Origin of the sequence: Pseudescherichia vulneris NBRC 102420, from assembly GCF_000759795.1 — a bacterium.
In the GTDB taxonomy this organism is placed as follows: domain Bacteria; phylum Pseudomonadota; class Gammaproteobacteria; order Enterobacterales; family Enterobacteriaceae; genus Pseudescherichia; species Pseudescherichia vulneris.
Genome location: NZ_BBMZ01000008.1, coordinates 115,344 through 227,970 on the forward strand (window position 1 = coordinate 115,344; position 112,627 = coordinate 227,970).

General features: G+C 56.7%; 110 protein-coding genes, 2 tRNA genes, 1 other RNA gene and 1 riboswitch (2 of these 114 only partly in view). Of the genes, 62 read left to right on the forward strand and 51 right to left on the reverse strand.

Annotation, left to right across the window (positions count from 1 at the left end; genetic code table 11):
- Positions 1-323: the end of a bifunctional glucose-1-phosphatase/inositol phosphatase gene (gene agp, locus EV102420_RS06390; RefSeq protein ID WP_042390138.1), read on the forward strand. 913 nt of this gene lie to the left of the window's left edge; 323 of the gene's 1,236 nt are visible here — the last part of the coding sequence; its start codon lies off the left edge, out of view; the stop codon is at positions 321-323.
- 60 nt (positions 324-383) lie between these two features.
- On the opposite strand, the gene argG is transcribed toward agp, so the two are convergent.
- Positions 384-1,730, reverse strand: coding sequence for an argininosuccinate synthase (gene argG / locus EV102420_RS06395; protein WP_042390140.1), 1,347 nt, complete (start codon positions 1,728-1,730; stop codon positions 384-386).
- Between the two features lie 353 nt (positions 1,731-2,083).
- On the opposite strand from argG, the gene EV102420_RS06400 reads away from it, so the two are divergent.
- The 12 genes from EV102420_RS06400 to mtr all read left to right on the forward strand — a co-directional run bounded on the left by EV102420_RS06400 (position 2,084) and on the right by mtr (position 15,802).
- Positions 2,084-2,160, forward strand: a tRNA-Met gene (locus EV102420_RS06400).
- A gap of 208 nt (positions 2,161-2,368) precedes the next feature.
- Positions 2,369-2,821, forward strand: a complete 453-nt coding sequence (gene rimP, locus EV102420_RS06405) for a ribosome maturation factor RimP (RefSeq protein ID WP_042390143.1) — start codon at positions 2,369-2,371, stop codon at positions 2,819-2,821.
- A gap of 28 nt (positions 2,822-2,849) precedes the next feature.
- The gene (gene nusA / locus EV102420_RS06410; protein WP_042390144.1) at positions 2,850-4,337 is read left to right on the forward strand and encodes a transcription termination factor NusA; all 1,488 of its coding nucleotides are present in this window, start codon (positions 2,850-2,852) and stop codon (positions 4,335-4,337) included.
- Between the two features lie 24 nt (positions 4,338-4,361).
- On the forward strand, positions 4,362-7,076 hold the full coding sequence (gene infB, locus EV102420_RS06415) for a translation initiation factor IF-2 (RefSeq protein WP_042390146.1): 2,715 nt from the start codon (positions 4,362-4,364) through the stop codon (positions 7,074-7,076).
- Positions 7,077-7,158: 82 nt separating this feature from the next.
- Positions 7,159-7,560, forward strand: coding sequence for a 30S ribosome-binding factor RbfA (gene rbfA, locus EV102420_RS06420; protein WP_042390148.1), 402 nt, complete (start codon positions 7,159-7,161; stop codon positions 7,558-7,560).
- Positions 7,560-8,507, forward strand: coding sequence for a tRNA pseudouridine(55) synthase TruB (gene truB / locus EV102420_RS06425; RefSeq protein WP_042390149.1), 948 nt, complete (start codon positions 7,560-7,562; stop codon positions 8,505-8,507). Before rbfA ends, truB begins: the two co-directional genes overlap by 1 nt.
- Before the next feature lie 152 nt (positions 8,508-8,659).
- Positions 8,660-8,929, forward strand: a complete 270-nt coding sequence (rpsO, locus tag EV102420_RS06430) for a 30S ribosomal protein S15 (protein ID WP_004385056.1) — start codon at positions 8,660-8,662, stop codon at positions 8,927-8,929.
- Between the two features lie 243 nt (positions 8,930-9,172).
- Complete coding sequence (pnp, locus tag EV102420_RS06435; protein ID WP_042390163.1) at positions 9,173-11,308, forward strand: polyribonucleotide nucleotidyltransferase; 2,136 nt, start codon at positions 9,173-9,175, stop codon at positions 11,306-11,308.
- Between the two features lie 112 nt (positions 11,309-11,420).
- Positions 11,421-12,305, forward strand: a complete 885-nt coding sequence (gene nlpI / locus EV102420_RS06440; protein ID WP_042390165.1) for a lipoprotein NlpI — start codon at positions 11,421-11,423, stop codon at positions 12,303-12,305.
- 110 nt (positions 12,306-12,415) lie between these two features.
- A complete protein-coding gene (gene yrbN / locus EV102420_RS22280; protein ID WP_131406004.1) occupies positions 12,416-12,496 on the forward strand; it encodes a protein YrbN in 81 nt (26 codons plus the stop codon).
- On the forward strand, positions 12,489-14,423 hold the full coding sequence (locus EV102420_RS06445) for a DEAD/DEAH family ATP-dependent RNA helicase (protein WP_042390167.1): 1,935 nt from the start codon (positions 12,489-12,491) through the stop codon (positions 14,421-14,423). Before yrbN ends, EV102420_RS06445 begins: the two co-directional genes overlap by 8 nt.
- Positions 14,424-14,557: 134 nt before the next feature.
- Positions 14,558-15,802 (forward strand): tryptophan permease, encoded by a 1,245-nt coding sequence (mtr, locus tag EV102420_RS06450; RefSeq protein WP_042390169.1) that lies wholly within the window; start codon positions 14,558-14,560, stop codon positions 15,800-15,802.
- Positions 15,803-15,850: 48 nt separating this feature from the next.
- Here mtr and EV102420_RS06455 read toward each other — a convergent pair whose 3' ends face one another.
- The 3 genes from EV102420_RS06455 to ubiU all read right to left on the reverse strand — a co-directional run bounded on the left by EV102420_RS06455 (position 15,851) and on the right by ubiU (position 18,818).
- Positions 15,851-16,858 carry a luciferase-like monooxygenase gene (locus tag EV102420_RS06455; RefSeq protein WP_042390678.1) on the reverse strand — a complete coding sequence of 336 codons (1,008 nt, stop codon included), beginning with the start codon at positions 16,856-16,858 and terminating at the stop codon, positions 15,851-15,853.
- An 80-nt stretch (positions 16,859-16,938) separates the two neighbouring features.
- A complete protein-coding gene (locus EV102420_RS06460; RefSeq protein ID WP_419721325.1) occupies positions 16,939-17,814 on the reverse strand; it encodes a U32 family peptidase in 876 nt (291 codons plus the stop codon).
- A gap of 8 nt (positions 17,815-17,822) precedes the next feature.
- Positions 17,823-18,818 (reverse strand): ubiquinone anaerobic biosynthesis protein UbiU, encoded by a 996-nt coding sequence (gene ubiU / locus EV102420_RS06465; RefSeq protein ID WP_042390173.1) that lies wholly within the window; start codon positions 18,816-18,818, stop codon positions 17,823-17,825.
- Positions 18,819-19,052: 234 nt separating this feature from the next.
- Here ubiU and ubiT point away from each other — a divergent pair, with 234 nt between their 5' ends.
- Positions 19,053-19,577 (forward strand): ubiquinone anaerobic biosynthesis accessory factor UbiT, encoded by a 525-nt coding sequence (gene ubiT / locus EV102420_RS06470; protein ID WP_042390174.1) that lies wholly within the window; start codon positions 19,053-19,055, stop codon positions 19,575-19,577.
- Positions 19,571-20,074 (forward strand): GNAT family N-acetyltransferase, encoded by a 504-nt coding sequence (locus EV102420_RS06475; RefSeq protein WP_042390178.1) that lies wholly within the window; start codon positions 19,571-19,573, stop codon positions 20,072-20,074. Before ubiT ends, EV102420_RS06475 begins: the two co-directional genes overlap by 7 nt.
- Here EV102420_RS06475 and EV102420_RS06480 read toward each other — a convergent pair.
- Positions 20,061-20,378, reverse strand: a complete 318-nt coding sequence (locus EV102420_RS06480; RefSeq protein WP_106403909.1) for a GIY-YIG nuclease family protein — start codon at positions 20,376-20,378, stop codon at positions 20,061-20,063. The genes EV102420_RS06475 and EV102420_RS06480 overlap by 14 nt on opposite strands.
- Before the next feature lie 38 nt (positions 20,379-20,416).
- Between EV102420_RS06480 and EV102420_RS06485 the strand changes: the two genes are divergently transcribed.
- Positions 20,417-20,854 (forward strand): YhbP family protein, encoded by a 438-nt coding sequence (locus tag EV102420_RS06485; RefSeq protein ID WP_042390182.1) that lies wholly within the window; start codon positions 20,417-20,419, stop codon positions 20,852-20,854.
- Here EV102420_RS06485 and EV102420_RS06490 read toward each other — a convergent pair.
- A complete protein-coding gene (locus tag EV102420_RS06490) occupies positions 20,840-21,358 on the reverse strand; it encodes a type 1 glutamine amidotransferase domain-containing protein (protein ID WP_042390184.1) in 519 nt (172 codons plus the stop codon). The two genes, EV102420_RS06485 and EV102420_RS06490, sit on opposite strands and share 15 nt — an antisense overlap.
- 123 nt (positions 21,359-21,481) lie before the next feature.
- On the opposite strand from EV102420_RS06490, the gene EV102420_RS06495 reads away from it, so the two are divergent.
- Positions 21,482-22,129, forward strand: a complete 648-nt coding sequence (locus EV102420_RS06495; RefSeq protein ID WP_042390186.1) for an NAD-dependent epimerase/dehydratase family protein — start codon at positions 21,482-21,484, stop codon at positions 22,127-22,129.
- Between the two features lie 75 nt (positions 22,130-22,204).
- Positions 22,205-23,245: a permease gene (locus EV102420_RS06500; RefSeq protein WP_042390187.1), complete on the forward strand. Its 1,041-nt coding sequence runs from the start codon at positions 22,205-22,207 to the stop codon at positions 23,243-23,245.
- An 86-nt stretch (positions 23,246-23,331) separates the two neighbouring features.
- Here EV102420_RS06500 and dolP read toward each other — a convergent pair whose 3' ends face one another.
- Genes dolP through EV102420_RS06520 form a run of 4 tightly spaced genes read right to left on the reverse strand, consistent with a single transcriptional unit; the run spans position 23,332 to position 26,998 of the window.
- A complete protein-coding gene (dolP, locus tag EV102420_RS06505; protein ID WP_042390188.1) occupies positions 23,332-23,907 on the reverse strand; it encodes a division/outer membrane stress-associated lipid-binding lipoprotein in 576 nt (191 codons plus the stop codon).
- A 9-nt stretch (positions 23,908-23,916) separates the two neighbouring features.
- The gene (diaA, locus tag EV102420_RS06510; RefSeq protein WP_042390190.1) at positions 23,917-24,507 is read right to left on the reverse strand and encodes a DnaA initiator-associating protein DiaA; all 591 of its coding nucleotides are present in this window, start codon (positions 24,505-24,507) and stop codon (positions 23,917-23,919) included.
- Positions 24,508-24,527: 20 nt separating this feature from the next.
- The gene (locus EV102420_RS06515; protein ID WP_042390191.1) at positions 24,528-24,926 is read right to left on the reverse strand and encodes a YraN family protein; all 399 of its coding nucleotides are present in this window, start codon (positions 24,924-24,926) and stop codon (positions 24,528-24,530) included.
- Complete coding sequence (locus EV102420_RS06520; protein ID WP_042390193.1) at positions 24,884-26,998, reverse strand: penicillin-binding protein activator; 2,115 nt, start codon at positions 26,996-26,998, stop codon at positions 24,884-24,886. Before EV102420_RS06520 ends, EV102420_RS06515 begins: the two co-directional genes overlap by 43 nt.
- A gap of 62 nt (positions 26,999-27,060) precedes the next feature.
- Here EV102420_RS06520 and rsmI point away from each other — a divergent pair, with 62 nt between their 5' ends.
- Entirely contained in the window at positions 27,061-27,921 is an 861-nt protein-coding gene (rsmI, locus tag EV102420_RS06525) for a 16S rRNA (cytidine(1402)-2'-O)-methyltransferase (protein WP_042390195.1), read from the forward strand.
- A gap of 5 nt (positions 27,922-27,926) precedes the next feature.
- On the forward strand, positions 27,927-28,931 hold the full coding sequence (locus tag EV102420_RS06530; protein ID WP_042390196.1) for a Fic family protein: 1,005 nt from the start codon (positions 27,927-27,929) through the stop codon (positions 28,929-28,931).
- Between the two features lie 43 nt (positions 28,932-28,974).
- Here the strand turns inward: EV102420_RS06530 and garD are convergent, their stop codons facing one another.
- Entirely contained in the window at positions 28,975-30,546 is a 1,572-nt protein-coding gene (gene garD, locus EV102420_RS06535) for a galactarate dehydratase (RefSeq protein WP_042390197.1), read from the reverse strand.
- Positions 30,547-30,955: 409 nt separating this feature from the next.
- Between garD and EV102420_RS06540 the strand changes: the two genes are divergently transcribed.
- The 5 genes from EV102420_RS06540 to rnpB all read left to right on the forward strand — a co-directional run bounded on the left by EV102420_RS06540 (position 30,956) and on the right by rnpB (position 35,626).
- Complete coding sequence (locus tag EV102420_RS06540; protein ID WP_042390199.1) at positions 30,956-32,287, forward strand: MFS transporter; 1,332 nt, start codon at positions 30,956-30,958, stop codon at positions 32,285-32,287.
- Between the two features lie 26 nt (positions 32,288-32,313).
- A complete protein-coding gene (gene garL / locus EV102420_RS06545) occupies positions 32,314-33,084 on the forward strand; it encodes a 2-dehydro-3-deoxyglucarate aldolase (RefSeq protein ID WP_042390201.1) in 771 nt (256 codons plus the stop codon).
- 30 nt (positions 33,085-33,114) lie between these two features.
- Complete coding sequence (gene garR / locus EV102420_RS06550) at positions 33,115-34,005, forward strand: 2-hydroxy-3-oxopropionate reductase (RefSeq protein WP_042390203.1); 891 nt, start codon at positions 33,115-33,117, stop codon at positions 34,003-34,005.
- A gap of 61 nt (positions 34,006-34,066) precedes the next feature.
- Positions 34,067-35,212 carry a glycerate 2-kinase gene (gene garK, locus EV102420_RS06555; protein WP_042390204.1) on the forward strand — a complete coding sequence of 382 codons (1,146 nt, stop codon included), beginning with the start codon at positions 34,067-34,069 and terminating at the stop codon, positions 35,210-35,212.
- 32 nt (positions 35,213-35,244) lie between these two features.
- Positions 35,245-35,626: RNase P RNA component class A (gene rnpB, locus EV102420_RS20870), an RNA gene on the forward strand.
- 59 nt (positions 35,627-35,685) lie between these two features.
- On the opposite strand, the gene EV102420_RS06560 is transcribed toward rnpB, so the two are convergent.
- Complete coding sequence (locus tag EV102420_RS06560) at positions 35,686-36,033, reverse strand: DUF1493 family protein (protein ID WP_042390206.1); 348 nt, start codon at positions 36,031-36,033, stop codon at positions 35,686-35,688.
- Between the two features lie 312 nt (positions 36,034-36,345).
- Between EV102420_RS06560 and EV102420_RS06565 the strand changes: the two genes are divergently transcribed.
- Positions 36,346-37,677 (forward strand): SLC5/6 family protein, encoded by a 1,332-nt coding sequence (locus EV102420_RS06565; RefSeq protein WP_042390208.1) that lies wholly within the window; start codon positions 36,346-36,348, stop codon positions 37,675-37,677.
- A 34-nt stretch (positions 37,678-37,711) separates the two neighbouring features.
- On the forward strand, positions 37,712-39,016 hold the full coding sequence (locus EV102420_RS06570) for an L-cysteine desulfidase family protein (protein ID WP_042390209.1): 1,305 nt from the start codon (positions 37,712-37,714) through the stop codon (positions 39,014-39,016).
- 45 nt (positions 39,017-39,061) lie between these two features.
- Here the strand turns inward: EV102420_RS06570 and EV102420_RS06575 are convergent, their stop codons facing one another.
- The gene (locus EV102420_RS06575) at positions 39,062-39,760 is read right to left on the reverse strand and encodes a pirin family protein (RefSeq protein WP_042390211.1); all 699 of its coding nucleotides are present in this window, start codon (positions 39,758-39,760) and stop codon (positions 39,062-39,064) included.
- 104 nt (positions 39,761-39,864) lie between these two features.
- Here EV102420_RS06575 and yhaJ point away from each other — a divergent pair, with 104 nt between their 5' ends.
- On the forward strand, positions 39,865-40,761 hold the full coding sequence (yhaJ, locus tag EV102420_RS06580; protein ID WP_042390213.1) for a DNA-binding transcriptional regulator YhaJ: 897 nt from the start codon (positions 39,865-39,867) through the stop codon (positions 40,759-40,761).
- Between the two features lie 36 nt (positions 40,762-40,797).
- Here yhaJ and EV102420_RS06585 read toward each other — a convergent pair whose 3' ends face one another.
- From EV102420_RS06585 to EV102420_RS06630, 10 genes are all read right to left on the reverse strand, one after another.
- Positions 40,798-41,784, reverse strand: coding sequence for a glutathione S-transferase family protein (locus tag EV102420_RS06585; RefSeq protein WP_042390215.1), 987 nt, complete (start codon positions 41,782-41,784; stop codon positions 40,798-40,800).
- Between the two features lie 81 nt (positions 41,785-41,865).
- Positions 41,866-42,258: a DoxX family protein gene (locus EV102420_RS06590; RefSeq protein ID WP_042390217.1), complete on the reverse strand. Its 393-nt coding sequence runs from the start codon at positions 42,256-42,258 to the stop codon at positions 41,866-41,868.
- A 232-nt stretch (positions 42,259-42,490) separates the two neighbouring features.
- Positions 42,491-42,751, reverse strand: a complete 261-nt coding sequence (locus tag EV102420_RS06595) for a YqjK-like family protein (RefSeq protein WP_042390679.1) — start codon at positions 42,749-42,751, stop codon at positions 42,491-42,493.
- Positions 42,752-42,789: 38 nt separating this feature from the next.
- Entirely contained in the window at positions 42,790-43,185 is a 396-nt protein-coding gene (locus EV102420_RS06600) for a phage holin family protein (RefSeq protein WP_042390219.1), read from the reverse strand.
- A 2-nt stretch (positions 43,186-43,187) separates the two neighbouring features.
- Complete coding sequence (locus EV102420_RS06605; RefSeq protein ID WP_042390221.1) at positions 43,188-43,499, reverse strand: ElaB/YgaM/YqjD family protein; 312 nt, start codon at positions 43,497-43,499, stop codon at positions 43,188-43,190.
- A 33-nt stretch (positions 43,500-43,532) separates the two neighbouring features.
- Positions 43,533-43,901 (reverse strand): DUF1090 domain-containing protein, encoded by a 369-nt coding sequence (locus tag EV102420_RS06610; RefSeq protein WP_042390222.1) that lies wholly within the window; start codon positions 43,899-43,901, stop codon positions 43,533-43,535.
- A 151-nt stretch (positions 43,902-44,052) separates the two neighbouring features.
- Complete coding sequence (mzrA, locus tag EV102420_RS06615) at positions 44,053-44,454, reverse strand: EnvZ/OmpR regulon moderator MzrA (RefSeq protein ID WP_042390224.1); 402 nt, start codon at positions 44,452-44,454, stop codon at positions 44,053-44,055.
- Positions 44,438-45,100: a DedA family general envelope maintenance protein YqjA gene (yqjA, locus tag EV102420_RS06620; protein WP_042390225.1), complete on the reverse strand. Its 663-nt coding sequence runs from the start codon at positions 45,098-45,100 to the stop codon at positions 44,438-44,440. Before yqjA ends, mzrA begins: the two co-directional genes overlap by 17 nt.
- A 251-nt stretch (positions 45,101-45,351) precedes the next feature.
- Positions 45,352-46,128, reverse strand: coding sequence for a transcriptional regulator ExuR (exuR, locus tag EV102420_RS06625; RefSeq protein ID WP_042390226.1), 777 nt, complete (start codon positions 46,126-46,128; stop codon positions 45,352-45,354).
- A 129-nt stretch (positions 46,129-46,257) separates the two neighbouring features.
- Positions 46,258-47,562, reverse strand: a complete 1,305-nt coding sequence (locus tag EV102420_RS06630) for an MFS transporter (protein WP_042390228.1) — start codon at positions 47,560-47,562, stop codon at positions 46,258-46,260.
- Between the two features lie 466 nt (positions 47,563-48,028).
- On the opposite strand from EV102420_RS06630, the gene uxaC reads away from it, so the two are divergent.
- From uxaC to EV102420_RS06645, 3 genes are all read left to right on the forward strand, one after another.
- On the forward strand, positions 48,029-49,441 hold the full coding sequence (gene uxaC / locus EV102420_RS06635) for a glucuronate isomerase (RefSeq protein ID WP_042390229.1): 1,413 nt from the start codon (positions 48,029-48,031) through the stop codon (positions 49,439-49,441).
- Positions 49,442-49,458: 17 nt separating this feature from the next.
- Positions 49,459-50,946: a UxaA family hydrolase gene (locus tag EV102420_RS06640; protein WP_042390231.1), complete on the forward strand. Its 1,488-nt coding sequence runs from the start codon at positions 49,459-49,461 to the stop codon at positions 50,944-50,946.
- A gap of 77 nt (positions 50,947-51,023) precedes the next feature.
- Positions 51,024-51,542 carry a YgjV family protein gene (locus EV102420_RS06645; protein ID WP_042390232.1) on the forward strand — a complete coding sequence of 173 codons (519 nt, stop codon included), beginning with the start codon at positions 51,024-51,026 and terminating at the stop codon, positions 51,540-51,542.
- A 43-nt stretch (positions 51,543-51,585) separates the two neighbouring features.
- Here the strand turns inward: EV102420_RS06645 and sstT are convergent, their stop codons facing one another.
- The 4 genes from sstT to EV102420_RS06665 all read right to left on the reverse strand — a co-directional run bounded on the left by sstT (position 51,586) and on the right by EV102420_RS06665 (position 55,826).
- A complete protein-coding gene (gene sstT, locus EV102420_RS06650; protein WP_042390234.1) occupies positions 51,586-52,827 on the reverse strand; it encodes a serine/threonine transporter SstT in 1,242 nt (413 codons plus the stop codon).
- A 208-nt stretch (positions 52,828-53,035) separates the two neighbouring features.
- Complete coding sequence (locus EV102420_RS06655; protein WP_042390236.1) at positions 53,036-54,004, reverse strand: TerC family protein; 969 nt, start codon at positions 54,002-54,004, stop codon at positions 53,036-53,038.
- Positions 54,005-54,253: 249 nt separating this feature from the next.
- Positions 54,254-55,255, reverse strand: coding sequence for a Gfo/Idh/MocA family protein (locus tag EV102420_RS06660; RefSeq protein WP_042390682.1), 1,002 nt, complete (start codon positions 55,253-55,255; stop codon positions 54,254-54,256).
- Positions 55,256-55,322: 67 nt separating this feature from the next.
- Positions 55,323-55,826, reverse strand: coding sequence for a YgjP-like metallopeptidase domain-containing protein (locus EV102420_RS06665; protein WP_042390237.1), 504 nt, complete (start codon positions 55,824-55,826; stop codon positions 55,323-55,325).
- 86 nt (positions 55,827-55,912) lie between these two features.
- On the opposite strand from EV102420_RS06665, the gene rlmG reads away from it, so the two are divergent.
- Entirely contained in the window at positions 55,913-57,049 is a 1,137-nt protein-coding gene (gene rlmG / locus EV102420_RS06670; protein ID WP_042390239.1) for a 23S rRNA (guanine(1835)-N(2))-methyltransferase RlmG, read from the forward strand.
- A gap of 66 nt (positions 57,050-57,115) precedes the next feature.
- On the opposite strand, the gene EV102420_RS06675 is transcribed toward rlmG, so the two are convergent.
- Together EV102420_RS06675 and ygjG are read right to left on the reverse strand one after the other, a co-directional pair.
- Positions 57,116-59,134, reverse strand: coding sequence for an NADPH-dependent 2,4-dienoyl-CoA reductase (locus tag EV102420_RS06675; RefSeq protein ID WP_042390240.1), 2,019 nt, complete (start codon positions 59,132-59,134; stop codon positions 57,116-57,118).
- 148 nt (positions 59,135-59,282) lie between these two features.
- A complete protein-coding gene (gene ygjG, locus EV102420_RS06680; RefSeq protein ID WP_042390684.1) occupies positions 59,283-60,662 on the reverse strand; it encodes a putrescine aminotransferase in 1,380 nt (459 codons plus the stop codon).
- A 433-nt stretch (positions 60,663-61,095) separates the two neighbouring features.
- On the opposite strand from ygjG, the gene EV102420_RS06685 reads away from it, so the two are divergent.
- Both EV102420_RS06685 and EV102420_RS06690 read left to right on the forward strand, forming a co-directional pair.
- The gene (locus tag EV102420_RS06685) at positions 61,096-62,616 is read left to right on the forward strand and encodes a methyl-accepting chemotaxis protein (protein WP_042390241.1); all 1,521 of its coding nucleotides are present in this window, start codon (positions 61,096-61,098) and stop codon (positions 62,614-62,616) included.
- A gap of 254 nt (positions 62,617-62,870) precedes the next feature.
- On the forward strand, positions 62,871-64,433 hold the full coding sequence (locus EV102420_RS06690; RefSeq protein ID WP_042390243.1) for a methyl-accepting chemotaxis protein: 1,563 nt from the start codon (positions 62,871-62,873) through the stop codon (positions 64,431-64,433).
- On the opposite strand, the gene EV102420_RS06695 is transcribed toward EV102420_RS06690, so the two are convergent.
- Positions 64,430-64,948 (reverse strand): PadR family transcriptional regulator, encoded by a 519-nt coding sequence (locus EV102420_RS06695; protein WP_042390245.1) that lies wholly within the window; start codon positions 64,946-64,948, stop codon positions 64,430-64,432. The two genes, EV102420_RS06690 and EV102420_RS06695, sit on opposite strands and share 4 nt — an antisense overlap.
- A 170-nt stretch (positions 64,949-65,118) precedes the next feature.
- Here EV102420_RS06695 and EV102420_RS06700 point away from each other — a divergent pair, with 170 nt between their 5' ends.
- Positions 65,119-65,889 (forward strand): siderophore-interacting protein, encoded by a 771-nt coding sequence (locus EV102420_RS06700; protein WP_042390248.1) that lies wholly within the window; start codon positions 65,119-65,121, stop codon positions 65,887-65,889.
- Positions 65,890-65,894: 5 nt separating this feature from the next.
- Here EV102420_RS06700 and EV102420_RS06705 read toward each other — a convergent pair whose 3' ends face one another.
- Positions 65,895-67,064, reverse strand: coding sequence for a J domain-containing protein (locus EV102420_RS06705; RefSeq protein WP_042390249.1), 1,170 nt, complete (start codon positions 67,062-67,064; stop codon positions 65,895-65,897).
- A gap of 359 nt (positions 67,065-67,423) precedes the next feature.
- On the opposite strand from EV102420_RS06705, the gene EV102420_RS06710 reads away from it, so the two are divergent.
- Positions 67,424-67,855 (forward strand): hypothetical protein, encoded by a 432-nt coding sequence (locus EV102420_RS06710; RefSeq protein WP_042390250.1) that lies wholly within the window; start codon positions 67,424-67,426, stop codon positions 67,853-67,855.
- A 112-nt stretch (positions 67,856-67,967) separates the two neighbouring features.
- Positions 67,968-69,017, forward strand: coding sequence for an NAD(P)-dependent alcohol dehydrogenase (locus EV102420_RS06715; RefSeq protein ID WP_042390253.1), 1,050 nt, complete (start codon positions 67,968-67,970; stop codon positions 69,015-69,017).
- A gap of 89 nt (positions 69,018-69,106) precedes the next feature.
- Here the strand turns inward: EV102420_RS06715 and EV102420_RS06720 are convergent, their stop codons facing one another.
- The 3 genes from EV102420_RS06720 to EV102420_RS06730 form a co-directional block, all read right to left on the reverse strand.
- Entirely contained in the window at positions 69,107-69,466 is a 360-nt protein-coding gene (locus EV102420_RS06720) for an HVO_A0114 family putative DNA-binding protein (RefSeq protein ID WP_042390255.1), read from the reverse strand.
- A gap of 1 nt (position 69,467) precedes the next feature.
- Complete coding sequence (locus EV102420_RS06725; protein ID WP_042390257.1) at positions 69,468-69,758, reverse strand: toxin-antitoxin system TumE family protein; 291 nt, start codon at positions 69,756-69,758, stop codon at positions 69,468-69,470.
- Between the two features lie 111 nt (positions 69,759-69,869).
- Entirely contained in the window at positions 69,870-70,919 is a 1,050-nt protein-coding gene (locus tag EV102420_RS06730; protein ID WP_042390258.1) for an NAD(P)-dependent alcohol dehydrogenase, read from the reverse strand.
- Positions 70,920-71,030: 111 nt separating this feature from the next.
- On the opposite strand from EV102420_RS06730, the gene EV102420_RS06735 reads away from it, so the two are divergent.
- The 3 genes from EV102420_RS06735 (at position 71,031) to EV102420_RS06745 (ending at position 72,736) form a co-directional block, all read left to right on the forward strand.
- Entirely contained in the window at positions 71,031-71,423 is a 393-nt protein-coding gene (locus EV102420_RS06735; protein WP_042390260.1) for a winged helix-turn-helix transcriptional regulator, read from the forward strand.
- A 149-nt stretch (positions 71,424-71,572) separates the two neighbouring features.
- Positions 71,573-72,388 carry an RNase A-like domain-containing protein gene (locus tag EV102420_RS06740; protein ID WP_042390262.1) on the forward strand — a complete coding sequence of 272 codons (816 nt, stop codon included), beginning with the start codon at positions 71,573-71,575 and terminating at the stop codon, positions 72,386-72,388.
- A gap of 9 nt (positions 72,389-72,397) precedes the next feature.
- Positions 72,398-72,736, forward strand: coding sequence for a contact-dependent growth inhibition system immunity protein (locus EV102420_RS06745; protein ID WP_042390265.1), 339 nt, complete (start codon positions 72,398-72,400; stop codon positions 72,734-72,736).
- A 434-nt stretch (positions 72,737-73,170) separates the two neighbouring features.
- Here EV102420_RS06745 and EV102420_RS06755 read toward each other — a convergent pair whose 3' ends face one another.
- The 3 genes from EV102420_RS06755 to EV102420_RS06765 all read right to left on the reverse strand — a co-directional run bounded on the left by EV102420_RS06755 (position 73,171) and on the right by EV102420_RS06765 (position 76,841).
- Complete coding sequence (locus EV102420_RS06755; protein ID WP_042390269.1) at positions 73,171-73,566, reverse strand: putative T6SS immunity periplasmic lipoprotein; 396 nt, start codon at positions 73,564-73,566, stop codon at positions 73,171-73,173.
- Positions 73,567-73,664: 98 nt separating this feature from the next.
- The gene (locus EV102420_RS20855; RefSeq protein WP_052512327.1) at positions 73,665-75,722 is read right to left on the reverse strand and encodes an ADP-ribosylglycohydrolase family protein; all 2,058 of its coding nucleotides are present in this window, start codon (positions 75,720-75,722) and stop codon (positions 73,665-73,667) included.
- A gap of 408 nt (positions 75,723-76,130) precedes the next feature.
- Complete coding sequence (locus EV102420_RS06765) at positions 76,131-76,841, reverse strand: hypothetical protein (RefSeq protein WP_042390272.1); 711 nt, start codon at positions 76,839-76,841, stop codon at positions 76,131-76,133.
- A 71-nt stretch (positions 76,842-76,912) separates the two neighbouring features.
- Here EV102420_RS06765 and EV102420_RS06770 point away from each other — a divergent pair, with 71 nt between their 5' ends.
- From EV102420_RS06770 to EV102420_RS06785, 3 genes are all read left to right on the forward strand, one after another.
- The gene (locus EV102420_RS06770) at positions 76,913-77,167 is read left to right on the forward strand and encodes a hypothetical protein (protein WP_042390274.1); all 255 of its coding nucleotides are present in this window, start codon (positions 76,913-76,915) and stop codon (positions 77,165-77,167) included.
- 159 nt (positions 77,168-77,326) lie between these two features.
- The gene (locus EV102420_RS06775) at positions 77,327-77,755 is read left to right on the forward strand and encodes a hypothetical protein (protein WP_255211655.1); all 429 of its coding nucleotides are present in this window, start codon (positions 77,327-77,329) and stop codon (positions 77,753-77,755) included.
- Positions 77,756-78,423: 668 nt separating this feature from the next.
- A complete protein-coding gene (locus EV102420_RS06785; protein ID WP_052512328.1) occupies positions 78,424-78,750 on the forward strand; it encodes a DUF1493 family protein in 327 nt (108 codons plus the stop codon).
- A gap of 62 nt (positions 78,751-78,812) precedes the next feature.
- On the opposite strand, the gene EV102420_RS06790 is transcribed toward EV102420_RS06785, so the two are convergent.
- A tRNA-Ile gene (locus EV102420_RS06790) sits at positions 78,813-78,888 on the reverse strand.
- A 125-nt stretch (positions 78,889-79,013) separates the two neighbouring features.
- Here EV102420_RS06790 and mug point away from each other — a divergent pair.
- The gene (mug, locus tag EV102420_RS06795) at positions 79,014-79,520 is read left to right on the forward strand and encodes a G/U mismatch-specific DNA glycosylase (RefSeq protein ID WP_042390278.1); all 507 of its coding nucleotides are present in this window, start codon (positions 79,014-79,016) and stop codon (positions 79,518-79,520) included.
- Between the two features lie 153 nt (positions 79,521-79,673).
- Here the strand turns inward: mug and rpoD are convergent, their stop codons facing one another.
- The 3 genes from rpoD to rpsU form a co-directional block, all read right to left on the reverse strand.
- Positions 79,674-81,518: an RNA polymerase sigma factor RpoD gene (rpoD, locus tag EV102420_RS06800; RefSeq protein WP_042390280.1), complete on the reverse strand. Its 1,845-nt coding sequence runs from the start codon at positions 81,516-81,518 to the stop codon at positions 79,674-79,676.
- 148 nt (positions 81,519-81,666) lie between these two features.
- Positions 81,667-83,412 carry a DNA primase gene (gene dnaG / locus EV102420_RS06805; RefSeq protein ID WP_042390284.1) on the reverse strand — a complete coding sequence of 582 codons (1,746 nt, stop codon included), beginning with the start codon at positions 83,410-83,412 and terminating at the stop codon, positions 81,667-81,669.
- Between the two features lie 136 nt (positions 83,413-83,548).
- Positions 83,549-83,764: a 30S ribosomal protein S21 gene (rpsU, locus tag EV102420_RS06810; protein WP_001144069.1), complete on the reverse strand. Its 216-nt coding sequence runs from the start codon at positions 83,762-83,764 to the stop codon at positions 83,549-83,551.
- 240 nt (positions 83,765-84,004) lie between these two features.
- On the opposite strand from rpsU, the gene tsaD reads away from it, so the two are divergent.
- On the forward strand, positions 84,005-85,018 hold the full coding sequence (tsaD, locus tag EV102420_RS06820) for a tRNA (adenosine(37)-N6)-threonylcarbamoyltransferase complex transferase subunit TsaD (RefSeq protein WP_042390288.1): 1,014 nt from the start codon (positions 84,005-84,007) through the stop codon (positions 85,016-85,018).
- A 33-nt stretch (positions 85,019-85,051) separates the two neighbouring features.
- Here tsaD and plsY read toward each other — a convergent pair whose 3' ends face one another.
- On the reverse strand, positions 85,052-85,684 hold the full coding sequence (gene plsY, locus EV102420_RS06825) for a glycerol-3-phosphate 1-O-acyltransferase PlsY (protein ID WP_042390290.1): 633 nt from the start codon (positions 85,682-85,684) through the stop codon (positions 85,052-85,054).
- Positions 85,685-85,791: 107 nt separating this feature from the next.
- Here plsY and folB point away from each other — a divergent pair, with 107 nt between their 5' ends.
- Together folB and bacA are read left to right on the forward strand one after the other, a co-directional pair.
- Positions 85,792-86,169 (forward strand): bifunctional dihydroneopterin aldolase/7,8-dihydroneopterin epimerase, encoded by a 378-nt coding sequence (gene folB / locus EV102420_RS06830; protein WP_042390291.1) that lies wholly within the window; start codon positions 85,792-85,794, stop codon positions 86,167-86,169.
- Between the two features lie 99 nt (positions 86,170-86,268).
- A complete protein-coding gene (gene bacA / locus EV102420_RS06835; protein WP_042390292.1) occupies positions 86,269-87,087 on the forward strand; it encodes an undecaprenyl-diphosphate phosphatase in 819 nt (272 codons plus the stop codon).
- 18 nt (positions 87,088-87,105) lie between these two features.
- Here the strand turns inward: bacA and EV102420_RS06840 are convergent, their stop codons facing one another.
- On the reverse strand, positions 87,106-88,347 hold the full coding sequence (locus tag EV102420_RS06840) for a multifunctional CCA addition/repair protein (RefSeq protein WP_042390294.1): 1,242 nt from the start codon (positions 88,345-88,347) through the stop codon (positions 87,106-87,108).
- 67 nt (positions 88,348-88,414) lie between these two features.
- Positions 88,415-89,032 (reverse strand): TIGR04211 family SH3 domain-containing protein, encoded by a 618-nt coding sequence (locus tag EV102420_RS06845; RefSeq protein WP_042390297.1) that lies wholly within the window; start codon positions 89,030-89,032, stop codon positions 88,415-88,417.
- A gap of 209 nt (positions 89,033-89,241) precedes the next feature.
- On the opposite strand from EV102420_RS06845, the gene EV102420_RS06850 reads away from it, so the two are divergent.
- Genes EV102420_RS06850 through hldE form a run of 3 tightly spaced genes read left to right on the forward strand, consistent with a single transcriptional unit; the run spans position 89,242 to position 94,887 of the window.
- Positions 89,242-90,543 (forward strand): CYTH domain-containing protein, encoded by a 1,302-nt coding sequence (locus tag EV102420_RS06850; protein ID WP_042390300.1) that lies wholly within the window; start codon positions 89,242-89,244, stop codon positions 90,541-90,543.
- A 24-nt stretch (positions 90,544-90,567) separates the two neighbouring features.
- Complete coding sequence (glnE, locus tag EV102420_RS06855; RefSeq protein ID WP_042390694.1) at positions 90,568-93,417, forward strand: bifunctional [glutamate--ammonia ligase]-adenylyl-L-tyrosine phosphorylase/[glutamate--ammonia-ligase] adenylyltransferase; 2,850 nt, start codon at positions 90,568-90,570, stop codon at positions 93,415-93,417.
- Between the two features lie 45 nt (positions 93,418-93,462).
- Complete coding sequence (gene hldE / locus EV102420_RS06860; RefSeq protein ID WP_042390302.1) at positions 93,463-94,887, forward strand: bifunctional D-glycero-beta-D-manno-heptose-7-phosphate kinase/D-glycero-beta-D-manno-heptose 1-phosphate adenylyltransferase HldE; 1,425 nt, start codon at positions 93,463-93,465, stop codon at positions 94,885-94,887.
- A gap of 125 nt (positions 94,888-95,012) precedes the next feature.
- Here hldE and ubiK read toward each other — a convergent pair whose 3' ends face one another.
- Positions 95,013-95,345: a ubiquinone biosynthesis accessory factor UbiK gene (gene ubiK, locus EV102420_RS06865; protein WP_042390303.1), complete on the reverse strand. Its 333-nt coding sequence runs from the start codon at positions 95,343-95,345 to the stop codon at positions 95,013-95,015.
- A gap of 134 nt (positions 95,346-95,479) precedes the next feature.
- A riboswitch (FMN riboswitch) is annotated at positions 95,480-95,640 on the forward strand.
- A gap of 105 nt (positions 95,641-95,745) precedes the next feature.
- Between ubiK and ribB the strand changes: the two genes are divergently transcribed.
- Positions 95,746-96,399, forward strand: coding sequence for a 3,4-dihydroxy-2-butanone-4-phosphate synthase (gene ribB / locus EV102420_RS06870; RefSeq protein ID WP_042390305.1), 654 nt, complete (start codon positions 95,746-95,748; stop codon positions 96,397-96,399).
- A gap of 65 nt (positions 96,400-96,464) precedes the next feature.
- Here the strand turns inward: ribB and zupT are convergent, their stop codons facing one another.
- Entirely contained in the window at positions 96,465-97,241 is a 777-nt protein-coding gene (gene zupT, locus EV102420_RS06875; RefSeq protein WP_042390307.1) for a zinc transporter ZupT, read from the reverse strand.
- Between the two features lie 196 nt (positions 97,242-97,437).
- Here zupT and ygiD point away from each other — a divergent pair, with 196 nt between their 5' ends.
- The gene (ygiD, locus tag EV102420_RS06880) at positions 97,438-98,226 is read left to right on the forward strand and encodes a 4,5-DOPA-extradiol-dioxygenase (protein ID WP_042390309.1); all 789 of its coding nucleotides are present in this window, start codon (positions 97,438-97,440) and stop codon (positions 98,224-98,226) included.
- A 48-nt stretch (positions 98,227-98,274) separates the two neighbouring features.
- Here the strand turns inward: ygiD and EV102420_RS06885 are convergent, their stop codons facing one another.
- From EV102420_RS06885 to tolC, 3 genes are all read right to left on the reverse strand, one after another.
- Positions 98,275-99,435: a glutathionylspermidine synthase family protein gene (locus EV102420_RS06885; protein WP_042390311.1), complete on the reverse strand. Its 1,161-nt coding sequence runs from the start codon at positions 99,433-99,435 to the stop codon at positions 98,275-98,277.
- Positions 99,436-99,440: 5 nt separating this feature from the next.
- Complete coding sequence (locus EV102420_RS06890; protein ID WP_042390313.1) at positions 99,441-100,115, reverse strand: DUF1190 family protein; 675 nt, start codon at positions 100,113-100,115, stop codon at positions 99,441-99,443.
- A gap of 184 nt (positions 100,116-100,299) precedes the next feature.
- A complete protein-coding gene (gene tolC, locus EV102420_RS06895; RefSeq protein WP_042390314.1) occupies positions 100,300-101,760 on the reverse strand; it encodes an outer membrane channel protein TolC in 1,461 nt (486 codons plus the stop codon).
- Positions 101,761-101,964: 204 nt separating this feature from the next.
- Here tolC and nudF point away from each other — a divergent pair, with 204 nt between their 5' ends.
- The 7 genes from nudF (at position 101,965) to EV102420_RS06930 (ending at position 107,195) form a co-directional block, all read left to right on the forward strand.
- Complete coding sequence (gene nudF, locus EV102420_RS06900; protein ID WP_042390315.1) at positions 101,965-102,597, forward strand: ADP-ribose diphosphatase; 633 nt, start codon at positions 101,965-101,967, stop codon at positions 102,595-102,597.
- Positions 102,594-103,016 (forward strand): DUF1249 family protein, encoded by a 423-nt coding sequence (locus EV102420_RS06905; RefSeq protein WP_042390317.1) that lies wholly within the window; start codon positions 102,594-102,596, stop codon positions 103,014-103,016. The genes nudF and EV102420_RS06905 overlap by 4 nt, the downstream gene beginning before the upstream one ends.
- A 28-nt stretch (positions 103,017-103,044) precedes the next feature.
- Positions 103,045-103,872 (forward strand): 3',5'-cyclic-AMP phosphodiesterase, encoded by an 828-nt coding sequence (gene cpdA, locus EV102420_RS06910; RefSeq protein ID WP_042390319.1) that lies wholly within the window; start codon positions 103,045-103,047, stop codon positions 103,870-103,872.
- Entirely contained in the window at positions 103,872-104,447 is a 576-nt protein-coding gene (yqiA, locus tag EV102420_RS06915) for an esterase YqiA (RefSeq protein ID WP_042390320.1), read from the forward strand. Before cpdA ends, yqiA begins: the two co-directional genes overlap by 1 nt.
- Positions 104,448-104,488: 41 nt before the next feature.
- Positions 104,489-106,381: a DNA topoisomerase IV subunit B gene (parE, locus tag EV102420_RS06920; RefSeq protein WP_042390322.1), complete on the forward strand. Its 1,893-nt coding sequence runs from the start codon at positions 104,489-104,491 to the stop codon at positions 106,379-106,381.
- 132 nt (positions 106,382-106,513) lie between these two features.
- Positions 106,514-106,846 carry a TehB family protein gene (locus EV102420_RS06925; protein ID WP_042390323.1) on the forward strand — a complete coding sequence of 111 codons (333 nt, stop codon included), beginning with the start codon at positions 106,514-106,516 and terminating at the stop codon, positions 106,844-106,846.
- Between the two features lie 10 nt (positions 106,847-106,856).
- Positions 106,857-107,195: a DUF1869 domain-containing protein gene (locus EV102420_RS06930; protein WP_042390325.1), complete on the forward strand. Its 339-nt coding sequence runs from the start codon at positions 106,857-106,859 to the stop codon at positions 107,193-107,195.
- Between the two features lie 5 nt (positions 107,196-107,200).
- Here the strand turns inward: EV102420_RS06930 and EV102420_RS06935 are convergent, their stop codons facing one another.
- The gene (locus EV102420_RS06935; RefSeq protein WP_042390327.1) at positions 107,201-108,040 is read right to left on the reverse strand and encodes a helix-turn-helix transcriptional regulator; all 840 of its coding nucleotides are present in this window, start codon (positions 108,038-108,040) and stop codon (positions 107,201-107,203) included.
- 168 nt (positions 108,041-108,208) lie between these two features.
- Here EV102420_RS06935 and EV102420_RS06940 point away from each other — a divergent pair, with 168 nt between their 5' ends.
- From EV102420_RS06940 to EV102420_RS06950, 3 genes are read left to right on the forward strand one after another with little or no spacing between them, the layout of a single operon-like run.
- Positions 108,209-110,020 (forward strand): DUF2264 domain-containing protein, encoded by a 1,812-nt coding sequence (locus tag EV102420_RS06940; RefSeq protein ID WP_042390330.1) that lies wholly within the window; start codon positions 108,209-108,211, stop codon positions 110,018-110,020.
- A gap of 37 nt (positions 110,021-110,057) precedes the next feature.
- Positions 110,058-111,311, forward strand: coding sequence for an oligosaccharide MFS transporter (locus tag EV102420_RS06945; RefSeq protein ID WP_042390331.1), 1,254 nt, complete (start codon positions 110,058-110,060; stop codon positions 111,309-111,311).
- Between the two features lie 31 nt (positions 111,312-111,342).
- A complete protein-coding gene (locus EV102420_RS06950) occupies positions 111,343-112,530 on the forward strand; it encodes a glycoside hydrolase family 88 protein (protein ID WP_042390333.1) in 1,188 nt (395 codons plus the stop codon).
- A gap of 83 nt (positions 112,531-112,613) precedes the next feature.
- Here EV102420_RS06950 and EV102420_RS06955 read toward each other — a convergent pair whose 3' ends face one another.
- On the reverse strand, positions 112,614-112,627 hold the end of the coding sequence (locus EV102420_RS06955) for a putative quinol monooxygenase (RefSeq protein WP_042390335.1). 301 nt of this gene lie beyond the right edge of the window; the window shows 14 of its 315 coding nt (coding positions 302-315); the start codon falls outside the window, past its right edge — the gene reads right to left on this strand; the stop codon is at positions 112,614-112,616.

The window sequence follows — 112,627 nt, forward strand, 5'->3', positions numbered from 1 at the left end:
TGCTGGTAGGGCATGACTCCAACATCGCCTCGCTGCTGACGGCGCTGGATTTCAAACCCTACCAGCTCCATGACCAGTACGAGCGCACGCCGATCGGCGGTAAAATCGTCTTCCAACGTTGGCATGACCAGAGCGCCAACCGCGATCTGATGAAGATTGAGTATGTGTATCAAAGCACGGAACAGCTGCGCAATGCCGACGTGCTCACGCTACAGGCACCGGCACAGCGCGTAACGCTGGCGCTGAAAGGCTGTCCGGTCGATGCGAATGGCTTCTGCCCGGTAGATAAATTCGATGCGGTACTGAACGACGCGGCGAAGTAGGATCTAAGCAGGCAGGCATAAAAAAGGGCGCTTATGCGCCCTTAATACCTCAATGTGATATTACTGCTTATCGCTGTGCTCAAGGCTATCCATCTGCGGCAGGCCGGTGCTGGCCGAAGAGGAGATCAGGCCCGTCTCAGCGTAGTTGAACAGCTTCTCGCGGGTATCGGTGATATCCAGGTTACGCATGGTCAGCTGGCCGATACGATCGTCCGGTGAGAAGACCGAGTCGCCTTTCTCCATGGTCAGACGCTCTGCCTTGTAGGTCAGGTTGTCAGAGACCGTATTCAGAATGGAGTAGTCGTTACCACGACGCAGCTCCAGGGTCACCTCACCGGTAATGGCGCTCGCCACCCAGCGCTGCAGCGCATCACGCAGCATCAGCGCCTGCGGATCGAACCAGCGGCCCTGATAGAGCAGCTTGCCGAGCTGGCGACCGTGGGAGTGGTACTGCTCAATAGTATCTTCGTTGTGAATACCGGTCAGCAGACGCTCGTAGGCGATGTGCAGCAGGGCCATCCCCGGGGCTTCGTAGATGCCACGGCTTTTCGCTTCGATAATACGGTTCTCAATCTGATCGCTCATGCCCAGACCGTGACGGCCGCCGATGCGGTTGGCTTCCAGCATCAGTTCAACGTCATCCGCGAAGGTTTTGCCGTTCAGCGCCACCGGGTAACCGCGCTCGAAGCGGATGGTCACCTCTTCCGCCGGGATCTTCACGCTCTCGTCCCAGAACTTGACGCCCATGATCGGGTTAACGATCTTGACGCTGGAGTTGAGGAACTCCAGGTCCTTGGCTTCGTGAGTCGCACCCAGCATGTTGGAGTCGGTGGAGTAGGCTTTCTCAACTGACATTTTATAGTCAAAGCCGCAGGCGATCATAAATTCAGACATCTCCTGACGGCCGCCCAGCTCGTCGATAAAGTCGGTATCGAGCCACGGCTTATAGATCTTCAGCTCGGCGTTGGTCAGCAGGCCGTAGCGGTAGAAGCGTTCGATATCGTTGCCTTTATAGGTGCTGCCGTCGCCCCAGATGTTTACGCCATCTTCTTTCATAGCGGCAACCAGCATAGTACCGGTGACGGCACGGCCCAGCGGCGTGGTGTTGAAATAGGTGAGCCCGCCGGTGGTATTATGAAACGCACCGCACTGAATAGCGGCAATGCCTTCGGCAACCAGCTGCTTACGGCAGTCGATCAGGCGCGCATTTTCCGCCCCATACTCTTTTGCACGGCGTGGAATAGCCTCATAGTCATCCTCATCTGGCTGACCCAGATTCGCCGTGTAGGCATAAGGAACCGCGCCCTTTTGGCGCATCCACAGCAGGGCTGCGCTGGTGTCGAGGCCGCCGGAGAAAGCGATGCCAATACGTTGTCCAACCGGAAGATGCTTGAGAATCGTCGTCATAAAATAAATCCCTGCTAACTATACCTATGGTGAGAGACTTAACAGCCACGCCATGATGATAGGCTAAACATTACCGCTAAAAGCGCTTAGGCACCCATCAGTAATGCATGATTATGCAAAATAAGTGAGTTTTCATTTAATCATCTTTTCGCGGCGACCGAAAGCATTGCGTGGCAAAATCATTAAAAAAAATCACGGGATAATCGCGGTGCAGAGAGATGGGGCGCGTTTTTTAGTTGCAATGAATAAAATCAATTGATTATAATGTCTGTCTAATCAGTCGTTCCCGGTGTTTACACCTGTCTTAACTTGCATTTAATGCAATATCGGCGTAGTATTTGCCACGATTCAGGCGCGGGGTGGAGCAGCCTGGTAGCTCGTCGGGCTCATAACCCGAAGGTCGTCGGTTCAAATCCGGCCCCCGCAACCACTTTCCCTTAGTGTTCTTTTTCAAATATACTATGAAGACCTTGAGCCTTCGGCGTCACATTTGAAAAAAAGCAGTTGCGAAAGGTTCTCCAGGCCGTTGTCACGGCTATAGGGTTCAGTTATCTAAAGCCTCGATTTATCGGGGTTTTTTGTTATCTGACTACAGAATAACTGGGCTTACGCCCTTTTTTTATGTCTTGGGGGTGGGTTTGTCCACATTAGAGCAAAAATTAACAGAGATGATTACCGCACCGGTCGAAGCGCTGGGCTACGAATTGGTAGGTATTGAATTTATCCGTGGTCGCACATCTACGCTGCGCATCTATATTGATAGTGAAGATGGCATCAATGTTGATGATTGTGCTGATGTCAGCCATCAGGTTAGCGCCGTGATGGATGTGGAAGATCCCATTACCGTCGCTTATAACCTGGAAGTCTCCTCACCTGGTCTTGATCGTCCGTTGTTCACAGCCGAACACTACACGCGTTATTTGGGCGAAGAGGTTACGCTGGTACTGCGTATGGCGGTTCAGAATCGTCGCAAATGGCAGGGCATTATCAAAGGTGTCGATGGCGAGATGATCACCGTTACGGTCGAAGGTAAAGATGAAGTGTTCGCGCTGAGCAACATTCAGAAAGCGAACCTGGTCCCCCACTTTTAACAGTCTGGATTGAGGTGAAAGGCCCCCAATGAATAAAGAAATTTTGGCTGTTGTTGAAGCTGTTTCCAATGAGAAAGCGCTGCCGCGCGAGAAAATTTTTGAAGCGCTGGAAAGTGCGCTGGCTACAGCAACAAAGAAAAAATATGAGCAAGAGATCGATGTCCGTGTGGAGATCGATCGTAAAAGCGGTGACTTTGATACCTTCCGCCGCTGGGTAGTGGTTGAAGAAGTCACCATGCCGACGCGTGAAATCACGCTGGAAGCCGCACGCTACGAAGATGAGAGCCTGAACCCAGGTGACTACGTAGAAGATCAGATTGAGTCTGTGACCTTTGACCGTATCACGACGCAGACGGCGAAGCAGGTTATCGTACAGAAGGTACGTGAAGCCGAGCGCGCGCTAGTTGTCGATCAGTTCCGTGAGCACGAAGGTGAGATCATCACCGGCGTGGTGAAGAAAGTGAACCGCGACAACATCACTCTGGATCTGGGCAGCAATGCTGAAGCCGTGATCCTGCGTGAAGATATGCTGCCGCGTGAAAACTTCCGTCCGGGCGACCGTATTCGCGGTGTGCTCTACGCAGTGCGTCCTGAAGCGCGCGGTGCGCAGCTGTTCGTGACCCGTTCCAAACCGGAAATGCTGATCGAACTGTTCCGCATTGAAGTGCCAGAGATCGGTGAAGAAGTTATCGAGATCAAAGCGGCGGCCCGCGATCCGGGTTCCCGTGCGAAAATCGCGGTGAAAACCAACGATAAGCGTATCGATCCGGTCGGTGCTTGCGTCGGTATGCGCGGTGCGCGCGTTCAGGCAGTCTCTACCGAGCTGGGCGGCGAGCGTATCGATATCGTCCTGTGGGATGATAACCCGGCGCAGTTCGTGATCAACGCGATGGCACCGGCAGACGTGGCCTCTATCGTAGTAGATGAAGACAAGCACACCATGGATATCGCTGTTGAAGCCGGTAACCTGGCGCAGGCGATTGGCCGTAACGGCCAGAACGTCCGTCTGGCATCACAGCTGAGCGGCTGGGAGCTCAACGTCATGACCGTTGACGACCTCCAGTCCAAGCATCAGGCGGAAGCCCATGCGGCGATTGATACCTTCACCAAACACCTTGGCATTGACGAAGAGTTTGCCACCGTGCTGGTTGAAGAAGGGTTCTCAACCCTGGAAGAGCTGGCCTATGTGCCAATGAAAGAGCTGCTGGAAATTGAGGGTCTGGACGAAGAGACCGTTGAGGCCCTGCGCGAACGCGCGAAAAATGCCCTGACGACCCTGGCCCTGGCGCAGGAAGAGAGCCTTGGTAATAACAAACCGGCTGACGACCTGCTTAACCTTGAAGGCCTCGATCGCGAGCTGGCGTTTAAACTGGCTGCTCGTGGTGTTTGTACGCTGGAAGACCTCGCTGACCAGGGCATTGATGACCTAAGCGATATCGAAGGGTTAACCGACGAGAAAGCGGGTGAGCTCATCATGGCCGCACGTAATATTTGCTGGTTCGGCGACGAAGCGTAATAAACTGTAGCAGGAAGGAACAGCATGACAGATGTAACCGTAAAAGCGCTGGCCGCTGAGATTCAGACCTCCGTGGACCGCCTGGTACAGCAATTTGCTGATGCAGGGATCCCGAAGGCGGCTGAAGACTCAGTCACAGCACAAGAGAAACAGACGCTGCTGGCGCACCTGAACCGTGAACACGGTTCGGCGCCGGACAAGCTGACGCTGCAGCGCAAAACGCGCAGCACGCTGAATATCCCTGGCACCGGCGGGAAGAGTAAATCGGTGCAGATCGAAGTCCGTAAAAAGCGCACCTTTGTAAAACGCGATCCGCAAGAGGCTGAACGTCTCGCCGCGGAAGAAGAGGCGAAGCGCGAAGCGGAAGAGAAGGCGAAGCGTGAAGCAGAGGAAGCTGTGAAGCGTGAAGCCGAGGACAAAGCCAAGCGTGACGCACAAGAGAAAGCGAAGCGTGAAGCCGAAGAAAAAGCGAAACGCGACACCGCTGATACGGCGAAGCGCGACGCTGCGGAAACGAGCAAAGTGAGCAATCAACCATCTGACGAAATGACCAAAGCTGCCCAGGCTGAAAAAGCACGTCGTGAAGCCGAAGCACAAGAGCTGAAGCGTAAAGCGGAAGAAGAAGCGCGTCGTAAGCTTGAAGAAGAAGCGCGTCGCGTAGCAGAAGAAGCACGCCGTATGGCGGAAGAAAACGAGAGGAACGGGGTTATCGAACCTGCAGAAACCGAAGACACCAGCGATTATCACGTAACGACCTCGCAGCATGCTCGCCAGGCTGAAGACGAAAACGATCGCGAAGTAGAAGGCGGCCGTAGCCGCACCCGTACCGCTGCGAAAGCTGCCCGTCCTCAGAAGAAGGGCAATAAGCACGCTGAATCCAAAGCTGACCGCGAAGAAGCGCGTGCAGCGGGCCGCGGTGGTAAAGGTGGCAAGCGTAAAGGTTCCTCTTTACAGCAGGGCTTCCAGAAGCCAGCCCAGGCCGTTAACCGTGACGTTGTGATCGGCGAAACCATCACCGTGGGCGAGCTGGCAAACAAGATGGCCGTCAAAGGCTCTCAGGTCATCAAAGCGATGATGAAGCTGGGCGCAATGGCCACCATCAACCAAGTCATCGACCAGGAAACCGCACAGCTGGTTGCCGAAGAGATGGGCCACAAAGTTATCCTGCGTCGTGAAAACGAGCTGGAAGAAGCGGTAATGAGCGACCGTGACACGGGCGCAGCGGCTGAGCCGCGTGCACCGGTTGTGACCATCATGGGTCACGTTGACCACGGTAAAACCTCCCTGCTGGACTACATTCGTTCAACGAAAGTGGCCTCCGGCGAAGCGGGCGGCATTACCCAGCACATCGGTGCATACCACGTTGAAACTGACAACGGTATGATCACCTTCCTGGATACCCCAGGTCACGCCGCGTTTACCTCTATGCGTGCTCGTGGTGCGCAGGCAACGGATATCGTTGTTCTGGTTGTTGCAGCAGATGACGGCGTGATGCCGCAGACCATCGAAGCTATCCAGCACGCGAAAGCGGCGCAGGTTCCGCTGGTGGTTGCGGTAAACAAAATCGATAAGCCAGAAGCTGACATGGACCGCGTTAAGAACGAACTCTCCCAGTACGGCGTTATGCCGGAAGAGTGGGGCGGCGAATCTCAGTTCATTCCTGTGTCGGCGAAAGCGGGTACCGGTATTGATGACCTGCTGAACGCCATCCTGCTGCAGGCTGAAGTTCTTGAGCTGAAAGCGGTACGTAAAGGCATGGCGAGCGGTGCAGTGATCGAATCCTTCCTGGATAAAGGTCGTGGTCCGGTTGCTACCGTGCTGGTTCGTGAAGGTACCCTGAATAAGGGCGACATCGTTCTGTGTGGCTTCGAATATGGCCGCGTGCGTGCGATGCGTAACGAACTGGGCCAGGAAGTGCTGGAAGCGGGTCCGTCTATTCCGGTTGAGATCCTCGGCCTCTCCGGCGTGCCGGCTGCGGGTGACGAAGTGACCGTGGTTCGTGACGAGAAGAAAGCGCGTGAAGTTGCGCTGTACCGTCAGGGCAAATTCCGTGAAGTTAAACTGGCGCGCCAGCAGAAATCCAAACTCGAGAACATGTTTGCTAACATGACCGAGGGCGAAGTTCACGAAGTGAACGTTGTGCTGAAAGCTGACGTACAGGGCTCTGTGGAAGCGATCTCCGACTCCTTGCTGAAACTGTCTACTGACGAAGTTAAAGTGAAGATCATCGGTTCTGGCGTAGGTGGTATCACCGAAACCGACGCGACCCTGGCTGCGGCGTCCAACGCCATCCTGGTTGGCTTCAACGTCCGTGCTGACGCCTCCGCGCGTAAAGTTATCGACGCTGAGAGCCTGGATCTGCGTTACTACTCCGTCATCTATCATCTGATCGACGAAGTGAAAGCAGCGATGAGCGGCATGCTGTCGCCTGAGCTGAAACAGCAGATCATTGGTCTGGCTGAAGTACGTGACGTGTTCAAATCACCGAAATTCGGCGCTATCGCAGGCTGTATGGTTACCGAAGGCACGATTAAACGTCACAACCCAATCCGCGTTCTGCGTGACAACGTGGTTATCTACGAAGGCGAGCTGGAGTCCCTGCGCCGCTTCAAAGATGACGTTAACGAAGTCCGTAACGGTATGGAATGTGGTATCGGCGTGAAGAACTACAACGACGTTCGCGTTGGCGATATGATCGAAGTGTTCGAGATCATCGAGATCAAACGTAGCATCGAGTGATTGTAGGCCGGGATCGCCTCGCGTCACCCGGCAATCATATTAAAAGGGGCTAATGGCCCCTTTTTTGTCTGGAGAATTTATTATGGCGAAAGAATTTGGTCGCCCGCAGCGCGTGGCCCAGGAGATGCAGAAAGAGATTGCAATGATCCTGCAGCGCGAAATCAAAGATCCGCGTCTGGGCATGATGACCACCGTTTCCGGTGTCGAAATGTCCCGCGATCTGGCCTATGCCAAAGTGTTTGTTACCTTCCTGAACGACAAAGATGAAGACGCCGTGAAAGCGGGCCTCAAAGCGTTGCAGGAAGCATCTGGCTTTATCCGCTCGCTGCTTGGCAAAGCCATGCGCCTGCGTATCGTGCCGGAGCTGACCTTCTTCTACGACAACTCGCTGGTCGAGGGGATGCGCATGTCTAACCTGGTGACCAACGTGGTGCGACAGGACGATGAGCGTCGCGTCAACCCGGACGACAGCAAGGAGGACTGATGAGTCGTCCTCGTCGTCGCGGTCGCGACGTGCACGGCGTGCTGCTGCTGGATAAGCCCCAGGGGATGTCCAGCAACGCCGTGCTGCAAAAAGTAAAGCGCCTCTATAACGCCAACCGTGCCGGGCACACCGGCGCGCTGGATCCGCTGGCGACCGGCATGCTGCCGATCTGCCTGGGCGAGGCGACAAAGTTTTCCCAGTACCTGCTGGACTCCGATAAACGCTACCGGGTGGTTGCTCGCCTCGGCCAGCGCACCGATACCTCTGATGCGGACGGTGAGATTGTTGAAGAGCGTCCGGTGACCTTTAGTGCGGAACAGCTTGCTGACGCGCTGGAAAGTTTTCGTGGCGACACGATGCAGGTCCCGTCGATGTACTCGGCGCTGAAGTACCAGGGCAAAAAGCTCTATGAGTACGCGCGTCAGGGCATTGAGGTGCCGCGTGAAGCCCGGCCCATTACCGTCTACGAGCTGCTGTTTATTCGCCACGAAGGCAACGAGTTGGAGCTGGAAGTACACTGCTCGAAAGGCACCTATATCCGAACTATCATTGACGATCTCGGTGAGAAGCTGGGCTGCGGCGCGCACGTGACCTTCCTGCGTCGCCTGGCCGTCAGCACCTATCCGGTGGATCGCATGGTGACCCTGGAGCAGCTGCACGCGCTGATCGAACAGGCTGAACAGCAAGAAAGACCTGCAGCGCAGCTGCTGGATCCGCTGCTGATGCCGATGGATAGCCCGGCTGCGGACTTCCCGCTGGTCAATCTGCCGCTGACCTCGTCGGTCTACTTCAAGAACGGTAATCCGGTACGAACCACGGGCGCGCCGCTGAACGGGCTAGTGCGCGTGACGGAAGGTGACGAAGGCAAGTTTATCGGCATGGGCGAGATTGACGATGAGGGCCGCGTTGCCCCGCGTCGACTTGTCGTAGAGTATCCGGCGGCATAAGCTTATGCAGCTACCTTGCGATAACAGGGTACTGCGAGTAGAATATTGCGGCTTAACGTCGCGTTAGCTGTGTAACAGCGAACGGGCGTTACATCTGGGATCGCTGAATTAGAGATCGGCATCCTTTCATTTTTTTAATTCTGGAGTTCAAAATGTCTCTAAGCGTTGAAGCTAAAGCAAAAATCGTTTCCGAGTTCGGTCGTGGCGAAAATGACAGCGGTTCTACCGAAGTACAGGTTGCCCTGCTGACTGCTCAGATCAACCACCTGCAGGGTCACTTTGCAGAGCACAAAAAAGATCACCACAGCCGTCGTGGTCTGCTGCGTATGGTTTCTCAGCGTCGTAAACTGCTCGACTACCTGAAACGTAAAGATGTTGCACGCTACACTGCGCTGATCGAGCGTCTGGGTCTGCGTCGCTAAGTCTGGCGAGTTTCAGAGAAAGGGGCCTTGATGGCCCCTTTTTTCAACCAGACGGCAGCAATTCACTCTAAACTATTGTATTGTTGCTTTGAATGATCTTCGTTGCAGAGGTTCGCGCGGCTAATGAGAGACTTCACCCAGGGGGGTGTTGGTTGTCATTAGTCGCGAGGATGCACTGAGGATCGGGTTTAACGTCAGCACGCCGCAAGGTGTGCTGTCAAACATTTAAGAAAGGGTAAAATTTTGCTTAATCCGATCATTCGTAAATTCCAGTACGGTCAGCATACCGTAACCCTGGAAACCGGCATGATGGCCCGTCAGGCGACGGCTGCCGTTATGGTAAGCATGGACGACACCGCGGTCTTCGTTACCGTTGTAGGCCAGAAAAAGGCCAAGCCGGGTCAGGACTTCTTCCCGTTGACCGTTAACTACCAGGAGCGTACCTACGCTGCCGGTAAAATCCCGGGTGGCTTCTTCCGTCGTGAAGGCCGTCCAAGCGAAGGCGAAACCCTGATCGCGCGTCTGATTGACCGCCCGGTTCGCCCGCTGTTCCCGGAAGGCTTCGTTAACGAAGTGCAGGTTATCGCTACCGTCGTTTCCGTTAACCCGCAGGTTAACCCAGACATCGTGGCGATGATTGGCGCCTCCGCAGCCCTCTCCCTCTCCGGTATTCCGTTCAACGGCCCAATCGGCTCGGCGCGTGTGGGTTACATCAACGACCAGTACGTTCTGAACCCGACTCAGGACGAGCTGAAAGAGAGCAAGTTGGACCTGGTGGTTGCCGGTACCGAAGCCGCCGTGCTGATGGTTGAATCCGAAGCGGAACTGCTGAGCGAAGACCAGATGCTGGGCGCCGTGGTATTTGGCCACGAGCAGCAGCAGATCGTCATCCAGAACATCAACGACCTGGTGAAAGAAGCCGGTAAACCGCGTTGGGACTGGCAGCCGGAAGTGGTTGACGCAGCGCTGAACGCACGCGTTGCTGCCCTGGCAGAATCCCGTCTGAGCGATGCTTACCGCATCACCGACAAGCAGGAACGTTACACTCAGGTTGACGCGATCAAATCTGAAACTATCGCTACCCTGGTTGCTGAAGACGAGTCTCTGGACGCTAACGAGCTGGGCGACATTCTGCACGCCATCGAGAAAAACGTGGTGCGTAGCCGCGTGCTGGCAGGCGAGCCGCGTATCGACGGTCGTGAAAAAGATATGATCCGTGGTCTGGACGTGCGTACTGGCGTGCTGCCGCGTACTCACGGCTCCGCGCTGTTCACCCGTGGCGAAACGCAGGCGCTGGTTACCGCGACCCTGGGTACCGCACGTGACGCGCAGAACATCGACGAGCTGATGGGCGATCGTACCGACAGCTTCCTGTTCCACTATAACTTCCCTCCGTACTCCGTTGGTGAAACCGGTATGGTGGGCTCGCCGAAGCGTCGTGAAATTGGTCACGGTCGTCTGGCGAAGCGCGGCGTGCTGGCAGTGATGCCAGACACCGAGAAATTCCCGTACACCGTACGTGTGGTTTCTGAAATCACCGAATCCAACGGCTCCTCCTCCATGGCTTCCGTGTGTGGCGCGTCGCTGGCACTGATGGACGCGGGTGTGCCGATCAAAGCCGCCGTGGCAGGTATCGCAATGGGTCTGGTGAAAGAGGGCGACAACTTTGTTGTGCTGTCCGACATCCTGGGCGACGAAGATCACCTGGGTGATATGGACTTCAAAGTCGCGGGCTCCCGCGAAGGTATCTCTGCCCTGCAGATGGATATCAAAATTGAAGGCATCACCAAAGAGATCATGCACGCTGCGCTGAACCAGGCGAAAGGTGCACGTCTGCATATTCTGGGTGTGATGGAGCAGGCGATCAACGCGCCGCGCGGCGACATCTCTCAGTTTGCACCGCGTATCCACACCATCAAGATCAGCCCGGACAAGATCAAAGACGTTATCGGTAAAGGCGGCTCTGTTATCCGTGCCCTGACCGAAGAGACCGGCACCACCATCGAAATCGAAGATGACGGTACCGTGAAGATCGCTGCGACCGACGGTGAGAAAGCGAAATATGCTATCCGTCGTATCGAAGAGATCACCGCTGAGATCGAAGTTGGCCGTATCTACAATGGTAAAGTGACCCGTATCGTTGACTTTGGCGCGTTTGTTGCCATCGGTGGCGGTAAAGAGGGTCTGGTTCACATCTCTCAGATCGCTGACAAGCGCGTTGAGAAAGTGACCGACTACCTGCAGATGGGTCAGGAAGTGCCGGTAAAAGTTCTGGAAGTTGACCGCCAGGGCCGTGTCCGTCTGAGCATCAAAGAAGCAACCGAGCAGTCTCCGTCCACTGACGCGCCGCAGGCGCCGGCAGCAGACCAGGGCGAGTAACGTTGCGATGAGCTCCTCGCCGCTGGCGGGGGGCTTTTACAACCGGGCAGGATGCCATGATTGCAGCCGGGGGACAGGACGTTCAACCTTTTGTTGTCTTCGGGAGTAGGAAATGAAGCCTTTTTTGCGCTGGTGTTTCGTTGCGACAGCTCTAACGCTGGCAGGATGCAGCAACTCTGCCTGGCGTAAGAACGAAGTCCTCGCAGTGCCATTGCAACCGACTTTGCAGCAGGAAGTGATTCTGGCACGTATGGAACAAATTCTTGCCAGTCGGGCTTTAACCGATGATGAACGCGCACAGCTTTTATATGAGCGCGGAGTGTTGTATGATAGTCTCGGTCTGAGGGCACTAGCGCGAAATGATTTTTCACAAGCGCTGGCAATCCGACCCGATATGCCTGAGGTATTCAACTACCTTGGCATTTACTTAACGCAGGCAGGCAATTTTGATGCTGCCTATGAAGCGTTTGATTCTGTACTTGAGCTTGATCCAACTTACAACTACGCGCACTTGAATCGCGGTATCGCTCTCTACTACGGCGGTCGTGACAAGTTAGCGCAAGATGATCTGCTAGCGTTTTATCAAGACGATCCCAACGATCCTTTCCGCAGTCTGTGGCTTTATCTCGCCGAGCAGAAGCTCGATGAGAAGCAGGCGAAAGAAGCACTGGAACAGCGCTTCGAGAAATCGGACAAGGAGCAATGGGGATGGAACATTGTCGAGTTCTACCTGGGCAACATTGACGAAAAAACGTTAATGGAGCGCCTGAAGGCGGACGCAACGGATAACACCTCGCTCGCTGAGCATCTCAGTGAAACCAACTTCTATTTAGGTAAGTACTACCTAAGTCTGGGGGAAAAGGACAGCGCTACGGCACTGTTCAAATTAGCGGTTGCTAACAACGTACACAACTATGTTGAGCACCGTTATGCATTGTTGGAATTATCGCTCTTGGGCCAGGAGCAAGACGACCTGGCAGAATCGGACCAGCAATAGCTGACGACATAAACATCAGCCCACAATCTTTTTTTGATTGCCATCATCTTCACGGGTGAGGGCGTTGTTGTTCGTCAATACACCTACTTTGAGCCGGTTCACACTTTTCAATGAAAATTGCAGATCAATTTCATGATGAGTTATGTAGACTGGCCGCCAATGACATTGAGGCACTCGTACTACATGGCTGAATTCGAAACCACTTTTTCCGATCTTGGGCTGAAACCTTCTATTATTGAGGCGCTTAACGATCTCGGTTACGAAAAACCTTCTCCGATCCAGGCTGAGTGCATTCCGCACCTGCTCTCTGGTCGTGACGTGCTGGGTATGGCCCAGACCGGCAGCGGTAAAACCGCAGCGTTCTCGCTGCCGCTGCTGAACAACATCGATCCGGACCTGCGCGCGCCGCAGATCCTTGTGCTCGCTCCAACCCGTGAACTGGCCGTTCAGGTTGCTGAAGCGATGACTGACTTCTCTAAACATATGCACGGCGTAAACGTGGTTGCCCTTTACGGCGGCCAGCGTTATGACGTGCAGCTGCGCGCCCTGCGCCAGGGCCCACAGATTGTTGTGGGCACGCCGGGCCGTCTGCTCGATCACTTAAAACGTGGCACGCTGAACCTCTCCGGCCTGAAAGGCCTGGTGCTGGACGAAGCGGACGAAATGCTGCGTATGGGCTTCATCGAAGACGTTGAAACCATCATGGCGCAGATCCCGGCCGATCATCAGACCGCGCTCTTCTCCGCCACCATGCCGGAAGCGATCCGTCGCATCACCCGCCGCTTTATGAACGAGCCGCAGGAAGTGCGCATCCAGTCCAGCGTCACCACTCGCCCGGACATCAGCCAGAGCTACTGGTCTGTCTACGGCATGCGTAAAAACGAAGCGCTGGTGCGTTTCCTGGAAGCGGAAGATTTTGACGCGGCGATTATCTTCGTCCGTACCAAAAACGCGACCCTGGAAGTGGCTGAAGCGCTGGAGCGTAGCGGCTATAACAGCGCCGCGCTGAACGGTGACATGAACCAGGCGCTGCGTGAGCAGACCCTGGAGCGTCTGAAAGATGGTCGTCTGGACATCCTGATCGCCACCGACGTTGCGGCCCGTGGCCTCGACGTTGAGCGTATCAGCCTGGTTGTTAACTACGACATCCCGATGGACTCCGAGTCTTACGTTCACCGTATCGGCCGTACCGGTCGTGCGGGTCGTGCAGGCCGTGCGCTGCTGTTCGTTGAGAACCGCGAGCGTCGTCTGCTGCGTAACATCGAACGCACCATGAAGCTGACCATTCCAGAAGCCGATCTGCCGAACGCAGAGCTGCTGGGCAAACGCCGTCTGGAAAAATTCGCCGCGAAAGTTCAGCAGCAGCTGGAGAGCAGCGATCTGGATCAGTACCGTGCCCTGCTGGCGCAGATCAAGCCGACAGCGGAAGGTGAAGAGCTGGATATCGAAACGCTGGCCGCAGCACTGCTGAAAATGGCTCAGGGCGAACGCGCGCTGATCGTACCGCCAGATGCACCGATGCGTCCGAAGCGTGAGTTCCGTGACCGTGACGAGCGTGCTCCGCGTGCCGACCGTAACGATCGTGGCCCGCGTGGCGACCGTCCGGAGCGTGGTGGTGAAGACCGTCCGCGTCGCGAACGTCGTGACGCTGGCGATATGCAGCTGTACCGCATTGAAGTGGGCCGTGATGACGGCGTTGAAGTGCGTCACATCGTTGGCGCTATCGCTAACGAAGGCGACATCAGCAGCCGTTACATCGGTAACATCAAGCTGTTCGCTTCTCACTCCACCATCGAGCTGCCGAAAGGCATGCCGGGTGAAGTTCTGCAGCACTTCACCCGCACGCGTATTCTGAACAAGCCGATGAATATGCAGCTGCTGGGCGATGCACAGCCGCACGAACGTGGTGAGCGCCGTGGCGGCGGTGACCGTCCGGCTGGCGAACGTCGTAGCTTCGGCGGCGGCGAGCGTCGTGAAGGCGGCCGTGGCCCGCGTCGCGAAGGTTCTGCGCCAGCTGGTGCAGGTGCAGGCCGCTTCAGCGGTGAGCGCCGTGAAAGCCGCGGCCCGCGCCGTGATGACGCTTCCACGCCGCGCCGTCGTTTCAACAACGACGCGTAAGCGAGTAAGCACAGAAACGTTACTGTAAAGTAAGCGTTCCAGCCCCGATCTCAACAATCGGGGCTTTTTTTATCGGTAATGTACTCATGTACTGGTACAATGCGCAGCGAACCGCATTTTAGAGAGAAGAGAGAATGGCTACGCTTTCCACCACCCATACTACCCCGTCGCTGCTCGGCGGCGTGGTGATCATCGCAGGAACCATTATTGGCGCAGGGATGTTCTCGCTGCCGGTGGTGATGTCGGGCGCCTGGTTCTTCTGGTCGCTTGCGGCACTGGTCTTTACCTGGTTCTGTATGCTCCACTCCGGGCTGATGATCCTTGAGGCCAACCTCAACTACCGTATTGGCTCCAGCTTCGATACCATCACCCGTGACCTGCTGGGTAAAGGCTGGAATCTGGTTAACGGCATCTCTATTGCCTTTGTGCTCTATATTCTGACCTACGCCTATATCTCGGCGAGCGGCTCGATTCTGCACCACACCTTCTCGGAGATGTCGCTCAACGTGTCGCCGCGTCTGGCGGGATTGAGCTTTGCATTAATCGTCGCGTTTATCGTCTGGCTCTCAACCCGTGCGGTCAGTCGCATGACCGCCATTGTGCTGGGGGCAAAGGTCATTACCTTCTTCCTGACCTTTGGTAGCCTGCTGGGACACGTCGAGCCCGCCACGCTGTTTAACGTGGCCGAGAGCAACGCCTCCTACACGCCGTATCTGCTGATGACCCTGCCATTCTGCCTCGCCTCGTTTGGCTATCATGGCAACGTGCCGAGCCTGATGAAGTACTACGGCAAGGATCCGCGCACCATCACGCGCTGCATTGCCTACGGCTCGCTGCTGGCGCTGGGTCTGTATACCATCTGGTTGCTGGTGACGATGGGGAATATCACCCGTCCGGCGTTTATCGGCATTGCGCAGCAGGGGGGAAATATTGACGTGCTGGTGCTGGCCCTGAGCGGCGTGCTGAATAGCCGCAGTCTGGATCTGCTTCTGGTGGTGTTCTCTAACTTTGCGGTCGCCAGTTCGTTTCTGGGGGTGACGCTGGGGCTGTTTGATTATCTGGCCGATCTCTTTGGCTTTGACGACTCCGCCAGCGGCCGTTTCAAAACCGCGCTGCTGACCTTCCTACCGCCGATTGTCGGTGGGCTGCTGTGGCCGAACGGCTTCCTCTACGCCATTGGCTATGCCGGGTTGGCGGCAACCATCTGGGCGGCGATTGTTCCGGCCCTGCTGGCGCGTGCATCACGCAAGCGCTTCGGTAGCCCCAAATTCCGCGTCTGGGGCGGGAAACCGATGATTGCGCTGATCCTGCTGTTCGGGGTAGGCAACGCCGTAGTGCATATTTTATCGAGTTTTAACGTATTACCGGTATATCAATAGATCGCCAGAAACCGTAGGCCGGGCAAGCTTGCGCCGCCCGGCGAAACCTCATCCCAATAATTCCTCTTTCACCTGCATCGCCAGCTCAAACGAGTGCAGCCTTGCCTGGTGATCGAAAATCTGGCCGTTAACCATGATCTCGTCGGCCTCGGTCTCCCGCAGGATCGACTCCAGCCCGTGGCGCACCTTGGCTTTATCTCCCACCAGCGACATGCTCAGCGCCTGCTGCACGCCATACTGCTCGGACGGCGACCAGAAGGCGCCGATATCGGCAATCGGCGCTGGCAGCTGGCCGGTTTCGCCCCGGCGCAGCTTCACGAACGCCTGCTGCATTGAGGTAAACAGGAACTCGGCGTCGCGGGTGCTGTCTGCGGCAACGATGTTGATGCACACCATCGCATAGGGTTTCTCCAGCCGCGCGGAGGGCTTAAAGTTCGTGCGGTAGAGGTGTAGCGCCTGGAAGAGCATATCCGGGGCAAAGTGTGAGGCAAAGGCAAACGGCAGCCCCAGCTGGGCGGCAAGCTGAGCGCTGTAAAGACTGGAGCCGAGCAGCCACACCGGGATCTTCTCTCCGTAGCCCGGCACCGGACGAACGTGCGGGTTCGGATCGCGGGCATCGAACCAGTCCACCAGCTCCGCCACGTCGCGCGGGAAGTTATCGATATCGCCGCTCATGTGGCGGCGCAGGGCCATCATGGTGCGCTGATCGCTGCCCGGCGCACGGCCCAGGCCCAGATCGATACGCCCCGGATAGAGTGTATTCAGGGTGCCAAACTGCTCGGCGATCACCAGCGGCGCGTGGTTAGGCAGCATCACACCACCGGAGCCGAGGTGCAGCGTCTGGGTATTGGCGGCCAGATAGCCAATCAGCACCGACGTCGCCGCGCTGGCGATGCCGGTCATGTTGTGGTGCTCGGCCAGCCAGAAGCGGCGATAGCCGCGCTTCTCTGCCAGCTGGGCTAAATCCAGAGAACGGTGAAATGCATCGCGCGCCGTAGCGCCCTGCGGGATCGGGGCTAAATCCAGCACCGAGAATGAAACGGTTTTGTCAGTCATCATATGCTCACTTTGTCGACGGCAATCTTTTAATACTGCATTAAAAATTGATTACCGTAGTTAACAAAGTGAGCTTTTTTTCAAACCAGCTCAAGGCCAGCGAGGCGCTTCCAGTAGCCGTTGCAGTCGCTATTCGCCGTCAGGGGCAGCGGCGCGCCGCCGTTTTCATTGGCGCGGAAGGCGTCGAGCATGGCAAAGGTCTCCGTTCCCAGCGGCGAGAGGCGCACCATATCCACCAGCCCCTGCATCGAGGTTAGCTCGTTGCCGAGGTTATAGACATAGCCGCTCATGGTCTGGATGCCGTTGAGGACAAACACCTGCTGGTTCTCCTGAGAGAGCACGTTGCGCCCGGTGGGGTACTTAATGCAGCAGGTTTCGCACTCGTCCTTAGGGCGATCCTCGGAGCGGGCGGTAAAGCAGCGGGCAGAGTAGGCCAGCGGCAGATGCCCGTAACTCAACACCTCCACCTCAAACTGCTCGCGGATGCCAAGTTCATCGCACTGATTAAGCAGGTTCGCCAGCCAGTCGCGAGACAGCTCCACCGGCATGCACCAGCGCACCATGCCCTGCTTCAGCAGCAGACGGAGGGTAACCGCGTTATAGCAGTTCAGGGCATGCCCGGCGACGAAGGGCAGCTTACGTTCGGCGCACATGTTCACCACGCCAAGATCGCTCGCCTCCAGCAGAAAGTCGCCGTTCTCCACGTAGCGCTTCAGCTCCCCCAGTTCGGAGGCGGCCTGCACCAGCGCCAGGGTTGAGAGCACCACCTGTTTACCACTTCCCGCAAGGGATTTTGCCATTGCCAGCCAGTCGCCGACTTTCGTGGCCCGGCGCTTGCTGCACACGGCTTCGCCCAGGTAAATGGTATCGGCGCTGCTGCTGGCTGCCTGCTGGTAAAAATCCTCCAGCGTCTCTTTTGACCAGTAGTAGAGCACCGGTCCTAATGAATATTTCATCTTGTCTCTCACTGCCATTTACGGTGATATGCGCCAAGGGTGGTCTGCGTGCCTTCAGACATCGCGCCGAGGGTCTCCATCCACGCCGGTTGCGGAACGTAGCGTTCTGGCGCGGCCATGCAGCGGTCGATGGCCTGACGCCACACCTTTGCCACCTGGCTGACGTAGGCTGGGCTGCGCTGACGACCTTCGATTTTTACCGAGGCGATATTCGCTGCCAGAAGTTCGGGCAGCAGCTCCAGCGTATTTAGGCTGGTAGGCTCCTCCAGGGCGTGGTAGCGCTCGCCATCGACGTGGTAGCGGCCTTTGCACAGCGTCGGATAGCCCGCGTTCTCATCCTCCTGATAGCGGTCAATCAACACCTCATTAAGACGCGACTCCAGCCCCTGCGGAGTCTGCTGCCAACGGACAAAGCGGGCAGGGGAGCAGGCCCCCACGGTGTTCGGGGACTCGCCGGTTAAATAGGATGAGAGATAGCAGCGCCCCTCGGCCATAATGCACAGGCTGCCAAAGGCAAAGACCTCCAGCGGCACCGGCGAGGTGCGGGCCAGCTGTTTCACCTGGTGAATGGACAGCACGCGGGGCAGCACCACGCGGGCGACGTCAAAGTGGCGGTGATAGAAGCGGATCGCCTCGTCGTTGGTGGCCGAAGCCTGCACCGAAACGTGGCGCTCAATATGCGGGTAGCGCTCGGCGGCATACTCCAGCATCGCCAGATCGGCGAGGATCAGCGCGTCAGCCCCCAGCTGAGCGGCCATATCCACCGCCCGCTGCCAGCGTGCGTAGCCGTCGGGATGCGCAAAGGTATTGATCGCAATATGCAGCTTTTTGCGCCGCTGATGGACAAAGCTTACCGCTTCCTGCAGCTTCTTCTCCGTGAAGTTGAGACCCGCAAAATGGCGGGCGTTGGTATCATCCTTCAGGCCTATATAAACAGCGTCGGCACCGTTTTCGATAGCCGCCTTCAACGCCGGTAGATTTCCGGCCGGGCAGAGCAACTCCATAGTGTATCCCAGGTCAGGGGCCAGATGGCCCGCGCACCGATTAGGTGCAAAATTGTTAACGAGCTGGGATTTTAGTTAACCCTTCGGCGACAATTTTTGATTTAAGGCAGCTAATCGCGTATTGATGGGAGGAATAAGGGGTAGTTCCATCTTCGCAATTGTTGATTTATGCCGCTATGTGGATTTGAGGTTATGGCAGAATAGCCAGACTTTTCATATCAGGGAGTAAAGCTTGTGTTGGATATACTGCGCTCACGTCTCGTTCATGCCGCGCCGTCTCTGCTGAGCGTGCCGGTAAAGCTCGCGCCTTTCGCGCTTAAACGTCAGGTGCTGGAGCAGCTTCTGCGCTGGCAGTTCCAGCAGGCGCTGGCGGATGGCGAGCTGGAATTCCTGGAGGGCCGCTGGTTGAGCATTGAAGTACGCGATATTGGCCTCAGGTGGTTTACATCCGTTGAGAATGAGCAGTTAATTGTGCGTGAGTCTGCTGCTGCCGACGTCAGCTTTAGTGCCGATGCCAGCGACCTGCTGATGATCGCCGCGCGCAAGCAGGATCCTGACACGCTATTCTTCCAGCGCCGGCTGGTGATTGAGGGCGATACCGAACTGGGGTTATATGTTAAGAACCTGATGGACGCCATTGAACTGGAGCAGATGCCCAAACCGCTGCGCGTTATGCTGCTGCAACTGGCGGAGTTCGTCGAGGCTGGCCTGCAAGCCCCGCCTGCGACCAAACCAATTTCTGTAGGTGAGCCATGCTGATTCGAGTTGAAATACCTATCGATGCGCCAGGCATTGATGCCCTTCTTCGTCGCGCATTCGGCGGGGAGAGCGAAGCTAACCTGGTCCACTCCCTGCGGGAGGACGGGCTGATTACGTTAGGGCTTGTCGCCACCGATGATGAAGGTCAGGTTATTGGCTACGTTGCCTTTAGTCCGGTAGACGTTGAGGGTGAAGATTTGCAGTGGGTTGGCCTTGCGCCGCTGGCGGTAGATGAACACTATCGCGGTCAGGGGCTGGCGCGTCAGCTGGTCTATGAGGGGCTGGACTCACTCAATGAGTTTGGCTATGCCGCCGTGGTTGCGCTGGGTGAGGCAGATTTCTATCAGCGTCTCGGCTTTGAGCAGGCGGCACGCTACGATCTTCACTGCCGCTGGCCGGGCAGCGAGAGCGCGTTTCAGGTGCATCGCCTGGCGGATGATGCCTTAAACGGCGTGCATGGTCTGGTGGAGTACCACGAACACTTCAATCGAATTTAAGCGCCTCGGGCTGTAATGCCGCCAGCAGCGTATCAAACGATCCATCCCCGGCAACGAGGCGCTCTTTTTGGCGCTTCGTTAGCTGCTTAATACGGTACTCAATTTTCAACGCTAGTGAACGCTCACCTACTTGTGCCGAAAAGGCCAGCCGCAGCTCGCCTTTGCCGCGCAGCGCTTTGGCCCCTTTGCCCGTCTGATGCTGGGTAAAGCGGCGAGTCACATCGGTGGTGATGCCGGTATAGAGCGCATCGTCGGCGGTACGGATAAGATAGAGAAACCAGGGCGTCATAGCGTGTTTTAACAGGATAAGGTGAGCGCACCTTAGCATGAGGTAGGTAAAAAATGGAAACTCTCGCCGCCATTCATCGCTGGCTCGCAAAGCAGCACGTGGTGACCTGGTGCGTCGCCAGCGAAGGCGAGCTCTGGTGTGCTAACGCCTTCTATCACTACGATCCGCAGAAAGTCGCCTTCTACGTGATGAGTGAGGATCGCACCCGGCATGCGCAGATGAGCGGGCCTCGCGCCCCGGTTGCAGGCACGGTTAATGGCCAGCCGAAGACGGTGGCGCTGATCCGTGGCGTGCAGTTTAAAGGGGAGATCCGGCGTCTGGAGGGGGCGGAAAGCGAGGCTGCGCGCGAGCGCTATAACCGTCGCTTTCCGGTTGCCAGAGCGTTGTCGGCCCCGGTATGGGAAATTTCCCTGGACGAAATTAAGTTTACCGACAACACCCTGGGCTTTGGTAAAAAGCTTCACTGGCTACGGGGATCAGGCTCCCAGTAGGCGCAGCGTCTCCCGGTTAAATGCGGGCAGATCGTCTGGCGTACGGCTGGTGATCAGCTGATCGTTATCATTTACCACTTCCTGATCGTAGAACTCTACGCCAGCGTTTTTCAGATCGATAACGATCGGTTTCACCGCCGTCAGCTTGCGTCCGCGCACCACTTCCGCGCTGATCAGCAGCTGCGGGCCGTGGCAGATAGCAAATACCGGCTTACCGGAGTTCACGAAGTCGCGGGTAAAGGAGACAAAGCGATCGTCACCGCGTAGGGAGTCTGGCGAGTGGCCGCCCGGCAGCAGTAGGGCATCAAACTCGTCCGGCGACACCTCATCAATCGACTTATCGATGGTGATGCTGGCTTCGCCCTGTTTCCCCTTCACGGTTTTCCCGGCTTCTTTCTCAATGGTGATCACCTCGTGGCCCGCTTTACGGTAGGCCTCGGCCGGGGACGTGAATTCTGAATCTTCAAAGTCATCAGTGATCAAGACTGCGATTTTCTTGCCCATGTTTCCTCCATTGTTTTCGCTCTGGATGGGTTATTTCGCCATCTATCGTTAATAATGACGTATGAATAAGTGTGGTTCAGCGATCTCACATTGCAAGGCGGACTAATCTGCAAAGGGGGCGAGATGAGTCAGGTACTGATTACTGGAGCGACCGGACTGGTGGGCTCACACCTGCTGCGTATGCTCATTCAGGAGCCGCGGGTTAACTATATTGCCGCCCCGACGCGTCGGCCTCTGCTGGGCATGCCGGGGGTCTTTAACCCCTGCGATCGCCAGCTCACCGACGCGCTGGCGCAGGTCAACGATCCTATCGATATTGTCTTCTGCTGCCTCGGTACGACCCGTCGGGAAGCGGGCAGCAAAGAGGCGTTTATCCACGCCGATTACACCCTCGTGGTGGACACCGCGCTGGCTGGGCTGCGGCTCGGGGCGAAGCATATGCTGGTGGTCAGCGCGATGGGAGCCAATGCCGGCTCGCCCTTTTTCTATAACCGGGTGAAGGGCAAGATGGAGGAGGCGTTAATGGCGCAGGATTGGCCGCGCCTGACTCTGGCGCGTCCGGCGATGCTGCTGGGCCGCAGGGCGAAGCAGCGGTTTGGCGAGTCGCTGATTGGCCCGATGATGCACCTGCTGCCCGGCAAGTGGAAATCCATTGAGGCTCGCGACGTGGCGCGCGCCATGCTGCTGACGGCGTTCTCTCCTTGCCGCGAGAGGGTGACTATTTTGACCTCCGAACAGCTGCATGCGATTGCCATTGGGGAGGAGAATTAACTGTTTCCAAAAGTGTCCAGTCAGGCGTAGTATCTTCCGGCTAATAATAATCCATACATCTTTCCGGGGAATGCAATGACTGGTCAGTCTTCATCTCAGGCGGCAACACCTGTCCAATGGTGGAAGCCCGCGCTCTTTTTTCTCGTTGTTATCGTTGGGCTCTGGTATGTGAAATGGCAGCCCTATTACGGCAAAGCCTTTACCGCCGCTGAAACCCACAACATCGGCAAATCCATTCTGGCTAACGCCGAGGCGAACCCGTTCCGGGCCGCGCTCGACTATGCCATGGTCTACTTCCTCGCCGTCTGGAAAGCTGCGGTGCTGGGCGTGCTGCTCGGCTCGCTGGTGCAGGTGCTTATTCCCCGCGACTGGCTGCTGCGCACCCTGGGCCAGCGGCGCGTGGGCGGTACGCTTTTTGGCACGCTCTTCTCTCTGCCGGGCATGATGTGCTCCTGCTGTGCCGCGCCGGTTACCGCCGGGCTGCGCCGCCAGCAGGCATCGATGGGTGGCGCGCTGGCGTTCTGGATGGGCAATCCGCTGCTTAACCCGGCAACGCTGGTGTTTATGGGCTTTGTGCTGGGCTGGCATTTTGCCCTGATCCGTCTGCTGGCTGGTCTGGCGATTGTGCCTGGGGTTGCCCTGCTGGTGCAGCGCTGGGTGAAAGAGAGCGACCGGCCGTCGCCGCTGCCTGAAACGGTTACCGCTGCCGAGCCGCAGGGCGGATTGATGGCACGCTGGGGTCGGGCGCTATGGACGCTGTTCTGGAGCACCATCCCGGTCTACATTCTGGCCGTGCTGCTGCTGGGTGCGGCGCGGGTCTGGCTCTTCCCCCATGCTGATGGCGCTATCGACAACTCGCTGATGTGGGTCGTGGCGATGGCTATCGTCGGCTGCCTGTTTGTGATCCCAACCGCGGCAGAAATTCCTATCGTGCAGACCATGATGATGGCCGGGATGGGCATGGCTCCCGCGCTGGCCCTGCTGGTTACGCTGCCGGCTGTAAGCCTGCCGTCGCTGATTATGCTGCGCAAATCCTTCCCGGCGAAAGCGCTGTGGCTAACCGGTGGGCTGGTGGCAGTGAGTGGGATGGTTGTGGGGGCGCTGGCTCTGCTGTAAGAAAAACGCCGGATGGCGCTGCGCTTATCCGGCCTACGGGACCTGTAGGCCCGGTAAGCGTCGCGCCACCGGGCGTTATTAACTCACTACTTAATAAACGTAAACGCCGTGGTCACGTGCTTGACGCCGGACACGCGGCTGGCGGTATCGGCGGCGGCGCGAGCTTCACGCTCGGTCACCAGGCCTAGCAGGAACACCTCACCGTTTTCGGTGGTCACCTTCACGTTCGACGATTTCACCTGATCGCTGCCCAGTAGCTGGGAGCGGACTTTGGTGGTGATCCAGGTATCTGACGAGGCGGTGCCCAGGCTAATCGGCTGGCCCTGACGGATCTCGTTATAGACCTCGGTTGCCCCATCGACGCCCATCGCGATCTGCTTCGCGCGTGAGGCCAGTTCGGGATCGGGTGCCTGGCCGACCAGCAGGACTTTACCCTGGTAAGCGGTCACGTTAATGCGTGCGCTTTTCTTAATCTGCTCATCTTTACCCAGCGCGCTGTTGACGCGCAGCTCCAGCGTTCCATCATCAACCTGCGTGCCCACGGTACGCGGATCGGTGGCTGCTTTGGTGCCTACGGCAGCGCTGCCGACCACGGCCGCTGCGACACATCCCTGAAGCAGCAGCGCGGAGAGTATTACCGCAAGGGGCGAAAATGCCTTCATGTCTACTCCTTAATCATCCTGGTGAGGGAAAAGCGTGTTATCAATCAGATCGCAAAGGCAGTTAACCGTCAACATATGCATCTCGTGGATGCGTGCGCTGCGGTGGGACGGAATACGAATTTCGACATCCTGTGGCCCCAGCAAACCCGCCAGCTCGCCGCCGTCGTAGCCGGTAAGGGCCACGATGGTCATATCGCGAGTCACGGCCGCCTCAACGGCTTTCACGATATCCCGGCTGTTACCCCGGGCAGAGATCGCCAGCAGCACGTCACCGGCATGGCCTAGCGCACGTACCTGTTTGGCATAGATCTCATTGTGCAGCCGATCGTTGGCGATCGCGGTTAAGACCACGTTATCGGTATTTAGTGCAATCGCCGGCAGGCTCGGACGCTCGGTTTCAAAGCGATTGATCATGCTGGCAGCAAAATGCTGGGCGTTGGCGGCGGAGGTGCCGTTGCCGCAGCAGAGGATTTTGTTACCGTTAAGCAGGGAGTGAACCAGCGTCATGGCTGCACGGGAGATCGCATCCGGCAGGGCTTCCGCCGCCGCAATCTGGGTTTGAATACTTTCCGTAAAGCAGACTTTAATTCTTTCGAGCACGGTGATCCCTATAATGTCAGCTAGTATGAGTGGTCATTAAAAGCGTCTTGTATCCACTCCACATCATTTCCGGTGAAGGCTATCACATCGAACCGGCAATCCACAGTGTCAAAACTCCCATTGTGCCGGGCGAGCCACAAACGCGCCGCCGATAAGAGTTTCAACTGCTTGCTGCGGGTGATGCTGGCCGCTGCGCCGCCGTACCGGGCTGTCTTACGGTAGCGTACCTCAACGAACACGGTAGTGGGGCCCTGACGCATAATCAGGTCAATCTCGCCGCCGCGCGAACGCACGTTGGCGGCGATAAAGCGCAGTCCTTTGCCCTCCAGCCAGCGACGCGCCGTGGCTTCCCACGCGTCGCCGGTCTGTTTACGGCTTAACTGGCCGGGACGATCTGCCCCTGCTGGTACTTGAGCCATGATAACTTCCTGTTAATCACGCAGTCCGGCGTCGCTGAGAGATCGCCGGTGTTGCCGCTGATCTCAAAGCCGGGGACCTGGCGCATCTGGGCGAAGTGGTTAGCCAGCGCCCAGGCGTCAACGCCCATGGCATACAGGCGTGCCAGTGAGTAGTCACTATTAACGCTGCGCAGCGCCTGCTGCATTAGCGCAGGGTTGCTGCCTGCCAGCATCGGGATCTCGCTAAACTGGAGCCCCTCCATCTCAAGGCGGAAGTCCGGGCCTGCACCGCCCTGCGCGCTGCGTGAGCTGGCATAGAGGGCGGCACCGCTGTGGCTGCCGGTGCGCATGGCAATCATCGGCTTGATAAGCGCGATCTCGTTTGGCGTCGCCAGGATATAGGCCGCATCGACGTTGCCGCCGCCGGTGATCTGCGCCTCGGTCGGTGGAGCAGGGATGGTCAGGCCGCCAATAGTCACGCCCTGCTGCTGCGGCAGGCTGGAGGTTACCGGGGTGCCGGTCAGGGCGATACCGGACCCGCCGTTAATGCCCATCTTCAGTTCAGCCGTGGAGCCAAATTTTTGCTGCAGCACGGTACCGCCGCCCAGTTTCTGCCACTCTTCGGCAAAGGCGGTGGTGACCCGATCCCCCAGCGCGCTGCGCGGAACCAGCAGCAGCGGCGCACGGCGGCCCTGATCCCACATGTGGCGCGCGGCGTCGCGGGCTTCATCTTCCGGCGAGAGGGCGAAGTAGCAGATATTTGCCCGGCTCTCTACCGACTCCGGCTGGTTCAGCGCCAGTACGTTAAGGGCGGTGTTGCTGCGCATCAGCTCTTCAACGTTACCTTTTAACAGCGGGCCGACCACGATGCTGGCACCATCCTGCTGGACCTGGTTGAGGATCTGGTCGAGCGGCTGCGAGCTGGTGTCGTAAATTTTCAGATCGGCAGAAGGATTCGCCGGGACGCTGGCCGCCGCTGGCGTTGCGGCAGGCTGCGTCTGCGCCTCAGGGGCGTTCACGGGCGCAGCGGTCTCAGCGGACGCAGCGGTGTCAGCGGGTGCGGGAGCCTGGGTCGCTTCGGGTGCAGCCACCGGCGCTTCCACTGGTGTAGTAGCAGGCTGCGTCTGGGTCAGCTCATCCACCGGCGCCTGCGAGGGGCTCACCACCTCATCGTCTCCCACCGTCGCCGCCTGGGCAACCTGGACTGGCGTGGCCGGGCCGCTCACGGCAGGCGTACCGTTTTTCGCCGCTTCAAAACCCTGCTGGATAGCACGACCGTAGACCGCGGCCTGGCCGTTGAGAGGCAGCAGCAGGGCGATTTTGTTGGTCGAGGCAGGTTTAAAATTCTGTACGTTGGTCAGCGCCGTTGGCAGCATCTTCGCGCCAGGGTTTTGCGGATAGCGGGTCTGCCAGTCGCTAATCCCCGCCTTCAGCATATTCGGATCGGTGCGGTTATCGAACCAGACGCGCTGCAAATCGAGCCAGCCCTGCAGCACGTTCTCATCGGCATTGATCACAAGCGCCTGCGCCTGCTCTGGCGTCATGGAGGAGAGCGCCTGCCAGGTGGCATCGATATTTTTCTGCTTATCCTTTGCCGCCAGCAGCGGCTCCTGGGCGATTAAGGCCCGCAGCAGCGTCAGCGACGGACGGCCCTGGCTGGCATCAATCTGTGCCTGCCAGTAGCGCGCCAGCTGGTTACCCTCAAAATCGGCAGGCTTCAGCTTCGCCAGCAGCGCCTGTGCACCGGCAAAATCCTTCTGCACCAGCTTAAGCTCGACGGCCAGCAGCGACTGCTCTTTACGCTGGGTATCGGTCAGCTCCTGCGGCAGCTGGTTAAACAGCTCGCCTGCCTGCTGGCTTTTGCCCTCTTTCAGCAGGGCACGAATGGCGAGTAATTGCCAGTTGGTCTTGGTATCATCTGTGCTGTGCTGCATCTGGCTTAGGTAGAAGCCAGAGTCCGCCTGCGCCGTGCCCTGCATATGGGCGCTGCTCTGGTCTGGCGTCTGTGTTCCACAGCCTGCAAAAAGCAGGGCGGCCAGCACGACGGGCAGACAACGCGCTGCTTTTAAACGGAAAAATGTTGACTGTACCATTCTGTATCCAGTGATATTTTTTACGCAATGCTCAATATTAAATCGGCAATACGGATGAAACAATGAAACAACACGAATCGGCTGAGAATTCTCAAGGTCAGCTCTATATTGTACCCACTCCTATCGGGAATTTGGCTGATATCACCCAGCGCGCGCTGACCGTGTTGCAAAGCGTTGATTTAGTTGCCGCAGAGGATACCCGGCACACTGGCCTGCTGTTGCAGCACTTCGCCATTAGCGCCCGCCTGTTTGCTCTGCACGATCATAACGAGCAGCAGAAGGCAGATACGCTGGTGGCGAAGCTTAAAGAGGGGCAGAACATTGCCCTGGTTTCCGACGCCGGGACGCCGCTGATCAACGATCCTGGCTACCACCTGGTACGCACCTGCCGCGAGGCGGGGATCCGCGTGGTGCCGCTCCCTGGCCCCTGCGCCGCGATTGCCGCCCTCAGCGCCGCCGGACTGCCGTCGGATCGCTTCTGTTATGAAGGCTTTTTGCCTGCCAAATCAAAAGGTCGCCGCGATACGCTAAAAGCGCTGGAGGCCGAGCCGCGCACGCTGATTTTTTATGAGTCCACTCACCGCCTGCTCGATAGCCTGGAGGACATCTGCACCGTGCTGGGTGAATCCCGCTATGTCGTGCTGGCCCGCGAGCTAACCAAGACCTGGGAGTCGATTCACGGCGCGCCCATCGGCGAGCTGCTGGCGTGGGTGAAGGAAGATGAAAACCGCCGCAAGGGCGAGATGGTGTTGATTATTGAAGGGCATAAGGCCCAGGAGGAGGATCTGCCCGCCGACGCGCTGCGTACTTTGGCGCTGCTACAGGCCGAGCTGCCGCTGAAAAAAGCCGCCGCGCTGGCCGCCGAGATCCACGGCGTGAAGAAGAACGCCCTCTATAAGTATGCTTTGGAGCAGCTGGGGTAAGGTTTATGAGCCGCTATCAGCCGCCGTTTACCATTACGCCGCCAATCCTGAATTTGGTGATTGAAATAGGGGAGCTCCTTGGGCACTGGGCTGCCCAGACCGGGCGCGCCTCTCCTTTGCTGCGTAAAGAGAACAGGATCCGCACTATTCAGGCTTCGCTGGCTATTGAGCATAACAGCTTAAGCGCTGAGCAGGTCACAGCGATTATGGACGGTAAACGTGTGCTGGCCCCGGCAAAAGATATTCAGGAGGTCAGAAACGCTATTTTGGCATATGACCATCTCTCCAGCTGGGGTAAAGGGCGGCTTAACGATCTGCTTTCAGCACACCGTATTCTCATGGCCGGGCTGGTTGATAATCCCGGCAATCTCCGGCAAAACGATGTCGGTATCTATCGCGACAGGATGCTCATCCACATGGCTCCGCCAGCCTCACAGGTTTCCCGGCTGGTCGGTGAACTACTTAACTGGCTGGACAGTACCGATCTGCATCCGCTAATCGCCAGCTCCGTTTTCCACTATGAGTTCGAATTTATTCACCCTTTTGCCGACGGCAACGGGCGTATGGGGCGCCTATGGCAAACGTTGATCTTGAGCACCTGGCGGCCCGAAATGGCCTGGCTACCGGTAGAGACATTGATCCATTACCAGCAGGAGCGGTATTACCAGGTATTGGGCGAATGCGATCGAGCCAGTGACTGCACCCTATTTATCGAGTTTATGCTGGGAAACATTGCAGCGGCGCTGAAAGAGGGACTGAATTCAGCGTCGAAAATGTCGGAAGAAATGTCGGAAGAAATGTCGGAAGAAAAGGTGCTTGAGTTGTCACCTAAAACGCAGGCGTATCTTGTCTGGCTACGTCGGCATCCGACCAGCACGATTGCCGACATGGCCACACGATTTGGCGTAACGACACGCACGGTCGAACGTCAGCTCCAGACGCTACAAAAGCAGGGCAGGCTGGAGCGCATCGGTTCAACGAAAGGCGGCTACTGGCGTCTTATGGACTAGCGTACAGTAGGCCGGGCAAACGCAGCGCCGCCCGGCAAAAATATCATGTCACCGGAGCCGGGTTAAACACGGCCAGCTGGTTGTGCAGGCCCCACTGATCCGAGAAGGTTTTCTTGCGGCCGCTGGCGACGTCGAGGATAAAGTGGAACAGCTTCCAGCCGACGTCCTCAATGCTCTCTTCCCCGGTCGCGATCGTCCCGGCGTTGATATCCATCAGATCGTACCAGCGGTTAGCCAGCTCGGTACGGGTCGCCATCTTGATAACCGGCACCGCCACCAGGCCGTACGGCGTACCGCGCCCGGTGGTGAACACCTGAACGGTGATCCCGGAGGCTACCTGCTGAGTACCACAGACAAAGTCGCTGGCAGGCGTCGCCGCGTAGATCAGGCCGCGCTTAGTGGGGCGCTGGCCCGGCGAGAGCACTTCCACGATGGCACTCTGACCAGACTTGGCAATCGAGCCAAGCGCTTTCTCAACCACGTTGGCGAGGCCGCCTTTTTTGTTGCCCGGAGAGGGGTTAGCGCTGCGGTCGGTTTTGCCCATGTCGAGATAGTTATCGTACCAGGCCATCTCCTCCAGCAGGCGCTTGCCCACTTCCTCGTTGATAGCGCGTGGAGTGAGCAGATGGATAGCATCGCGCACCTCGGTGACCTCCGAGAACATCACCGTCGCACCGCAGCGAACCAGCAGGTCAGAGGCGTAGCCCACCGCCGGGTTCGCCGTTACGCCAGAGAAGGCGTCGCTGCCGCCGCACTGCATCCCCACCACCAGCTCCGAGGCCGGGCAGGTTTCGCGCTGGCGAGCATTCAGCTTGATCAGGTGGCGCTCAGCAACCTGAAGAATATCGTCCACCATCGAGCGGAAGCCGACGTGCTGCTCATCCTGCAAACGTACGATGCTGGCGCTGTCGACGGGGATCGCCTGCACGTCTTCCGTTCCCTGCAGCAGGCGCTCCGGCTGGAGTTTCTCACAGCCCAGGCCAACCACCATCACTTCGCCACCAAAGTTCGGGTTCAGGGCGATGTTGTGGATAGTGCGAATAGGCACTACCGCCGCCGGGGCGTTGATCGCCACGCCGCAGCCGTAGAGGTGATTCAGGCCAACCACGCCGTCTACGTTGGGGTATTTCGGCAGCAGATCGCGCTCAATAATTTTGACCACGTAGTCCACCACGCCCGCGACGCAGTGCACGCTGGTGGTGATCCCGAGCAGGTTTTTGGTACCGACGCTGCCGTCGGCGTTGCGGTAGCCTTCGAAGGTATATCCCTCAAGGGCGGGCAGCGGCGCCGGCACCTTGGTTGCCAGCGGCAGGGTATTCAGCGGCGGCGCAGTGGGTAGCTCCACGGTGGATTCGTCGATCCAGCTGCCTCGGGCAATATCGCGCACCGCATAGCCGATCACCTCCCCGTAGCGGACGATGTTACCGTGCGCGGGAATATCCACCAGCGCGACTTTATGTCCCTGGGGGATATGCTCAATCAGTTCAAGCCCATCCGGGAAACGGGTCCCGGCTCGTAAGCCATTGTCATTGACAATAATCGCCACGTTATCAGTTTCATGAACCTTAATATAAAACGCCGTCGGTGATTCTTGTCTAATTTCGATGTCGGCCATTGTCCAGTATTCTCCGCCAGGTATGGGATAACAAAAACGGGAAAATGAGTATCGTGTTTCTTGTTATCTGAAATAAACAACATTGCTATGGAATAAATAGTGTCAGGAGTTCTCTATTAAGAATGTGATCCAGATCACTCATTATAGCTGTAGCAGGCCTGGCGGCAGGGCTAATGCCTAAATCTGTGGATCAGCGCCCAGAGAGTTGTGCATATGCTCAATATAATCGCCAAAATTACCGTGTTAATTGAGCATGGATACAATGCGAGATGGTTTGGGCCTGATTATACTGATTCACGCTTTCATTGCATCTGGTTAGTTAACTGATATTGCCTGCTATCGATAAATAATCAGGAAAATACACCTCATAAAAATATAAAAATAGAGTACCGTACCCGAGGATAAATAAATGATATTGGATACTGCCGTTGAGTCAAAAAAGGGTATGCCTACCCGCTATTTAATCTTGCTCATTATCTTTATCGTTACGGCGATTAACTATGCGGACCGTGCGACCCTCTCTATCGCCGGGACCGAAGTTGCCAAAGAGCTGCAACTCAGCGCCGTCTCCATGGGTTACATCTTCTCCGCTTTCGGCTGGGCCTACCTGCTGATGCAGATCCCCGGCGGCTGGCTGCTGGACCGCTACGGTTCGAAGAAAGTGTACACCTACAGCCTCTTTTTCTGGTCACTGTTCACCTTCCTGCAAGGGTTTGTTGACGTCTTCCCGCTGGCCTGGGCTGGCGTGTCGATGTTCATCATGCGCTTTATGCTGGGCTTCTCTGAAGCACCGTCATTCCCGGCGAACGCCCGCATCGTTGCCGCGTGGTTCCCGACCAAAGAGCGCGGTACGGCATCGGCTATTTTCAACTCAGCCCAGTACTTCTCTCTGGCACTCTTCTCCCCGCTGCTCGGCTGGCTGACCTTCGCCTGGGGCTGGGAGCATGTGTTTACCGTGATGGGCGTGATTGGCTTTGTGCTGACCGGTATGTGGGTGAAGTTTATCCATAATCCGACCGACCACCCGAACATGTCCGCCAACGAGCTGGAGTACATCACCAAGGGCGGCGCGGTGGTCGATATGGACCATAAAAAGCCGGGTGCGGCCGTTGCGGGTCCTAAAATGCACTACATCAAGCAATTATTGACCAACCGCATGATGCTGGGTGTGTTCTTCGGCCAGTATTTTATCAACACCATCACCTGGTTCTTCCTCACCTGGTTCCCTATCTACCTGGTGCAGGAGAAAGGGATGTCGATTCTGAAAGTGGGTCTGGTGGCATCCATTCCGGCGCTGTGCGGCTTTGCTGGCGGCGTGCTGGGCGGGGTCTTCTCGGATCACCTGATCAAACGTGGCGCCACCATCACCCTGGCGCGTAAGCTGCCTATTGTCCTGGGCATGCTGCTGGCGTCGAGCATCATTCTGTGTAACTACACCGATAACACCACCCTGGTGGTCACGCTGATGGCGCTGGCGTTCTTCGGCAAAGGGTTTGGTGCCCTTGGCTGGCCGGTGATCTCCGATACCGCGCCAAAAGAGATTGTTGGACTGTGCGGCGGGGTGTTTAACGTGTTTGGCAACGTGGCCTCCATTGTCACCCCGCTGGTAATTGGTTACCTGGTCAGCGAGCTGCACTCCTTTAACGCTGCTCTGGTGTTCGTCGGCTGTTCAGCCCTGATGGCGATGTTCTGCTACCTGTTCGTGGTGGGCGACATCAAGCGTATGGAACTGCGGAATTAAGCAACGGTTACTTCAAGGTATAGATGATGACTAACGATATCTTCCCAAACAAATTCAAGGCTGCGCTGGCAGCGCATCAGATTCAGATTGGCTGCTGGTCCGCGCTGGCAAGCCCAATCAGCACCGAGGTGCTGGGCCTGGCGGGCTTTGACTGGCTGGTACTCGACGGCGAACACGCGCCGAACGATGTCACCACCTTTATCCCGCAGCTGATGGCCCTCAAGGGCAGCAGCAGCGCGCCGGTGGTTCGCGCCCCGGCTAACGATCCGATTGCCATTAAGCGCCTGCTCGATATCGGCTTCTACAACTTCCTGATCCCGTTTGTCGAGAGTGAAGAGGAAGCCGTGCTGGCGGTGGCCTCTACCCGCTACCCGCCGGAAGGCATTCGCGGCGTATCGGTCTCCCATCGCGCCAACATGTTTGGCACCGTGCCGGACTACTTCGGCCAGGCGAATAAGAACATCACCATTCTGGTACAGATTGAGAGCCAGCAGGGTGTGGATAACGTTGATGCTATCGCCGCCACCGACGGCGTGGATGGGATCTTCGTTGGCCCAAGCGATCTGGCCGCCGCGCTGGGTCACTTAGGCAACGCATCACATCCGGAAGTCCAGCGCTGCATTCAGCACATCTTTGCCCGTGCGAAAGCACACGGTAAGCCGAGCGGCATCCTCGCGCCGGTAGAGGCGGATGCGCGCCGTTATCTGGAGTGGGGCGCAACCTTCGTCGCCGTAGGCAGTGACCTGGGCGTATTCCGCGCTGGAACCCAGCGTTTAGCTGATTCATTTAAGAAATAACCACCACCGAACTGAAGAGAGAGACGCAATATGACACTGAAAGTTGGTTTTATTGGCCTGGGCATCATGGGTAAACCAATGAGTAAAAACCTCATTAAAGCCGGTTACTCGCTGGTGGTTTCTGACCGTAATCCTGAGGCTATTGCTGAAGTAATTGCCGCCGGTGCAGAAACTGCCTCCACGGCAAAAGAGATTGCCGAGCAGTGTGATGTAATCATCACCATGCTGCCGAACTCCCCGCACGTAAAAGAGGTGGCGCTGGGCGAAGGCGGCATTATCGAAGGGGCGAAGGCGGGTACCGTGCTGATCGACATGAGCTCCATCGCACCGCTGGCCAGCCGTGAAATCAGCGACGCGCTGAAGGCGAAAGGCGTGCAGATGCTCGATGCGCCGGTTAGCGGCGGCGAGCCGAAAGCGATCGACGGCACGCTCTCCGTGATGGTAGGCGGCGACAAGGCGCTGTTCGATAAATACTACGACCTGCTGAAAGCGATGGCGGGCTCGGTGGTGCATACCGGCGACATCGGCGCAGGCAACGTCACCAAGCTGGCAAACCAGGTGATCGTGGCGCTGAACATTGCCGCCATGTCTGAAGCCCTGAGCCTGGCAACCAAGGCTGGCGTAAACCCGGATCTGGTATTCCAGGCAATCCGTGGCGGCCTGGCCGGCAGCACCGTGCTGGAAGCGAAAGCGCCAATGGTGCTGGATCGTAACTTCAAGCCGGGCTTCCGTATCGATCTGCACATCAAGGATCTGGCTAACGCGCTGGATACCTCTCACGGCGTGGGCGCGCAGCTGCCGCTGACCGCCGCGGTGATGGAGATGATGCAGGCGCTGCGCGCTGACGGTCACGGCAACGACGACCATAGCGCCATTGCGTGCTACTACGAAAAACTGGCGAAAGTAGAGATCTCTCGCTAACAAAAAACGGGCGCGGAGACGCGCCCGGCATCTATGCCGCGTGCAGTAACAGGCTACTGATATGAAAATCGTGATCGCCCCAGACTCTTACAAGGAAAGCCTGTCTGCTACCGAGGTAGCCCAGGCGATAGAAAAAGGATTTCGGGAAATTTTTCCGGATGCACACTACGTCTCCGTTCCGGTCGCCGACGGTGGCGAAGGCACGGTTGAGGCGATGATCGCCGCTACCCAGGGCGCGGAGCATACGGCGTCGGTGACCGGCCCGCTGGGCGAGCGCGTAGACGCCCGATGGGGCATGTCCGGCGACGGTAACACCGCGTTTATCGAGATGGCCGCCGCGAGCGGGCTGGCTCTCGTTCCTCCTGAACTACGTAATCCGTTGATTACCACCTCGCGCGGCACCGGGGAGCTGATCCTGCGCGCGCTGGAGCACGGCGCACGCAATATCATTATTGGTATCGGCGGCAGCGCCACCAACGACGGCGGTGCAGGCATGGTTCAGGCGCTGGGCGCAAAGCTGTGCGATGCCAACGGTACCGAGATTGGCCACGGCGGCGGCAGCCTGATGAGCCTCAACACCATCGATATTAGCGGGCTGGATCCGCGTCTGGCCTCGTGCACTATCCGCGTCGCCTGCGATGTCACCAACCCGCTGACGGGGGAGCAGGGCGCATCGCGTATCTTTGGCCCACAGAAAGGGGCTACCGACGCGCAGATCGTTGAGCTGGATAACAACCTCAGCCACTATGCCGACGTGATTAAAAAATCCCTGCGCGTAGATGTTAAAGCGGTGCCCGGCGCGGGCGCGGCGGGCGGTATGGGCGCAGCGCTAATGGCTTTCCTTGGCGCGGAGCTACGCAGCGGTATTGAGATCGTCACCCAGGCGCTGAACCTGGAAGAGCATATTCACGACTGCACGCTGGTGGTCACCGGCGAGGGTCGAATCGACAGCCAGAGTATTCACGGCAAGGTGCCCGTGGGCGTGGCGAAGGTCGCCAAGAAATACCATAAGCCGGTGATTGGCATTGCGGGCAGCTTGACCCATGACGTGGGCGTTGTTCATCAGTACGGCATCGATGCGGTGTTTAGCGTGCTGACCAGCATCGGCACGCTGGAAGAGGCCTTCCGTGGCGCATTCGACAATATCTACCGTGCTTCACGCAACATTGCCGCCACCCTGCGGGTCGGGATGTTGACGGAGGGGTGACAGCGGGGCGTAAACCCTCTATACTGCGCGCCGAAGCTGACCAGACAGTCGCCGCTTCGTCGTCGTCCTCCTTCGGGGGAGACGGGCGGAGGGGAGGAAAGTCCGGGCTCCATAGGGCAAGGTGCCAGGTAACGCCTGGGGGGTGTCACAGCCCACGACCAGTGCAACAGAGAGCAAACCGCCGATGGCCCACGCAAGTGGGATCAGGTAAGGGTGAAAGGGTGCGGTAAGAGCGCACCGCGCGGCTGGTAACAGTCCGTGGCACGGTAAACTCCACCCGGAGCAAGGCCAAATAGGGGTTCATAAGGTACGGCCCGTACTGAACCCGGGTAGGCTGCTTGAGCCAGTGAGCGATTGCTGGCCTAGATGAATGACTGTCCACGACAGAACCCGGCTTATCGGTCAGTTTCACTCTTTACACAGAACCCCGCCTCGGCGGGGTTTTTTGTTTTTAACGTCACAACAAATTAGGATCAATCATACAGCCAGCGGCCCGCTTTCGCTGACTCAATCAGCATCTGAAGCGTGAGCGGTTTAGGTTGCACCTCTGGGATCTGTTGGGACTTCGGACGAAGAAAGTTAGGCAGAATCCCTTTTTCATACGGCCAGTATGAGAGGAAATTAAAACGGCTACTATCAACCTTGAAGCGTTGAAAATAGTCTTTCATAATTTCATCCCCTGTTTCACGTGCCCAAGGGTATTTGCCCGTAGAGAGGCTTGTATCAGGCGTTAGCGCAGGCTTGGTTTTGGCAAGCAGCGGCTTGCTGTTATAGGTCTTTTCATACCACTCGGTCACCGCATTTTCGATATCATTTACCATACTATCCCGCCTTTTCATCTGCCCGGTGACCGCCTACGGTCGAGCATATTCTGTAGGCCGGGCAAGCGCAGCGCCGCCCGGCATTCTATGGACAATAATCCTGCGTGATCCCTTTCACACATACACCCGCGTTAGAATATTTTTATTAGTTTAGATGCAAACGCAGCGAGTATTTCTCAAATTATCCCATTCAAATTAAGTAATAGCCAAGTTTTTCTCCCACTTCCTGATTACGATTAATTTATACCAATAGCCGCAATATTAGCGGCATCGATAATAAAATCTGTCCCTACACTAATAAGCGAGAGCGTTATGAGCACTGATAATAGTATTGATGTGATCTCAGGCACATCAGCGGCGGCCCAAAAAGCGGGCATGACGGAGCAGGCGTGGCGCGAGGCCATTAAATTCGACAGCACCGATACGGGCTGGGTTATTATGAGCATCGGGATGGCCATCGGTGCGGGCATTGTTTTTCTACCGGTGCAGGTGGGGTTAATGGGGCTGTGGGTATTTCTGCTCTCCTCCATTATTGGCTACCCGGCAATGTATCTCTTTCAGCGACTGTTTATTAATACCTTGGCGGAGTCGCCGGAGTGCAAAGATTATCCCAGCGTCATTAGCGGCTATTTAGGTAAAAATTGGGGCGTCCTCTTAGGCGTGCTCTATTTTATCATGCTGGTGATCTGGATGTTCGTCTACTCTACCGCTATCACCAACGACAGCGCCTCCTACCTGCACACCTTTGGCGTCACCCAGGGACTGCTCTCCGATAACCCTTTCTACGGCCTGGGGCTGATCTGCATTCTGGTCGCCATCTCCTCGCGCGGTGAGAAGCTGCTGTTTAAGGTATCGAGCCTGATGGTGCTGACCAAGCTGCTGGTGGTTGCAGCGCTAGGCCTGAGCATGGTGGGACTATGGCACCTTTATAATGCCGGGACGCTCCCGCCCGCTGGTCTACTGGTGAAGAACGCTATCATTACGCTGCCTTTTACCTTGACCTCCATTCTGTTTATCCAGACCCTCAGTCCCATGGTTATCTCCTACCGTGCTAAAGAGAAATCCGTTGAGGTTGCTCGCTATAAAGCCTTGCGAGCAATGAACATTGCCTTTGCCATTCTGTTTATCACCGTCTTTTTCTACGCCGTCTCATTCACCCTGGCGATGGGCCACGATGAAGCGGTAAAAGCCTACCAGCAAAATATCTCTGCGCTGGCCATCGCCGCACAGTTTATTAGCGGTGACGGCGCCGCTTGGGTAAAAGTGGTCAGCGTGATTTTAAATATCTTTGCCGTGATGACCGCCTTCTTTGGTGTCTATCTCGGATTCCGTGAGGCAACCCAGGGCATCGTCATGAATTTGCTGCGGCGTAAATTCCCGACCCGGCAGTTTGACGAGAAGTATATCCAGGGCGGGATCATGATCTTCGCTATTTTGCTGGCCTGGAGCGCCATTGTGCTTAATGCCCCGGTGCTGAGCTTCACCTCTATCTGTAGCCCGATATTCGGCCTGATAGGCTGCTTAATTCCCGCCTGGCTGGTCTATAAGGTGCCTGCCCTGCACAAGTACAAAGGCCTGTCGCTGAAGATCATTATTATCACCGGTCTGCTGCTCTGTATTTCACCGCTGCTGGCCTTCGCCTGATGCAATTAAATTAATAAAATAGATGGACGTTATTATGTCAGATGCAAAATGGAACCCGATTTGGGATCGGTTTATTGAGATCGTACAGCAGGAGGTTAAACCCGCGCTGGGCTGTACCGAACCGGTCGCGCTGGCGTTGGCCAGCGCCATTGCCGCCGCGCAACTCTCCGGCAAGGTCGAGCGCGTGGAGTGTTATGTTTCGCCAAACCTGCTGAAAAACGGTATGGGCGTCACCGTGCCGGGAACGGGCATGGTGGGGCTGCCGATTGCCGCTGCCCTCGGCGCGCTCGGAGGCGATGCCGCCGCCGGGCTGGAGGTACTCAAAGCCGCATCGCCAGAGGCAATAGCAAATGCCAAAGCAATGCTTACGGAAGGGCGGGTATGCGTCAGGCTACAGGAGCCGTGCGCCGCGATCCTCTATGCGCGCGCCTGCGTCTATACGGCGGATAGCGATGCCAGCGTGACGATCGAAGGCGATCATACCCGTATCGTAAGGATCGAAAAGCAGGGCGAGACCGTTTTCCAGCGCTGCGATCGGGAGGGCCAGTGCGGCGAGGATCCGCTGGCGGCGCTGTCACAGACCACGCTGCGCGACATTTTGGCCTTCATTGAGCAGGCCCCGTTCGAGCGGATCCGTTTTATTCTTGAGGCGGCCCGCCTGAACGATGCGCTCTCCCGGGAAGGTTTGGCCCGGGAGTGGGGCTTGCACATCGGGACCACGCTGCAAAAACAGTCCGATCGCGGCCTGCTGGCAAAGGATCTCGCTTCGGCGATTGTGATCCGCACCAGCGCCGCCTCGGACGCGCGAATGGGCGGCGCGTCGCTGCCCGCAATGAGCAATTCGGGATCCGGCAACCAGGGGATCGCCGCCACGCTGCCGGTTGTGGTCGTGGCTGAGTCTTTAGGTGAGGGCGAAGAGCGGCTGGCCCGCGCGCTGATGCTCTCCCATCTTAGCGCGATCTACATCCACCACCAGCTGCCGCGTCTCTCCGCGCTGTGCGCCGCAACAACGGCAGCCATGGGGGCGGCAGCAGGCATGGCGTGGTTACTGGATGGACGCTATGACACCCTTGCGCGGGCTATCAGCAGTATGATCGGCGACGTCAGCGGTATGATTTGCGATGGCGCATCCAACAGCTGCGCGATGAAAGTGTCGACCAGCGTCTCGTCAGCGTGGAAAGCCGTGCTGATGGCGTTAGACGAGACTGCCGTGACCGGCAATGAGGGGATTGTGGCGCACGACGTCGAGCAGTCGATCGCTAACCTCTGCGCCCTGGCCTGCCATGCTATGCAGGCCACCGACCGGCAGATCATCGACATTATGGCGCATAAGGTCTGAAACCGTAGGCCGGGTCAGGCGAAGCCGCCGCCCGGCGTTTCATTGTCAAACAGGCAGGTCAACCAGCAGGGCCCGCAGCGGCGTATCCGCCACCAGCGTGATATTCGCCTCGTCGCGAATAAACGCCCCGTCGCCGCAGGTGAGCGCCTTCTGCTCCTCCTGGGGTGTCAGGGCATGGAACCTGCCGTGAATGGATTGCAGGTAGGCGCGCGGGCCATGGAGCTGAAAGCTGAGTTGCTCACCCTCGTCCAGTTCAATATGGTGCAGCCAGACCTGCTGGCGGAGCTGCATACTCTCATCCTGCCCGTCGGGGGAAGCCAGCAGCTGCTGCTGGCCCGCGATGGCCATCTTTTGCACCGGCGCGTTCTCACGCTCAGGGCAGGCGTCCAGCCAGAGCTGCATCCGCGTCAGGGACTTATCTTTGCTCAGGTTATGCTCGCTGTAGCTGATCCCCGGCTGGGTCGCTATCAGCAGCGCTTCTCCCGCCTTCACCTGTACATGATGGCCTTCGCTATCGCGGTACTCGGCCTCACCCTCAAGGATCAGGTTGAGAATATCCACTTTAGGATAGGTACGCGGCTGGAACGACGCTCCGGGAGCCAGTACCTCCTGGTTCAGCACCCGCAGGGAGGCATAACCCAACAGCTTAGGATCAAAGTAGTGTCCAAAGGAGAAGGTGTAACGGGCCTGCAGCCATCCGAAATCTGCCTGTCCGCACTGTTTGGCTGTTCTGGTAGTAATCATAATTCTGACCTCTCTTTACACTAAATCAATGGTAAAGGTATGGACGCTGCATTGTTAGCCAGATATTCTGCCCAGTATGTTCAAATTTCCTGAATGAGAACGAGATGGCTAAAGAGAGAGCGTTGACGCTCGAAGCACTGCGCGTTATGGACGCCATAGACAGACGCGGCAGCTTTGCGGCAGCGGCGGATGAGCTGGGCCGGGTACCTTCCGCATTGAGCTATACCATGCAGAAGCTGGAAGAGGAGCTGGACGTGGTGCTCTTCGACCGCTCCGGGCACCGGACAAAATTTACTAACGTTGGGCGCATGCTGCTGGAACGGGGACGCGTGCTGCTGGAGGCCGCCGACAAGCTGACTACCGATGCCGAGGCGCTGGCCCGTGGCTGGGAGACGCACCTGACGCTGGTGAGCGAAGCGCTGGTCCCCACGCCCGCGTTTTTCCCCCTGGTAGAGAGGCTGGCAACGAAAGCCAATACTCAACTCTCTATTATTACCGAGGTGCTGGCGGGGGCGTGGGAGCGTCTGGAGCAGGGCCGAGCGGATATCGTTATCGCCCCGGATATGCACTTCCGCTCGTCGTCAGAGATCAACTCGCGCAAGCTCTACACGCTTCTCAACGTCTACGTCGCCGCACCGGATCATCCGATCCACCAGGAGCCAGAGCCGCTCTCTGAGGTGACGCGGGTGAAATATCGCGGCGTCGCGGTGGCCGATACCGCCCGCGAGCGTCCGGTGCTTACCGTACAGCTGCTGGACAAGCAGCCGCGCCTGACGGTAAGCAGCCTGGAGGATAAGCGCAACGCGCTGCTGGCCGGGCTAGGGGTAGCCACCATGCCTTATCCGCTGGTGGAGCAGGATATTGCCGAAGGACGTCTGCGGGTAGTCAGCCCGGAATCCACCAGCGAGGTGGATATCATTATGGCCTGGCGGCGCGACAGCATGGGCGAGGCGAAGGCCTGGTGTCTGCGGGAGATCCCTAAGCTTTTTGCCGGGAAATAGGCAATAAAAAGGGCACCCTGAAGGTGCCCTGATAGCTTAGCCGAAGCGAATATCGCGCCCGTGCGGCTCATCCAGATCCTGCCACGGTCCGATGGAGATGATCCCCGTCGGGTTGATGGTCTTATGGCTGCGGTAGTAGTGGTTGCGAATGTGGGCGAAGTCGACGGTTTCGGCAATGCCCGGCAGCTGATAGATATCGCGCAGGAAACCGTGCAGGTTCAGATAGTCGCTGATCCGGTGCTTATCGCACTTGAAGTGCGTCACGTAGACCGGGTCAAAGCGCACCAGCGTCGTCCACAGGCGAATATCCGCCTCCGTGAGCTGATTCCCAGTGAGATAGCGATGCTGGCCGAGGATCTGCTCCAGCCGTGCCAGAGAAGAGAAGACATTCTCTACCGCTTCATCGTAGGCTTCCTGGCTGGTCGCGAACCCGGCTTTGTAGACGCCGTTATTGACGTTATCGTAGATCCAGCTATTCAGCTCATCAATCTGCCCCCGCAGCGCGGGCGGATAGTAGTCACCTGCTTTCGCGCCGTGCGCATCAAAGGCGGTATTGAACATGCGAATAATATCCGCAGATTCGTTGCTGACGATGGTGTGGTTTTTCTTGTCCCACAGCACCGGCACGGTGACGCGCCCGGTATAGTGCGGGTCGGCGTGAAGATAGAGCTGATAGAGGAAATCGTGCTGATAGAGCTTGTCGCCGGTGGCGGCAGGGAAGCTATCATCAAAGGTCCAGCCGCTCTCCAGCATCAGCGGGTTAACCACCGACACGTCAATAAATGGCTCAAGGCCTTTCAGCGTGCGCAGGATCAGCGTGCGGTGCGCCCACGGGCAGGCGAGGGAGACGTAGAGATGGTAGCGATCTTTCTCAGGTGCAAAACCACCTTCGCCCGTCGGGCCTGCTTCGCCGTCTGCGGTTAGCCAGTTACGGAACGCGGACTCTGAGCGTTTAAACCGTCCGCCTGTCGACTTCGTATCGTACCAGACGTCATGCCAGACGCCGTCAATAAGCTGTCCCATGGTGCTCTCCTTACTGCCGGAAAAAGGTTAAGCGGGAAGAGCTCGCTCTCCCCGCCTTGAATTGCTTTCAGTATAGAAGCCTTACCACTTTTTATTCAGAACGCGGTCGATGCTAAACGCGCCCGGACCGGTGATACCCAGCAGCAGGAAGCCGCCTGCGATGGTCAGGTTTTTCATGAACATGATGGAGTTCACGCCTTCAGCAAAGTTGCTGTGGAACAGGAACGCGGTGAGCAGCGTAAAGACGGCTGTAATCAGCGCGGTGGTACGGGTCAGGAAACCAAGCAGGATCGCCAGGCCGCCGCCGAACTCAAGCAGAATAACCAGCGGCAGCATGAAGCCCGGTACGCCCATCGCTTCCATATACTGCTGCGTGCCGGCATAACCGGTGATTTTGCCCCAGCCAGCGGTAATGAACAGAATTGGCATCAGAATACGCGCTACCAGAATACCCACATCTTCTAATTTTTTCATTTTACTCTCCAGAAAACCCTAAGGCTTAAAAATGTTATTTTTCCAGCGCTGGCGGGCACATGCGGCTCGTTCGCTGTCGATGGAGAGGATAATAAACGCGGCGGGGAGGGATTGTTAGCAAGGAAAACTGTCAATCTTTATCAAATAATATGATTGATAGCTATGCGGTCACGCCGAGCGGCGCTACGCTTGCACCGGCCTACACACTGCGTGGGCCGGTGCATAGTAGTGATTAACGCAGGCGCTGCTGCTTGAGAGTGGTCTGAACCAGACGCCAGGTGCTCCACGCGGCAAACCCGCGTTTCGCCCAACGCAGCATCATGTTGGGATGGCGAACGGTGCGCACCGCCAACAGGCTACTGCCCACCAGCAGCCACGACCGCAGGCTGAGGAAGGTGTTCCAGCCACGATCGTAAGCGCCCGTCGTCTCTAGCCAGTCGCGACGACTGGCGGTCAAATCAAGGCGCTGCTGCTGGATCTGGCTTAGCAGCATCGCTTTGCGTTTAAGACGCTCCGCTTTACTACTGCTCACTATTTATCCTCCTCCAGCAGAGAACGATCGTTAGCCAGCTCGCTACGCGTATGGCGCAGGAACGTTGATTGTCGAGCCTTGTGCATTGTCCAGAAACCGCCGATGATAGCGCCTACCAGCAGAACCACAGTGGTAGCGATCATCGCGTTAAGACGGTATTGAGGGTCGATAGCCCAGATGATAAGAACCATCAGGCTCATCAGGCCAAAGGCGGCCAGCAGCATGGTAAGCCCCACCATCAGGAGCATCTGGATGACGTTAGCTTTCTCTTCTTCCAGTTCTACCACGACCAGCCGCAAACGCGTTTCGACCATCTCAACAAGGATAGTCATAATGCGTTGCCCAATACCCAGGACGCTTTTGCCTGGCCCGCTTGTTTGACGTAAGTCAGCCATAATCAGCGTCGCGTCAGAAGCACGCCCAGCACCACACCGGCTGCAGCGGCAATCCCTACACCAGTCCACGGGTTCTCGCGCACATATTCATCGGCGCGCGTGGCGGCTTCACGGGTTTGTTTAGCAATAACATCGCTGGTTTCACCCAGACGATAGCGGCTTTCATGCAGAGCGCGCTCTGCTTTAGTACGCAGCTTACTCAACTCTTCTTTCGATTTGTCCCCGGAGTTACTTAATACCTCTTCCAGGGTATCCGTCAGGGATTTCAACTCAGCGCGCAGATGATCGGCGGTAGTATCTTTAGACTTAGACATAATTCTCTCCAGGTGAGCGAGTGGTAACTTCCTTTAATAATCACGGGCCTCAAGCGCACGCAGCTCTTCCTGCGCCTCTTTCAGCTTGTGTTCACGTTTGGTCACTTTATCCGCATCGCCTTTTTGCTGTGCTTCAGTCAGATCCTGCTGACGTTCAGCAACCTCTTCCTTTTGTTCAGCAATTTTTTTCTGGTGGTCTGCGCGCAGCTTGCTGTCGGTGCAGTTGGCTTTTAACTCTTTAAGCGCGGTGTTCAGTCCGTCAACGCGGCTCTGATTGTTATGCTTCTCGGCGTAGCTGATCTCGCGCAGGATATCCTGTTCTTTCTCCTGGCAAAGCGATACGGCCTGCGAAGCGGCGCTCAAAGATAAAAGGCTTAACGCCAGTACGATGCGGTATCTCATTCTTATAACTTTCCCTTGTTTAAGCGGCATATCACCATGAAATGCCGATAATGTAGTCAGTAAAAGAGTGACACTGTTCCCGTCTACTCAAGCATAGTAAGTAAACGCGAAGATCACCAAAGTAAGTGAAAAGATTCGGATTAGTAGAAGGTTAACCCAGACGGTGAGGCGTATCGCGCAGGCGGGTAAGCCAGGCTGCCGTCTGGTCGTCGTCGTCCTGAAGGGCGATGATATAGCCCTGCGGCAGGGTGCGGTCTAAGACCACTTTTGCCGCCGCGCTTTGCGCGCTGGAGTCAAAGGTAATGACCAGGGTGTCATTTTTCGGCGTGATGCTTTTGAAGCGGATCCCGTTGGCGTCGAGGTGGTGCCAGACGGAGAAGCCGTCCGGCACGCTGACGCTCTGGTTACCGGGACGAATAGCCAGCGTCGACTCGCGCTGCTGGAGGGTAGCCCAGGCAGCGAAGAGCAGGGTAAAGAGCATAATGGCGGCCAGCGCAAAAGCGCACTGATGTATGAGTGCGCGCCGCGAACGTAGCTTACTGCCGATTTCCATATTTTTTCTTCCATAAAACGAACAGCGAGCCAACCAGCCCTATTACCAGCAGCACCACCGGCAGCAGCATCAGGCAGGACATGAGCGCATCTTCATATTTGAGAAACACGGGCGTCTTGCCCAGCAGATAACCAAAGGTCGTCAGGATCACTACCCACAGCAGGCCGCTCATCCAGTTAAAGAACTGAAAGCGAGCGTTACTCAGGCCGGAAAGACCGGCGATGGTCGGCAGCAGCGTGCGCACAAAGGCGATAAAGCGGCCGATCAGCAGCGCGGAGAGCCCATGCTTATGGAACATATGGTGCGCCCGCTGGTGATAGTGTGCGGGCAGATGTGACAGCCAGTTCTGCACGATACGCGTATTACCGAGCCAGCGTCCCTGGATATAGCTTACCCAGCAGCCGAGGCTGGCGGCGGCGGTAAGCAGCAAAATCGTTTGCGGATAACCCATTGCCCCTTTGGCAATCAGGACGCCTACCAGCACCAGCAGGCTATCACCCGGTAAAAATGCCGCTGGCAGCAGGCCGTTTTCCAGAAACAAAATCATAAATAAAACAAAATAGAGCATGCCGATCATGGAAGGATTCGCCAGCGTTTCGAAATCCTGGTGCCATAAAGCGTTCAGTAACTGGGTAAGTAGTTCCATTCAGTGTTCCTGGTACATCGGTTAACGAATATCGGGGTTAACGCCGCTGGAAAGAAATTGCATCTAATTGTAACAAACGCCAGAGATCTGCGTCACTGAAAATACGTATTTTAGGAATTGATTTTGCTTGCGGGGGCGGGGAGTGACAAAGGTTTTTACAAAGGCTGACACTCTATACGGTTACTGACCGCGTTATGTTATTGATTGCACAGCGCAGGCGCACCAGCGCCCGCGGCAAAAAGAGAAGGGTGTTATTTCACGGCGGTTGCGGCAGTATCGAGGTGAACCACCGGATTTTCAGCAAACAGATAGCGGTCAGCGTTGAACTCAAAGTCGTCGCTAGTTTCATTGAACAGCATCAGCTTGGTGTTCTCCAGATGCTGCCACATCGCTACCTTCGCCGCATGCGGATCTTTACGAATCAGCGCCTTAAGGATCTGGTCATGATCGTCACACCAGTTGTCTACGGTGCGGGCATCAATGTGATCGTGCAGTTTTTTCCAGTACGGGTTGTGTATGCGCTGAGTCCACATTTTTTCTACGATTGCTGCCAGGGCGGTGTTCTGCGTGGCCAGCGCCACCTGAACGTGGAACTGGAGATCCCACTCCGAGTCGCGGAAGCACTTCTCCTGCCGCGCCTTATCCTGGATCTCCATCAGCTTCATGATGTCCTGTTTAGTCACCTGGGTAGCGGCAAACTCGGCAATATTACTTTCAATAAGCTGGCGAGCCTGTAGCAGCTCAAACGGACCGTAGTTAGCAAACTCCATAGACTCGTCGGGGATCTGCTGATATTTCGCCTGGTTAGAGATGACATGGATACCCGAGCCTTTGCGCACTTCGACGTAGCCTTCAACTTCCAGCATGATGATCGCTTCGCGCACCACGGTGCGGCTCACGCTCTTCTCATCGGCAATAAAACGCTCGGCAGGCAGTTTGTCACCGACAAGATACACGCCGGCCTCAATGCGGCTCTTTAGCTCAGCGGCCAGCTGCTGATATAAACGGCGTGATTCGGTGATTTCCATATGCGCTCCAGGCGAGACAGGATAGATAGATTTGTTATACCACTTTTCCTAAATTCTCACCATACCAGTAATGAAAAAGCCGCCCGAATAGTGTGGGCGGCTGGGTATCAAATGCGTTATTACATTCTATTAGTGTTGGGCGGCAGGGCCACCGACGGCTCGCTTCTCTTCCTCAAGCTCGGCAGCGGACTTGCTCTTCAGCACGGTCCAGATAACGATAGCCCCCATGATGTCGAACACGGCCAGCACAGCAAACAGCGGGCTGAAGCCAATGGTATCCGCCAGCGCACCGACCACCAGCGCAAACATGGTGCTCGCCGTCCAGGCCGCCATACCGGTCAGACCGTTAGCCGTCGCCACTTCGTTACGACCAAACACGTCAGAGGAGAGCGTGATCAGCGCACCAGACAGAGACTGGTGAGCAAAGCCGCCGATACACAGCAGGCCAATCGCCACGTACGGGCTGGTGAACAGGCCGATCATGCCAGGGCCAATCATCAGTACCGCACCCATGGTCACAACCATTTTACGGGAGACGATCAGGTTCACGCCAAACCAGCGCTGGAACAGCGGCGGCAGGTAGCCCCCTACGATACAGCCGAGGTCTGCGAACAGCATAGGCATCCAGGCGAACATCGCGATCTCTTTCAGGTTAAAGCCGTAGACTTTAAACATGAACAGCGGGATCCAGGCGTTGAACGTACCCCAGGCCGGCTCTGCCAGGAAACGCGGCAGGGCGATACCCCAGAACTGACGAGTACCCAGAATCTGCCAGACGGTCATTTTCTTACCGTTGTTGGTCTGGTGCTGTGCTTCCTGACCGCCAATGATATAGCTACGCTCTTCTTCAGTTAATTTTTTCTGATCGCGCGGGTGTTTGTAGAAAATCAGCCAGGCCATTGCCCAGGCGAAGCTCAGCACGCCGGAGATAATGAACGCCAGCTGCCAGCTGTGCATAACGATTGCCCACACCACCAGCGGCGGTGCAATCATCGCCCCGATAGAGGAGCCAACGTTGAAGTAGCCAACGGCAATAGAACGCTCTTTCGCCGGGAACCACTCGGAAGCGGCTTTCAGGCCTGCCGGGATCATCGCAGCTTCAGCGGCACCGACTGCACCACGTGCCAGCGCTAAACCACCCCAGCTGCCTGCCAGCGCCGTAGCACCGCAGAAGATTGCCCAGGTCACAGCAAAGACGGCGTAGCCTACTTTGGTACCCAGAATGTCCAGCACGTAGCCCGCAACCGGCTGCATGATGGTGTAGGCGGCGGAATAAGCCGCGATGATATACGAGTACTGCTGCGTGGAGATGTGCAGCTCTTCCATTAGCGTTGGCGCAGCCGCAGCAATGGTGTTACGGGTCAGGTAGCCAAGCACGGTGCCCAGCGTCACCAGCGCTATCATGTACCAACGTAAACCTTTAATTTTACGCATGTAAAACCTCATCGTTATGTTATTTCCGCCTTGGGCGGCCCTCCTCCGGATCGAGCCGGGGGAGATGTAACGGGGGGCCTAGCCGGGAGTAACTCCCGAAACGGCCCGGACCTTGCCATCAGTGTGCGTGCACAAGTCGGTATCCGTACCGGTAAACTCAGTGATAAATCACCTGTAATGCATTCCGTCGGTATATGTTTCGCGACGGCAGAAAGATAACTTGTCATACAACTTTAAAAGGTGAGTGACATCACAAAAGTGCTTTTCTCTGTGTGGGCATTATTCCGCGCCAGCAAAGCCAGAGCTGGCGCGGGTTAGCGGCGAATTTACTCCCTTGAGGGTAAATTTTTTGTCAGCGTTTATTGATCTAACTCACGAAAATATCTTCGGTCTATAGAAATTGGTGTGATAACTTTGTCAGCATTGAACGTACGCATCTAACGCACTCGTTTAGAGGAAGACGATAATGACCGCTTTTATGACCGAAGATTTCCTGCTGGATACCGAATTTGCTCGCCGTCTGTACCATGATTACGCGAAAGATCAGCCGATTTTCGACTATCATTGCCACCTGCCGCCGCAGCAGATTGCGGACAACTACCGTTTTAAAAACCTGTATGACATCTGGTTGAAAGGCGATCACTATAAGTGGCGTGCGATGCGCACTAACGGCGTGCCTGAGCGCCTGTGTACCGGTGATGCCTCTGACCGCGAGAAGTTTGATGCGTGGGCCGCTACCGTGCCGCACACTATTGGCAACCCGTTATACCACTGGACGCACCTCGAACTGCGCCGCCCGTTTGGTATTACAGGTAAGCTGCTCTCTCCGGCAACCGCTGATGAGATCTGGGAGCAGGGCAATGCGCTGCTGGCGCAGGATAAATTCTCCGCGCGTGGCATCATGCAGCAGATGAATGTGAAGATGGTCGGCACCACCGACGATCCGATCGACTCTCTGGAGCATCACGCCAGCGTGGCCAAAGACACCGATTTCAGCATCAAAGTGCTGCCGAGCTGGCGTCCGGATAAGGCGTTCAACATTGAGCTGGCGACCTTTAACGACTACATGGCGAAGCTGGGTGAAGTCTCTGATACCGACATTCGCCGCTTTAGCGATCTGCAATCCGCGCTGACCAAGCGTCTGGATCACTTTGCCGCCCACGGCTGTAAAGTCTCTGACCATGCGCTGGACGTGGTGCTGTTTGCCGAAGCGAGCGAAGCCGAGCTGGACAGCATTCTTGCCCGTCGTCTGTCAGGCGAAACCCTGAGCGAACATGAAGTGGCACAGTTTAAAACTGCCGTGCTGGTCTTCCTCGGCGCAGAGTATGCCCGTCGCGAATGGGTACAGCAGTACCACATCGGCGCGCTGCGTAATAACAACCTGCGCCAGTTCAAACTGCTGGGGCCGGACGTCGGCTTCGACTCCATCAACGACCGTCCGATGGCGGAGGAGCTCTCTAAGTTGCTGAGTAAGCAGAACGAAGAGAACCTGCTGCCGAAAACCATTCTTTACTGCCTGAACCCGCGCGATAACGAAGTGCTGGGGACCATGATCGGTAACTTCCAGGGTGAAGGTATGCCGGGCAAAATGCAGTTCGGCTCCGGCTGGTGGTTTAACGATCAGAAAGATGGCATGGAGCGTCAGATGACCCAGCTGGCACAGCTTGGCCTGTTAAGCCGCTTCGTCGGTATGCTGACCGATAGCCGCAGCTTCCTCTCCTATACCCGTCACGAGTACTTCCGTCGCATCCTGTGCCAGATGATTGGCCGCTGGGTCGCCGCCGGGGAAGCTCCGGCAGATATTCAGCTGCTGGGCGAGATGGTGAGAAATATCTGCTTTAACAATGCGCGTGATTACTTCGCGATTGAACTGAACTAAGGCCGTTTGAGGTTGATATGCAATACATCAAGATCCATTCGCTAGATAACGTCGCAGTCGCCCTGGCTGACCTGGCGGAAGGCGCGGAAATTTCTGTCGATAACCACACCGTGCAGCTGCGCCAGCCGGTGGGACGCGGGCATAAGTTTGCCCTGCAGCCCATCCCGCAGGGGCAGAACGTGGTGAAATACGGTCTGCCGATTGGCCACGCCACGGCAGATATCGCAGCGGGTGAATACATTCACTCTCACAATGCGCGCACCAATCTGAGCGATCTGGACGAGTATAGCTATCAACCCGATCTTCATGCTGCAGAAGCGCAGGCGGCGGATCGCGACGTTGAGATCTATCGTCGGGCCAACGGCGAGGTGGGGATCCGCAATGAACTGTGGATCCTGCCAACTGTCGGCTGCGTCAACGGCATCGCTCGCCAGATCCAGACCCGTTTCTTAAAAGAGACGCAGAATGCTGAAGGCACCGACGGCGTCTTCCTGTTCAGCCACACCTACGGCTGCTCCCAGCTTGGGGACGATCACGTCAACACCCGCACCATGCTGCAAAATATGGTGCGCCACCCTAACGCGGGTGCGGTCCTGGTGATTGGTCTCGGCTGTGAGAACAACCAGGTTGATGTGTTCCGCGAAACGCTGGGCGATTTCGACCCGGACCGCGTCCACTTTATGGTCTGCCAACACCAGGAAGACGAAGTGGAAGCGGGCCTTGAGCATATGCACCAGCTCTATAACGCGATGCGTAACGATAAACGCGAACCGGGCAAGCTGAGCGAGCTGAAGTTTGGCCTTGAGTGCGGCGGTTCCGATGGCCTCTCTGGCATCACCGCTAACCCGATGCTGGGCCGCTTCTCCGACTACGTGATCGGCAACGGCGGTACGACCGTGCTGACCGAGGTGCCGGAGATGTTTGGTGCCGAGCAGATCCTGATGAGCCACTGCCGCGATGAGTCCACGTTTGAAAAAACCGTCACCATGGTGAACGACTTCAAACAGTACTTTATCGCCCACAATCAGCCGATCTACGAGAACCCATCGCCGGGTAACAAAGCGGGTGGCATTACCACCCTGGAAGAGAAGTCGCTGGGCTGCACCCAGAAAGCGGGGGCCAGCCAGGTGGTTGACGTATTGCGCTACGGCGAGCGTCTGAAAACCCATGGTCTGAACCTGCTGAGCGCGCCGGGTAACGACGCCGTTGCTACCAGCGCCCTGGCTGGCGCGGGCTGCCATATGGTGCTCTTCTCGACCGGACGCGGTACGCCTTACGGCGGTTTTGTACCGACGGTAAAAATCGCCACCAACAGCGAGCTGGCGGCGAAGAAAAAACACTGGATCGACTTCGATGCTGGTCAGCTGATCCACGGCAAACTGATGCCGCAGGTGCTGACCGAGTTCGTGGATACCATTGTTGAGATCGCTAACGGCAAACAGACCTGCAACGAACGCAACGAGTTCCGCGAGCTGGCGATCTTCAAAAGCGGCGTTACGCTGTAGTTCACTTCGGCGGTAAAGTTAAACGGCGTTTCAGCCTCTGAAGCGCCGTTTTTTTATATCACGCGATAAGGATCCCTATGACCGCATATTGGCTTGCCCAGGGCGTTGGCGTCATCGCCTTTGTGGTAGGTATCACGACCTTTATCAACCGCGACGAGCGGCGTTTCAAGAAGCAGCTCTCCCTCTACAGCGCCATTATCGGCGTGCACTTCTTCCTGATGGGGGCGTTTCCCGCCGGATCAAGCGCTCTGCTCAACGCTATCCGCACCCTGATCACCCTGCGCACCCGCAGCCTGTGGGTAATGGCGCTCTTTATCGTGCTCACCGGCGGGCTGGGGTTGGCAAAGTTTAACCATGCGATGGAGCTGCTGCCGGTGTTTAGCACCATTGTCAGCACCTGGGCGCTGTTCCGTCTAAAGGGGTTGGCGATGCGCGGCGTGCTCTGGTGCTCTACCGCCTGCTGGGTAGCGCATAATTTCTGGCTGGGGTCGATTGGCGGCACGCTGATTGAGAGTAGCTTTTTGATTGTTAACGGTCTGACCATCATCCGCTTCTGGCGTATGCAGCAGCGCGGGATCGATCCGTTCAAGGTGTAGACCCGGCAGCGTTGCGCCGCCGGGTATAAGGCTGATGAAGGTCTTAGCTACGCAGGGCGTTTTTCGCCAGGCGCTCGTCTTCCGCCATACAGGCCGCGGCGGTAAAGAGCACGTCGGTGGAGGAGTTCAGCGCCGTTTCGCAGGAGTCCTGCAGCACGCCGATAATAAAGCCCACCGCCACTACCTGCATGGCAATATCGTTCGGGATGCCAAACATATTACAGGCCAGCGGGATCAGCAGCAGCGAGCCGCCCGCCACGCCGGAGGCTCCACAGGCGCACAGGGAGGCGACCACGCTCAGCAGCAACGCCGTAGGCAGATCCACTGGAATACCCAGAGTGTGTACCGCCGCCAGGGTCAGCACCGTAATAGTGATCGCCGCACCGGCCATGTTAATGGTTGCGCCCAGCGGCACGGAGACGGAGTAGGTGTCGCGGTCCAGGTTCAGCTTTTCGCACAGCGTCATGTTAACCGGAATGTTGGCCGCCGAGCTGCGGGTAAAGAAGGCGTAGACTCCGCTTTCGCGCAGGCACATAAACACCAGCGGGTAGGGGTTACGACGGATCTTCCAGAACACCAGCAGCGGGTTGATGATCAGCGCTACCAGCAGCATGCAGCCGATCAGAACAACCAGCAGCTGGGCATAGCCAAACAGGGTGTCAAAACCGGTGGTGGCGAGGGTCGAGGCAACCAGGCCGAAGATACCGATAGGCGCGAAACGGATCACCAGCTGCACCATAAAGGTTACCGCGCTGGAGACATCATTCAGCAGATTTTTAGTCGTCTCGTTACCATGGCGCAGGGCAAAGCCCAGCCCGACGGCCCAAACCAGAATGCCAATGTAGTTGGCGTTCAACAGGGCGTCGATCGGGTTAGAGACCATGCTCATCAGCAGGCCGCGCAGCACCTCTACGATGCCCGACGGCGGCGTGATCTCCGTTGCGCCGGTAACCAGCTGCAGCGTCGAGGGGAACAGGAAGCTAAACACCACCGCCGTCAGCGCGGCGGAGAAGGTCCCCAGCAGATAGAGAAACAGAATAGGGCGGATACTGGTTTTCTGACCGTGCTGGTGGTTAGCAATGGAGGCCATAACCAGCATTAATACCAGCACCGGCGCGACGGCCTTCAGCGCGCCAACGAAGAGGGTGCCAAGCAGCCCCACGGCAATTGCCGCAGGCTTGGAGATCCACGCCAGCAGAATACCGAGCACTAGCCCGACAAGGATCTGTTTTACAAGACTGCCCCGCATAAAATGCTTGAACAGGCCAGACGGTTGTGTCGCCATGATAGTTCCTTAAGTGAAATTGCGTTCCAGTCGGAATGTGCTCTGTGTCACGTTTATGTCCGAATGTAACTGAATGTTTGCCTGGTTGAGTATATGGAAAGAACTATCGAGGGGAAGTGCAACGTGCTGGATTTTACGTACTGCGTCAAAGTTTTTAACTAAGTATTTACATTTTTCCGGGCGGCGCTCACGCCGCCCGGCGTAATGATTATGAGAGTCGCTGCTTCTTGTCGTTCTGATGGTTAACCCAGGCATTGATCAGCAGGGTTACCGCCAGGATGCCGCCCACCACGCCCAGCGAGATAGCGATGGGGATATGGTAGAAATCGACGATCAGCATCTTGATACCGATAAACACCAGGATCACCGACAGACCGTACTTCAGCATTGCAAAACGCTCCGCTACGCCCGCCAGCAGGAAGTACATTGCACGCAGGCCGAGGATGGCGAACAGGTTTGAGGTCAGCACGATAAACGGGTCGGTGGTGACGGCGAAGATCGCCGGGATACTGTCCACCGCAAAGATCACATCGCTCAGCTCCACAAGGATCAGCACCAGCAGCAGCGGGGTGGCATACAGCAGGCCGTTGCGCCGCACGAAGAAGTGCTCGCTCTCAATGGTATCGGTCATGCGCAGATGTCCGCGCAGCCAGCGCACCATCGGCTTGTCACCGATCCCGGCCTCGTCCTCTTTCGCCAGCGCCATTTTGACCCCGGTGAAGAGCAGGAATGCACCAAAGACGTAGAGCAGCCACTCGAACTGCGTGATCAGCCAGCTACCGGCGAAGATCATGATGGTACGTAGCACAATCGCGCCCAGTACGCCGTAGATCAGCACCCGACGCTGGAGGGCAGGCGGGATAGAGAAGTAGCTGAACAGCATCAGCCAGACGAAGACGTTATCCACCGCCAGCGCTTTTTCGATCAGGTAGCCGGTGAGGAAGGCGAGCGCCTGCGGATCGGCCACGGCCCGTCCTTCGGTGCTCGCCAGATACCACCAGAAGACAGCGTTAAACAGCAGCGAGAGGGTGACCCACAGGATCGACCAGCCGGCCGCCTGTTTCATGGTCATGGTATGGGTGCCACGACGGCCATGAAGCAGAAGGTCGATAGCCAGCATGATCACAACGACTACAGCGAATCCGCCCCACAGGAGCGGTGTGCCGACACTATTCATAGAGAGTTTCCTTGCAATAAAAACAAAAACGGCCAACGTCGAAAGACGGCAGCCGCTTGTTTTTAGAGCACAGGGCCTCGCCTTTCGGCAAGGTCTCACTTACACCCTGTTCAGGATGCCCGGCGACCGGATGCGTAAACGCATCGTAATGACGACCTGCCGGCGAAGAAGTTACTCCCCTTTGCTAGTAACAAAATATGTCAGAGCAGAGAGGGCGTCAATGTCAGCCCCCTCCGGTTTTACATACCTTTACGCCGGTAAGTCCAGCTGTGCAGCAGCGTCCGCCGGGAACACGACGCCCGTCTGGCGGCGGATCTCGGTGAGCACCTTGGCGGTAATACGGCTCACCTCAAGGCCAGCGTGGTTAACCGTGTTCTCATCCACCAGCTGGGCAAACCGCTCCGCTTCATAGAGCATGGTGTTGATATGCTGCGGCTGGGTGATCTCCTGCGGCTTGCCGCCGCGCGGCACAAACGACACGCGCTGGCACTCGGAGAGGTGCTCAATCACCAGCGCGCCATCCTCGCCCTGGATCTCGCTGGCCAACGAGGAGTCGCTGACCTTGGAGTGCTGCAACGTGACGCTGAAGTCACCGTAGTTCAGCACCGCTACGCCGTGACCGTCGACGCCGCTCGGCAGCAGGCTGGCGGTGGCCTGCACGCTCTGCGGCTCGCCCCACAGCGCTACCGCTGAAGCCAGGCAGTAGAAGCCAATATCCATGATCGAGCCGTTAGAGAAGGCCGGATTGAAGGTATTGGGGTTCTCGCCGTTGAGGTAGCGCGGATAGCGTGAGGAGTACTGGCAGTAGTTAAAGAACACCTTCCGCAGCGTGCCCACCTTCGGCAGCGACTGTTGCACCAGCTGGAAGTTAGGCAGCGCGGCGGTCTTAAACGCTTCAAACAGCACGACGCCGTTTTCCCGCGCAACCGCGATGGCCGCCTCGACTTCCTGTAAATTTGAGGCCAGCGGCTTCTCGCAGATCACATGCTTCTTATGCCGTAAAAAGAGCTCGGTCTGCGAGAAGTGCAGCGAGTTGGGGCTGGCGATATACACCGCGTCGATAGATTCACTCTGTGCCAGGGCGTCGAGCGAGGTAAAGAGATGCTCAACGGGATAATCGCTGGCAAAGTGCTCAGCCTGCTCAAGGCTGCGGGAGTAGACGCCGGTCAGCTTCAGCTTGCCGGTCTCATGGGCGGCATCAACGAACTGGCGGGTGATCCAGTTGGTGCCAACGACTGCGAAACGTATCATAAATCCTTTATGCTCCATCGGGGACAGTCTGCCCAATGTAGCATGTCAGAATGACAAAACGAGTGCGCTATTGCGCAAAATCGCTAAGGGAGCGGTGCGTCAGCCACAGGCGGGTGTCGAACTCCAGCTGATGGTACTGCGGCTCCATATGGCAGCACAGCTGGTAGAAGGCTTTATCGTGCTCCTTCTCCTTAAGATGCGCCAGCTCGTGGACGGCGATCATGCGCAAGAACGGCTCCGGCGCGCTGCGAAACACGGTGGCGATGCGGATCTCTGCCTTGGCCTTCAGCTTGCCGCCCTGTACCCGGGAGACGGCGGTATGCAGACCGAGGGCGTTCTTCAGGACGTGGATCTTATTGTCGTAGGCCACCTTGTTGATCGGCGGCGCGTTGCGCAGGAACTCGCTTTTCAGATCCTGAATATAGCTATAGAGCGCTTTGTCGGTAGTGACGCTGTGCTGGCCCGGGTAGCGCTTCTCTAGCACCTCGCCGAGGCGATTTTGCGCAATGAGCGACTGCACCTGGGCCAGTAGATTTTCCGGATAGCCCTGGAGATAGAGAAGATTGCTCATTATTGCCCCGCGATAACAGTTAAAAAAGGGTATACTCACGCCCCCGCTCAGGGGACAACACCGAATTTTACCATCCAGGAGGGCCGATGAGCCATTCAGACAACGGTTTCCGTTCACTAAACTTAAAGCGTTTTCCGGAAACGGACGACGTCAACCCGCTGCAGGCGTGGGAAGCGGCCGATGAGTATCTGCTGCAGCAGCTGGACGAAACCGAAATCAGCGGCCCGGTCCTGATTTTTAACGATACCTTTGGGGCGCTGGCCTGCGCGCTGGTGGAGCATACGCCTTTCAGCATCGGCGACTCCTACTTAAGCGAGCTGGCGACCCGGGAGAACCTGCGCCACAACGAGCTGGATGAGGGCAGCGTCACCTTCCTCGACAGCACCGCCGCCTATCCGGCCGCGCCTGGCGTCGTGCTGATCAAGATCCCAAAAACGCTGGCGCTGCTGGAGCAGCAGCTGCGCGCCCTGCGTCAGGTCGTGACGCCAGAGACGCGGATTATCGCTGGCACCAAGGCTCGCGATATCCACAACTCGACTCTGGAGCTGTTCGAGAAGATCCTCGGCCCGACCACCACCACGCTGGCGTGGAAAAAGGCGCGGCTGGTGAACTGTACCTTTAACGCCCCGGCGTTAAATGATGTGCAGGAGACCCTGAGCTGGAAGCTGGACGGTACGCCGTGGACTATTCATAACCACGCCAACGTCTTCTCCCGTACCGGGCTGGATATAGGCGCTCGCTTCTTCCTCCAGCACCTGCCGGAAAATCTGGAGGGGGAGATTGTCGATCTCGGCTGCGGTAACGGCGTGATTGGCCTGACCCTGCTGGAGAAGAACCCCGAGGCGCAGGTAGTGTTTGTTGATGAGTCGCCGATGGCAGTGGCCTCCAGCCGCCTGAACGTCGAGACCAACATGCCCGACGCGCAGGATCGCTGCGAGTTTATGATCAACAACGCGCTCTCCGGCGTAGAGCCATACCGCTTTAACGCGGTGTTCTGCAACCCGCCGTTCCACCAGAAGCACGCCCTGACGGATCATATCGCCTGGGAGATGTTCCACCACGCGCGTCGCTGCCTGAAAACCAACGGCGAGCTGTATATCGTGGCTAACCGCCACCTGGACTACTTCCATAAGCTGAAGAAGATCTTCGGCAACTGCACCACCGTTGCTACCAACAGCAAGTTTGTGGTGCTGAAGGCGGTGAAGCTGGCGCGCAGGCGTTAATTCCCATTCCGGCGGAGTGGTTTGTGGTTTTGTAGGCCCGGTAAGCGCAGCGCCACCGGGCGTATGTTAAATCGCTAACGCCAAGGTTGTTCCCTGGGCGATGGCGCGGCGGGCGTCCAGCTCCGTCGCCACGTCGCAACCGCCAATCAGATGCACCGTTTTTCCTGCCGCACGCAGCGGATCGGCCAGATCCCGGCGCGGCTCCTGACCGGCACAAAGCACGACGTGATCCACCGCCAACAGCTGCGGTTCGCCGTCGATCAGCACGTGCAGCCCCTCGTCGTCGATCTTCTGATAGCTCACCGCCGGGATCATCTTCACTCCACGCGACAGCAGCGTGGCGCGGTGGATCCAGCCGGTGGTTTTCCCCAGCCCCTCGCCGGGTTTACCTGGCTTACGCTGGAGCATCACAATCTGCCTCGGGCTTTTTGGCTGCAATGCCCCCTCGGGACGCAGGCCGCCAACCTGCCGTAAACTGGTATCGATTCCCCACTCAACGCAAAACTCGGCAATGTTTTGGCTGGACGGCTCTCCCGGCTGACTCAGGTACATGGCGGTATCGAAGCCGATGCCGCCGCAGCCGATAATCGCCACCTTCGCGCCCACCGGCACCTTATCACGCAGCACCGCCAGATACGTCAGCACCTTCGGGTGATCGATCCCCTCGATCGGCGGGATCCGTGGCTCGATGCCGCAGGCGAGGATCGTCTCGTCAAAGTCGATAAGATCCTCTGCGCCCACCAGCCGGTTGAGCTGCAAACGGATGCCGGTAATATCGATCATTCGCCGATAGTAGCGCAGGGTTTCGTAGAACTCCTCTTTGCCTGGGATCTGCTTGGCGATATTAAACTGGCCGCCGATCTCTGCCCCCGCATCGAACAGCGTCACCTGATGGCCGCGCTGGGCAGCGTTCACCGCAAAGGCCAGCCCCGCCGGACCTGCGCCGACCACCGCCAGCTTTTTCGCTGTTAATGCCGGAACGATCGGCATGATCGTCTCGTGACAGGCGCGGGGATTGACCAGGCAGGAGGTCACCTTGCCAGCGAAAATCCGATCGAGGCAGGCCTGGTTGCAGCCGATACAGGTGTTGATCTCCGCCTCACGGCCGCTCTGCGCCTTCGACAGGATCTCTGCATCGGCGAGAAAAGGGCGGGCCATCGAGACCATATCGGCATCGCCGCGCGCCAGCACTGCGTCGGCAACGCCGGGATCGTTAATTCGGTTAGTGGTGATTAGCGGCACCGAGACGTGCCCCTTCAGCTTGCGCGTCACCCAGCTAAAGGCGGCGCGTGGCACCGGCGTGGCGATGGTGGGAATGCGCGCCTCGTGCCAGCCAATCCCGGTATTGATGATGGTTGCGCCTGCGGCCTCCACAGCTTTTGCCAGCTGCACCGTCTCCTCGAACGTGCCGCCATCCTCGACTAAATCGAGCATCGACAGGCGGTAGATAATAATAAAATCGCTGCCTACGCGCTGGCGCACGGTACGCACCACTTCGGTAGCAAAACGCATCCGCCGGGTGTAATCGCCTCCCCACTCATCGTCGCGCTGGTTGGTACGGGCCGCGAGAAACTCGTTAATCAGATACCCCTCCGAACCCATAATCTCCACCCCATCGTAGCCCGCCTCGCGGGCAAGCAGGGCGCAGCGCGCAAAATCTTCGATCAGAGCCAGGATCTCATCATGGGTCAAGGCATGGGGGGTAAAGCGGTTAATAGGGGCTCGAATAGCCGAGGGGGCTACCAGCTGTGGCTGATAGCTATAGCGCCCGGTATGCAGGATCTGCAGGGCGATTTTACCGCCTTCCTGATGTACCGCTTCGGTGACCAACTGATGATGCGGCAGCTGGCTGGCATCGCACAGCGCCGCACCGCCCGCCATCGTCACCCCAGAAAGCGCTGGCGCCACGCCGCCGGTGACAATCAGCGCCACGCCGTGACGGGCGCGCTCGGCGTAAAAGGCGGCGAGGCGCTCAGGGCCATCGGGACGCTCTTCAAGGCCGGTATGCATCGAGCCCATCAGCACGCGGTTTTTCAGGGTGGTAAAGCCCAGATCGAGAGGGGCAAACAGCGACGAATAGCGCATTGTCTCTTCCAGTATAAAATTATTGTTATGTGGTCGGATGAGTTCTAATTTAGCCGTCGCAAGATAAAAGGGAAAAGGCGCGTGAAGCAGTTGTGATGGGATTCAAAGAATGGCGTTGGCCCCCATCCGTAAACGGGGACCAACGTAGTCAGGCTTTTTCAGTGGAGACGCTCAGGGCCGCCAGCGCCAGCCCGGCCGCTTTCAGCACCTGCTCGCACTGTTCAACCGTCAGGGTTAACGGCGGTTCGATACGAATGGTTTTAGCATTGTTCAGCGTGCCCGCTACCAGCACGCGCTGACGGAACATCTCGCTGGCAAAGTTGTATCCGCTCTCGTTATCGACAAACTCAATTGCCATCAACATCCCTTTGCCGCGCACGTCGTGCACCAGCTCCGGGTACTGACGCGCCAGCAGGCGGAAACCGTCCAGCAGCATGTCACCTTTCTGCTCGGCCTGCGCCGGGAGGTTCTCCTCCAACAGCACGTTGATGGTCGCCAGCGCTGCCGCACAGGCCAGCGGGTTACCGCCAAAGGTGGTGGTGTGCAGGAACGGGTTGTCGAACAGCACCGAGAAGACCTCCTCGGTCGCAATCGTCGCGCCGATAGGCATCACGCCGCCGCCGAGCGCCTTAGCAAGGCAGAGGATATCCGGCTGCACGTTCTCATGCTCGCAGGCGAACATCCTGCCGGTACGGCCCATGCCGGTCTGCACTTCATCAAAGATCAGCAGTGCGCCAAACTCATCGCACAGCTTACGAACGGCAGGGAGGTATCCCGTCGGCGGCAGGATCACACCGCCTTCACCCTGAATCGGCTCCAGGATCACCGCCGCCACGTCATCACCGGTTTTATGGCACTCGGAGAGCAGAGTGCGCATCGCCTCAATATCGCCAAAGGGAACATGGCGGAAGCCCGGCAGCAGCGGCATAAAGGGTTTACGGAAGGCGGATTTTGCCGTCGCGGAGAGCGCCCCGAGGGACTTGCCGTGGAATGCGCCGCTGGTGGCGACAAAGGTAAACTTCCCGCGCGGCGACTGATACGCCTTCGCCAGCTTGAGAGCCGCCTCAACGGACTCGGTGCCGCTATTGCTAAAGAAGCTGTACTTGAGTTTGCCCGGTGCCAGGGCAGCGAGAGTTTTTGCCAGCATGGCCCGGAGCGGATCGAGCAGCTCCTGGCTGTGAAGCGGTTGTTTCGCGAGTTGATTCTGTACGGCGGAAACCACAACTGGATTACGGTGCCCCACATTAAAAATACCAAATCCACCCAGGCAATCTAAAAACTCCTGTCCCTGGGTGTCGACAAGCGTATTGAGACTTCCTGCTTGCCACTCTACGGCTCCGTAATCCCCGCCAGCAGTAACAGACTTGCGGTACTCTAAAAATCCAGGGTTAACATGCTCTTTAAAGTAATCAATCACCTCTCGGTTAAGTTCTTTCATCTCCTCATGATCAAGCGTTCGCTTCTCAATGAGATTCAGGGCGTGTGCGCTACAGGCGAGGGCCGATGCGCTGGAAGGTAACCTGTTCAAAATGAGCTCCCGGGGATGGCGTATCACGCGATACTGCATAAATTATTGCAGGGATTACGCCACTTCGGCATGAGTAGCAAAAATCGGGATAAACGCCAGGTAAAAACAGCGCTGCACAAAATTTAATCATGCCAAATGATGTCCGCCATAGGTAACCCTTGGGCATTTTTCGAAGGATTTTGCAGGCTTACGGCACCGACTGCACCAGCGTAGTGCAGGACGTGCTACACAAACGGGCAGGGCGAATACGCCTTTGGAGGTAGTTTCATATCGAAAGTATTTGAAATCAATCTATTAGAAGGGCGTATAAAAAGTGCGGTTTAGTGATTTTTTGCGATCGCGATCGGTTTTAACAACTAAAGATAAATTTTTTACCGCCGAAAAATGATTAGTCTAAAAAATTAACATATAACACCTGCAAGGAATGCCCGCCATGTCCTCTCAACGCTATGTCACCCAGAACGAGTACGCCCTGGACGATGACACCACCCTGATGTCCACCACCGATCTGCAAAGCTACATGACCCATGCCAATGACACTTTTGTGCAGGTGAGCGGCTATACGCTTAACGAGCTCTTGGGTCAGCCGCACAATCTGGTGCGCCATCCAGATATGCCGAAAGCGGCCTTTGCCGACATGTGGTACACGCTCCAGCAGGGTGAGCCGTGGAGCGGCATTGTAAAAAACCGCCGTAAAAATGGCGATCACTACTGGGTGCGGGCTAACGCGGTGCCGGTGGTGCGTAACGGTCAGACCACGGGCTATATGTCGATCCGTAATCGGGCGACGCCGGACGAGATCGCTGCCGTTGAGCCGCTCTACAAGGCGCTGAATGAAGGACGCTGCAACCGGCGGATCCATAAGGGGCTGGTGGTACGTAAAAGCTGGCTCGGCAAGCTGCCGGCCATGCCGCTGCGCTGGCGGGTACGCGGCGTGATGGCGGTGCTGTTTGCGCTGATGGCGGCCTCGCTCACGTTAAGCCATGCCGGGTGGAGCGCAATAGCAGCCAGTGCGGTGGTAATGCTGCTGGGGACGTTGCTGTTTGAGCAGCAGATTGTCCGCCCGGTAGAGAATGTGGCGCGTCAGGCGCTGAAGGTTGCCACCGGCGAGCGTAACAGCGTGGAGCATCTCAACCGCAGCGACGAGCTAGGGCTCACCCTGCGCGCGGTCGGCCAGCTGGGCCTGATGTGCCGCTGGTTAATTCATGATATTTCTGGTCAGGTCGCCAGCGTGCGTAACGGCAGCGAACGCCTGGCCCAGGGCAATGAAGATCTTAACGACCGCACCCGCCAGACGGTCACCAACGTTCAGCAGACCGTGGCCACGATGAACCAGATGGCGGCGTCGGTACAGAGCAACTCTGAAACCGCCGCTGAGGTCGATAAACTGTCGATGGCGGCGAGCACAGCGGCGAGCGAAGGCGGAGAGGCGATGCAGACGGTAGTGAAAACCATGGATGATATTGCCGACAGCACGCAGCGTATCGGCTCTATCACCACACTTATCAATGACATCGCCTTCCAGACCAACATTCTGGCGCTCAACGCGGCGGTTGAAGCGGCTCGCGCCGGGGAGCAGGGCAAAGGCTTTGCCGTGGTGGCCGGGGAAGTTCGTCATCTGGCGAACCGCAGCGCCAACGCGGCGAACGATATCCGTAAGCTAATTGATGCCAGCGCCAGCAAGGTACAGTCCGGCGCGGATCAGGTTCACGCCGCTGGGCGTACCATGGATGACATCGTGGAGCAGGTGAAAAACGTGACGCGCCTGATTGCCCAGATCAGCCACTCTACCTCGGAGCAGGCGACGGGCTTGTCAGAGCTCACCCGGGCGGTGGCCGAGCTGGACGGCATTACGCAGAAAAATGCCGAGCTGGTCGAAGAGAGCGCGCAAATTTCGGCGATGGTTAAGCATCGCGCTAACCGTCTGGAAGATGCCGTTACCGTCCTGCATTAATTAGCGCCATTTATTCATGCCGCCCGGTTGAACACGATCGGGCGGCTTTTTTTTGCCATTGTGTAATCGATTTTTAATATATTTGTTAAATCGTGCTACTTACGCTCATATAACGATCGATGCTCTGTCATTAATAGCCTGCGCCTATTTATCAAAGGATATATCGTCTATAAAAGCGATCAAAGTCATAAAGTTAGCTGCTCCGTTACCGATAACGTGATCGTCTTAAAGATAATCATTTTGATGGAGTATATATGTTCTTACATGACGTAAAGATTGGGACAAAGTTATTTCTGGCATTCGGATTCTTTATTGTATTAATGGTAGCCAGCTCCTGCCTTTCACTATTTAGCCTGAGCCGTGCAAATAACGGCATGCAGACTATTGTGAACAGTGATTATCCCACCACGGTTAAAGCGAACCAGCTTATCGACAAGTTTCAGACCTTTGTCAGCACCCAGCAGCTGATGCTGCTGGATAGCGAAGGGAAGTGGAACGAGAGCATGCAGCAGCAGCTGACCGCCATCAGCGGTGAAATTACGGTGCTGCTGGATACCCTGACGAAACAGCTTGATGACCCCCAGGCGCAGAAGATCCTCACCGACCTGCGCGGCGTACGCCAGCAGTATCTTGACTCCCGCTTCCGCATTTTAGAGGCGGTGAAGGTTGGTAATCGGGAAGCCGCTGTTCAGGAGATGATGAACACCACCGTGCCTATCCAGAACGCCTATAAGCAGAAGGTGCTGGAGCTGATCGCAATTCAGGACGCGCGGATGCGCGAGGCGGGTAAGCAGGTCGACAGCGACTTCAACACCAACCGCCTGATGCTGATCCTGCTGGCGGGGGTCAGCATTGCTATCGCCGTGCTGATGGGCACCGTTATTGTGCGTGCCATTACCCGTCCGCTGGGGCAGGCGGTGGATCTGGCAGAGGCGATTGCCGCCGGGGATCTGACCCACTCGATTGAGGTGAAGCATCGCGACGAAACCGGCGTCCTGCTCAGCGCGCTGATGGCCATGAAGACCCGCCTGCTGGAGATTGTGCAGGAGGTGCAGTACGGCTCAGAGAATATCTCCAGCGCCGCCGCGCAGATCGTGGCCGGTAATCAGGATCTGGCGGCCCGCACCGAAGAGCAGGCCAGCTCCGTTGAGCAGACCGCTGCTTCTATGGAGCAGATCACCGCCACGGTGAAAAATACCGCCAGCCATACTACCGAAGCGACCCAGCTCTCCGCCGACGCGGCGACGGTGGTAAAAACCAACGGCGCGATGATGAAACAGGTGACGGAGAAGATGCGCGTCATCAACGATACCTCCAGCCGCATGTCCGACATCATCAACTTGATCGACGCCATCGCTTTCCAGACCAATATTCTGGCGCTCAACGCGGCGGTCGAAGCCGCACGTGCGGGCGAGCACGGACGTGGCTTTGCGGTGGTGGCCGGGGAGGTACGCCAGCTGGCGCAGAAAAGTGCCTCATCGGCGAATGATATTCGCCAGCTCATTGAGGACTCCACGACTCAGGCGCGGGAAGGGATGGCGCTGGTGGAAAAAGCGGGCAGGCTGATCAACGGCATGGTGAGCAACGTTGAAGAGATGGATACCATCCTGCGGCAAATTGGTCATGCCAGCCATGAGCAGACGGAAGGGATCTCGCAGATCAACAGCGCCATTGGCCTGATCGACGCCACCACCCAGCAGAACTCCAGCCTGGTGGAGGAGTCCGTGGCGGCAGCGGCGTCGCTGAACGAGCAGGCGCAGCACCTGAAAGCCCTGATCAAGATATTCCGCATTAGCCAGACAGAGGCGACCGCTTAATCCATCTGGGAGATCTCCAGCGCCGCCCGGTCGATCACGCCGATGATCTGTTTCAGCTGGGCGGGGCTGATCTCTTCATGGTTTACCTTCAGATCCAACACGGCCTTGAAGTTATCCAGGGCGCGTTTCATCTGCGGATTTTTACGCAGCTGGTGCCCGACGCCGCGCGCTTTGATCCGCGCCTGAATATGCACGAGATGCTCCTGGTTCTCCTCCAGCCACTGCTGGCCTGCCTCGGTAATGGCAATCTTTTTACGTCCGCTCTCCTCTTCGCTAATCTCAATAAACGCCTGCTCCTGCAGGAAGTCGAGGGTCGGATAGATCACGCCGGGGCTGGGGGTATAGTGGCCCTGGGTCAGGTTTTCGATCTCTTTAATCAGCTCATAGCCGTGGCTGGCGTTGCGGGTCAGGATATCTAACACCACCAGCCGCAGCTCGCCGTGGCCGAAGAAGCGCTGACGGCGTCCGCCGCCGTGGCCGTGATGAGGGTGGGGACGATCTTCAGCATGGTGCATGATTACAGCCTCTTTTTTTGATATATCTAAATTATGTCTAAAGTAAGTCTACATCCCGGAATTACTGCTTGTCTAACGCTATCAAAAAAATTCTTGCAATCTCTCTAAGTAGCAATCATTATCATTTAAAATTTATTTAGATATATCGTATTCAACCTGGGATGGCTAATATGACGAAACAAGATCGACGTTATCCGCAGCGCGTGCGCAATGAGCTGCGCTTCCGCGAACTGACGGTGCTGCGCGTGGAGCGCATCGGAGCAGGTTTCCAGCGTATCGTGCTGGGGGGAGAGGCGCTGGCGGGTTTTAGCAGCCGGGGCTTTGACGATCACACCAAGGTATTCTTCCCGCAGCCGGGCCAGCCGTTTGTGCCGCCGACGGTAACGGAAGAGGGCATCGTTTGGGGTGACGGCGTGCGTCCCGCCTCGCGCGACTACACCCCGCTCTACGACGAAGCCCGCCACGAGCTGAGCCTCGACTTTTTCATTCACGACGGCGGGGTCGCCAGCCGCTGGGCTGAAAATGCGCAGGTAGGGGATACCCTGACTATCGGCGGGCCACGCGGTTCGCTGGTGGTGCCGGAAGATTACGCCTGGCAGCTTTATGCCTGCGACGAGAGCGGCATGCCCGCGCTACGCCGCCGCCTGGAGACGCTGCGCCAGCTGGCGGAACGCCCGCAGGTGACGGCCATCGTGACCATCGGTGACGAACGCTATAAGGAGTATCTCGCCCATCTGGATGAGTTTGCCATTGAGTGGATTGTGGGTCATAGCGAAGAGGCGCTGGATCGGCGTCTGGCGCAGGTGAACGTCCCGCAGGACGATTACTATATCTGGCTAACCGGGGAAGGGAAGGTCGTGAAAAACGTCAGCCGCCGGTTTGAGACTGACGCTATCGATCCGCAGCTGGTGCGCGCTACCGCCTACTGGCACGATAAGTAACGGCGTCAGGCAACCGCGTCGTACTGCGCCTCGCTGACCTGCCGCTCCAGCGAGGTGCACACCTCCGCCAGGGCTTTCTCCTGCTGCACGAAGTACCCCTCCTGATCCTTTAAGGAAGAGACCAGCTGCCAGGCGCTCTCGCCCTCCAGCTTGCTAAGCTCCGCCAGCAGCCCGGCGATATGGGCCTTCACCTCCGCGATCCGTGCCCGCAGGCGGGTGAGATCGTTAAGCCTGTCGCTGGCCATCAGCGGCCCAAGCCCCTTTTGCAGGCGGGCGAAGAGCGAGCGAACGGCGGCAACGTCGCCGCGCTGCCGGGCCTGGTTAAGCTGGACCATCATGGCGTTGGCTTCATCTTTGAGATCGTCGTCCACCAGATCCGGATGGCACAGCTTGCTGGCCTGACGCCACAGTTTTTTCAGCTCCTGACGCTCGTCCTGGGAGAGCTTCTGCTCAAAGCTAAAGCGGGCCTGGGCATCGTGCTGCTGCTCCTGGTACTCTTCATACTCCTGACGTGCCTCGTCCCGCGCCTGGCGGGCGGGCTCCTCCTCGCGGATGAGTCCTTTTTCCAGCTCCTGGGCTTCGGCCAGCAGGGAGGCGATCAGTGCATTTTGCTGCTGGACGCGGCGGCGGGTATCTGCCGCCTGCGACGAGCTGGCGGGCAGGCTGCGCCAGCGCTGGGTCAGCGAAGCCAGTGCCTCAACGGCCTGAGCCATATACTGCTGGCAGCGCAGGTAGTCCGCCTCCCGACGCCGGGCCTCTGCCTGCTGCCTGCGCAGCGTGGCTTCCGCCAACGCCTGACGAAGACGCAGGATCTGCGCCATCATCGGCCCGAGACGCTTCATATAGCTATCGTTAAAGTCGTCGAGGATCTGAATGCGGGCGTTGCGTTTATCGATCAGCTCCCGCATCTGCTCTTCTAACGCCTTCAGCTCCAGCTTGCTGGCCGCCACCTGTGGATCGTGCCACTGTGTCACCGCGCGCTGGCTCTGTAGCCAGGCGGCGATAGCCTGTAACGCCGCGGAGTAGTTCTTCTGCTCCAGCGCTGCAACGATAAACGCCAGCTCAGGATCCTGAGCATTGCTTTGCAGCCAGCCAAGCTGGCTATGGATGATGATCTCATCCTCCAGCTCAATGGCATTCTTTATGATTTCAAGCCGTTTGATAGGTTTGTTCATGGCGTTTCGCTGTGCGCTTGGGTAGTTGGTTCAAGCGTAGTTGTGATTAAGAGAACAGGGAATAGTACCGTTTCGCTAGAGATTATCATTCGCCGCGGCAAAAATAGCATCAAAAATCGGGACGGCTTTTTCCTACGGCTCTTGTGTTGAGCGGTGTTTACTCCTCCGAGTTTGCATAAACATCCGCCGACGCGGCCACTCGGCAAAAAAAATGCGGCAGCCACGCGGCGAGAGAGGAGGGGCTTTGTTCCATAAGCAATGATTCTCTAAATTACTTTGCAGCGCACTAAATGGCGGTCATTTTCAGGCCAGGCTGCTGTAACGTAAAGAAGATTTGTTAGGACCAAGGATATCTTTGAATGGACAAAACCATACTGTTTTTAATAGGGACGCTACTGTTATGCAGTCACGCATTAGCCGGTGAATGTACGATAAAGGATGCCGAAGCCGCAGAGCAGGCCGTCGATCACCTTACCAGCTGGCAGGCATTGAATGACAACTTTACACGTTTCTATCAGTGCGATGAGGGCAGTATTGCGGAAGGGAATTCTGAAGCAGTTATCCGTCTATTGGTAGATAAATGGGAAGCGTTGCCTAAGCTGAGTGTGTTAACTAGACAGAATGCCGCTTTTGAAACGTGGGTACTCAGCCACATTGATTCAACGTTGGATTCAGGCGATCTGCAAACAGCCGTAAACCTTGCTACCTCTCAGTGTCCTGCGTCAGAAAGTGCGCTATGCCAGAAGATCGTAAAAGCTGCCCAAGCCGCTATTCATGAATCTAACTCATAAGCGTATTAAGCGTGATTAACTGGCTAGATTATGCCAGCCGTGTAGAATTTTTAGCGACACAATTCCTTCAATCACCTCATTCACCTGTATTGTTCCGTAAGAGGCTATTACCATGAAAATCAAAGCAATTGGTGCGCTTTCCGCTGCTCAGGCACTCGAACCGATGGACATCAGCCGCCGCGAGCCAGGCCCGCACGACGTGCAGATCGCCATTGCCTATTGCGGGGTGTGTCATTCGGACGTACACCAGGCCCGTGCCGAGTGGGCCGGGACGCTGTTTCCTTGCGTACCGGGGCATGAGATCGTTGGCCGCGTTGCTGCCGTCGGCTCCGACGTTACCGGGTACAAAGAGGGCGATCTGGTAGGCGTAGGCTGTATCGTTGACAGCTGTAAGCACTGCGAAGATTGCGAAGAGGGGCTGGAAAACTACTGCGATCATATGGTCGGCACCTACAATGGCCCGACGGCGGATGCTCCAGGTCATACCCTTGGCGGCTACTCGCAGCAGATCGTGGTCCATGAGCGCTATGTGCTGCGTATTAAACATCCGGAAGATCAGCTGGCCGCCGTTGCGCCGCTACTCTGCGCGGGGATCACTACCTACTCACCGCTGCGTCACTGGCAGGTTGGCCCTGGTAAAAAAGTGGGTGTAGTGGGCATCGGCGGTCTGGGCCACATGGGGATCAAGATTGCGCATGCGATGGGCGCGCACGTGGTAGCGTTCACTACCTCGGAATCCAAGCGCGAAGCGGCAAAAGCGCTGGGCGCGGATGAGGTTGTGGTCTCCCGCAACCCGGAAGAGATGCAGGCCCACACCAAGAGCTTTGATTTTATCCTCAACACCGTGGCTGCACCGCACAACCTCGACGCCTTCACTGCTTTACTGAAGCGTGACGGTACCATGACCCTGGTGGGCGCACCGGCTACCCCGCATCCGTCGCCGGAAGTCTTTAGCCTGATCATGAAGCGTCGCTCGATTGCCGGCTCAATGATCGGCGGTATCCCGGAAACTCAGGAGATGCTCGACTTCTGCGCCGAGCACGGAATTGTGGCTGATATTGAGATGATCCGCGCTGATGAGATCAACGAGGCCTGGGAGCGCATGATCAAAGGCGACGTAAAATATCGCTTCGTCATCGACAGCGCTACGCTGGCCGAGTAACGCACGGAACACGTAGGCCGGGTAAGCGCAGCGCCACCCGGCAAAATGCCGCCTTCTGACGTATGAGAGGGCGGCTGTCCGTTATCTGTTTAAGCAGCGGCGCGGATAGTAAAATCAAAATGGATAGCATCGTAGGGAAATAGCGTGCCACGAGTGCCTTTTTCCAATAATCCGTTATTCAGCAGGGCGGTAACATCCGTATGGACGCCTTTGATATCGCGTCCTACCCGAGCAGCAATGTCGCGGATCGTCATTTCACCGAAGCCAGCCATAGAAAGTAAGATTCCCATTCTGTTGGGTGATAACGTCTTATGCATTACCTCCCATGAAGGAAACGAAATCACATCATCACCGGTACTTCTTTCCCCTGCCGCTGCTGCGTTCAGAGCAGACATCACGTCCGCCGAAAAATCTTTCATAGCTTCGATTTTAATCGTTACGGTTTTCATGTTATGCCTTCTCTTTACGGATAGTTTCTACGTCTGAAAGGAAGTCAGCAAACAGCCTGTCGATACTTACAAAGGTTGTACTGAACTCATGACCGCCAATGTGTTTATGATCGCCTTTGCCTCGCTCGTTATCGTAACGCATCACACAAGTCCCAGAGACCACATAGGCCATACTGTACTTAAAACCATGCTTGCTTCCTAAAATGGCTGGGTCGACTTCCCATATAAGTACTTGTATATATGCATTTTCATCCAGATAACGTGTAAATTTCTTATACAGTTTTGCTGACATTTAATCGCTCTCCATGCGTGTTGTAAATTATTACAACAAGAAGGTCTGTTGTCAATACTTACAACAGACTCTCATCAGCACATTCTGTTTTCCCAAATACCTGGATAATATCTACCAGCGCGTTCGCTGCATATCGATCACAAACCGGTACTTCACGTCACCTTTCAGCATACGTGCAAAGGCCTGTTCGATATCCTCACCGGCAATCATCTCCACATCGGCAGTAATATTGTGCTTTCCGCAGAAATCCAGCATCTCCTGGGTCTCTTTGATGCTGCCGATCGACGAGCCGCTGATGCTTAGACGACGGAACACCATCGGCGTGATGTTAGGTGACAAATGCGGACGATCGGGAATGCCCACCAGCACCAGACGACCGTTGGTTTTCAGGGTAGCCAGGTAGGGATCGAGATCGTGCGGTGCAGCCACGCAGTCGATGATCAGATCCAGCGTAGTTTGGGCTGAGGCCATCTGCTCGGCATCGCGGGAGACCACGACATGACGTGCCCCCAGACGGCGAGCATCCTCGCCTTTTTCCGGCGAGGTGGTAAACAGGGTCACTTCCGCACCCAGTGCGCTTGCCAGCTTAACGGCCATGTGGCCCAGACCACCAAGACCCACCACGCCAACGCGCGTGCCCGCCTGAACGTTGTAGTGACGCAGCGGAGACCAGACCGTCACGCCCGCGCAGAGCATCGGTGCTACGCCCGACAGCGGCAGGTGCTGCGGTACGGACACCACGAAGTCCTGATCGACCACCACGTTCTGCGCGTAGCCACCCCAAGTGCTCTCTCCGGTATATTTATCGATGCCGTTATAGGTTGCCGTGAAGCCCGCCTCGCAGTATTGCTCTTCCTGCTGCTTGCAGAAGTGGCACTCCCGGCAGGAGTCAACCATCACGCCGACGCCGACGATATCACCCGCTGCAAACTTATCGACCGCCGTCCCTGTCTCGACGATGCGGCCGACGATCTCATGGCCCGGCACCAGCGGATAGCGGCTTACTGCCCACTCGTTACGCGCCATATGCAGATCGGAGTGGCAGACGCCGCAGTAGAGGATCTCAATCTTCACGTCCTGCTGTTGCAGCGGGCGCAGCGCGATCTGGCTGCTGGAGAGAGGTTGTGCCGCGTCCGTCGCGACTAATGCATTAATTTTCATCGTGCCTCGGAAATAGGGTGCTTTTATTCAAGGAAGGCGGCAGACTTTAATTAAGTTGGTTCAATATTGATAGTAGTCACCAAATGGTGACCATAAGCCGGAGAGTGAATTATGCCTGCATGGGTAGACGGTAAGCTGATGTTCTTTGCAGATTCGCCTCCGCGACGCCTGATGGATCTCTTCTCCGTCAAATGGAGCACGATGGTGCTGCATGCGCTCTACCACTGGCCCGGCGAGCGCGCCCGCACCGGAGAGCTGCAGCGCAGCCTCGAAGGCATCTCCAAGAAGATGCTGTTTCAAACCCTGAAAGAACTGGAGCAGCGCGGCCTTATCACCCGGCATGTCTATGACGTCATTCCACCAAAAGTGGATTACCACCTGACGTCGTTGGGCAAGACCTTTGCCGAGCCGATAGAGCAGATGTACCAGTGGGGGCTGGAGAACCAGGCGGCGCTGGATGAGATGGAGAAGAGGTATAGAATGGCAGAGAGGGATTGTGGTTAAAGAAGACCCGCTTGAACAGTGTTAATTGTGACATTTACGTTATTTTTTATCCGATCTAACAGGATCTTGTTACAAGTACGACACATTGACCTTTATATTTGCAAGGGATAGGCTTGGGTAAACCTAGATTTCAATTAAAGGGATTTACTATGGCTAGTGAAGAAGGCGTATCAATCGCTATTTCTCCTGTTCAGATGGCAGCAATTCTGCACAAGAAAACGTTGAGTGAGGGTGAGACCTGGAGTAATCGTCTTTGGGGAGGTCTGGGTATCGTTGGCGGTGTAGTTGAGTCGTTTGGTGCAGGTGTGCTATGTGTCGTTCCAGAACCCACAATGCTATCCAAAGCAGGGTGTGTAGTCGTAGGTGCTCATAGCCTTGATACCATCAGGACATCTTTAAACCAGGTAATTACCGGGCGTGAGTCGCAAACTGCGACAGCGCAGCTGGCTCAGTTAGCTGCCGAACAGCTTGGAGCCGATAGCGCGACGGCATATAAGGTTGGTGTTACTGTTGACCTACTCGTTCCATTTGCTTTTGCCAGCGCCGCAGGTGCGGCAAGAGTTGCATCAGTTTACTCTGGCCGGATTAAACTGATGGAGCATGAAGGCGGGGCGCTGGGGCATACAATCGCGCGTCATGTTGGTCAGACTACAGAACAGATGATAGCGCGACTAGCAGCTCCAAGAGCACCTGCTCGCGCTAGTACTTTTCTCAATAAGCAGCATGCTGAACTATTAATTTCCGAAACGTTGTCAGTTAAGCGTTTTCAGATTGAAAATGCGTTAAAATATATGCATCCGGGAGCCAGACTCCGGCTTGATCATCGCTTTTATTTTTCGACCGGAAAATATATTGATAAAGGAAGCACTACTATTAAAAAGGCGTATGGTTTACGATTAATTATAGAATCCAGGCGGTTTGGTGATAAAATTTATTATGTTGTTACAGCGTTTCCAGTACCCTAAGGAAGATTGATGGATACAAATATCGAAAAAACCTGTGAGTTAGATAATTTAGTTACTATTTATTTTGGTCAGGATTGTGATATTTTTGATGAAAATTGTGACTTCGATAATCTTCTTAATGAATATCTTAGTACATCATCAGCTTTCTCTCTAAGAATGCTATTGGCAAACTTAATCGAATTGAATGCCCAAGATGATAGGTGTGAAGTGCTACTGGCTCGCTATAATGGTGAATTTGCACCAGAACGTTGGGATATGTCTGCTCAGGATTGGCTTGATATTGTCAACAGTCGTCTTATCAAGTACATGGATGAGAAAGGCTATTCTACCGAGCTATCACAATTTTGAGAGAAAATTCTCACTTGGCTCAGTTTAGGTTATAACAAATGATAAGCCTTGTCCGTATTATTGCCAAAGTAGGGCTTTTCATCGTGCTTTTTTGCTTAGGTGCAAGGTTGATCGATCCTGCAACATTTATTAGCCTTGACGCTACATCAGCGTTTGCGCAGTGGATTTATGGCAATGTGAATCAGGAGAACTTTGATGATCTCTGGGTCCTCTCTTGGGTAGTGTTTTCTTTCATATTTGCCATGGTCTTCTACAAGGTAACCATGCTTCTTATAAATAAGTATGTCAGTAAACCTTAGAGCATTATCTAAAGTGCCGGCTGTTAGGTTTTGGCACAGGAGAGTTTAACAAGCACCGGGTCAATGATGATTAATGCGCTAAGTGACGAGTAAACTCTCTGTATGAATGCCTATAAATGTTATGAAACGCCAAAGCTATTCTGGCACAAGATCATTAAGTCTGAAACTTCCAGACCAGAGACGTTTGGTTGCAACCTTGTCCTCTGGTTGCGCAGTAATAACAGTCACGCTGTATTCCTTGCCTCGACTAAACTGGTATTTCACAGGAATACACTGTCCCGCCTGTATGATATATGAAGGGTTATCGAAATTGTCTTGTTTCCATACTTCCTGCATTTGTCCCTTCGTATCACGGGCTGACAATGACAGCATAAGTAATTTCGCATGACCGCTTTTAACAGTAGGGTCATTATTGACGGAAATACAGGGTTGGTTGTCGTTAAGGGTTATGTCAGCCACCCGGTAGGCGTTATATTCCATGCTACAGGCAGCGAGAAACAATGGGACGAGTAAAAAAAATTTCCTCTTCATTTAGATAAGCTCCAATAGGGTTCGCACCGGCGTTGTGACCGAAATCGATCTCAGCGCCGGTCAATGCCGTGTGCAGTATAAACAATACCTCCACATTCCTACCCTGGCCGCTTGATTTCAGGCGGCAAAGGGAAGGGCTCTCCACCATGCATGGGTATTCCGCTGCTCAAGTCGATATCCCAGTCCGCAAGGAAATAGGGTAATTTTCCTTGTCTTACCTCACCGAGTAGCTTTGTCAGCCACCCTGCATAGGCCCAATCATCCCCTTTGCCAGCACGGGCAAGTTCCGGGAACTGGTGTAAAAACTGTTGTGCCATCTCCAGGGCCGAAAGTGACTTAACATTCTGCCAGTTAAAGGGTTGCCAGCCAGCACCGCTTGAGTAACTTGCAATCTCGCGCTCATCTAAGTGATTGGGTGGCGTGACTGCAGAGGGAACGCTGTAATCTGGCACCCACTCCAGCCGCCAGTGGCAACCTGATGGTGACATAGACGGAAATATGCGAATTTTTTGGTAACCCAGCACATGCAACTCATGCGTCATTTCCATCATGCGAATACAGGGCTGAATACCTTTATCAATACTCGGCTGCCCACTTTTTTGCTTATCAACCTGATTACGCCAGTTTTGCATGGGCTGAACCAGGTAAAGTATTTCATCCAATACATCAAGCCGACGTACCCATGCCTGAGGAATGTTGTTCAGACCGTGTTTAGCTCCCCAAAGCTGACCTGCAATGGATGCCGTTGAATCACTATCCCCATCGTGATTGGTTGCTCGTATCAGCGTATCGCGGAAACTACGGGCTGAAAGAAAGGCATACAGGCCAATCGCCAGCGCTTCCTCACCCACCCAGCCTTCCCCCAGTCGCTGGATGGCTTCATATGGATTGAAACGCATTTCACGGGCAAGTTTTTGGGCTAATAGATAAGGCTCGGTATTGGCCGTTTTTCCATAGACGTGCCCCCATTCACTGCCGTCGCTATAGCCATTACGCACGGCGAAGAATTCCTCTTCCCCTTTGATTAAGCGAGCGATAATTCTGGGTAAAATACCTGAAGAAGCCCAGCCATCAACGTGGCCATGCGTTAATGCTGCCGCACGGGCAGCGAGATCAAACGGATCAATATCCTGTAAGAAGCCAATGGGGGCGGTACGCATCACACCACCACAGCCCTTTGAGTCATTTATCGGTTTTTCAATACTGCCTGTCCCGCCCGCTTTTAGCGCTGACAGGCACGTATTACCGGGAGCTCGTCTTGTCCGCATGCTTGCTCGTGATGCCAGCCAACCAAAATGCGAGCCTGATTTATTTTGCTGGGTATCGTACCAGTCGAGATAAGCACGACGTATCTCTTCCAGCGCACGGGACAGATTAATAACTCCGTGCTCATTGGTAGCGCGCAAAATACCTTCAAGGGTAAAGAGGGTCATTTGGGTATCATCGCTGGCCACCAGTTTACCCTGTTGCAGGATGGGCCTGGTCAGTCCATCATTGCCAAACGTCTGGCGGATTTCCTTAAGTGAATCAAATTCAACGGCATAGCCAAAAGCATCACCGACAGCCCCACCCAGCAAACAGCCTAAAACGCGATCTAACCAGGCATCATTATCTGGAAGTGGTAGTGCATTGAGATATTGCTTCTGAACGGTTGAGTCCAGACTACCCGGTCTGGCCTTGTTAACCGCAGCGATAGCGTCTTCCGCCGCCATTCCGAGTTCGATCAATAATCTTGCTGAAATGAGTCCGGTGCGCCCAAAGCCGCTACGGCAATGCACAAGGATGCGTTTTCCGTCACGAAGAAGGGTACGTAACCGGAGGCCGGCATAAACCCAGCGACGCTTAAATACTTCGTCCGGCATCGCTTGATCGATAATAGGCAACTGAAACCAGTGCATGTCTCTGGCTTCAACTTCAGTACCAAGCGTTTCAACGTGTAAACTGGCAAGTTCCTCATCCGTCATCAGGCTCACTACGGCAGATGCTCCCCAGGATTTTACAAGATCCAAGTCAAGAGCGAGGTCTCGCTGAAACTGTCCTGATAAAGCATTTTGCTGATGTTTTCCAGGACAAATTGTCATGCCAATATGCCCTTGACCATTAGGTACTTCAACCGATGTAATGATTAAGGGGTTGTTGAGACTGGTTAGGGACATACGAGCTCCATGGGTAGCGATAAGGCCATCAGGGTATGTAACACTTTATCGAGCAAACATCATGCTAGCCACAAGGAGGCAAGACCTACAAAGGGTATGCAAGTATGATTGCAGTTAAGTCAGCAGGATCTAGATACATTAAACTTTTAACAATTGAAGATGATCTAATTTATCGTTATTTTTGCAAGGACAAGCAAGAAAGTACTCGCAAAAAAATAGCCTTTCTTGCTTGAATTTAGAACCATCGATTATATTTCACATAAAAATATGTAACAATAATAATCCATGCCAGTGTTAGCACTCCAAAATAATCCGGTATAAATCGCGCAAAAAGATAAGCGCCCGCAACTATAAGCACTAGAGGAACTAGGTAAATATATGACTGAAGGAACCATAAGAAAGGCTTTTTCATTTTTTTAATAGCTCATACAAAGCATCACCTATTATCTCCTCATTATTACCTCCTGATTCTATTTGATATATTATTTTTGTCATTTGTGGTTCAATGAGAAAATAAAGCATTTCTAGATTTTCTTTATAAAGAGCATGATAGTAAGCAGCATCCTGGAATTTAAGCTTGTTAGCCGCTATGGATGCTATTTGTGCCTTAGAATAAACCACGGCACCATTAATAAACATTGATGATAACGAGCTGACCATCCTCATATGGGATGCCTGAAATTCACCACTGCTGATTATCAATTTCGCAATAGTTAAGGACAACGCAAGTTTGCTGGCTTTCTCAGCATACTCATAAGCTCTCTCGCCCACGGCTTTTATGAGGTAGTCCCTGAGTGTAATGCTTTTTTGCTCACCAAGCCTCTTAAGAGTTGTCCTAAAATAAATCTCTACCATGTCTAGAGCGACATCGTTGCGATTATAAATCTCGGCAAGGGAAAGGACGAGCCGGCGATCCTCATTTATCAGTTCGCGGCAGGTATCCCGATAGTAATCATCGGGTATCAAACATGATCCATGATTGATCATGCGCTCCGCGCCAAGCTTGACGCTTTCGATGGTTTGCATATTGGTTCCATGTATCTCTCGCAATGCTTTTGTGAGTGCGAGGGCAATATTTCTTTCTGACTGCACCCTCATTTTCGCATAGCCTTCTGCCATTGTAATTCTCCATGCGGTAATATTGTCCCATCAATAATTGATCATCATCATTAGAGGAGGCAAGGAATACAATGAAAAAAAGTGGCAGGGTGACAATATATGTTTTAGTAGTGATTATTTCTTTTCTAACTATTCCGGAAGTGGTTATTCGTGTACTGACGCCTGAGCAGTTTGCCCGGCTGAGTGACTTTACAAGCCTTGGAGGGCTCTTCAGTCATCTTCTCTCGCTGCTCATTTTTCTTGGTTTGACCTCTATTTTGTTCGGGATACTTATCATTTTTTTAACGAAAAAAATTTACCGGTACTTAACCCGATCACGCAGCTAACCAAGGCCACTCATTGAGCATTGGGAGCGAAGGAAGCGTGCGAGAAGACAGGCACAATAAAGATAGTTATATTTACAAGTCATGCTGCCTTGAGGCTTTGGTTAAGGAGGCTGACTAGACTATCATGCATTTTCAGTACATGCCGTAAAGGGGGGCGTGATGATAGATATTACAAGTGGTACCAGACATCTTAAATTGACGCCCTATGAAAGGCTGACTGAGTCCGAGGAGCGAGCCTATAGCCGTATTATGGTATGGGTTGAATTCTCAGTTCCTGCTTTAAAAACTGAATTTGCAGCAGAGTTTTTTGTCGGGCAGTTGCAGCAGACCAGGAATGATATGTATGATTTTTATCAGGCCATAAAAAACGGGATGAAATTTAAGGATATTAATTTAATCTCGGCATACGATCAGGTAGCCCTTAAGTTTCACCAGGCACATTTTGCCGGGACTGTTGGCTTTAGCATGGTCCTGAAGCCTGAAAACCATGCTGACAGTATTACGCTTGAGGATTCCTTCGACATTGATGAGAGCTATTTTCCTGGCCTGCTCTCAGGTCTGGACGATATCATTTCATGGCAGGACTAATTATGATCAGTTGGCCTTCATGAATCTCTCATAATGCCTTTGTTACAGCTATAGAAATATTTCTGTCTGTTTCTGATTTCCAATTAAGATAGCTTTGTGCCATTTCGATGTGCCTTGTTGTAACATTGATGGCTAATGATTGAGCATGGTCGCTCGCAGGGGCAAGATTGAAGATGAAAAAAAGTCGAAAAACACTCATCTACGTTACGGCGGCAATTATTTCATTCCTAATAATTCCTGAGATTATATTAAGAAAGGTTCCCAATGACACTCTTGCGAGGCTTAGCGATTTTACGAGCCTTGGCGGTTTGTTCAGTCCCTTCCTCTCGGCGATGGTTTTTTTTGCGGTTTCATCGATATTATTCGGGATTCTGGCCGTGTATGTAGTGGGTAAAATTTATCGTGCTATAACGCGTGAGAAGCACTAATTAACGCGCTTCTATAATATGAGACCCCCCCTTTAGCTGGCTGTATGCATTTACTGCATTGTTTTGCATGCGTTACGTAATTTTCGTGATGCTGAGGGGTGCCAGTGCTGGCAAGGATCTGGTGACCCAGATGCAACTGTATTCATGGGTGGGTGTGATTATCATTGCATTACGACCTGCTTATGATCACTCGGAACAGCATATGCGTTTTAATCTCATCGGAAAACCGGAGCATCGGGTATGAGTGGTGATAAAGCGTCAGAAATTTTGCACTTCGTTAGGTATGAACTTTCGGCCAACAGGCTTGGGATTGATGACTCCCTTACATCCGGGAATTCGATGACTGTTTTCGAAGATGTTTTTGCAATGATGGAGCGCTTCTCTGGACGCTATGGAGTGGAGTGCAGCAGTATTGACTGGCTGAAGTATTACCCTCCAGTCGGTATTGCTTTTCTACCTAATTTTCTTTTGCCGGCAAAGCTGAAAACAGATCGTACCCTGCCAGTTCCGCTGACCGTAAGAATGCTTATTGAGTCAGAGAGGGCTGGACGATGGCTTTACGATTAGCTGGTGGGAGTATCCCCAAAAAAACAAAAGGCTGGAGATTTCTCTCCAGCCCTTGCTGTATCTGGTGGCCCCTGCTGGGTTTGAACCAGCGACCAAGCGATTATGAGTCGCCTGCTCTAACCACTGAGCTAAGGGGCCGTGGCGAGGGATTATAATGTAACTAGTGACTGCAATCCAGTCATTCGGGTGTGCATGGTGCTTTTATAAACAACCTATAATCAACCCGTTATACCTACATTTTAGTCAACTCACCTGGAGCAATGATGATAAACGATATTCTCGCGCCGGGCCTGCGGGTGGTGTTTTGCGGCATCAATCCAGGCAAATCCTCGGCACACACGGGTTTTCACTTCGCGCACCCCGGTAACCGCTTCTGGAAGGTGATCTACCAGGCGGGCTTCACGGAGCAGCAGCTAAAGCCGGAAGAGGAGCAGCGGCTGCTGGATACGCGCTGTGGCATCACCATGCTGGTGGAGCGCCCAACGGTGCAGGCCAGCGAAGTGGAGCTGCACGAGCTGCGTACCGGCGGACGGGACCTGATCAAAAAAATTGAGGACTACCAGCCGGACGCGCTGGCGATCCTCGGCAAGCAGGCCTACGAGCAGGCGTTTAGCCAGCGCGGCGTGGCATGGGGGAAACAGAATATTACCATCGGTGCCACCGAGGTGTGGGTGCTGCCGAACCCTAGCGGGTTAAACCGTGCAACGCTGGAGAAGCTGGTAGAGGCTTACCAGGAGTTAGACCAGGCATTGGTGGCAAGGGGATTGTAGGCCGGGTAAGCGCAGCGCCACCCGGCAGAACGGCATTACGCCTGATGGCGCTACGCTTATCAGGCCTACATGTGCCACATGCCAATAATGTGCATGCTATTTCAAACCAATAAAAAAGCCCTCCGAAGAGGGCTTTTCTTTTAGCGGTAACGATTAATCGTCGAGGAAGCTACGCAGCACTTCAGAGCGGCTCGGGTGGCGCAGCTTACGCAGCGCTTTCGCTTCGATCTGACGGATACGCTCACGGGTAACGTCGAACTGCTTACCAACCTCTTCCAGAGTATGGTCAGTGTTCATATCGATACCAAAACGCATACGCAAGACTTTCGCTTCACGGGCGGTCAGGCCAGCCAGCACGTCGTGCGTGGCGGCACGCAGGCTCTCGGTGGTGGCAGAGTCCAGCGGCAGCTCGAGGGTGGTATCCTCGATGAAATCACCCAGATGCGAATCTTCGTCATCACCAATCGGCGTCTCCATAGAGATCGGCTCTTTAGCGATTTTCAGCACCTTGCGGATCTTATCTTCCGGCATCAGCATACGCTCGGCCAGCTCTTCCGGCGTCGGCTCGCGGCCCATCTCCTGCAGCATCTGACGGGAGATACGGTTGAGCTTGTTGATGGTCTCAATCATATGCACCGGGATACGGATGGTACGCGCCTGGTCCGCGATAGAGCGGGTAATGGCCTGACGGATCCACCAGGTAGCATAGGTCGAGAACTTATAGCCACGACGGTATTCAAACTTATCAACCGCTTTCATCAGGCCGATGTTACCTTCCTGAATCAGGTCGAGGAACTGCAGGCCACGGTTGGTGTACTTCTTAGCGATAGAGATAACCAGACGCAGGTTCGCTTCTACCATCTCTTTCTTCGCACGGCGGGCTTTCGCTTCGCCGATAGACATGCGACGGTTGATGTCTTTAACCTGTTCGATAGTCAGGCCGGTCTCTTCTTCAATCTGCTGCAGCTTCTGCAGGCCACGGTGCACGTCTTCAGCCACATCTTGCAGCTTCTCAGACCACGGCTTGTTCATCGCCAGCGCGGCATTGAACCAGGTCTCACTGGTTTCGTTGCCGGTGAAGAGGGTGATGAAGTTCTTCTTCGGCATTTTGCACTGCTCAACGCACATCTTCATGATGATGCGCTCCTGGGTACGCACGCGGTCCATCATGACGCGCATGCTGTTTACCAGGTAGTCGAACTGCTTCGGCACCAGACGGAACTGCTTGAACACCTCGGAGAGCTTGAGGATCTCTTCCTGAGCGGCGGCATGGCTGCGGCCTTTCGCTTTGATGGTGTCGCGGGTAACTTCGTACTGGGCACGCAGTTCGCCAAACTTCTCACGAGCCAGCTCCGGATCGATGCTGTTATCGTCGTCGCTGCTGTCGTCATCTTCTTCTTCGTCTTCGTCTTCGTCGTCATCCAGCTCTTCCTGGGAGAGCTCGGAGCCAACGTGCGTCGCGGTTGGAGCCAGATCCTCTTCCGCGTTTGGATCGACAAAGCCGGTGATCAGGTCAGACAGACGCGCTTCTTCCGCTTCAACGCGATCGTACTGCTCCAGCAGATAGGTGATCGCTTCCGGATATTCGGCAACAGAGCACTGAACCTGGTTAATCCCATCTTCAATGCGTTTTGCGATGTCGATTTCGCCTTCACGGGTCAGCAGTTCAACTGTACCCATTTCGCGCATGTACATACGAACCGGGTCAGTGGTGCGCCCGATTTCAGATTCAACACTCGACAGAACCTGAGCCGCTGCTTCTTCCGCATCTTCATCCGTGTTATTTGAGTTTTCAGCGAGCAGCAGATCGTCGGCATCAGGTGCTTCTTCCATCACCTGAATGCCCATGTCGTTGATCATTTGGATGATGTCTTCGATCTGGTCGGAGTCGACGATATCTTCCGGCAGATGGTCATTGACCTCGGCATAGGTCAAATAGCCTTGCTCCTTACCACGTTGGACAAGAAGTTTCAGCTGTGACTGCGGGTTTTGCTCCATAAGACGGTATCCACACTTAATTCGTTTATTTGGTGTCGGCGTTGCTGCTGCCAACCTTTAAAGCGAGGGCGTGCTTATATTTTTGCCGCTGCCCTCATGGCGGCTGTCGGGATCTACCCGATCGATATTCGGCACTTAAGCCGTTAAATCACTTCCGGGCGCGTGCTTCGTTAATCACACGCACCTCTTCGCGCTCTGCTGGCGTTAACCCGTGGGTCCGCGAGCGGGCGATCAATTCAGAGAGCCGTAGCTCAAGCACCGTGTCGAACATATGGTTCAACGCATCGGTAAAGGTCTTTTCTGCGATGTCCTTATCTGCTATATCGTCCCACATGGAGAGCTTTTCAAGGGTAGCGGCCTCATTTGTGCCGCGATACTGCTCTAAAAGCTGTCCGGTGGTCAGGCCTGGCTGTGACAGACAGGTGTTGACCAGCTGAACGAATAAGCTAAGTCCTGGCAGCTTGGCCGGATCCAGACCGTCCAACGGCGGGACCAGCGGAGCCAGCTCAGGATTTTGCACCAGCAATCCTATTAGTATACGCATGGTCGTGCGTTTTAGCTGCGGTGCCGGGCGCGGCTGGCCATTTTCGGACTGTTTAGGCATTAAACGTTCAAGTTGGTTATCGTCAAGAATGCCTAATTTGTTACCCAGCTCCTGTCGCAGATAGATGCGCAGCGTCTCGCCCGGAACCTGGCCTATCAGCGGCAGCGCCAGGGTACTCAGCTGCGCGCGGCCATCCGGGGTGCTCAAATCCACCTGCGGCATCAGGCTGTTGAACAGAAACGTGGAGAGCGGCTGAGCCTGCTCCATCCGCGCTTCAAACGCCGCCTTGCCCTCTTTACGCACCAGCGTATCCGGATCTTCACCGTCGGGCAGGAACATAAAGCGTAGCTGACGTCCGTCGGTCATGTATGGCAATGCCGTTTCTAATGCGCGCCATGCGGCTTCGCGGCCTGCACGGTCGCCGTCGTAGCAGCAGATCACGCTATTGGTCACGCGGAACAGCAGCTGAATATGCTCGGCGGTAGTGGAGGTGCCCAGCGAGGCGACGGCATAGTTAATGTCGTACTGCGCCAGCGCGACCACGTCCATATAGCCTTCAACCACCAGCAGACGCGGCGGCTCGGCGTTATCCTGCTGCGCTTCATAAAGGCCATACAGCTGGCGGCCCTTATGGAAAATATCGGTTTCCGGGGAGTTAAGGTATTTCGGCATGGCATCGCCCATGACCCGACCACCAAAACCAATCACCCGGCCACGTTTGTCGCGGATAGGGAACATCACGCGTTCGCGGAATCGATCGTAGGTACGCCCGCGATCGTTAGTGACTAACATGCCCGCGTCGGTCAGCGACTGGCGATTCTCACCGTTGCCGCCAAAGCGTTTTAAAACGTTGTCCCAGCCGGGGGGCGCATAGCCAATGGCGAAGCGTGAAATCACCTCGCTGCTTAAGCCGCGCTGGGCCAGATACTGGCGCGCAGGTTCAGCCGCTGGCTGGTTCAGAGATTGCTGATAAAAGGCGCTTAGGCCGTCCATCAACTGGTAGAGCGTCTGCCGCTGGTGGCGCTCAATCTGGCTTGGGCCATTGCCCGCTTCATACGGCACGTCGAGGTTGTGCATCGCCGCCAGCTCTTCAACCGTCTCAACGAACTCGAGCTTGTCGTAGTTCATCAGGAAGTCGATAGCGTTGCCGTGGGCGCCGCAGCCGAAGCAGTGGTAAAACTGTTTCTCACCGTTTACGGTGAAAGAGGGGGTTTTTTCGTTATGGAACGGACAGCACGCGTGATAATTCTTGCCCTGCTTTTTTAGCTTCACCCGCGCATCGATAAGATCGATGATGTCGGTGCGTGCCAGCAGGTCATTAATAAAGACTCGTGGGATTCGTCCAGCCATAGGCCCCGTCTACCTTTAGCGTGAAGCGTTAAGGTATGTCAGATTATAAACGAAAATAAGCCGCGCATTCCTTTCGGAAGCACGGCCTTACAACTACAACTCTGCCTGTAAACTGAGGGTCAACACCCTCAGCCAATTAGTACAGACGAGTACGGCGTGCGTTTTCGCGAGCCAGTTTCTTCGCGTGACGTTTCACAGCAGAAGCTTTGGCGCGTTTACGTTCGGTAGTCGGTTTTTCATAGAACTCACGACGACGAACTTCCGCCAGAACACCTGCTTTCTCACAGGAACGCTTGAAGCGACGCAGAGCTACGTCGAACGGCTCGTTTTCACGTACTTTAATTACCGGCATGTGCCTCTCACCTTTGATTAATTCGGTTTGCCGCTGGCATCAACGCCAGCTTATTTCAAAATGGTGCGGAATTTTACTGCAAATGCTGCTGCTTTGTAAAGCACCGCAGCCCTTTTTACAAGGGCGCTCTCATAAGGAGGGGGAGTATACACGACCTCTGCGCCTGGGTTGAACAATAGTTTTACAACCACCGCCGAGGACCCTACACTGCGCGGTATTGCAAAGAGGTAAAGAATAGCCATGCGTGTACTGGGAATTGAAACATCCTGCGATGAAACCGGCATCGCCATCTACGACGATGAAAACGGGCTTTTAGCCAACCAATTGTATAGTCAGGTGAAACTGCACGCTGACTACGGCGGCGTGGTGCCGGAGCTGGCCTCCCGCGATCACGTGCGCAAAACCGTGCCGCTGATCCAGGCCGCGCTGAAAGAGGCGAATCTGACCGCCAGCGATATCGACGCCGTCGCCTACACCGCTGGCCCTGGCCTGGTGGGTGCGCTGCTGGTCGGGGCCACGGTAGGGCGCTCGCTGGCCTTCGCCTGGAACGTGCCGGCCATCGCGGTTCACCACATGGAGGGCCACCTGCTGGCACCCATGCTGGAAGAGAACCCGCCTGAGTTTCCGTTTGTGGCGCTGCTGGTCTCCGGCGGCCATACCCAGCTGATCGGCGTGACCGGTATCGGTCAGTACACACTGCTGGGCGAATCCATTGACGATGCCGCAGGCGAAGCTTTCGATAAGACGGCAAAGCTGCTGGGGCTGGACTATCCCGGCGGGCCAATGCTGTCGAAGATGGCCGCCGACGGCACGGAAGGGCGCTTTGTCTTCCCGCGCCCGATGACCGATCGTCCAGGGCTGGACTTCAGCTTCTCTGGCCTCAAGACCTTTGCCGCCAATACCATTCGTAACAACGGCAATGACGACCAGACCCGAGCGGATATCGCCCGCGCCTTTGAGGATGCGGTGGTGGATACCCTGATGATCAAGTGCAAGCGCGCGCTGGATCAGACCGGCTTTACGCGTCTGGTGATGGCGGGCGGCGTCAGCGCCAACCGCACGCTGCGGGCGAAGCTGGCAGAGATGATGCAGAAGCGTCGGGGTGAAGTGTTCTATGCGCGCCCGGAGTTCTGTACCGATAACGGGGCGATGATCGCCTACGCGGGTATGGTGCGTTTGAAAGCGGGTAGCCTGGCGGATCTCAGCGTGACCGTGCGTCCGCGCTGGCCGCTGGCGGAACTGCCTGCGGCATAATTGCCTTTGAGCCCGGCGGACTGACTGCCGGGCCTACTCTTCGTCTTTTACTTCTTTATCCTTCTCGCGCTTTTTCTTCAGCTTGGTCCAGATTTTGGTTTCCTGATGACGCCACAGGCGTTGAATATTGTCGTGATGACGGAGCAGGATCAGGCAAGAGAGCATGGAGACCGGGAAGGTAAACTGCGGTTTGAACCACCAGACGTAGAACGGGGCGATCAGCGCGCTGATAATCGCGCCCAGCGACGAGTAACCGCTCAGGAGAATGGTTAGCAGCCAGGTCCCGGCCATTACCCCGGTAAGATCCCAGCCAATCGGCGCAATCGCGCCAAACGCGGTGGCAACGCCTTTACCGCCTTTAAAACCAAAGAATACCGGCCAGATGTGGCCCAGGCAGGCGGCGATAGCAATCAGCCCCAGCCAGAACGGCGTGACGCCCAGCGCGTAAGCGCCCCACACCGGCAGCATGCCTTTCAGCACGTCAAAAATCAGTACCGCTACGGCTGCACCCTTGCCGCCAATTCGCAGGACGTTGGTCGCTCCGGGGTTGCCGGAGCCACTCTCGCGAGGATCGGGCAGACCCGCGATGCGGCAGACCAGAATGGCGCTGGAGATTGAGCCGCAAAGGTACGCGAGGAGGATCATTCCAGGCGCGATTGCACTCATAACGCTGTTCCGTTTTGAAAATGTCGTTTTATTCTCAGCATCTGTGGATAATACGCATAATTTTTTGAAAGTGGTATCCAGGTTAGCCAAAAAGCGGGCGGTGCGTGATGGACATTGTATTTATAGAGCAACTTTCGGTAATCACCACGATCGGTGTTTACGACTGGGAGCAGACGATCGAGCAGAAGCTGGTGTTCGATATCGAAATGGCGTGGGACAACCGGGCGGCGGCGAAAAGCGATGACGTGAACGACTGTCTGAGCTATGCCGACATTGCCGATGCGGTGGTAGGCCACGTGGAAGGGCAGCGTTTTGCGCTGGTGGAGCGGGTGGCGGAAGAGGTGGCGGATCTGCTGCTGAGCCGGTTCAACTCGCCCTGGCTGCGTATCAAAGTAAGCAAGCCGGGGGCAGTGGCCCGGGCGGCAAATGTCGGGGTTATTATTGAGCGTGGCAATAGTCTGAAAGGAAAAGATTTAAATTCATAATTATTAAACCAAACGGCACTATATGGGTCTTACCTGCGTGCCTTTTCACGGCTTGCGGATGTAGAAGCCGTTTTTTTATGTCTTTTAGGGGTTTAAGTGATGAGTGATATGCACACTCTTCTGGTGGCGGCCATTCTGGGCGTCGTCGAAGGGTTAACTGAGTTTTTACCGGTCTCCAGTACTGGTCACATGATCATCGTCGGCCACCTGCTGGGGTTCGAAGGTGATACGGCCAAAACCTTCGAGGTAGTGATCCAGCTGGGCTCGATTCTGGCAGTAGTGGTGATGTTCTGGCGTCGCCTGTTTGGCCTGATCGGCATCCACTTTGGTCATCCGCCGCACGAGGGCGAAGGCAAAGGACGCTTGACGCTGATCCATATCCTGCTGGGGATGATCCCGGCGGTGGTGCTGGGGCTGGTCTTTCATGATGCCATTAAGAGCCTGTTCAACCCCATCAACGTCATGTATGCCCTGGTGGTCGGAGGCTTCCTGCTGATTGCCGCTGAGTGCCTGAAGCCGAAGACCCCACGCGCGCCGGGTCTGGATGATATGACCTATCGTCAGGCCTTTATGATCGGCTGCTTCCAGTGTCTGGCGCTGTGGCCAGGCTTCTCCCGCTCCGGGGCGACCATCTCCGGTGGGATGCTGATGGGCGTGAGCCGCTATGCGGCGTCAGAGTTCTCATTCCTGCTGGCCGTGCCGATGATGATGGGCGCAACCGCGCTGGATCTCTATAAGAGCTACCACTTCCTGACGACTGCCGATATCCCGATGTTTGCCGTGGGCTTTATCACCGCCTTCATCGTGGCGCTGGTGGCGATCAAAACCTTCCTGCAGCTGATTAAGCGTATTTCGTTTATTCCGTTCGCAATCTACCGCTTTATTGTGGCGGCGGCGGTCTACGTCGTTTTCTTCTAAGCGTTAAGGCGGCTGCCCTCACGCCTGTGGCTGAGGGCAGCGTGCCGCTTTCCACTTCGCTACCGCATCAATTCGCCGCTGGGTCAGCTCCTCGCGGATCTCAGCTCCCTTAAAGCCTGCTGCGACCACCTCTTTCGTCGACACCGCCTTCGCTACCTCCCACGCCTCGCGCAGCAGCCGTCCCTGCGGATAGTCTTTGGCTTCAAAATGGGTGCGGCCGCGCACGTCGGCTTCGCTGGTCAGGGCGATCTGCTCCACGCGCTGGGGCTTACGCCAGGCGTCAATAGCATCGAACAGCTTCACAATGGTCTGCGGTTTCAGGATCGGGAAGGTATGGATCAGATCGTGGTACTCCGCCACCAGCTTAGCCAGATCGCGCAGCTCGTTAGGCACGCGCAGGCGTTCGCACAGGTTGGCAACCAGCTTGACGCCTGCCAGGCCGTGCCCGTGGTGGCGCGGCCACAGCGCCGGCGGGGTCAGCCCCTTGCCGAGATCGTGGCACAGCGTGGCGAAGCGGACGTCGATATCCGGGCTAAGCATCGCCGCCATCGAGACCGTCATCAGCACGTGGATGCCGGTATCGATCTCCGGATGCCACTTCGCCGGGGCAGGGATGCCAAACAGAACATCAAGCTCAGGGAACAGCACTTTCAGCGCGCCGCACTCGCGCAGCGTCATAAAGTAGACCTGCGGATTACGGCTGACGAGGGCGTTTTCCGTCTCTTTCCAGACGCGCTCCGGCGTCAGGTGTTCCAGCTCGCCGGCGGCAGTCATCTCGCGCATCAGCGCCATGGTTTCATCGGCAATACGGAAGCTGAGATGGGCATAGCGGGCGGCAAAGCGCGCCACGCGCAGCACGCGCAGGGGATCTTCCCCAAAGGCGGGAGAGACATGGCGCAGGGTGCGGCTCTTGAGATCCGCCAGGCCATGATAGGGATCGATAATTTGACCGTCCGCGTCCTGGGCCAGGGCGTTAACGGTCAGGTCGCGGCGGAGCAGATCCTGCTCCAGGGTGACGTCAGGCGCGGCATAACAGGAGAAGCCGGTATAGCCAAAGCCGGATTTCCGTTCGGTACGCGCCAGGGCGTACTCCTCCCGGCTTTTGGGGTGGAGAAACACCGGGAAATCGCGGCCAACCTGCTGGTAGCCTGCATCCAGCATCTCCTGCGGGGTCGCACCCACAACCACCCAGTCTTTATCTTTAACCGGTAGCCCTAACAACGCATCCCGAACAGCACCACCGACCAGATAACTCTTCACTACGCCACTCTCCTAACATACTTTTAACTGATGATACGTTAAGTGTAGAGAAAATGGCTAATCCGGTTCAGCTCATCCAGCGGTCTTTACGCTTACGGCTAGGGATGATGTGCGGCAGCACCAGGCCTAAGAACAGCCCTGCGCCGAGCACGCCGCCGCCGTACATAAACCACTGCATGATGATGGTGCGCTGCTTGTCGTCCAGCTGCAGGTTAGCGGCACTGACTTTCTTCTGCGCGACTATCAGCTGATTTTTAAGCTGCTGGTTCTCTTCTTTCAGGCCGTTGATCACGCTGTCGCTCTGGGCAACCTTCTGCTGCATGTCAGCGGTGCGCTGGTTCCAGGTATTGTCGATATTGGTCAGCTTATCGGTCAGGGTTTTGACCTGGTTCTCCAGATCCGGCACGCGGGTGCGCAGGCTTGGCTCGCTGCTCAGCTCCTTCAACGGGATCCAGGCGGTACGACCGCTGCTGTCACGCACCTGACCGTAGTTTGAGTCCCCGTTGGTTTGCAGCAGTGCAACCTCTTCACCCGCGTTAACCGTACCCACGAGGCGATAGTGATCCCCCGGGCCGCTACGAACCCAGGTATTCAGTTCATCCGAAACGTAACGCTTTTCTTCGGCATGGGCCACGGCAGAAACGCATACAAGTAAAAACAGTCCAGTCAGGCGTAATTTAGGCATTAGCAGTCATTTGTTGTCATAAAAAAAGTGGAACGATAGTAGTGGCATCAGTCTGACGACGCAAAGGATTCGGTATCAATCAGAATCATCTGGGTCGTAAACGATCGGCACCGTGGAAATTTGGCGCAAAATACTATCTACTGACAAACATCAAGGGCGTAAGTTCGCCGAAAATTTCACTGATGTGACATAACCATAAGTACAAGGCCATGACTCAAGAGATCGAACTGAAATTTATCGTTGACCCATCCCGCGTGGATGCCCTGCGCAGCCATCTGCATACCCTGACGGATGAGCACGTTGCGCCTGCCACCCTGCTCAATATCTACTACGAGACGGCGGACAGCTGGCTGCGTAGCCATGATATGGGCCTGCGCATTCGTGGCGCACAGGATCGCTATGAGATGACGATCAAAACCGCAGGCCGCACCGTGGGTGGCCTGCATCAGCGTCCAGAGTACAACATTGCCATCGACAAGCCTGAGCTGGATCTTACCCGTTTCCCGGCCGAGGCGTGGCCGGAGGGCGGCCTGCCAGCGGATCTTGCCGAACGCGTCAGCCCGCTGTTCAGCACCCACTTCGATCGTGAGAAGTGGCTGGTTAACGTTGGCGATAGCCGGATTGAGATTGCGCTGGATCTCGGGGAAGTGAAAGCCGATGAGCTGGCTGAACCGATCTGCGAACTGGAGCTTGAACTGCTGAGCGGTGCGGCAGAGGACGTATTAAAGCTGGCGCGTCAGCTGGTGACCCAGACCGGCCTGCGCCAGGGCAGCCTGAGCAAGGCCGCTCGCGGCTATCATCTGGCAAAAGGCAACCCGCCGCGCCCGCTGCGGGCGACGGAGATCCTGACCGTCGCGCCGAAGGCGAGCGTAGAGCAGGGGCTGGAGGCGGCGCTGGAGCTGGCGCTCTCCCAGTGGCAGTACCACGAAGAGCTGTGGGTGCGCGGGGATAAAAACGCGCAGGCGGCGACGTTGGCGGCTATCGCCCTGGTGCGCCACACCCTGATGCTGTTTGGTGGCATTGTGCCGCGAAAAGCGAGCGCTCGCTTACGCGATCTGCTGACCCAGTCCGAGGCGACCCTGACGTCCGCCGTCTCTGCCGTCACGGCGGTGTACAGCCCGGAGATCGCCACGGCCAAGCTGGCCCTAACCGAATGGCTGGTAACGCGCGCCTGGCGCACGTTCCTTGATGACAAAGCGCAGGCCAAAATCAACGACTCGTTCAAGCGTTTTGCCGACATCAACCTGTCGCGGCACGCCGCCGAGCTAAAACGTAACTTTGCCCAGCCGCTGATGGATAAGTACCAGGATCAGCTCCCGCGCCTGTCACGCGACATCGACAGTATGCTGCTGCTGGCGGGCTACTACGACGGTGTCCGCGCCAGGGCCTGGCTGGAGAACTGGCAGGGCTTGCTGCACGCCATCAAAACCCGCCAGCGCATTGAAATTGAACACTTCCGTAACGAAGCCATTGTGCAGGAGCCGTTCTGGCTGCACAGCGGAAAACGCTAACTCAGGCAAAGGATCCCCCTCATGATGCCGCTCTCTTCGCCGCTTCAGCAGCACTGGCAGACGCTTGTTGAACGTCTGCCGGATACCCTCTCCGCCTCAACGCTTAGCGCAGAGGCGAAGTCAGTGCTTACTTTTAGTGACTTTGTGCAGGCAAGCATTGCCGCGCATCCCGAGTGGCTGACGGCGCTGGAGAGCGAGCCGCCGCAGGCGGAGGAGTGGCAGAGCTATCCTGCCTGGCTCAAGGAGGCGCTGGCAGAGGTCAGCGACGAAGCGTCGCTGATGCGCGAGCTGCGCCTGTTCCGCCGCCGTATCATGGTGCGTATCGCCTGGGCGCAGGCCCTGCGGCTGGTGCCTGAAGAGAACACGCTCCAGCAGCTTAGCGCCCTGGCGGAGACGCTGATCGTCAGCGCCCGCGACTGGCTCTACGACGCCTGCTGCCGGGAGTGGGGCACGCCGTGCAGCGCCGACGGCACGCCGCAGCCGCTGCTGATCCTCGGTATGGGCAAGCTGGGCGGGAACGAGCTGAACTTCTCCTCGGATATCGATCTCATCTTCTCCTGGCCGGAGAACGGGACAACCCGCGGCGGTCGTCGCGAGCTGGACAACGCCCAGTTCTTCACTCGCCTCGGACAGCGCCTGATCAAGGTGCTCGACCAGCCCACCCAGGACGGCTTTGTCTACCGGGTGGATATGCGCCTGCGCCCCTTCGGTGACAGCGGCCCGCTGGTGCTGAGCTTTGCTGCACTGGAGGATTATTACCAGGAGCAGGGGCGCGACTGGGAGCGCTACGCGATGGTCAAGGCGCGGATCATGGGCGATAACGACGGCGTCTACGCCACCGAGCTGCGGGCCATGCTGCGTCCCTTTGTTTTCCGTCGCTACATCGATTTCAGCGTCATCCAGTCGCTGCGCAACATGAAGAGCATGATCGCCCGCGAGGTGCGGCGACGCGGATTAAAAGACAACATCAAGCTGGGGGCGGGCGGCATCCGCGAGGTGGAGTTTATCGTTCAGGTCTTCCAGCTGATCCGTGGTGGGCGCGAGCCGTCGCTCCAGCAGCGCTCGCTGCTGCCGACGCTGACCACCATCGATCAGCTTCATCTTCTGCCGGCGGGGGATGCCGACACGCTGCGGGCCGCCTACCTCTGGCTGCGTCGGCTGGAGAATCTCTTGCAAAGCATCAACGACGAACAGACCCAGACCCTGCCAGGGGATGATCTTAACCGCGCCCGGCTGGCCTGGGGAATGGGCGTCGCCGACTGGCAGGCGCTCAGCGACACCCTGGATCGGCATATGGCCGCCGTGCGGCGCATCTTTAACGAGCTGATTGGCGATGACGATACCGATACCCAGGACGAGCAGCTGTCGGAGCAGTGGCGCGAGCTGTGGCAGGACACGCTGGAAGATGATGACGCCACCCCGGTGCTGACGCATCTTTCGGATGGCGATCGTATCCGGGTGGTGGCGCTGATCGCCGATTTTCGCCGGGAGCTGACGCGCAGGACTATTGGCCCACGCGGTCGCCAGGTGCTCGATCACCTGATGCCGCACCTGCTCAGCCAGGTCTGTCCTCGTGCCGACGCACCGGTGCCGCTGGCGCGTTTGATGCCGCTCCTGACCGGGATTGTCACTCGCACCACCTATATTGAGCTGCTGAGCGAGTTTCCCGGCGCGCTCAAGCACCTGATCTCCCTCTGTGCCGCTTCGCCAATGGTCGCCAGCCAGCTGGCGCGCTATCCGCTGCTGCTGGATGAGCTGCTGGATCCCAATACGCTCTATCAGCCGACGGCGATGGACGCCTACCGGGACGAGCTGCGCCAGTATCTGCTCCGCGTGCCGGAGGAGGACGAGGAGCAGCAGCTGGAGGCCCTGCGCCAGTTCAAGCAGGCGCAGCTGCTGCGCGTGGCGGCTGCGGATATTGCCGGTACGCTGCCGGTGATGAAAGTGAGCGATCACTTAACCTGGCTGGCAGAGGCGATGATCGACGCGGTAGTCCAGCAGGCGTGGACCCAGATGGTGGCGCGCTTTGGTCAGCCAACGCACCTGCGCGATCGAGAGGGACGCGGCTTTGCGGTGGTGGGCTACGGCAAGCTCGGCGGCTGGGAGCTGGGTTACAGCTCCGATCTTGACCTGGTCTTCCTCCACGACTGTCCGGCAGACGTGATGACCGACGGCGAGCGGGAGATCGATGGCCGCCAGTTCTACCTGCGCCTCGCCCAGCGCATCATGCACCTCTTCAGCACCCGCACCTCGTCGGGCATTCTCTACGAGGTGGACGCCCGCCTTCGGCCCTCCGGTGCGGCGGGGATGCTGGTCACCACCGCCGATGCGTTTGCGGACTATCAGCAGAACGAGGCGTGGACGTGGGAGCACCAGGCGCTGGTTCGCGCCAGAGTGGTGTACGGCGATCCGCAGCTTCAATCCCGCTTCGATGAGATCCGCCGCACCATTCTGATGACGCCTCGCGACGGGGAGAAACTGCAAACCGAGGTGCGGGAGATGCGCGAGAAGATGCGCGCCCATCTTGGCAACAAGCACCGGGAGCGTTTCGACCTCAAAGCCGACGCGGGCGGCATTACCGACATTGAATTTATCGCCCAGTATCTGGTGCTGGGTCACGCACACCACAAACCAAAGCTCACGCGCTGGTCCGATAACGTGCGCATCCTCGAACTGCTGGCGCAGAACGATATTATGGATGAGCAGGAGGCTCGGGCATTAACCCACGCCTATACCACGCTGCGTGACGCGCTGCACCATCTGGCGTTACAGGAGCAGCCCGGCCACGTGCCGGAAACGGAGTTTGCCGAGGAGCGCGAACAGGTCAGCGCCAGCTGGCAGAAGTGGCTGCTAAAACCGTGCGCGCAAAATTAAGTATGATATTATCGCGCGCAAATTTTGCATTTCGAGGGGACAGGAATGAAAGTAACGCTGCCAGAGTTTGAACGTGCAGGGGTGATGGTCGTCGGTGACGTGATGTTAGATCGCTACTGGTATGGCCCGACCAGCCGTATCTCACCGGAAGCGCCTGTACCGGTGGTCAAGGTCGATGCGGTTGAAGAGCGGCCTGGCGGCGCGGCGAACGTGGCGATGAACATTGCCTCTCTCGGCGCGCACTCGCGCCTGGTTGGCCTGACCGGCATCGATGACGCCGCGCGTGCGCTGAGCAAAACGCTGGCCGACGTCAACGTGAAGTGCGACTTCGTCTCCGTTCCGACCCATCCTACTATCACCAAGCTGCGCGTGCTGTCGCGCAACCAGCAGCTGATCCGCCTCGACTTTGAAGAGGGCTTTGAGGGCGTTGACCCCGAGCCGCTGCACGATCGCATTAGTCAGGCGCTGGGCAACATCGGCGCGCTGGTGCTCTCTGACTACGGCAAGGGCGCGCTGGCCAGCGTCCAGCAGATGATCGCCCTGGCACGCAAAGCCAACGTACCGGTGCTTATCGATCCAAAAGGCAACGATTTCGAGCGCTATCGCGGCGCAACCCTGCTGACGCCGAACCTCTCTGAGTTCGAAGCGGTGGCCGGGAAGTGCAAAAACGAAGCCGAGATCGTCGAGCGCGGCATGAAGCTGATCGCCGATTTCGAACTCTCTGCGCTGCTGGTCACCCGCTCCGAACAGGGCATGACCCTGCTGCAGCCGGACAAAGCACCGCTGCATATGCCAACCCAGGCGCAGGAGGTCTACGACGTGACCGGCGCAGGCGACACGGTGATTGGCGTGCTGGCGGCAACGCTGGCGGCGGGCAACGCCCTGGAAGAAGCCTGCTACTTCGCTAACGCCGCGGCGGGCGTGGTGGTCGGCAAGCTCGGCACCTCAACCGTTTCGCCTATCGAGCTGGAGAACGCCGTACGCGGACGTTCAGAAACCGGCTTCGGCGTAATGAACGAAGAGGAGCTGAAGCAGGCGGTGGCAGCTGCGCGCAAGCGTGGCGAGAAGGTGGTGATGACCAACGGCGTGTTCGATATTCTGCACGCGGGCCACGTCTCTTACCTGGCTAACGCACGCAAGCTCGGCGATCGCCTGATCGTGGCGGTGAACAGCGACGCCTCTACCAGCCGTCTGAAAGGGCCGACCCGTCCGGTTAACCCGCTTGAGCAGCGCATGATCGTGCTCGGCGCGCTGGAGGCCGTGGACTGGGTGGTCTCGTTCGAAGAGGATACGCCGCAGCGCCTGATCGCCGGGATCCTGCCGGATCTGTTGGTGAAGGGCGGTGACTATAAGCCAGAAGATATCGCGGGCAGCAAAGAGGTGTGGGCTAACGGCGGTGACGTGCAGGTGCTGAACTTCGAAGACGGTTGCTCAACCACCAACATCATCAAGAAGATCCAGAAAAACTGATCCTGTAGGCCGGGCAAACGCAGTGCCGCCCGGCGTTGCAATATCAGCACAGTCACGCCCGGTGGCGCTACGCTTACCGGGCCTACAACATGCACCGCACCCACTGGGCAATATCGACTACAGGATCAGTCAATATTCTCTACCGGCGGAATAGCCGGTGCAGGTTTCACTTCGCTCGGCAGATCCTGCGGCTGAGCCGGTTCAGCCGACGCGGTGGCCGGGCGGTTCTCCAGATCGCTGATCCGCTGCTCCAGCGCAGTCAGTTTCTCACGGGTGCGCAGCAGAACCTGCGTCTGGACATCAAACTCTTCACGGCTCACCAGGTCGAGTCGCGCCAGCTGGGATTGCAGCGTCTGGCGGATCTTCTTCTCTACATCCTCGCCGAAATCACGAATGCCTTTTGGCATGGATTCATGAACCTGGCGGGCGATCTGTTCAATTTTTTTCGGGTCAATCATAGTCGTTTCCCTGAACTGGTAAGTATTAACATTAGTGTAGCGTGGTTTAGTGTAACGTGGATTAGGCTGCGTGAAAGCAGAATTGTTACGGTGAATGGATTGCCGGAGATAATCAATAGCGTTATAGTTAATCCGCTTATTCTCAGGGCGGGGCGAAATTCCCCACCGGCGGTAAATCAGCCAACGCTGAAAGCCCGCGAGCGCTCCACGCACGGCATCACGTCCTGCATGGAGGTCAGCAGATCCGGTGTAATTCCGGGGCCGACGGTTAAAGTCCGGATGGGAGAGAGTAACGATCCAGTCGGGTTTGTGCCCGCTCACGTTATTTTTTTGCCGCTTGCGGTACTCCTAAGACTGCCCTGATTCTGGTAACCATAATTTTAATGAGGTTTTTATTACCATGAATCAGACGCTGCTTTCCTCTTTTGGCACGCCATTCGAACGTGTGGAACACGCTTTAGACGCACTGCGCAACGGGCGCGGAGTGATGGTGCTTGACGACGAAGACCGTGAAAACGAAGGCGATATGATCTTCGCCGCAGAAACCATGACCGTTGAGCAGATGGCGCTGACTATTCGCCACGGCAGCGGCATTGTCTGCCTCTGCCTGACCGAAGATCGCCGTAAACAGCTCGATCTGCCGATGATGGTGGAGAACAACACCAGCGCCTACGGCACCGGTTTTACCGTGACCATCGAAGCCGCTACCGGCGTGACCACCGGCGTATCCGCCGCTGACCGCGTGACCACCGTGCGTGCCGCCATTGCCGACGGTGCTAAGCCATCCGATCTCAACCGTCCTGGCCACGTCTTCCCGCTGCGCGCGCAGCCGGGTGGGGTGCTGACCCGCGGCGGCCACACCGAGGCAACCATTGACCTCGTGACGCTGGCGGGCTTCAAGCCTGCGGGCGTGCTTTGCGAACTGACCAACGATGACGGCTCTATGGCGCGCACGCCGGAGTGCATCGAATTTGCGAAAGCCCATGATATGGCCGTTGTGACCATTGAAGATCTGGTGGCCTACCGCCGCGAGCAGGAACGTAAAGCCAGCTAAGCGCTAGCGTACGATAAAACAAAGCCGGGCATGCCCGGCTTTGTTGTTTCTGGTCTTTCGTCTGATTAGCCCGCAAAGCCGATGCTTTGCAGCAGCACCAGGCTGAGTCCCATCACCGACATGCCGCACAGTACGCCATAGCTCGGGTTGTTGTTGGGATCGATCTCTTTTGCCAGCGGCATCAGCTCATCCACTGACAGCGCCACCATAATCCCGGCCACCGCCGCCATGATGGCCGCCATGACTACCGGCGAGACCAGGCTACCGAGGATCAACCACGCCAGCACGCCGCCGAGAATTTCCGCCAGGCCTGAGATCCCCGCCCACATTACCGCTTTACGCTTTGATCCCGTAGCGGCATAGACCGGTGCTGCCACTGCCAGCCCTTCAGGAATGTTGTGCAGGGCTACCGCCAGGGCGATCCCCAATCCCAGCTCAAGGTTGCTGCTGGCGGTCACGTAGGTAGCTACGCCTTCGGGGAAGTTGTGCAGGCTGATGCCAAGGGTCAGCAGGATCGCCGTACGCTTGATATTGCTCGGCATCGTTTTGCTGCTGGCGCGCATAAGATCCTGAGCATGGGCGTGGGGGAGCAGGCGATCGAGGCCGTAGTAGCCCAGCAGGCCGACGATAAACATGCCGTAGCCAAGCACCGGCGACATTCCCTCAGTACCGAGTGCGGCGGGGAGCATCTCCATGAGCGAGATCAGCAGCATAATCCCGGCGGCAAATCCCAGTGAAAAGGCCAGCACGCGGTTGGAAGGCTTCTGGCCAAGCACGCCGAGGATCGCGCCAATAAAGGTGGCCGCACCGGCTAATAAGGTCAGAATCAACGGGACCGACATTCAGAACTCCTTGTGATAATGATTCTCATTAATATTATTTAACACTGCCCCGTAAGGCGAGAGGGTAAGTCACTCTTTACGCATTTCTTACATTCAAATTATCTGATGATCTTCATCACGCTTATCTGAGTTCATCCTCTACGAGAAAAGCGTACTCTGCTTCTATCAAAATGACACTTTTTCTGAGGATATCATCATGTCTGCGTCTCGTATGCCAGCGCTGTTTCTGGGCCACGGCAGCCCAATGAACGTGCTGGAAGATAATATCTATACCCGCGCCTGGGGCGAGCTGGGGCAGACGCTGCCGCGTCCAAAGGCGATTGTGGTGATCTCCGCCCACTGGTTTACCCGCGGCACCGGCGTGACGGCAATGGAAACCCCGAAAACGATCCATGACTTTGGCGGCTTCCCGCAGGCGCTCTTTGACACGCACTATCCCGCACCCGGCTCTCCCGAGCTGGCACAGCGGCTGGTGGATCTGCTGGCGCCCATCCCGGTTGCGCTGGACAAAGAGGCGTGGGGCTTTGACCATGGCTCCTGGGGCGTGCTGATCAAGATGTACCCGGACGCCGACATCCCCATGGTGCAGCTGAGCGTAGACAGTACTAAGCCCGCCGCCTGGCACTATGAGATGGGCCGCAAGCTGGCGACGCTTCGCGATGAAGGCATTATGCTGGTGGCGAGCGGCAACGTGGTGCATAACCTGCGCACCGCGCGCTGGCACGGGGAGAGCACGCCCTACGCGTGGGCGGAATCGTTTAATGATTACGTGAAGGCTAACCTTACCTGGCAGGGGCCGGTGGAGCAGCATCCGCTGGTGAACTATCTGCAGCACGAGGGCGGCTCGCTGTCGAACCCGACGCCGGAACACTTTCTGCCGCTGCTCTACGTGCTCGGCGCATGGGACGGCGCAGAGCCGGTGACGATCCCGGTAGAGGGGATGGAGATGGGCAGCATCAGCATGTTGTCGGTGCAGGTGGGTTAAAACCAAAACGCCCGGTGGCGCTGCGCTTACCGGGCCTACGCGTTATGGCTACTCGACGAAAATATGCGGGTAGAAGCGGGAGAGATCCTGGGTGATCAACGCCCGATCCTCACGAATACCAATCCCGGCAGGTTGATCGTTGATCAGCCAGCTGCCGATCAGCACATAGCTGTCGCCAAACTTAGGTAGCGGGTAGAACTGCTGGACGATCATGCCCTCTTCACCGTAGGGACCCTCTACCTGCTCGATAGTCTGGCCGTTTTCCACGATAGAGACGTTTGCGCCTTCCCGCGAGAAGATCGGTTTAACCACGTACTTCTCCAGCGGCGGATGGTCTTCTTCGGCAAAGTAAGCGGGCAGCAGATTCGGATGATCCGGGAACATCTCCCACAGCATGGGCAGCAGCGCTTTGTTAGAGATAATGCTCTTCCAAGCCGGCTCCAGCCAGCGCACGCCGGCATCTTCCAGCTTGGTAGAGAAGATCTCACGCAGCATGTACTCCCACGGGTAGAGCTTGAATAGGTTGCTGATCACCTGATCCTGAAGATCGGTAAACTGACCTTTTTCGCCCAGCCCAATATCTTCGATGTAGAGGAACTCGCTGGCAACGCCCGCTTCAGCGGCGCAGTCCTGCAGATACTGCACCGTGCCGCGATCTTCCACGGTGTCGCGGCAGCAGGCCAGATGCAGCAGGTTGAAGCCGTACTGCTCGCGCAGCTCGCCGAAGCGCTCGATTAGCTTCTCCTGCAGGCTGTTAAACTGATCGCTCTCCGGCGGCAGCTTGCCCGCGTTCTGCTGGTCTTCCAGCCAGATCCACTGGAAGAATGCGGCTTCATACAGCGAGGTGGGGGTGTCGGCGTTGTTCTCCAGCAGCTTGGGTTCACCCACGCCGTCCCAAGCCAGATCGAGGCGGGAATAGAGCGACGGCTGCTGAGTCTGCCACGCCTGGCGCACAAAGCTCCAGGTGTGTTTCGGAATGCGGAATTTGGTCATCAGCTCATCGCTGGCGACGACCTTCTCCACCACCTTCAGGCACATCTGATGCAGCTCGGCGGTAACCTCTTCAAGCTTCTCGATCTGCGCAAGAGTGAATTTATAGTAGGCCTCTTCACACCAGTACGGCTCACCGTACATGGTGTGAAAATTGAAGCCGTACTCGTTCGCTTTTTCGCGCCAGTCCGGGCGCTCGTCAATAGTGACTCGTTCCATGAGGCTTAGCCACCCATTGAGCGTGAAGAGGAGGTGCCTGCGGCGCTACGCTGCATGGTGGACTGTTTGGCAACCGACTCGCCGAAGCCGCCGCGCGTAACCGTAGAGGTGGTGGCCGGTTTCGGGGCCAGCGCGGTTTTAGGGACGGTTGCGGTACGGCCCGGCTGGGCTGCGCCGTAGCCTTTACCGGAGGCGTCGGTGTACTGACCGTAGGCCGGGCTGGCCGGGTTACGCGAGCTAAACAGCGGCTGCTGAGCGAAGCCCGCACCGCCGCCCATCAGGCGTCCCATCATGTAGCCCGCCATCAGCGGCATCCAGAAGCTGCCGCTGCTCTGCTGGGCCTGAGCCTGGTTTTCCGGGGCCATACCCGCCTGAGCAGGTGCCTGCTGGCACTGGCCTTCACCAAACTCGGCGACGCAGTCTTCACGCGTTTTATACTTCGGCGCGGTGCGCTCGGCCTCTTTCAGGGCGTTGTTGTATGCGGTAGTACATTCGGCGCTTTTGCCTGGATTGGCAGTCGAGCAGTCGTCGGCATTTTGATACATCGATACCGTCTCGTCGTTCTGTTCGCAGCCCGCCAGCATAAACGCGGCGGTAAGGGCGAAGGCCACGGGAGTCAGATGGCGAGCGCCCCAGCTTTTGCGGAACGTCGCATGATTAATCGTTTTTGTCCGTTTCATATGTCTCTTTTAATACCCAGAGTTAAAGCGAGGTAGCTACTGCTCAGGATAGAGGATGAGTGGTCGAAATTGAAGCGCAATGAGGCGGAATGCGGGTCTGGAGCAGGGATCTTTACGTTGTCTTACGTTGAAACGGGGGCAGGTGCCCCCATCTCGTTTTCACTGCGATTTCAAACAGGCGTGCTTAGCGCGGCAGCGCGGCGTTGAGCAGGCCGTTACCGTTGCCATTGCCGTTGCTGTCCGGGGCGCTGTTCTGCACGCGGGCATCCTGGTCAGGCGTTGACGGGGCGACGGCTTCCGGCGTAGTGGAGACCGGTTTACCCAGGGCACCGTTCAGGGCCATCAGATCCTGCTCGTTCAGCGTACCGAGAGCCGATTTGATGTTCAGTTGGTTAATCAGGTAGTTGTAACGCGCGCTGGAGAGCTGCTGCTTGGCGTTGTAGAGCGTCGTGGTCGCATCCAGCACGTCAACGATGGTACGGGTACCTACCGAGTAGCCTGCTTCGGTTGCATCCAGCGAGCTCTGGGCAGAGACCACGGACTGTTTATAGGCGTTGATGCTGCTGATGGACGCATTCACGTTGTTATAGGATGAACGTACGGTCTGCACCACGCTGCGGTGAGCGGTTTCCAGCTGCTCGCTGGCGCCAACAAAGTTGTACTGCGCCTGTTTCACCTGAGAGTTCACCAGGCCACCCTGATAGAGCGGCAGGGAGAAGTTCAGGCCGACTTTGTTCTGGCCGATGTTGCTGTCGTCATAGGCTCCGCCCTGGGGACCGCTGGTGCGGGAGCCGCTGTAGGAGGTGTCAGAGACGCTGCTTGACGCGGTAAGATCCAGGGTCGGCAAGTGGCCATCCTGCGCCAGACGGATCTGCTCGCGGGCCAGATCCTGGGAGAGACGCGCCTGCAACAGAGAGAGGTTACGGCTTTCGGCCTCTTTCAGCAGGGAGTTAACCGGCTGCGGCTTGTCGGTCTGGAAGCGGTCCACGTTCAGCGACGCTAGCTCCGGATAGTAGTTGCCGGTCACCTGACGCAACTGCTCAACGGCGTTGTCCAGGTTGTTACGGGCAGTGACTTCGTCTGCCAGCACGGTATCGTACTGGGAGCGGGCGTTCTGCACGTCGGTAATGGCAACCAGGCCCACGTTAAAGCGCTGGGTTGTTTGATCCAGCTGGCGATAGATAGCCTGTTTCTGCGCTTCGGTATAAGAGAGCGCATCGATGGCGCTTAATACGTTAAAATAGGCAGTAGCGGTATTGAGGATCAGCGTCTGCTGATCGGTCTGGAACGTCACATCCTGAATGCCTGCTGATTTCTCTTGCAGGGTCAGGGCGCGCCATTTGGTCATATCGAACAGGGTCTGCGTCAGCTGTAAAGAGGCGCTGGTCGAGTTGCTATTGAGACCATTCTGGTCGCGGAACCCGTTGCTGTAGCTGTAGTCTGCGCCCAAACCGAGCTGGGGCAGTAATGGGCTGCGCGCTTCGTTGATTTTCTCAAATGCGGCATCGCGATCCGCGGCAGATCTGCGCAGTTCAGGGTTGCTGAGACGCGCTTGCTGATAAACCTGAAGCAGGTTCTCTGCCTGACTCATCGAACTGAAAGCGGCCAGGCTCAGGCCGATAAGCATGGGGAGCAATTTCTTCATTTGCATTCCTTGTTACGAAGCTTTGTTAGCGCTAATGAAATTTAAAAAATAAGGCCGATTCTAGCAGAAAGTGTCGCTGCAAAAGGTTGGCGTTAAGTGCCATCCGGCGTTAATTTGCACCAATCTACCATATAGCATGGGAAACGGCAGTCTTACAGACTGGAAATCCATAATTTCGTCATTATTTGCCAGCAGGATGAAACCATGAAGAAACCCGAGCCATCAGCAGTGACTTTCACTAAAAATGATGTAGAAATTATTGCACGCGAAACACTCTATAACGGTTTTTTTTCTCTGCGCCGTTACCGCTTTCGTCATCGGCTTTTCAACGGTGAGATGAGCGGAGAGGTAACCCGTGAAATTTTTGAGCGCGGTCATGCCGCCGTCTTGCTACCCTATGACCTGGCGCGCGACGAGGTCGTACTGATCGAGCAGATCCGTATTCCGGCTTACGACACCAGTGAAACCCCCTGGCTGCTGGAGCTGGTTGCTGGCATGATCGAAGAGGGCGAGAGCGTGGAAGACGTGGCCCGTCGCGAAGCTGTAGAAGAGGCCGGGCTGCAGGTTGGCCGGGTAAAAGAGTTTATGAGCTATCTGGCCAGCCCTGGCGGCACCAGCGAGCGCTTATCGTTAATGGTTGGCGAAGTGGATGCCACGCAGGCCAAAGGTATACATGGCCTGGTGGACGAAAACGAAGATATTCGTGTTCATGTGGTGAGCCGGGAACAGGCTTACCAGTGGGTTGAAGAGGGGAAAATAGACAACGCCGCGTCGGTCATCGCCCTGCAATGGCTGCAGCTGCACTACGAAAAGTTGAGAACTGAGTGGAAAAAATGAAGCGTTATACACCTGACTTTCCTGAAATGATGCGCCTGTGCGAGACCAATTTCGCCCAGCTACGCCGCCTGCTGCCACGCAATGACGCACCCGGCGAAACAGTGAGCTATCAGGTGGCCAATGCGCAATACCGAGTAACGATTACAGAATCAACCCGCTACACTACGCTGGTGGAAATTGTGCAGACAGCACCGGCGATCAGCTACTGGAGCATGCCGTCGTTAACGGTACGCCTCTATCACGATGCTATGGTCGCTGAAGTGTGTTCAAGCCAGCAGATCTTTCGCTTCAAAGCGCGGTATGATTACCCAAATAAAAAGTTGCACCAACGCGACGAAAAGCATCAAATTAATCAGTTTCTGGCCGACTGGCTTAGGTACTGTTTAGCACATGGAGCAATGGCGATTCCGGTTTGTTAGCATCGTGAAACCTACCTAAGGACACCATTTGGAAAGCCTGTTAAACCTGAATCTGGCGGGTGAGGCCAGTATCAGGATCTTACAAATAACCGATACTCACCTGTTTGCCGAAAAGCATGAAACGCTGTTAGGGGTCAATACCTGGGAGAGCTATCAGGCAGTATTAGACGCCATCCGGGCCGAGCAGCGTCACTGCGATTTGATTGTCGCTACCGGCGACCTGGCACAGGATCACTCTGCTGCGGCCTATCAGCACTTTGCTGAGGGTATCGCCAGCTTCGACGTGCCCTGCGTATGGCTGCCCGGCAATCATGACTTTCAGCCCGCCATGTACAGCGCGCTGCAGGAGGCTGGCATCTCGGGTGCCAAGCGGGTCTTCGCTGGCGATAGCTGGCAGATCCTGCTGCTCGACAGCCAGGTGTTTGGCGTTCCACACGGTGAACTGAGTGAGTTTCAGCTAGAGTGGCTGGAGAAAAAGCTGGCGGAGGTGCCGGAGCGCTACACGCTGCTGCTGCTGCATCACCACCCGCTGCCGGCGGGGTGCGGCTGGTTGGATCAGCACAGCCTGCGTAACTCGCAGGAGCTGGATAACGTGCTGGTGCGCTATCCGCGGGTCAGGCACCTGCTGTGCGGCCATATTCATCAGGAGCAGGATCTCGACTGGAACGGTCGCCGTCTGCTGGCGACGCCCTCAACCTGCGTCCAGTTTAAGCCGCACTGCGCCAACTTTACCCTCGATACCATCGCGCCGGGCTGGCGCTGGCTGGAGCTTAACGCCGACGGCACGCTGCATACCGAAGTCAGCCGTCTGCAGACCAGCCGCTTTCGCCCGGACACAGCATCTGAAGGCTACTGATGGCGACGCTTCTCTATCTACACGGGTTTAACAGCTCACCGCGTTCGGCAAAGGCCGTGGCGCTACAGCAGTGGCTGGCGGAGCACCATCCACAGATTGAGATGGTGGTGCCGCAGCTGCCGCCCTATCCGGCGGATGCCGCCGAACTGCTGGAGTCGCTGGTGCTGGAGCACGGCGGTGAGTCGCTGGGGCTGGTGGGCTCCTCGCTCGGCGGCTACTATGCCACCTGGCTCTCCCAATGCTTTATGCTGCCTGCGGTGGTGGTGAATCCGGCGGTGCGTCCGTTTGAGCTGCTGGCCGATTATCTTGGCCGCAACGAGAACCCCTACACCGGACAGCAATATGTGCTAGAGTCACGCCATATTTACGATCTCAAAACCATGCAGATCGATCCGCTGGAGGCGGCAGATTTAATCTGGCTGCTTCAGCAAACGGGTGATGAAGTGCTGGATTACCGTCAGGCCGTTGCGTACTACGCCTCGTGCCGTCAAACGGTTGAAGAAGGCGGAAACCATGCCTTTGTGGGCTTTGACGATCACTTTTCACAGATTATCGATTTCCTCGGGCTGCACTGAGCCTCGCAGGGGTCGATGCTGTCACTATCTACGAATACACCATGACGCAATCCTATAACGCTGATGCCATTGAGGTATTAACCGGGCTTGAGCCGGTCCGCCGCCGCCCGGGGATGTATACCGACACTACTCGTCCTAACCATCTTGGTCAGGAAGTTATCGATAACAGCGTGGATGAAGCGCTGGCCGGACACGCCAAACGCGTGGAGGTGATCCTCCATGCCGATCAGTCGCTGGAAGTCATCGACGACGGGCGTGGTATGCCGGTGGATATCCATCCGGAAGAGGGCGTTCCGGCCGTGGAGCTGATCCTCTGCCGCCTGCACGCGGGCGGTAAGTTCTCGAACAAAAACTACCAGTTCTCCGGCGGCCTGCACGGGGTAGGGATCTCGGTGGTTAACGCCCTGTCCAGGCGCGTTGAAGTTAACGTTAAGCGCGACGGCAAGATCTATAACATTGCCTTTGCCAACGGCGACAAGGTGAAAGATCTCTCCGTGGTAGGCAGCACGCCGAAGCGGACCACCGGAACCAGCGTTCACTTCTGGCCTGACGAAAGCTTTTTCGACAGCCCGCGCTTCTCGGTATCGCGCCTGACTCACGTGCTGAAGGCCAAAGCGGTACTCTGCCCCGGCGTGGAAATTGTCTTCAAGGATAAGGTCAACGACAGCGAGCAGCGCTGGTGCTACGCCGACGGCCTCAACGACTACCTTGCCGAAGCGGTTAACGGCCTGCCGACGCTGCCGGAGAAGCCCTTTATTGGTGCCTTTGCCGGTGATACCGAGGCGGTGGACTGGGCGCTGCTGTGGCTGCCGGAGGGCGGCGAGCTGCTCACCGAGAGCTACGTTAACCTGATCCCGACTATGCAGGGCGGGACGCACGTCAACGGCCTGCGTCAGGGGCTGCTGGACGCGATGCGCGAGTTTTGCGAATACCGCAATATCCTGCCGCGCGGCGTCAAGCTGTCGGCAGAGGATATCTGGGACCGCTGCGCCTACGTGCTGTCGGTGAAGATGCAGGATCCGCAGTTTGCCGGGCAGACCAAAGAGCGCCTGTCGTCACGCCAGTGCGCCGCATTCGTTTCTGGCGTGGTAAAAGACGCCTTCAGCCTGTGGCTGAACCAGAACGTGCAGGCGGCGGAGATGCTGGCCGAGATGGCGATCTCCAGCGCCCAGCGTCGTCTGCGGGCGGCGAAGAAGGTGGTGCGTAAAAAGCTCACCAGCGGCCCGGCGCTGCCCGGCAAGCTGGCGGACTGTACCGCGCAGGATCTCAACCGCACCGAGCTATTCCTGGTAGAGGGTGACTCGGCGGGCGGCTCGGCCAAGCAGGCCCGCGACCGTGAGTTCCAGGCGATCATGCCGCTGAAGGGTAAGATCCTCAACACCTGGGAGGTCTCCTCTGATGAAGTGCTGGCCTCACAGGAGGTGCACGACATTTCGGTGGCCATAGGCATCGATCCGGATAGCGAAGATCTCAGCCAGCTGCGCTACGGCAAGATCTGCATCCTCGCCGATGCGGACTCCGACGGCCTGCACATCGCGACGCTGCTCTGCGCTCTGTTTGTGAAGCATTTCCGTACCCTGGTGAAGCATGGTCACGTCCACGTGGCGCTGCCGCCGCTCTACCGTATCGATCTGGGCAAAGAGGTGTACTACGCCCTGACCGAAGAGGAGAAGGCGGGCGTGCTGGAGCAGCTGAAGCGTAAGAAGGGCAAGCCTAACGTTCAGCGCTTTAAAGGGCTAGGTGAGATGAACCCGATGCAGCTGCGTGAGACGACGCTCGATCCCAACACCCGCCGCCTGGTGCAGCTCACCATCAGCGACGAGGACGATCAGCGCACCAACGCGATCATGGATATGCTGCTGGCCAAGAAGCGTTCGGAAGACCGGCGCAACTGGCTACAGGAAAAAGGCGATATGGCGGATATCGAAGCCTGATAAACCAGCCCCGCACTGCGGGGCTTTTTTTTACCCCCTCCGCTACCCCTTTAGGCGACTCACTTTCCCCTTTTAACAGGTATATGATCTGCAAGAGAAGTTTCTCCAAACCCCTTACCAAGAGGATGAAACATGCAGCGCATTGTCATACCTACCCACTATGTTCACGTTCGCTCGACGCCCCTGTGGACGAAAGAGACCGCCCCGGCCTCTATCTGGCAGCGTCATCTGGACGCGGGCACCCGCCAGGGCGTTAACCCACGCCTTTGTGTGATGCAGGGCGCTATCCGCTATTACGGGTACGCCGATGAGACCAGCCCGGAGCCGGTAGAAACGCTGACTATAGAAGCAGGGCAGTTTGGCGTCTTTCCGGCAGAGAAGTGGCACCGCATCGAAGCCCTGTCGGACGATACGGTATTTAACGTCGATTTTTGGGTCGATCCTAAAGTGCTAATTGAAGGTTGAGGAAGATATCATGACCACAGAAAACAGAGGCTACGCCTTAACGGTGGCAAACTGCGGCAGCGGCGCAGCGGCAGAGAAAACCTATCTGAAGCCGATGTCGCTTTACGTACCGGCCATTGCCCACGAGGCGGTATTAGAGCTTATCAACACGCTGGCAGATAAAAGTGAAAGCGAGAAAGGTTTTACGTTGACGGTAACGAACAACAACAACGGCGTCTCCGCCGATAAAGACTTTTCCCGCCTTGCTGAATTAGAGGATGCCACCACGGCAGCGGACACGGTAAAGGATCTGATTAACATCGTGCGCGGTTATGAATCTGACGAAGAGACCAACGTCTGCGGCTGGTAGAAACCTTACGCTGCCGCGTGATTTTTCCGGTACTGGAGCGGCGTCTCGCCGATGCCCCGCTTAAAGGAGCTAATAAACCAGGTCACGTCGGAAAAGCCCACCCGCGCGGCGATATCGCGCACGCTCTCGTCGCTGTGCAGCAGACACTCGCAGGCCTTGCGCAGCCGCAGCGTATTCAGATAGTCGTGGATCTTTTCGCCCGTTTCGGCATGAAACTTTCGCGACACGTAGCTGCGCGATTTACCCAATTCCTGCGCGAGGGCGTCGAGGCTAAATTTATGCTGGTAGTGCTCATCGAGCCAGAACATCGCCTGGCTGGCAATGCCGCGGCTGTCGCCGGGCGCGCCGTCGCGATCGGCAGGCAGCATGGCGAACAGGCTGATGAGCAGGCTGGCGACGCTTTCGCTGTTCATCGGCTGCGGGTAGCAGCTAAACAGATAGTCGATATGGCTATGGCAGGCGGCAACGTCCGCTACCCACGCCGGGCCGCCGCGTCGGGAGAGCTTCTGTAACCGCTGCTGGGTCTGGGGAAAATCACGCAGCGCCTTCAGCACCGCGTGGTGATCAAGATGGATAATGGTGCGCCGGTAGATCGCCTCGGCCTGCTCATCCACCATCACCTTGTGCAGGGTAAAGGGCGGAAAGAAGAAGAGCCGCCCCGGCCGCATGGTGTAGTGGCGATTATCGACGATCGCCACCCCGAAGCCCTCCTCAACGTAGAGGATCTCCAGGCACTGATGCCAGTGGTGATAGCGCACGGTATTGGCAAACAGGCGGCTGAACGACACCACGGCGTCGTTTAAGGTAATCAGTTCCAGATAATCAGATTTTGGCTCATCGCGCATAGTGCAATAAAACTCAACTTTTACCCCTCTGCACGCCTTTATAAACCACCTTTTTAAATTTTCTCAACTGCGAGTTTATTCATCTTTCCCGGCTGTGACGTGGCTAACATTTCTACGCGCCAGCGATTCACTATCCTTGAGCCACTTTGTTAAGAGGCTGATGCGAAAATGGAAACATCAAATGTATTGTCATCCCGACAGGACATCGTTGATCTGGTCACGGAGATGCTGGGGGCGCTGGATAAACAGTTTCCCGAGGGACAGTCACGCTTCGCATTAGGTAGCACCTGCGCCCATTACAGCGTGGAGATCGCCAACATGGAGGGGCTGTCGCGTGCGCTGTGGGGCCTGTTTCCGTTGCTGGCTGGCGGAGAGGAGACGCCGCTTAGCGCGAAATACATCGCTGCCATCAAGCAGGGGACCGATCCGCACAGCCCAGGCTACTGGGGCGAGACCGGGCCTTACGACCAGCGGCTGGTGGAGATGGCGGCCTATGGTTTAGGTCTGGCGCTGATGCAGGATCGCCTGCTGGCCTGCTTTACCCCGCGCGAGCAGGCGAACCTCCATGCCTGGCTAAACCAAATCACCGACGCTGAAATGCCCGACAGCAACTGGAACTACTTTGCTATCATGGTGCAGCTCGGCTTTAAACGCGCCGGGCTGCCCTGGGATCGGAATGCAGTAGAGCGGCGCTTTACGATGATGGAGGCTTACTACCTCGGGGATGGCTGGTACTCAGACGGTCCAGGGCGACCAAAAGATTACTACATCTCAATGGCGTTTCACTTTTACGGCCTGATCTACGCCACGCTAAATGCCGAGGACGATCCGCATCGTGCCACCACCCTGCGAGAGAGGGCACAGCTGTTCGCCCAGGACTTTATCTACATGTCGGCGGCGGAAGGGGAGTCGGTGCCTTTTGGCCGCAGCCTGACCTACCGCTTTGCAATGGTGGCGTTCTGGAGCGCGGTGGCCTTTGCCGAGCTGGACGTATTTACACCGGGGATAGTGAAGGGGATCGTTCTTCGCCACCTGCGCTGGTGGCTGGCGCAGCCTATCTTTGACCGGGACGGTATTCTGACTCTCGGCTTTGCCTACCCGAACCTCGCCATGTGCGAAGACTACAACTCTCCCGGCTCGCCCTACTGGGCGCTGAAGGTGTTCCTGATCCTCGCTCTGCCCGAAGCGCATCCGTTCTGGCAGGCGGAGGAGCAGCCTTTACCGGCGCTAGCGGCGCGACGGGCGCTTCCCCATGCCGGGCAGATCCTGATGCACAGCGAAGCCTCGCGACACGTCTGCATGCTCGCCTCCGGCCAGCTTGAGCTGAACAACTACGTCAATACCGAGGCGAAATACACCAAGTTTGCCTACTCCAGCCGCTTCGGTTTCACCATCGAGCGGGGACGTTACGGCATCAAGCACGCCGCCTGCGACAGCATGCTGCTGCTGGCGGAGGGGGATGAGTACTACCGGGGCCGCCGCGGCTGCGACGAAACTCGCGTTCACAATGATTACATCTTCTCGCGCTGGTCGCCCTGGCACGACGTGCAGGTTGCTACCTGGCTGATCCCCTGCGGCGACGGCCATCTGCGCCTGCACCGCATCGATACCGCGCGTCATCTGAACAGCGTTGAGGGTGGTTTCGCTGTGATGAAAGCCCCGCACCAGACTCAGGCTTCCGGCTGCGTGGTTCACGCCGCGAACGGCAGCAGCGCTATCTACGATCTCTCGTTCGGCCTTGAGCGTCACGGCGACAGCGTGATCACGCCGCCCAACAGCAGCGTGATGTTTGCCGAGTGTGCGGCGATCCCGGTACTTACCGCCACCCTGACGCCGGGGCGTCACTGGCTCTGCTGCGCGGCTATTGCGGGCGATCCGGCATACAGCGATATGACCTCTCTTCCCGAGGTGCTTCTGGATAACGAAACGCTGACGGTGCGCCATGTCGGCTACCCAACGGCGTTAGTCATTACGTTATAAAAAACTCTGACCCTTACATGCTTTCGTCGAGGATAGTATGGATAAAATAATTAAAACCAACCGGACTGAATATTACAAAATCAGCTCCTTTATCTTTCTCTACTTCTTTACCTGGTCGGCCAGCATTGGGCTGCTGGCCATCTGGCTCGGGCAAAAAGCGAACTTAAGCGGGACGGTGATCGGCACGGTATTTGCCGTCAACGGCATCTTCTCGGTGATCCTGAAACCGATCTACGGCTACATTCTGGATAAGATCGGCATGAGCAAATATCTGCTCTATTTCGTGGTTGCCGTGTCGGCCCTGATGGCCCCGTTCTTTATCTACGTCTACCAGCCGCTGCTGCTCTCTAATACGCTGCTGGGGATCGTCGTCGGCGCTATCTATTTAAGCTTTGCCTGGTACGCGGGCGTTGCCGCCTGCGAATCCTATACCGATCGCTACAGCCGTCTGAACGGCATGGAGTTCGGCCAGATCCGCATGTGGGGATCGCTGGGCTGGGCGGTGGCCTCCTCTTTCTCCGGCCTGCTGTTTAACCTCTCTCCGGCCTATAACTTCATCATGGGCAGCGTGGCCTCCCTCGTGATGCTGGTGGTGCTGTTTAGCCTGAAGGTGGATACGCGAACCGAGCGTGCGGGCGAAGTGCTGGCCAAGGAGAAAATCGTTCCCGCTGACGTCTATGCCCTGCTGAAAAACCGCAAGTTCTGGGCCTTCTGCCTCTACGTGGCTGGCGTGGCGTGGATGATGTTTATCGCCGAGCAGCAGTTCTCCCGCTACTTCGTTACCTTCTTTGACGATGTGCACCAGGGCAACGCCGTGTTTGGCTATCTGGGTACCGTGCAGTCGGGGATGGAGTTTGTGATGTACATGATCATCCCGATGTTTGTGAACTACGTCGGAGCCAAGCGCGGGCTGCTGATCGTCGGGCTGGTGGTTGGAGCGCGGCTAATTATCTCCGGGCTGTGCGACTCCCACCTCTTAATCTCCGTGCTCAAGCCGCTCTACGGTCTGGAGATCTGCCTCCTGCTGGTGTCGGTCTTTAAATATATCGCCGAGCATTTCGATAAGCGCGTGAATGCCACTATGTACCTGCTGGGCTACCAGGCGATGCTCTACGTCGGCAACGTAGTGGTCTCATCCCCGGCGGGGATCCTCTACGACAAAATCGGTTTTGAGCAGACCTATATCATCATGGGCGCGATAGCCCTGACCTTTACCCTTATCTCAGCCTTTACCCTGTCGGCCTGTCAGAGCAAGCGTCGCGGCGCGCCTGCGGTCAACGTCGCCGGGTAGATCATTTATTCACAAGAAGAAGGACCGGAATATGTTAAATCGTATCGTTGAGGAGCGTCTGGGAGAGGTTCCTGCGCCGGTGGATGAGCGCGCCTTTCAGGATGAGCTGATTACCGCCCGTCGTCAGACCCTTGAACTGATAAGCCGTCATTTAACGGAGTTCGGTGAAAAGTTTCCAGCCGAAACCTGCGTCAAAGGCTACTACCCGCTTACCGATAACGTGGAGTGGACCACCAGCTTCTGGACCGGTCAGCTGTGGTTGGCGTGGGAGCTGAGCGGCGATGCGTCCTATCGCGCGCTGGCGGAGAAGCACGTGCGCTCTTTTGGGCTGCGCATTGCCGGACGGCAGGATACCAATACCCACGATCTCGGCTTTCTCTATACGCTCTCCTGCGTGGCGGCCTGGCGCTTGACCGGCAACCGCGACGCGCGCGGCTTTGCGCTTCAGGCCGCCGAGGCGCTGCTGGAACGCTTCCATCAAAAGGCGCAGATCATCCAGGCGTGGGGCGATCTTAGCGATCCGCAGCAGGCGGGAAGGATGATCATCGACTGCAACATGAACCTGCCGCTGCTCTACTGGGCCAGCGAGCAGACCAGCGATCCGCGCTTTGCTGAGGCGGCCAAAGCCCACGTTCAGCAGGCGGCGGCGTACTTGATCCGCGACGATGCGTCGACCTTTCACACCTACTACATGGACGTGCAGACCGGCGCGCCGCGCTACGGCAATACCCAGCAGGGCTATGCCGATGATTCGTGCTGGTCGCGAGGGCAGGCGTGGGGGATCTACGGCTTCCTGCTGAGCTACCTCTACACCGGTGATAAAACCATGGTCGCCCTGTCAAAAAGGCTGGCGAACTACTTCCTCAACCGCCTGCCGGAGGATGGCGTCTGCCACTGGGATCTGGCCCTGGTGGGCAGCGATGCGCTGCGGGACTCCTCGTCCGCCGCCATTGCCGTCTGCGGCCTGCTGGAGCTGGTGAAGCAGCTTCCGGTGAGCGATCCCGATCGCGCCCGCTATCAGCAGTGGGCGATGCACATTATGTCGTCGCTGAATAAGCACTATCTGATGGGGGTTAACGAACCCGGCAACGGGCTGCTGAAGCACTCGGTGTACCATCTTGCGAGTAATAAGGGCGTGGATGAGTGTGCCAGCTGGGGGGATTACTTCTACGTCGAGGCGCTGATGCGGTTTAGTCAGAGCTGGAAGCTCTACTGGTAACGGATACGGGTGGTAAACGCCCGGTGGCGCTGCGCTTACCGGGCCTACGTCGTATAACATGCGGGGGCCTGGCCCCCGCCTGATTAAACCCCTTGCT

Excerpts from the sequence above, each read along its gene's own strand:
- EV102420_RS06445 (WP_042390167.1), top strand. The coding sequence starts at position 12,489 with ATGGCTGAATTCGAAACCACTTTTTCCGATCTTGGGCTGAAACCTTCT.
- ygiD (WP_042390309.1), top strand. The coding sequence starts at position 97,438 with ATGTCTGCGTCTCGTATGCCAGCGCTGTTTCTGGGCCACGGCAGCCCA.
- nusA (WP_042390144.1), top strand. The coding sequence starts at position 2,850 with ATGAATAAAGAAATTTTGGCTGTTGTTGAAGCTGTTTCCAATGAGAAA.
- truB (WP_042390149.1), top strand. The coding sequence starts at position 7,560 with ATGAGTCGTCCTCGTCGTCGCGGTCGCGACGTGCACGGCGTGCTGCTG.
- EV102420_RS06460 (WP_419721325.1), bottom strand. The coding sequence starts at position 17,814 with ATGAAATATTCATTAGGACCGGTGCTCTACTACTGGTCAAAAGAGACG.
- EV102420_RS06490 (WP_042390184.1), bottom strand. The coding sequence starts at position 21,358 with ATGGGCAAGAAAATCGCAGTCTTGATCACTGATGACTTTGAAGATTCA.
- yhaJ (WP_042390213.1), top strand. The coding sequence starts at position 39,865 with ATGGCTAAAGAGAGAGCGTTGACGCTCGAAGCACTGCGCGTTATGGAC.
- EV102420_RS06890 (WP_042390313.1), bottom strand. The coding sequence starts at position 100,115 with ATGAAACGGACAAAAACGATTAATCATGCGACGTTCCGCAAAAGCTGG.
- EV102420_RS06645 (WP_042390232.1), top strand. The coding sequence starts at position 51,024 with ATGACCGCATATTGGCTTGCCCAGGGCGTTGGCGTCATCGCCTTTGTG.
- tsaD (WP_042390288.1), top strand. The coding sequence starts at position 84,005 with ATGCGTGTACTGGGAATTGAAACATCCTGCGATGAAACCGGCATCGCC.
- zupT (WP_042390307.1), bottom strand. The coding sequence starts at position 97,241 with ATGTCGGTCCCGTTGATTCTGACCTTATTAGCCGGTGCGGCCACCTTT.
- EV102420_RS06455 (WP_042390678.1), bottom strand. The coding sequence starts at position 16,858 with ATGACTGACAAAACCGTTTCATTCTCGGTGCTGGATTTAGCCCCGATC.
- EV102420_RS06730 (WP_042390258.1), bottom strand. The coding sequence starts at position 70,919 with ATGAAAATTAATGCATTAGTCGCGACGGACGCGGCACAACCTCTCTCC.
- EV102420_RS06705 (WP_042390249.1), bottom strand. The coding sequence starts at position 67,064 with ATGAACAAACCTATCAAACGGCTTGAAATCATAAAGAATGCCATTGAG.
- EV102420_RS06930 (WP_042390325.1), top strand. The coding sequence starts at position 106,857 with ATGACCACAGAAAACAGAGGCTACGCCTTAACGGTGGCAAACTGCGGC.
- rpoD (WP_042390280.1), bottom strand. The coding sequence starts at position 81,518 with ATGGAGCAAAACCCGCAGTCACAGCTGAAACTTCTTGTCCAACGTGGT.
- yrbN (WP_131406004.1), top strand. The coding sequence starts at position 12,416 with ATGAAAATTGCAGATCAATTTCATGATGAGTTATGTAGACTGGCCGCC.
- garL (WP_042390201.1), top strand. The coding sequence starts at position 32,314 with ATGACTAACGATATCTTCCCAAACAAATTCAAGGCTGCGCTGGCAGCG.
- EV102420_RS06770 (WP_042390274.1), top strand. The coding sequence starts at position 76,913 with ATGAAAAAAAGTGGCAGGGTGACAATATATGTTTTAGTAGTGATTATT.
- EV102420_RS06945 (WP_042390331.1), top strand. The coding sequence starts at position 110,058 with ATGGATAAAATAATTAAAACCAACCGGACTGAATATTACAAAATCAGC.
- EV102420_RS06585 (WP_042390215.1), bottom strand. The coding sequence starts at position 41,784 with ATGGGACAGCTTATTGACGGCGTCTGGCATGACGTCTGGTACGATACG.
- EV102420_RS06740 (WP_042390262.1), top strand. The coding sequence starts at position 71,573 with ATGGCTAGTGAAGAAGGCGTATCAATCGCTATTTCTCCTGTTCAGATG.
- EV102420_RS06745 (WP_042390265.1), top strand. The coding sequence starts at position 72,398 with ATGGATACAAATATCGAAAAAACCTGTGAGTTAGATAATTTAGTTACT.
- rlmG (WP_042390239.1), top strand. The coding sequence starts at position 55,913 with ATGAGCCATTCAGACAACGGTTTCCGTTCACTAAACTTAAAGCGTTTT.
- EV102420_RS06595 (WP_042390679.1), bottom strand. The coding sequence starts at position 42,751 with ATGCTGCTAAGCCAGATCCAGCAGCAGCGCCTTGATTTGACCGCCAGT.
- EV102420_RS06735 (WP_042390260.1), top strand. The coding sequence starts at position 71,031 with ATGCCTGCATGGGTAGACGGTAAGCTGATGTTCTTTGCAGATTCGCCT.
- yqiA (WP_042390320.1), top strand. The coding sequence starts at position 103,872 with ATGGCGACGCTTCTCTATCTACACGGGTTTAACAGCTCACCGCGTTCG.
- dnaG (WP_042390284.1), bottom strand. The coding sequence starts at position 83,412 with ATGGCTGGACGAATCCCACGAGTCTTTATTAATGACCTGCTGGCACGC.
- EV102420_RS06495 (WP_042390186.1), top strand. The coding sequence starts at position 21,482 with ATGAGTCAGGTACTGATTACTGGAGCGACCGGACTGGTGGGCTCACAC.
- EV102420_RS06720 (WP_042390255.1), bottom strand. The coding sequence starts at position 69,466 with ATGAAAACCGTAACGATTAAAATCGAAGCTATGAAAGATTTTTCGGCG.
- EV102420_RS06655 (WP_042390236.1), bottom strand. The coding sequence starts at position 54,004 with ATGAATAGTGTCGGCACACCGCTCCTGTGGGGCGGATTCGCTGTAGTC.
- nudF (WP_042390315.1), top strand. The coding sequence starts at position 101,965 with ATGAAGAAACCCGAGCCATCAGCAGTGACTTTCACTAAAAATGATGTA.
- hldE (WP_042390302.1), top strand. The coding sequence starts at position 93,463 with ATGAAAGTAACGCTGCCAGAGTTTGAACGTGCAGGGGTGATGGTCGTC.
- EV102420_RS06785 (WP_052512328.1), top strand. The coding sequence starts at position 78,424 with ATGAGTGGTGATAAAGCGTCAGAAATTTTGCACTTCGTTAGGTATGAA.
- EV102420_RS06660 (WP_042390682.1), bottom strand. The coding sequence starts at position 55,255 with ATGATACGTTTCGCAGTCGTTGGCACCAACTGGATCACCCGCCAGTTC.
- EV102420_RS06675 (WP_042390240.1), bottom strand. The coding sequence starts at position 59,134 with ATGCGCTATTCGTCGCTGTTTGCCCCTCTCGATCTGGGCTTTACCACC.
- bacA (WP_042390292.1), top strand. The coding sequence starts at position 86,269 with ATGAGTGATATGCACACTCTTCTGGTGGCGGCCATTCTGGGCGTCGTC.
- EV102420_RS06710 (WP_042390250.1), top strand. The coding sequence starts at position 67,424 with ATGGACAAAACCATACTGTTTTTAATAGGGACGCTACTGTTATGCAGT.
- EV102420_RS06605 (WP_042390221.1), bottom strand. The coding sequence starts at position 43,499 with ATGTCTAAGTCTAAAGATACTACCGCCGATCATCTGCGCGCTGAGTTG.
- garD (WP_042390197.1), bottom strand. The coding sequence starts at position 30,546 with ATGGCCGACATCGAAATTAGACAAGAATCACCGACGGCGTTTTATATT.
- dolP (WP_042390188.1), bottom strand. The coding sequence starts at position 23,907 with ATGAAGGCATTTTCGCCCCTTGCGGTAATACTCTCCGCGCTGCTGCTT.
- EV102420_RS06715 (WP_042390253.1), top strand. The coding sequence starts at position 67,968 with ATGAAAATCAAAGCAATTGGTGCGCTTTCCGCTGCTCAGGCACTCGAA.
- EV102420_RS06690 (WP_042390243.1), top strand. The coding sequence starts at position 62,871 with ATGTTCTTACATGACGTAAAGATTGGGACAAAGTTATTTCTGGCATTC.
- EV102420_RS06695 (WP_042390245.1), bottom strand. The coding sequence starts at position 64,948 with ATGCACCATGCTGAAGATCGTCCCCACCCTCATCACGGCCACGGCGGC.
- folB (WP_042390291.1), top strand. The coding sequence starts at position 85,792 with ATGGACATTGTATTTATAGAGCAACTTTCGGTAATCACCACGATCGGT.
- EV102420_RS06565 (WP_042390208.1), top strand. The coding sequence starts at position 36,346 with ATGAGCACTGATAATAGTATTGATGTGATCTCAGGCACATCAGCGGCG.
- mzrA (WP_042390224.1), bottom strand. The coding sequence starts at position 44,454 with ATGGAAATCGGCAGTAAGCTACGTTCGCGGCGCGCACTCATACATCAG.
- EV102420_RS06500 (WP_042390187.1), top strand. The coding sequence starts at position 22,205 with ATGACTGGTCAGTCTTCATCTCAGGCGGCAACACCTGTCCAATGGTGG.
- exuR (WP_042390226.1), bottom strand. The coding sequence starts at position 46,128 with ATGGAAATCACCGAATCACGCCGTTTATATCAGCAGCTGGCCGCTGAG.
- parE (WP_042390322.1), top strand. The coding sequence starts at position 104,489 with ATGACGCAATCCTATAACGCTGATGCCATTGAGGTATTAACCGGGCTT.
- EV102420_RS20855 (WP_052512327.1), bottom strand. The coding sequence starts at position 75,722 with ATGTCCCTAACCAGTCTCAACAACCCCTTAATCATTACATCGGTTGAA.
- garK (WP_042390204.1), top strand. The coding sequence starts at position 34,067 with ATGAAAATCGTGATCGCCCCAGACTCTTACAAGGAAAGCCTGTCTGCT.
- EV102420_RS06700 (WP_042390248.1), top strand. The coding sequence starts at position 65,119 with ATGACGAAACAAGATCGACGTTATCCGCAGCGCGTGCGCAATGAGCTG.
- EV102420_RS06755 (WP_042390269.1), bottom strand. The coding sequence starts at position 73,566 with ATGAAGAGGAAATTTTTTTTACTCGTCCCATTGTTTCTCGCTGCCTGT.
- EV102420_RS06850 (WP_042390300.1), top strand. The coding sequence starts at position 89,242 with ATGACTCAAGAGATCGAACTGAAATTTATCGTTGACCCATCCCGCGTG.
- EV102420_RS06610 (WP_042390222.1), bottom strand. The coding sequence starts at position 43,901 with ATGAGATACCGCATCGTACTGGCGTTAAGCCTTTTATCTTTGAGCGCC.
- garR (WP_042390203.1), top strand. The coding sequence starts at position 33,115 with ATGACACTGAAAGTTGGTTTTATTGGCCTGGGCATCATGGGTAAACCA.
- rsmI (WP_042390195.1), top strand. The coding sequence starts at position 27,061 with ATGAAACAACACGAATCGGCTGAGAATTCTCAAGGTCAGCTCTATATT.
- EV102420_RS06905 (WP_042390317.1), top strand. The coding sequence starts at position 102,594 with ATGAAGCGTTATACACCTGACTTTCCTGAAATGATGCGCCTGTGCGAG.
- uxaC (WP_042390229.1), top strand. The coding sequence starts at position 48,029 with ATGACCGCTTTTATGACCGAAGATTTCCTGCTGGATACCGAATTTGCT.
- EV102420_RS06485 (WP_042390182.1), top strand. The coding sequence starts at position 20,417 with ATGGAAACTCTCGCCGCCATTCATCGCTGGCTCGCAAAGCAGCACGTG.
- sstT (WP_042390234.1), bottom strand. The coding sequence starts at position 52,827 with ATGGCGACACAACCGTCTGGCCTGTTCAAGCATTTTATGCGGGGCAGT.
- EV102420_RS06530 (WP_042390196.1), top strand. The coding sequence starts at position 27,927 with ATGAGCCGCTATCAGCCGCCGTTTACCATTACGCCGCCAATCCTGAAT.
- EV102420_RS06540 (WP_042390199.1), top strand. The coding sequence starts at position 30,956 with ATGATATTGGATACTGCCGTTGAGTCAAAAAAGGGTATGCCTACCCGC.
- ribB (WP_042390305.1), top strand. The coding sequence starts at position 95,746 with ATGAATCAGACGCTGCTTTCCTCTTTTGGCACGCCATTCGAACGTGTG.
- tolC (WP_042390314.1), bottom strand. The coding sequence starts at position 101,760 with ATGAAGAAATTGCTCCCCATGCTTATCGGCCTGAGCCTGGCCGCTTTC.
- EV102420_RS06685 (WP_042390241.1), top strand. The coding sequence starts at position 61,096 with ATGTCCTCTCAACGCTATGTCACCCAGAACGAGTACGCCCTGGACGAT.
- rpsU (WP_001144069.1), bottom strand. The coding sequence starts at position 83,764 with ATGCCGGTAATTAAAGTACGTGAAAACGAGCCGTTCGACGTAGCTCTG.
- EV102420_RS06640 (WP_042390231.1), top strand. The coding sequence starts at position 49,459 with ATGCAATACATCAAGATCCATTCGCTAGATAACGTCGCAGTCGCCCTG.
- plsY (WP_042390290.1), bottom strand. The coding sequence starts at position 85,684 with ATGAGTGCAATCGCGCCTGGAATGATCCTCCTCGCGTACCTTTGCGGC.
- EV102420_RS06765 (WP_042390272.1), bottom strand. The coding sequence starts at position 76,841 with ATGGCAGAAGGCTATGCGAAAATGAGGGTGCAGTCAGAAAGAAATATT.
- ubiK (WP_042390303.1), bottom strand. The coding sequence starts at position 95,345 with ATGATTGACCCGAAAAAAATTGAACAGATCGCCCGCCAGGTTCATGAA.
- argG (WP_042390140.1), bottom strand. The coding sequence starts at position 1,730 with ATGACGACGATTCTCAAGCATCTTCCGGTTGGACAACGTATTGGCATC.
- EV102420_RS06950 (WP_042390333.1), top strand. The coding sequence starts at position 111,343 with ATGTTAAATCGTATCGTTGAGGAGCGTCTGGGAGAGGTTCCTGCGCCG.
- EV102420_RS06665 (WP_042390237.1), bottom strand. The coding sequence starts at position 55,826 with ATGAGCAATCTTCTCTATCTCCAGGGCTATCCGGAAAATCTACTGGCC.
- mug (WP_042390278.1), top strand. The coding sequence starts at position 79,014 with ATGATAAACGATATTCTCGCGCCGGGCCTGCGGGTGGTGTTTTGCGGC.
- mtr (WP_042390169.1), top strand. The coding sequence starts at position 14,558 with ATGGCTACGCTTTCCACCACCCATACTACCCCGTCGCTGCTCGGCGGC.
- EV102420_RS06725 (WP_042390257.1), bottom strand. The coding sequence starts at position 69,758 with ATGTCAGCAAAACTGTATAAGAAATTTACACGTTATCTGGATGAAAAT.
- glnE (WP_042390694.1), top strand. The coding sequence starts at position 90,568 with ATGCCGCTCTCTTCGCCGCTTCAGCAGCACTGGCAGACGCTTGTTGAA.
- EV102420_RS06520 (WP_042390193.1), bottom strand. The coding sequence starts at position 26,998 with ATGGTACAGTCAACATTTTTCCGTTTAAAAGCAGCGCGTTGTCTGCCC.
- EV102420_RS06940 (WP_042390330.1), top strand. The coding sequence starts at position 108,209 with ATGGAAACATCAAATGTATTGTCATCCCGACAGGACATCGTTGATCTG.
- rbfA (WP_042390148.1), top strand. The coding sequence starts at position 7,159 with ATGGCGAAAGAATTTGGTCGCCCGCAGCGCGTGGCCCAGGAGATGCAG.
- EV102420_RS06935 (WP_042390327.1), bottom strand. The coding sequence starts at position 108,040 with ATGCGCGATGAGCCAAAATCTGATTATCTGGAACTGATTACCTTAAAC.
- ubiU (WP_042390173.1), bottom strand. The coding sequence starts at position 18,818 with ATGGAGTTGCTCTGCCCGGCCGGAAATCTACCGGCGTTGAAGGCGGCT.
- EV102420_RS06475 (WP_042390178.1), top strand. The coding sequence starts at position 19,571 with ATGCTGATTCGAGTTGAAATACCTATCGATGCGCCAGGCATTGATGCC.
- EV102420_RS06925 (WP_042390323.1), top strand. The coding sequence starts at position 106,514 with ATGCAGCGCATTGTCATACCTACCCACTATGTTCACGTTCGCTCGACG.
- EV102420_RS06590 (WP_042390217.1), bottom strand. The coding sequence starts at position 42,258 with ATGAAAAAATTAGAAGATGTGGGTATTCTGGTAGCGCGTATTCTGATG.
- EV102420_RS06630 (WP_042390228.1), bottom strand. The coding sequence starts at position 47,562 with ATGCGTAAAATTAAAGGTTTACGTTGGTACATGATAGCGCTGGTGACG.
- EV102420_RS06775 (WP_255211655.1), top strand. The coding sequence starts at position 77,327 with ATGATAGATATTACAAGTGGTACCAGACATCTTAAATTGACGCCCTAT.
- EV102420_RS06600 (WP_042390219.1), bottom strand. The coding sequence starts at position 43,185 with ATGGCTGACTTACGTCAAACAAGCGGGCCAGGCAAAAGCGTCCTGGGT.
- rpsO (WP_004385056.1), top strand. The coding sequence starts at position 8,660 with ATGTCTCTAAGCGTTGAAGCTAAAGCAAAAATCGTTTCCGAGTTCGGT.
- EV102420_RS06560 (WP_042390206.1), bottom strand. The coding sequence starts at position 36,033 with ATGGTAAATGATATCGAAAATGCGGTGACCGAGTGGTATGAAAAGACC.
- nlpI (WP_042390165.1), top strand. The coding sequence starts at position 11,421 with ATGAAGCCTTTTTTGCGCTGGTGTTTCGTTGCGACAGCTCTAACGCTG.
- EV102420_RS06575 (WP_042390211.1), bottom strand. The coding sequence starts at position 39,760 with ATGATTACTACCAGAACAGCCAAACAGTGCGGACAGGCAGATTTCGGA.
- EV102420_RS06570 (WP_042390209.1), top strand. The coding sequence starts at position 37,712 with ATGTCAGATGCAAAATGGAACCCGATTTGGGATCGGTTTATTGAGATC.
- EV102420_RS06515 (WP_042390191.1), bottom strand. The coding sequence starts at position 24,926 with ATGGCTCAAGTACCAGCAGGGGCAGATCGTCCCGGCCAGTTAAGCCGT.
- infB (WP_042390146.1), top strand. The coding sequence starts at position 4,362 with ATGACAGATGTAACCGTAAAAGCGCTGGCCGCTGAGATTCAGACCTCC.
- EV102420_RS06885 (WP_042390311.1), bottom strand. The coding sequence starts at position 99,435 with ATGGAACGAGTCACTATTGACGAGCGCCCGGACTGGCGCGAAAAAGCG.
- EV102420_RS06845 (WP_042390297.1), bottom strand. The coding sequence starts at position 89,032 with ATGCCTAAATTACGCCTGACTGGACTGTTTTTACTTGTATGCGTTTCT.
- yqjA (WP_042390225.1), bottom strand. The coding sequence starts at position 45,100 with ATGGAACTACTTACCCAGTTACTGAACGCTTTATGGCACCAGGATTTC.